Here is a 113619-nt window from a genome sequence, read left to right as displayed (position 1 = left end):
TGCTGCGCATGGGATACTACATCTATGGCTGGCGCCATGTGCCCGTGAACATTGAGTGTCTGGGGGAGAAGGCGAACGCGACCCGTCCCGAGATTGAGCAGATTTTGATTAGCAATTCTAAGGGTGTGGATGAAGAGACTTTTGAGCGTGAGCTGTACGTCATTCGCCGTCGGATCGAGAAGGCCGCAGCTGCCGCGCAGGTGCCGCAACTCTATATCGCGTCGCTGTCCTGCCGGTCGATTATTTACAAGGGCATGATGCTGGCCGAGCAGGTGGCGGAGTTTTATCCCGACCTGCTGGACGAGCGGTTCGAGAGTGCATTTGCCATCTACCACCAGCGGTATTCGACCAACACCTTCCCCCAGTGGTGGCTGGCGCAGCCGTTCCGGATGCTGGCCCATAACGGTGAGATCAACACGCTGAAGGGCAATCTGAACTGGATGAAGTCGCACGAGATTCGGATGGCTTCGGGTGCGTTTGGCGATATGGCGGAGGACATCAAGCCGATCGTAGCGAACGGGTCGTCGGACAGCGCCGCGTTGGATGCCGTATTTGAGGTGCTGGTGCGTGCGGGCCGCAATGCACCGATGGCCAAGACGATGCTGGTGCCCGAGTCGTGGTCGAAGCAGGCGATTGAGCTGCCGCAGGCGTGGCGGGACATGTACTCTTATTGCAACTCGGTGATGGAGCCTTGGGACGGTCCAGCCGCATTGGCGATGACCGATGGCCGTTGGGTCTGTGCCGGTTTGGACCGGAATGGTCTGCGCCCCATGCGTTATGTTGTGACCCGCGACGGGATGGTCATTGCCGGGTCTGAGACCGGGATGGTCCCGCTGGAAGAGTCCAATGTGGTCGAGAAGGGCGCGCTGGGTCCGGGTCAGTTGCTGGCTGTTGATATGGTCGAGGGCAAGCTGTTTCACGACACGGACATCAAGGATCAGTTGGCCGCCTCGCAGCCCTTTGGCGATTGGGTGGGCAAGATCACCGATCTTGAGGGTGAGCTGTCCGGCGTGACCGAGAAGGCGATGTTTGATGGCGAGGCGTTGCGGCGTCGTCAGATTGCTGCTGGCTATTCCATCGAGGAGTTGGAGAACATTCTGGCCCCGATGGCCGAGGATGGGAAAGAGGCATTGGCGTCGATGGGGGACGATACGCCCTCTGCCGTGTTGTCGAAGAAGTACCGGCCGCTGTCGCATTTCTTCCGCCAGAACTTTTCCCAAGTGACGAACCCGCCGATTGACTCACTGCGCGAGTATCGGGTGATGAGCCTGAAGACGCGGTTCGGGAACCTCAAGAACGTGCTGGATGAGTCGAGCGCGCAGACGGAGATTATCACCCTCGACAGCCCGTTTGTTGGCAATGCGCAGTGGGACAAGCTGGTCAGCCATTTCAACGCGGATCTGGTGGAGATCGACTGTACGTTTGAGCCCGGTCAGGGCGCGCTGAGTGCGGCGCTGATGCGTGTGCGGGCGGAGGCTGAGGATGCTGTGCGCTCGGGTGCGGGGCATATCGTGCTGACGGATCAGCATTCTGGTGCTGATAAGGTGGCGATGCCTATGATCCTTGCCACCAGCGCTGTGCATTCGCATCTGACCCGCAATGGGTTGCGCACCTTCTGTTCGCTGAATGTGCGGAGTGCCGAGTGCATTGATCCGCATTACTTTGCTGTGCTGATTGGCTGTGGGGCGACCGTCGTGAACGCCTATCTGGCTGAGGACTCCTTGGCCGACCGGATTGACCGGGGGCTGCTGGATGGCACGCTGACCGAGGCGGTGGCCCGGTATCGGAACGCGATTGATCAGGGCTTGCTCAAGATCATGGCGAAGATGGGGATTTCGGTTGTGTCCTCGTACCGTGGTGGGCTGAACTTTGAGGCTGTGGGGCTGAGCCGTGCGATGGTGGCGGAGTATTTCCCCGGCATGACTTCGCGCATCTCGGGCATCGGTGTGACCGGTATTCAGGCGAAGGCCGAGGAAGTGCATGCGGCTGGTTGGACCGGCACGAATGTTCTTCCCATTGGTGGTTTTTACAAGGCGCGGAAGTCGGGAGAGACCCATGCGTGGGAAGCGACCTCGATGCACATGATGCAAATGGCCTGTAACAGAGCCTCTTTCGAGCTGTGGAAGCAGTACAGCGCCAAGATGCGGTCGCAGCCGCCCATTCATCTGCGCGACCTGATGGACATCAAGCCGCTGGGCAAGCCGGTGCCTTTGGAAGAAGTGGAAAGCATCACTTCGATCCGGAAACGCTTTGTCACGCCGGGGATGTCGCTGGGCGCGCTGAGCCCAGAGGCGCACAAGACCCTGAACGTGGCGATGAACCGGATTGGCGCGAAGTCGGACAGTGGGGAGGGCGGCGAAGATCCGGCGCACTTCCACCCGGAGCCCAATGGCGACAATCCGTCGGCCAAGATCAAGCAGGTCGCGTCAGGCCGTTTTGGTGTGACCGCCGAGTATCTGAACCAGTGCGAAGAGTTGGAGATCAAGGTGGCGCAGGGGGCTAAGCCCGGTGAGGGTGGGCAGTTGCCCGGCATGAAAGTCACGGACCTGATCGCGCGGCTGCGGCACTCGACCAAAGGCGTGACCCTGATCTCACCCCCGCCGCACCACGACATCTATTCGATCGAGGACCTGGCGCAGCTGATTTATGACCTCAAGCAGATCAACCCGCGCTGCAAGGTGACGGTGAAGCTGGTGGCGTCGTCGGGCGTCGGGACCATTGCTGCGGGTGTGGCGAAGGCGAAGGCGGATGTGATCCTGATTTCCGGCCACAATGGCGGGACCGGCGCGTCGCCTGCGACGTCGATCAAGTATGCCGGTCTGCCGTGGGAGATGGGTCTGACCGAAGCGCATCAGGTTCTGAGCATGAACAACCTGCGGGATCGTGTGACTCTGCGGACCGATGGTGGCCTGCGCACGGGCCGTGACATTGTCATGGCGGCGATGCTGGGGGCCGAGGAATACGGCATCGGCACCGCGGCGCTGATCGCGATGGGCTGTATCATGGTGCGTCAGTGCCAATCGAACACGTGTCCTGTGGGCGTGTGTACACAGGACGAGAGCCTGCGCGCGAAGTTCACCGGGAACGCGGACAAGGTGGTGAACCTGATCACCTTCTACGCTCAGGAAGTGCGTGAGCTCTTGGCGCAGATTGGCGCGCGCAGTTTGGACGAGGTGATTGGCCGGGCGGACCTGCTTGCGCAGGTGTCGCGTGGGTCGGCGCACTTGGACGATCTGGACCTGAACCCGATGCTGATCACCGTCGATGGCGCGGCCGAGATCGTCTACAACCGGGACAAGGATCGCAACGCGGTGCCCGATACGCTGGACGCGCAGATCGTGCGGGATGCGGCGCGGTTCCTTGAAGACGGCGAGAAGATGCAGCTGCAATACGCGATCCAGAACACCCATCGGACTGTGGGCACGCGGACCAGCAGCCATATTGTTCGGAAGTTCGGGATGCGCAATTCGTTGCAACCCGACCATCTGACGGTGAAGCTGACCGGCTCTGCCGGGCAGTCCCTTGGTGCCTTTGCGGCGCCGGGCCTGAAGCTGGAAGTGTCCGGCGATGCCAATGACTATGTGGCCAAGGGTCTGTCGGGGGGCACCGTCGTGGTGCGCCCGCCGATGGCCTCGCCCATCGTGGCCGCTGACAACACGATCATCGGAAATACGGTGCTGTATGGTGCGACCGATGGCTACCTGTTTGCCGCTGGACGTGCGGGTGAACGCTTTGCCGTGCGGAACTCGGGCGCGAAGGTCGTGATCGAGGGCTGCGGGTCGAACGGGTGTGAGTACATGACCGGCGGTGTTGCCGTAATCCTGGGGGAGATCGGTGCCAACTTTGGTGCGGGTATGACCGGGGGCATGGCGTACCTGTACGACCCGGACGGCAAGGCCGAAGCGCTGATGAACCTTGAGACGCTGGTGACCTGCCCGGTGACCGTGGACCATTGGAAGGCGCAGTTGGAAGGGTTGCTGGAGCGCCATCTGGAGGAGACCGGCAGCGCGAAGGCTGCCGATATTCTCCAGCATTGGGATACCGAGCAGCACAACTTCCTTCAGGTCTGTCCGAAGGAGATGCTGGACAAGCTGGAGCATCCCATCAGCCTGGAAGACGCGGCTATTCCTGCGGAATAGGGTCTAATCCTTGGACTGGGCGACCATCTTGGTCGCCTGGTCCTTACTGCCGACATGGGTGTTTTCAGCGAGGATGTCGGCGACCTTGCTGGGCATGGTGCTGAGCTTGTTGGCGATCACGTGGTCCGTGTCGCCACCCCATTTCAGAACCCAGACAAGGGCGGCGTCGGTCGCGTTCAGCACGCGGTATTGCGGGGCGATGGCGCCGGGTTGGACGCCGTTTGTGGTTTCAATCATCTCCTGTCTCCGAGCACGAAAAGGTGCCCTCACCCGAAAAGAGGTTAACAGAATCAGCCTTTGCCCCGAAGCGATTAACGTTTTGTTTTTGATTAGAGTTTTCTGATGAATTGGTGAATCGTGTGTTGCTGGTGGTATCCGTGCGCGGCCGACATATCTTTGACCTATGCGGTTTTTGGCTGTGGTTCTGATCTTGCTGGGGTCGGCGGTGTCTGCCGAGCCTTTGCGCGTGCTGGCCATCGGCGACAGTTTGATGGCGTGGCACAAGTGGACAGGGCGCGACATTCCTTCTGTCGTGGGCGATTTGCTGGACGCGCAGGTGGAGAATGAGGCTGTTGCCGCGTCGCGCTTTTCCAATGCGTCCGCGCTGGGCCGTGCTGTCGGGTTTGACGTGCGGGCGCAGTTTCGGCAGGGCGATTGGGACGTGATCCTGATCAATGGCGGGGCCAACGATTTTCTGAACGATTGTTCGTGCAGTGCCTGTGATGGCGTGTTGGATGGCCTGATCGGGCCGGACCTGAGCGGTGAGGTGCCCGATTTCCTGATGCGGTTGCGGCAGACCGGGGCGGAGGTGCTGTGGATGGGATACTATGCCAGTGCGCGGTCGGGGCAGTTTGACGGGTGCCGTCCGTATCTGGTGGAGTATGATACGCGCCTTGCCCGCTTTGCCGCGCAGACCGACGGTGTGCGGTTTCTGGACAGCGAGGATGTGATGGACCCGTCAGATCGGTCGCTTTTTGCCTTTGACGGCATTCACCCCTCGCCGTCCGGGGCGCGTCGTATCGGCACCTATCTGGCGCAATCGCTCGCGCGGTAGTTTTCATGGCGCAGTGCGCGCCCTATAGCTGTGCGCATGGCAAGAAAGAGCAGTAAGCGGACGACAAAGAAGACGGCGAAACGTGCGTTTCGGCCCGGCCGATGGCTTTTTCGGTGGTCGCTGCGGGTCGTAAGCGTGGTGTTTCTGTTGGCGGTTGCTGTGACCCTGCTGTGGTCCGTCGTGAACCCGCCGACCACGCTTTACATGATGCAGGAAAGCCGCCGTCTGGGCGGTGTCGATCACCAGTGGGTGCCCATGGAGGAGATTGCTCCGGTGATGGCGCGTGTGGCTGTGGCGGCGGAGGATGCGAATTTTTGCAATCATTGGGGTTTGGATGTGGTGGCTATTCGTCGTGCGATTGACGAGGGCAGCAATCGCGGTGCGTCGACCATCAGTCAACAGGTCGTGAAGAACGTGTTTCTGTGGCATGGCCGGTCCTGGGTGCGGAAGGTGATGGAGGCCGCGATGACCCCGCTGATGGAGGCGCTGTGGTCGAAGCGGCGGATCCTTGAGGTTTATCTGAACGTGGCCGAGTTCGACGAGGGTGTCTTTGGCGTAGAGGCTGCCGCGCGGCACTACTTTGGTGTGGGGCCTGCGGATTTGTCTGGCACACAGGCGGCCCGTCTGGCCGCGATCCTGCCGAACCCCAAGGGCCGGTCGGCGAGCCAGCCGTCATCCTTTGTGCGCAAGCGTGCGGCCAGCATCCTTGACGGGGCAGCCACGATCCGCGCGGATGGTCGTGCCCGTTGTTTCGAGAGTTGAAAAACCGGCGTCCGCCGTGCATGGATGCCTGACCCATTTATAGACCCCGGATTGTCCATGGCCCGCCTGTTCCACGTTCCGCTTTCTCCGTTTTGCCGCAAGGTGCGTCTGAGCTTGGCCGAGAAGAAGATCGAGGTGGAGCTGGTTGAGGAGCGGTATTGGGAGGCAGATCCGGATTTCCTGCGCCGCAACCCGGCGGCCAAGGTGCCTGTGCTGCGTCTGGACGGCGTGATGATGAGCGAGAGTGCCGCCATCTGCGAGTATATCGAGGAGACGCGGCCTGAGCCGTCGCTGATGCCTTCGGACCCTGTGGCCAAGCTGGAAGTCCGCCGGTTGGTGGGGTGGTTTGACGACAAGTTTCACAATGAGGTGACGTCGAAGCTGCTCTATGAGCGGGTGAACAAGAAGGTGATGGGGCAGGGCTTCCCGGACAGTCGCAACGTCAAGGATGGGGCGAAGGCGATCAAGTATCACCTCGATTATATGACGTGGTTGCTGGATCACCGCCGGTGGTTGGCGGGGGATGTGATGACCCTGGCCGATTTTGCGGCGGCTGCGCATTTGTCTGCGTTGGACTATATCTCTGATGTGGATTGGAACCGCAGTGAGGTGGTCAAGGATTGGTATGCGAAGATCAAGTCGCGCCCGGCCTTTCGGTCGATCCTGGCAGATCAGGTGCCAGGGTTTCCGCCGCCGCGGCACTATAATGATCTGGATTTCTGATCATTCTGTCGGACTGGGGGCTGTCTGCCCCCAGACCCCCGAGGATTTTTTTGAAACAGGGAAGAGATGGACCTGAAAGAGCGGGTCATAGGGCGTGCTCTGGATGAGGGGTTTATCATGGCGCGTGTGTGCCGGCCGGACGCTGTGCCGGAGGTGGCAGAGCGGTTGGAGGCGTTCGTTGAGGCCGGGCGCCATGGGCAGATGGGGTGGATGGCCGAGCGGATGCATTGGCGTGGGAACCCCGCAGCGCTTTGGCCCGAGGCGCGGTCGGTGATCATGTTGGCCGAGAGTTATGCGCCGGAGCATGATCCGCTCGCCGTGTTGGAGCGGTCGGAGTTGGCGGCCGTGTCTGTTTATGCGCAGGGGCGGGACTACCATGACATCGTCAAGAAGCGGCTGAAACGGTTGGCGCGATGGTTGATTGCCGAGGCCGGGGGCGAGGTGAAGGTGTTTGTGGATACTGCGCCAGTGCCGGAGAAGGCTTTGGGGCAGGCCGCGGGTCTGGGCTGGCAGGGTAAGCATACCAACCTTGTGAGCCGGGAGTGGGGCAATTGGGCCTTTTTAGGGTCTGTTTTTACCACGTTGGAGTTGGAACCGGATGCGCCGGAGCTGGACCATTGCGGGTCGTGCCGGGCCTGTCTGGATGTGTGTCCGACGAATGCCTTTCCTGCGCCCTATCAGCTCGATGCGCGGCGGTGCATTTCGTATCTGACCATCGAGCATAAGGGCCCGGTGGATGAGGCGCTGCGGCCCGGTTTAGGCAACCGGATTTATGGTTGTGACGATTGTCTGGCCGTGTGCCCGTGGAACAAGTTTGCCGTGGCGGCGAGTGATATGAGGTATTTGGGGGCTGTTGGCGCGCCGCCTTTGGCGGAGTTGGCCGCTTTGGATGATGCGGGATTTCGGGCGCAGTTTTCCGGGTCGCCCATTAAGCGGATCGGGCGGGACCGGTTTGTGCGCAATGTGGCTTATGCCATTGGCAATTCGGGGCTGCTGGAGTTGGTTCCCGCCGTGCAGACGCTGGTGGATGATCCCGATCCAGCCGTGGCGGACGCGGCGCGCTGGGCGGTGACGCAATTGGGCGCGACGGGTCGCGAATAGGCGCGGTAGGCCGCTAGAAAAGACGGGGAGCGGGCATGGCCATTTTGCTGGGTGTGGATACGGGCGGCACCTATACCGATGCGGTTTTGATGCAGGACGAGGCGCGGGTGCTGGCCCGTGCCAAGGCGTTGACGACGCGCCATGATCTGGCTGTCGGCGTGGGTGAGGCGGTGCGTGCCGTGCTTGGCGCGTCTGGTGTGCAAGCTGGTGAGGTGGGCATGGCTTCGCTTTCCACGACGCTGGCGACCAACGCGCTGGTCGAGGGGCAGGGCGGGCGTGTCGCGCTGATCTACATCGGGTTTCGGGAGAAGGATCTGGCGGCGCAGGGGCTGGCCGAGGCCTTGGGTGACGATCCGGTTTGTGTGCTTGCTGGAGGGCACGGGCATGATGGGGCGGAGGCTGCGCCGTTGGATGAAGCAGCGCTTTGGGCTTTTTTAGAGACACATATGAATGCCGTGAGCGGGTTCGCGGTGGCGGCGCAATTTGCGACGCGGAACTCGGCGCATGAGCTGCGGGCGATGGAGATGGTGCGCGAGGTGACGGGGCGGCCCGTGTCTGCATCGCATCAGTTGTCGGCCAAGCTGGGTGGGCCGAAGCGGGCGCTGACGGCGGTGTTGAATGCGCGGCTGATCGGGATGATTGACGCGCTGATCGGGCGGGCCGAGGCGGAGTTGCGGCGCATTGGGATCACCGCGCCGATGATGGTGGTGCGCGGGGACGGGGCGTTGATGTCGTCGGCGCAGGCGCGGGGGCGGCCCATCGAGACGATCCTGAGCGGACCGGCGGCGTCAATTGTTGGCGCGCGGTGGCTGACGGGGGCCGATCATGCGTTGGTGAGCGACATTGGCGGGACGACGACGGATGTGGCTGTGCTGCGCGGCGGGCGGCCAGTGATTGACCGGGATGGCGCACGGGTGGGGCCGCACCGCACGATGGTCGAGGCGGTGGCGATGCGCACCACGGGTCTGGGCGGGGACAGTGAGGTGCATTTTGTGGCGGAGGGTTTGCAGGGGGGTGTGACCCTTGGGCCGCGCCGCGTCTTGCCTGTTTCCTTGATTGCGCATGAGGCGCGGGAAGTCGTTTTGCCGCTGCTTGAGGCGCAGATGCGGAGTGCGACGCCGGGGGAGCATGATGGGCGCTTTGGGCGGGCAGTTCCAGGCGTGTCTGCCGACGGGTTGGTGGCGCGGGATGCGGCGTTGTTGGAGCGGATCGGTGGCGGGGTGCAGGGGCTTGGTGCTGTGTTGCGGACCCGGATGGATCAGGCGGCGTTGAAGCGGTTGGTGGCGCGAGGGCTGGTGCAGGTTGCAGGTCTTACGCCTTCGGATGCGAGCCATGTCCTTGGGTATCTGTCGGATTGGGATGCGGAGGCTGCGCGGATGGCTTGCGTCTTGTTCGGGCGGCGGCGGACCGGGGCGGGGGAGCGTTTGGCTTCCGAGCCTGAGCAGATGGCGCGGATGGTTGTGGACCAGTTGACGCATCAGACCGGCGTGGCGCTGTTGCAGGCGGCGCTGGCGGAGGATGGGTTGGATGAGGGGCTGGCTACTCATGCCTTAATGCAGCGAGGGCTGTCGGATGCGTGCGGGTTGGTGCGGGTGTCCACCGGTTTGGATGTGCCTGTGGTTGGATTGGGGGCGTCGGCGCGGGCGTATTATCCGGCGGTGGGAGAGCGGTTGGGCTGTGAGATGCAGTTGCCCGAAAATGGTGGCGTGGCGAATGCCATTGGTGCCGTTGTGGGTCGTGTAACTGTTCGTCGGAGCGGGACGGTGACGGCGCCGAGCGAGGGTCGGTTTCGGGTGCATTTGCCGACGGGGCCGGAGGATTTTGCCGGATCAGAGGCCGCTTTGGCCAAGTTAGAGACTGTTTTGGCGGAGGATGCGCGTGCTGCGGCGCGTGCTGCGGGCGCGTCGGAGATTGAGCTGCGCGTGTCGCGGGACATTCGCACTGTGCAGGCCGAGGCGCGGGAGGTGTTTGTGGAGGCGACGCTGACGGCGGAGGCCGCTGGTCGGCCACGCATCGCGCAGGCATAAAAAAGGCGAGCCAAGCGGCCCGCCCTTTTTTGAGATCTCTTGTGGTCGCCTTAGACCGGGGGACGACCCCGAACGGCGCGTGCCACCATGGCCACCACGAACAGGATCAGGAAGATCACGAAGAGGATTTGTGCAATCCCTGCGGATGCCCCGGCGATACCGCCAAAGCCCATCAGTGCGGCGATCAGGGCGATCACCAGGAAGGTCAGTGCCCAACCAAGCATTTGTTCGTCCTTTCTATCTATCAGTTGCTGTCTTGAAGAAAGAACGTGGGGCCTTACCGATTGTTCCGAACTTTATTCTGCAGCGCGTTTCGGAAGGACCCAATTGGGCCGTGGGAAGTGGCAGGTGTAGCCGTTGGGGAAGCGTTCGAGGTAGTCTTGGTGCTCTGGTTCGGCTTCCCAGAAGTCGCCGACCGGTTCGACCTCGGTCACGACTTTGCCGGGCCAGATGCCGGAGGCTTCGACGTCCGCGATCGTGTCATGGGCCACCTGTTTTTGGGCCTCGTCCACGTGGTAGATGGCCGAGCGGTAGCTGAGGCCCACGTCGTTGCCCTGCCGGTTCAGCGTGGTGGGGTCGTGGATCTGGAAGAAGAACTCCAGAAGATCGCGGTAGGTGATGATCGAGGGGTCGTAGATGATCTCGATCCCTTCGGCGTGGGTGCCGTGGTTGCGGTAGGTCGCGTTGGGGACATCGCCGCCGGTGTAGCCCACCCGCGTTGCCTTGACCCCCGGTTTCTTGCGGATCAGGTCCTGCATGCCCCAGAAACAGCCGCCTGCCAGTACGGCGCGTTGATCGCTCATGCTACATCCTCCACTTGGTTTAGGTAGTCACCATAGCCTTCGTCCTCCATGTCGTCACGGTGGACGAAGCGGAGGGAGGCCGAATTGATGCAATAGCGCAGGCCGCCGCGGTCGCGTGGGCCGTCGGGGAAGACGTGGCCGAGGTGGCTGTCGCCGTATTTGCTGCGCACTTCGGTGCGGATCATGCCGTGGCTGGCGTCGTGGTGTTCGGTGACGTTGTCGATGGGTTTGGTGAAGGACGGCCAGCCGCAGCCGCTTTCGTATTTGTCGGACGACGCGAACAGCGGCTCGCCCGAGACGATGTCGACATAGATCCCCGGTTCCTTGTTGTTGAGCAGCTTGCCGCTGCCGGGGCGTTCTGTCCCGCTTTCCTGCGTGACATAGAACTCTTCGGGCGACAGGGTCGCGATGACGTCGGGGTTTTTGGTGTAGGTTGCCATGGTGTGCCACTCCCTTCTGTTCGGCCTTTATGTGGTGCGGGTAAAGCGAATTGGAAGGGCGTGACCTGTCCGGATCGCGGACTATCTGTCAGCCAGAAACGCACCTGGAGGGTCATCATGCGCGCTTTTGTTGTTATGCTTTGTCTGCTCGCAGGGCAGATGGCCAGTGCCGGTATGCGGGATGTTACCTTTCCGTCGATTGATGGCGGAACGCTGGACATGTCGGAATGGGCGGGCCAACCGGTGCTGGTCGTCAACACGGCGTCGCAATGCGCGTTCACCCGGCAGTATGAAGATCTGCAGACACTTTATGACACCTACCGCGACCGTGGGCTGGTGGTATTGGCTGTGCCCTCTGATACGTTCCGGCAGGAATTGGACAGTGCGGAGGAGGTGCGGGAGTTCTGCGAGATCGCCTTTGGTCTGGACATGCCGATGACGGACATCCTGTCCGTGAAAGGCATGGATGCGCACCCTTTCTATCAGGCGGTGAAGGACGAGGTCGGCTTTGTGCCGCGCTGGAACTTCAACAAGATTCTGGTTGGCGCAGACGGCCAGGTGATCGAGACCTGGGGCGCACAATCTGCCCCGATGTCACGACCTGTGCGCCGCAGCATCGAGGCAGAGCTTAACCGAGAGTGATGTTTAACGTTACGGCGACGTACCGGTTGTTGTCGTTGTGCCAGTACCGGTCGTCGTGGTGGTGGCAACGGCCGCCATTGCCGCGCTGATTGCGGCAGCTGATGGTGGGGCAGTAAGCGTACCACCAAGCAGTCCGCCGCTTGGCGACGGCGGAGGTGTCGTTGCCGCAGGGCCAAGCGGAGGTGCTGGCGCTGCATCCTGAGCCCCTGCAGGCCCAGCGATACTTGAGAAGACCAGAGCGGTCGTAGCAAAGAAAGAACGAAGCATTCTGAGGATACCTTCCGGTTGGTTTCAAGGTGTCCCTAGGTTTCGTCAGTGTGGGTCATACGCAATAGCGCCGCACTGCAGCAATTGCGACAGGAGGCACCTCGCCGTTTTTGCAAGACGCGCACAGCGAAAGACCGCATGTCGCTGCGGTTTTTGTATCGGGTCGGGACGCTATAGCGCCTCAGCCGATCTGTGCCTCGCAAAAGAAAAGGGCCTGCCGAAGCAAGCCCTCGCTCATCTTTTGTAAAGTCGAACGGGTGTTACTGCGTGCCCGTCGTCGTTGTTGTCGTCGTGCCGTTGCTGCCATTTGAAGCGATTGCAACGACCGCAATGCCGACACCGACAATGGCCGCCGTTGCGGCGGGCGTCAGACCGCCGGCAAACAGTTCGTTGCCCGTAGCGGGGGGCGGTGTGTTGGCCGCGGGCCCCGGTGGCGGTGTTTGTGCTGCATCCTGAGCCACTGCTGGCATCGCAAATCCTGCGAGGGTCAGAGCGGTCGCAGCAAAGAAAGTGCGAATCATTCGAAGGGTACCTTTTCGCTAGTCTGGACCATCCACACAGATTTGCCGCCGGTACGTTATGTACAAGAGCGCTGCGCCGCAGCATCGGTGACAGGAGGCTCCTTGCCGGTTTTGCACCGTGCGCACGGCGAAAGGTTGCGAGCGATTGCGAATTTCCATGTGGTGAGGGACGCGATCGGTGATTTCCTGATCAGAGTGTCAGGCAAAAAAGAAAGGGCCTGCCGAAGCAAGCCCTTTCGAGAATTCTGTTTACAACCAGGCGTTTGTTAAGGTGCGCCGGTCGTTGTTGTGGTCGACGAGGACGACCCTGCTGCAATCACAAGCACAGCTGCGGTCACTGCGATCACTGCTGCAGGCGGTACAGCCAATGCGCCCGCTTCACCTTGGCCCAGTTGGATTTCGTTACCCTGGCCGCCCGAAACGGTCGAGTTCAAGGGCACGTCCTGCGCCAGCGCTGCGGTGGATGTTGCTGCAACCAAAGCCGCTGCGGAAATCAGTTTGAATGTCTTGGTCATGATATGACTCCTATAACGTCCTGAGGATTAGCTAGGACAGTTTCAGCAAAAATACAATCTGCTTCGCTGTTCTGTTCCCGTTTCTGATACATTTTTGCTGCAACGCGGAAAGCTGATCACTTTTTGAGCAAGCGGGTGCGGATATATCCAAGCTCTGGTCCCGACCATTGGCGCGTTTGCCACACCGTCGCGTCGCGTCGGTCCACCCAATAGTCAAAGGCGACGACGCCTTTCCAGCCGGTGCAGTTTTCCTGCAGATGCACCACCGGGAAGGACCGGCCAACGATCACGAGATCTTCGTTCCTGACCATGCGCATTTCACAATCGAGTGGGATCTCATCAATCCCGTTGTTCCCGTTCTTGATGTAGAGCGTATGCTTTCCGGAGATCGGCGCGCGCTGTTGGATTGCCTTGACCGCTGTATCCGCGTCCACGGACCCGATATCGTTGGTGACCCCGCGTGTTGCGGCGATCACGCCGTCGCGCACGGTGATTTGCACATCGTCAGCGCTGCGCCATGTCCGGATGAGGCCCGGACCCGCGTCACGTCGTTCTGAGAATGGCACAAGAAAGGCCGTTGCATCGCGGTTTTCAATTGTCACTTCGAGTGCTGGGACCGTCAGGCTCGCGATAAGGGCTGGCGTGAGTTCTGGAGCCGGGGGCACCTCCTGCCGACCCGCGCGATAGGCGTCCAATACAGTGCGGAACTGGCTGGCCTGCGTGTTCTGTTCGTCGGTGCCGCCGGAGCAGCCCGCAACCAAGAGTGCGGCACAGACCGCGAGGGATTTCAGTCCGTTTATCATTCCCAGACCCTTCCCCAATCTGCATTCAGCTCGGTGATGTGGCCGGTGCGAATTTGTTCGTAGAGGCGACCAGAAACGCTCAACCGTGCGCCGCCGTCCCGTTGTACCGGCCGGATCGTGGTTGATACGGTTTGACGGCTGGGTTGGCCGATGAACCAGCTGGTCGGGACCGTGATGTTGATCCCTTTGTCAAACGAGCCTTCGCCGAATTCTTCGGAACTGACGTCTGTCAGCGTAAAGAAGCCGCCGACGCGCCAGCCGTTTGCGAACTGACGTTCCACGGTGAAGGTGGCGCCGACATCACCGGCCAGATAGCGGCCCACGTCGACCTGGCCGTAGTACCCCTTGCCGAAGTCGTAATAGGCCGAGATGTGGCCCGTTGCGACATCATAGTCCTGAAAGCCAAACCGCTGATCAAAGTCGCGCTGTCTGGCATAGTTCGCCTCGATCCCGAGCCCCAGTCGGCTGGCGGCGGGTTTCCAGAGGAATTCCGCCGAGACGCCACCAAAGAACTGTTCGAGATAGCCCGCTGTTACACGGGCGTAGGTGTTTTTGCCCGTTTTCCATTGGCGCGAGACAAACAGGTTTTCAATCGTCGTGTCACCCGCCTGGGCATAGAGCAGGGCATCGGTGCGCACGCGTGGCAGTACAGAGTTGGATTCGCGACCGCTGTCGATGTTGCCAGCCAGCCTGTGCCGGACCTCGCCACTCAGCAGCCAGCCGGGGGCAAAACGGTACTGTCCTTGGGCCGACAGGCCAACGTCAAGCCGGACGGGACGGTCCGGGTCGAAATAGCTTGGGCGGATAAATGGTCCGAGCGAGTAGCTGAAGCGTGGATAAGCCTGTGTCCCGTCGATTGCGCCGGCGGGCGCGCGGGGCGCCGCGTCCGAGATTTCGGACGCCGCCAGCAACGCGTATGCTGCGTTGGGCCGGAATTCGAGCGTTTCGAGATCGCGCCGTGCAATGGTCGTTGTCGACAATGCCAGGCCTTCGTTCATCAGGACGATGTCAAAGACTTCGACCGAGGGCGGCAGCTGGCGCGCCAGCGCGCGGGCTGTTCTGCCCACCACGATGGCAAGGTTTGCGTAGCGTGAGCTGGACACGCGCGCTTCGGCCCGGTTGGCGGTGACTTGCAGGCTCTCGAGGCGAATGCCGTCTTCGGTCAATTCGGGCTCGACAACGTCGCGCAGGATCATGGGTGCGCTTTGCGAGGCAGCCCAGGCCGTGTCATAGGAGGCCGGGTTTGCCTCGCGCGAGGGTCGGACGATAATCGGGCGTGGACCTGCCAATGTGAACGGCGTGGCCGGACGCTTGGGGTTGAACTGTATTTGGGCGTTCACGCCCAGTTCCGAACCATACAGGTAGTAGGCACCAACCCGAATCGCGTTTGTCCACTGATACTCGACCCCGAAATTGACGCGCGACTCGCGTTCAAAAACGCCGCGCGATGTTTCGGCCTCATAGGCGTCGGGCGAGTATTCCAGCTTGAATCCGAGGCGGTCGTTATACTGCCACTCGATCCCGCCAAACGGAGAGACGGGACCGCGGAACCACTGATCGGTCGCAAGTTCGCCGCCGGTGCCGTTGGGGTCAAATGCCGGGCGATCCTCACCAAAGATCGAGCCGATGGACCCCGAAGAGCCCAGACGCCCCCACCCCAGGCCGGCTGTGACCTTGGCGCGACCGGGCAGGCGGAAGGGTCGGATGAAATTCTTGGTCGCGACCAGGTATTCGCCTGCATAGATGCCGGTGCCCGCAAAGTCCTGCAGACCCACGCTGACGGCGGGACGGTACTGACGTTCCTTGAGCAGCAGGTAGCGGAAATCAAAGCTGCGGTCCCGGTAGGTATCGAACCCGTCCGAGTTCCAATCCTGGATGCCGATGTAGCGGAAACTGGCGGTGATCCGGGGCGAGAATTGAAAGGACAACGTCGTCCGGGTCTGACCGCCGAAATTGGAAATACCAATCGCCAACTGGCCATCCGGCATAGCCTCGCCCGAGGGCGTGTCGATGAGGCCGGGCAAACCGTAGAAGTTCAGGGTCGGGGCAGAGGTGACAACCTTGGGTTTCGGGGCTTCGCGGTTCTGTGCCGCTGCAAATTGCGGGGCCAAGGCAAGGGGCAGGCTGCTCAGGCCGGCCAAAACAAGCGATCTTATCCGCAAAGGCATGTGTTCACTGTCCGGTCGTTCTTTGTTTGTTAAAGCCATTAAACATGGGCCTATACGTTAAACAATCTTGGAGGCATGAGGGCGCCAAACTAGCGGAAAAGCGCGGCTTTCAAGATACAGGCGCAACGAATTCCCGGCTTGCCTCGGGCGCATCCTTGGGCGCGCTGTACCCTTCGACCCAGCGCTTGACTGTGGCCCGAGCGGCGATTTCGTCACTGGCCGCCAGCGCATGACGGAGCGAGCGCATCGCCGACGCCACTTCGATCTCGCTCAGCCCCTCTTCGTTGGTGAAGAAGATCTTTTTGTGGCCGGTGCCGACTTGCGTGCCGCTTAGCGTTAACTCTTCGGTCATTTTCTCGCCCGGACGCAGGCCGGTGAACTCAATCTCAATATCGCCGTCCGGGTTTTGCACATCGCGCACGGTAAAGCCCGCGCTTTCGATCACCTGGCGTGCTAGTTGTTCAATTTTGACCGGCTTGCCCATGTCCAGAACAAAGACTTCACCGCCCTTCGCCATGGACCCGGCCCGCAGGACCAGATTGACCGCCTCCTGCACCGTCATGAAGTAGCGTTCGACCTCGCGGTGGGTGACCGTCAGCGGCCCGCCCCGGCGCAGTTGTTCTTGGAACAGTGGCACGACGGACCCGGACGATCCCAACACGTTTCCGAACCGGACGATGGAGAATTTCAGGCCCTTGGGTGCGGCCACCCGGTTGGCGATGTCTTGCACAACAAGTTCGGCCAAACGCTTCGATGCGCCCATCATGTTGGTGGGCCGCACGGCCTTGTCCGAGGAGATCAGCATGAAGCGTTCAACGCTTGCCTCTGCCGCTTCGGTGACCAGCGTTTGTGTCCCGAGCGCGTTGTTGGCCAGCCCCGCGAGCGGGTTAAACTCGACCAGCGGCACATGTTTATATGCAGCGGCGTGCAGCACCACTTGAATATCGTGGTCGGCCAGGACGCGGCGCACCTGGCGTGCATCGGTGACCGAGCCCAGCAGTGGCACGATTTCGATGTTGCTGCCTTCAGCCAGTTGGGCGAGTTCCTGGTGGATCTGGTAGAGCGCAAGCTCGCTCAGCTCATAGAGCACGATCTTTTCCGGATGATACTCCAGCACCTGACGGCTGAGTTCCGAGCCGATGGAGCCGCCCGCGCCCGAGATCAGGACACGGCGTCCGACATACGCTTCGCCACCGCCGTCCCGCGGGGTCATCACCTCGTCCCGGCCCAAAAAGTTGCGCGCGTTCACTGGTGTCAGTTTGTCGACCAGTGCCTCTTCTCCGATCAGTTGCGAGAATGAGGGCAACGTTTGCACCTCAAGCCCCATCTTTTGCAGACGGCGTGCGATTTGCATCTGTTTGGGGTGGCTTTGCGACGGGATGGCCAAAAGCACGCGGTCGATGCGCCCCTCGGCCACGATCTCGGCAATGCGGACCGGGCTGTAGACCGGCAAGCGCAGGACGTTCAAACCCTGTAGGGCCTGGTTGTCATCGACAAAGGCAACCGGTTCGATCTGTTCGTGATTGCGCAGGGCCGACACCAGCTGCATCCCGGTCGTGCCTGCGCCATAGATCAGCACGCGGCATCGATCCGTTCCCTTTCGATAAATCGCCAGCACGATCTGCAGCAGGATGGCCCGGCTCATGATCGAGAACACGAAAAACGAGATGCCGAAGGTGATCTGTGTTGACAGCGGCAGTGGCATGTTTGCAGCCGTCGTCAACAGCGCCGATGTCATCGCCAGCAGTCCGGAGAAGACCCCGGTCCGCCCGATGGACCCCGTATCATAGTCATTCAGCGTCGATGTGGAGATGCACAGCCACAGCGACAGCGCGACCGAAACGATCAGCATATAGGGCAGGATCGGCACGTACGCGACAAAGCTGTCCCAGGCGGTTTGCGTCGACAGGTTCAGGCTGAATGCAAAGAGAAGCGCGGCTGGAATGAGGCTCGTGTCAATTGCGATCAGAATATTTCGCTTTTGCGTGCGCGAAAGTGACTTGAGCAGATTCAACATGTTGCCCCCTTGGTCCCTCGCCCTTTGTAGGCTTCAGTCACCGCTATCACCTCTACGTATCAAATTCGTGCCGGTATACTGCAGCTGCAGAAAAATCGAAGGCTCCCGCAGCGGAAAAGTGCCAAAAATTGCCTATTTTTTGTGCGTCATCGGCAGCTTCTTACACAAATTTAACGATTCGGTAAGGCTTTGACGCGTTTTCAGCGTCTTCGAAACAGGTTCCCGATGGTTTGAAAGACGAGGTCGAAGTCGTAGCACGTGCTTCGATTCCGTTGGTAGATGAGATCGAGCCGGGCCTTTCGGGGAACGCAGACCTTGCAATAGACCTCGTCTGTTTCTTCGGCGGTGTTACAGCGCGCCAGCAGCCGCCCCTCGTGTTTATGAAATCGGATCGTGGCCAGGCCGGTGACGCCGGGCCGTGATTGCAACACCTGTTCGTAGATGTCGGGAAAGCGTTCGACATATTCGCGCAGCGGTGGCCGTGGGCCCACAAAGGACAGGTCCCCCTTGAGGATGTTCCAAAGCTGCGGGAACTCATCAAGCCGCTTGGCGCGCAGTTTTGCCCCCAGGGGCGTGATCCGCGTATCCTTGTGCCCGCCCGACACCCCCTGATCTGTATCGACGACCGTCATCGTGCGGAATTTCCACAACCCGAAGCTTTCTGTCGGGGTTTTCATCCGTTCGGCCACATAAAACAAAGGCCGCCCCTGTTTCCGCCAGATCACCCAGATCAGATACAGGATGACGGGGCCCAGAATGACGACCAGCAGGCTGGCAAAGAACAGATCGAAGATGCGTTTGCGCCAGGTCATACCGTTTCCTCGGTTTTCCAGTCCTGAACGATACCCGATGCTGTGCTGTCCGTCGGCACAAAGGGATAAATCCCTTCCACCAGGGTCGTATCAAGATGCACTTTGGCGATTGTCCGTGCCGGCGCAGGGCGCGGTTCCCAGTCAAGCCCGGCCGCATCCAGCAGGTCACCCATGCAGACAGCGCCGGGTGCCGAAACATTCAAGGTCGGTGGCAAGTCTGGGGTGCGCGCAAGCCTGTGCAGCACCTGCGCCAGCCTGCCGGGTCCGATGTAACTGCGCGCCGGCGTGCGCCCGTCCGGGAACCGGTCCAGAGTAAAGCCTTGCTTCCAGCCGCCTAGGATCGCGTCGGCCCCGGCCACATTGCCCAGTCGCAGCACCGTGCATGGGTTGCTGTGTTCGTGGGCCATGCGTTCCATCTCGAGTTTGGCGGTGGCGTAGTCGCTTTGCGGTGATGTTGGGCCAGTCTCGGATAGCGCGCCGGGCAGCGCGCCATAGACCGCTGCCGACGAAAACAGAAAGACATGCGCGCCCTGGGCTGCGTCAAGCGTTTGCTGGGCGAGGTTGATGTTCCAGTCCATGGGCTGGTCACTACTCGGCGTCACACCAGCAAGGCAAAACACGGCATCCGCCCCGGTCAGGGCGCGAGACAGCTGTGCGGCATCATTTATGTCGAGCGTCTTTCGGGTGGTCCACTCTACGCTCTCCGGCCATCGCGGACGCAACAGCCGCCCGAGTTTTCCGCCTGCGCCAAGGATCACGGTCCGCATCGCTCAGCCCATTGAGATCTGTTTGTCCGCAGGGACAAGCGCGTTGATCTGGGTAATATGCTCGGGCAGGCAGACCGTTTCAAAGTCGTAGGTGTCGACCACATGTTGCCGCGCGGCAGGTCCGAGGTGGGCAAAGTCCTGCGGCCTGGCCAGAACGTCAGCAACCTGTGCCGCAATCGCTTCGGGATTGAAGAAATCGACCAACAGGCCCGTTTCACCATGGGTGATCGCCTCACGCACTGGAGCCACGTCGCTGGCGACAATCGTCGCCTCCATCGACATGCTCTCCAGCAGCGACCATGACAGGACGAAAGGCATCGACAGGTAGAGGTGGCACGCGCTGATCTGGACGATGGACTGATAGCTTTCGAAGGGCACCTGACCCAGAAAGTGCAGTCGGTCCCAATCAATCAGGTGACCGACTTCGGCCTCCATCTGGCCGCGCAGGCCACCGGGATGCTTGTTCTTGCCGCCATAGGATACGTCGTTGCCACCAATCACGAGGATCCGGGCGTTCGGCCGCGCTGTCTGAATGTGCGGAACGGCGCGCATGAACTGATGAAAGCCCCGCGTGGTTTCGAGGTTGCGGGACATGAAGGTGACGATTTCATCCTTTCGGGTGAGCGGGCGACCGATCCGGCCCAGCGTCACCTGCGCCTTCTTGTTCGGCTTCAGCTTGTCGGTGCGAATGCCGTCGTGACAGACGTAAATCTTGTCGTGGAATTGCTTGGGAAAGCGGTCACGCTGCCAATAGGTCGGACTGTGGGCAACATCCACCACGTTGATGTTCACCTGCGGTACCACGTTGTGGCCATGCATGATGAAAGGCGCGTGTTCACTGACCGGGCTTTCAGGGTCAAAGCCGACCGGGCCGCCGTGCACCGAATAATAGTACTCGAAAAAACCTATCATCGGCGTGTCGGGCAGCACCTCGCGGAAAAAGGACATCTCGCCCCATCCAACATGCCCGATCACGATGTCGGGGGTGAAGCCACCGTTGACGATCTCGCGCAGGGCCATGACGGCGCCAAAACCATTGCCTGCGGCATTCTCCCAGGTGCGCGACAGGCCGTAGGCGTCTTCGTTGGCGGTGTGGTGCGTCTTGTACTTGACGGTCTTCACACCGGCGAATGCGGGGGCGTTCTTGCGCTGCGTCAGAAACACGATCTCATGCGACCCCTGCGCCGCGAGCCACTGGATCAGTTCGCGGTACTGACCCGGCATGTTCTGGTGCACAAAAAGTAATTTCATAAACCAACGCGTCCCTTTTTTGCGTGTAGATACCGCGCGTCGTGGCGCACCGCAATCGCGGCTAAGCGGGCCACATCGACCCGGTGCCGCGCTTTTCCTGGCCGGGGCTCAGGCCAAATGTGCCTCGGTAGCTTTTCGAGAAGTGCGACAGTGATCGGAACCCGCAGGCCACGCAGATATCCGTCACACTCATGCTGGTTTGGCGCAGCAGTCCGCGTGCCTTTTCCAGCCGCAGTTGCAGGTAGTGACGCTTGGGGGACATGCCCAGATGCTTGGCAAAGAGCCGCTCCAGTTGTCGCGTGCTCAGCTCAATCAACTCTGCAATCTCGTCCGGTCGCAAAGGATCTTCGAGGTTGTTTTCCATGATCTGGAGTGCGAGCCCCAGCTTGCCATGCGCCATGTCGGGGCGTGCGCGCCGGGACAGGCGCTGCCCGTGGCTGGCCGCACGCGGATCAGTATAGACCATCTGGTCCGCGACCCACGTGGCCAGGTCGATGCCATAGTCATCCTTGATCCGGTCCAGCATCATGTCCATCGAGGCGGCGCCACCGGCGGTCGTGAAGATGCGCCCATCCTTTGAATAAAGACTGTTTTCGATGATGACGTCGGGCAGAAGTTCGATCAGCGCATCGCGGTATTCCCAATGCGTCGTCACCGTCTTGCCCGCCAGTAATCCGGCAAGGGCAAGGGTGTAAGTGCCGGACGACAGCGCACCGAAATCCATGCCCTTGCGCGTTTCCCGCCGCAACCAGTTCAGGACCGCACGCGTGCTGCCTTCGGCGGCGCGGCTGCCTGCACAGACCACGAGCGTTTCGTCGCGCGAAAGTTCAGGCAGGGCCGCATCCACTGTTGTCGTGATCCCGTTATACGCAGGGACTGGCTCAGCTGTTTCGCCGACGACCCGCCAGGTATAGTATGTTTGGCCTGAGGGGTGCCGGTTGGCGAGGCTGAGCGCTTCGAGTGCGCAGGCAAAGCCCAGTTGGGAATAGCCGGGGATCAGAAGAAAGGCATAGCGCCGGGGCGCTGCGGCCTCAGGCGGCAAGGGCGGCGTCCAGAAGCGCACGGACCTTGCGGGCATGGGGTTCGTTCACAAGCCGCGTGACCTCTTCGCCGTTTTTCATCACCAGCAGGGTCGAGCGGCGTTCCACCTTGAGCCGTTGGGTCATTTGTGACGGCCCGAAGGTGTCCCAATCGACGTTCAGGAATGTGAGGTTTGTATAGGCGGGGTTCTCGGCCAATGCTTCGGCGATCAGGTCGGCCTTGATCTGGCAAGTCAGCGACCACGCGGCCCGGAAGTTCATCACGACCGTCTGGTCTGTTTCACGCAAGCTGCGCCAGATGGCGGGCGTGAATGTCTCGGCCGGGTAGGCGGCGCTGAGGCCCGGAATGGCGAGCGCTGCGGTGGACAGAATGAATGTGCGGCGGTGCATCAAATGGGCTCCGGAACCTGAAACAGTTGGCCCACCATATGGCGGCGTGTCCGGTGCGCAAGAGTTTGCTTATCAGCTTTTGGCCTGTCGTGACACTTGTACCGCAAGAATGCCCGCCGTGATGATCGTGACCCCCAGAATGTCCTGTGGCCCAAGCCGTTCGCCCAGGAGTGCCGCGGCGATGGCGACTCCGAAAAACGGGTTGAGAAAGTGGAACGTCGCCGCCTTTGTAGCGCCGATGCGGGCCACCAAGGCGAACCATATCCACGTGGCGGCGAGGCCGGGGATAAACACGGTGTAGGTAAAGGCGGCAAAGAAGGCCGGGGTTGGTGTGACTTCGATGGTTTCGATGAACGCAGAGGCGATGCCGAGCACGATTGCGCCCACGAACATTTGCAGCCCGACCACCATCATCAGGTTCCCGCCCGAGGACATGGTGCGCATCGACAGTGTGGCGATTGTCAGGGCGATAGCGCCGATGACGCAAAGGGCCACGCCGAACATATCCACCCCTGCATCCAGCCGCGCCGACATGATCAGGATCACGCCCGTGATCCCCAGCACCAGACCGATGATCCCCAGCGGCGGCAGCTTGTCCCGGAACACGATCCAGCCTGCAAAGGCGACTATCAGCGGCATGGTCGAGGCGATGATTGAGGCCAGCGATGCCTCGACCGTTTGCATGGCGTAGAAGTTGAGGCCCAGATAGATCGCGTTCTGGCACAGGCCAAAGATCAGCGTGGCCCGCCATTGGTCGCGCGTCAGGTTCCACGTCTGACCCATCATCCGCGCGATGGCGACACCGATACAGCCAGCAATGAAAAAGCGCAGCGAAGACGCGGCCAGTGGCGGGGCGTGCGTGACGATGATCCGGGCTGAGGTGAAGGCCGAGGACCAGATCAGGGCAAAGGTCAGGCCCATCAGAAGTGCGCGGATGTCCATGACCGTTCCCTTGCGTCTTGGGCGGACGTTCGGGGAAATGTCGCCCAGATGCAAGGCGCTGTTCACGGCCCTTTGCAATGTATGTGATCGCGTTTCGGTGCAGACAGGTCGGGCAACGATGGAGGACCGACATGACCCTGACCCGCCGCGCCTTTGGTGGCCTGACCTTATCCGGTGCCCTGTTGCCCCATGCCGCCTTGTCGCAAAGCGTCAGCGCTTTGGATGCGATGCGCGCGCCCTTGTCTGCACCCACGACCGAGTTTGAAGCGGCGTTGAAGTGGGTGGAAGAGCGCGGACAGCCTGACATGGCCGCACCTCTGATCACCGCGTTGCGCTTTTCGCGCTCCCGCGGTCCGCAGATTGCACAGGTGTTGGAGGCGATCACGGGCGAGGAATACTTCACCGACTGGTTCCAGTGGATGCTGTGGCAGGAGCAGAACCCGCAGATCAAGCCTCATCCCGACTTTCCGACCTACAAGCGGGAGGTGATGCTGCGGATTGATGACAATTTCGATCTGTTCCTGCGGCCCGAGCATATCCAACCCGATCAGATGCGCATCCGGCTGGAGGAGATTGCCTGGGGCGGGGTGGTGAAGGACGGTATCCCGTCACTCGACAATCCGGAACTGATTGCGGCGGGTGACGCCGACTATCTGCGCGGGGACGATCTGGTTTTTGGCGTGTCGATCAATGGGGACGTGCGCGCCTATCCGCTGCGGATCATGGGTTGGCACGAGATGTTCAACGAGGTGATAGGTGGCGTGCCGGTGGCGTTGGCCTATTGCACGCTTTGCGGGTCGGGCATTCTGTTTGAAACGGATGTGCCGGGGCGGACGAAGCCGCTGGTGTTTGGGTCGTCTGGGTTCCTCTATCGCTCAAACAAGCTAATGTTCGACCGCGAGACGCATTCGCTGTGGAACCAGTGGACGGGCAAGCCGGTGAACGGCCCACTTGTGGATAGCGGGATCGAGCTGCAGCAGCGCCCTGTGGTCATCACGACGTGGGACAGTTGGAAAGCGTCGAATCCGGGGACCAAGGTGTTGAGCCTGAACACCGGGCACCGGCGCGATTATGGGTCGGGTGTGGTCTATAATGACTATTTTGCCTCGCCCGACCTGATGTTCCCGGCGGTTGTGGATCAACGGGACCATGCGCAGAAAGACTACATCTTTGCCGTGCGCGAGTTCGGGGCCGCGCGGGGATGGCCGTTGGAGGCCTTCAACGGGCGACCGCTCATCAATGATGGGATCGCCGATACGCCGCTGTTGCTGATTGGAGATACCGGCAAACGCAGCGTGCGGGCCTATGAGCGCGGCGACAGGACCTTTACCCAGTCTGGCGGTAAGATCGCGGATCAGAACGGAGAGGCGTGGCGCGTGACCGAGGATGCGTTGCTGGGCCCGGATGGCGCCCGGTTGCAGCGGGTTGCTGGGCATATCAGCTATTGGTTTGCCTGGGACAACTACTTGGGCGATGCGGCCACGGTGTTCGACGGCTGAACAAAAAAGGGCCGCCCGACAGGCGACCCTTAGAAAACCTTGCGAAAGCTGGGCTTAGCCGTTCACGCTGTCCTTCAGCGCTTTGGCGATGGTCATTTTCACGACCTTGTCCGCTTCCTTCTTGAACTGCTCACCCGTGGCAGGGTTGCGCACCATGCGCTCGGGACGCTCGCGGCAGTAGATCTTGCCAACGCCCGGCAGAGTGACTGCGCCGCCGCCTGACACTTCCTTGGTGATCAGGCCACAGATCGCGTCAAGCGCGCCGCCTGCGGATTTCTTGTCTGTCCCCATTTCCTCAGCCAGCGCGGCGACGAGTTGGGTTTTTGTCATTGGTTTTGCCATTTCATGGTCTCCTTCGTCTGCCCGAGTTCTTGGGCCTCTGATCCGCAATATAACGGAATGTTGTGCGAACACACAACGAATAGTGGCTCATGGCAAGCCAAAATAAGGGGTTTTCCGCTGTTTTTCGCCGTTTACGTGCTGTCAGGCGGCCCTTACAGGAAGGCGGTTTCCTCGAACGAGCGCAATTTCCGGCTGTGGATGCGTTCCAGCGGCATGGTCCGCAGGTGCTCCATCGCCCGAATTCCGATCATCAGATGGCGTGCCACCTGTTCCTTGTAGAAGTTCGAGGCCATGCCCGGCAGCTTCAATTCGCCATGCAGCGGCTTGTCGGACACGCATAGAAGCGTGCCGTAGGGCACCCGGAACCTGTAGCCATTTGCCGCAATCGTGGCGCTTTCCATGTCGAGCGCGATGGCACGCGATTGGGACAGGCGCTGCACTGGCCCGTGCTGGTCGCGCAGTTCCCAGTTGCGGTCGTCATAGCTGGCGACGGTGCCTGTGCGCATGATGCGCTTGAGCTCATAGCCCTTCAGTTGCGTGGTCTCGGCCACCGCCTCCTCCAGTGCAATCTGGATTTCGGCCAGCGCGGGGATCGGAACCCAAGGCGGCAGGTCGTTGTCGAGGACGTTGTCCTCTCGCAGATAGGCGTGGGCGAGAACGAAGTCGCCAAGGGCTTGAGAGTTGCGCAGGCCCGCGCAGTGCCCGACCATCAGCCAGGCATGGGGCCGTAGAACGGCGATGTGGTCGGTGGCCGTTTTGGCGTTCGATGGGCCGACGCCGATATTGACAAGCGTGATCCCCGACCCGTCCTCGCGCTTGAGGTGGTAGGTGGGCATTTGCGGCATCTTGGGGCTGGCGGGCAGGTCCTGATCGCCCGCCGTGATCTCGGCATTGCCGGTCGAGACGAAGGAAGTGTAGCCGCTGTCAGGGTCGTCGAGTTGCGCGCGGGCATAGGCTTCGAACTCGGAGACGTAGAACTGGTAGTTCGTGAACAGCACGTGGTTCTGGAAGTGGTGCGCGTCTGTTGCGGTGTAGTGCGACAGCCGCGCCAGCGAGTAGTCGATGCGCTGGGCTGTGAACGGGGCCAGCGGGCCGATGCCGCCGACAGGCTCATACGTGCCGTTGACGATGTCGTCGTTGGTGTTGGTCAGGTCCGGCACGTCAAAGACGTCGCGCAGGGGAAAGGCGGCAGCCCCTTCCTGCGGGACGGTGATGTTCTTTTCATTGGCCACGGCGAAATGCACCGGCATGGGTGTGTTGGAATAGCCGATCTCGACCGGTTGGCCGTGGTTCGTGATCAACAGGCCGATCTGTTGGGTCAGGTAGTTCTTGAACAGGTCGGGGCGCGTGACCGTCGTGGCGTAGGTACCGGGATCGGCCACATGGCCGAAGCTGAGCCGTGTGTCGACCTGCGCGTAGGTGGATGTGGTGAAGCGTATTTCAGGGTAGTAGGCGCGCACGCGCCCTTCGGGTGCGCCGTGTTCCATTGCGTGCTGGAACTGCTGGCTGAGGAACTCGACGGCATCGTCATAAAGCTCCTGCAGGTGGGCCACTGCGGCCTTGGCGTCGTGGAATTCGGTGTGGCCGTGACCGGCCTGTTCAAGTGTTCTCATGTTGTTGGCTCAAGGACTGGAATGAAATCAAACGTGCGGACATCGACCAGTCCCAGGTCAGAGATGCGCAGTTCAGGAATGACGACCAACGCCAGCAGCGAGTGCTGCATATAGGCGTTGTTCAGGGTGCAGCCGCAATCGACCATGGCCTGCACCATCTGATCGGCCTTGGCGGCGACATCGCGGGCGGGGCTGTCGGACATCAGGCCCGCGATGGGCAGTTCGACCAGCGCCAGTTCTTTGCCGTCGCGGAAGATGGTGATGCCACCGCCGACCTCGGCCAGCCGGTTGGCGGCAAGGGCCATCTGCTCGCGGTTGGTGCCGACGACGATCATATGGTGGCTGTCATGCGCCACGGTCGAGGCCATGGCCATTTTGCCCTGGTAATTGAATCCAGATACAAGCGCATTGGTCACGCCACCGGTCGCCCGATGCCGTTCGACCAGTGCGATCTGGCAGGTGTCGCCGTGGGGTTCGACCTTGCCATCGCTGACGGGCATGTCGCGTTTCAGGGCCTTGGTGGGCGCCTGGTTCTCGACCACGCCGATGACGTTGGCGGTGACGGAGTTGCGGCCCTCGGGCGCTGCAATTTCGAAGTCGGCAGCGGTTTTCGGTGCGCCCATGTTTACCGTAGCTCGCGCCTTGGCGGGCCAGTCGAGATGGGGGCAATCAACCGTCAAGTCGCCGTTGATAGAGACTGTTTTTCCGCGCGCGATGACCTGTTCAATTGGTAGCCTTTTGAGATCAGAGGTCAGGATCATGTCCGCCCGGCGGCCTGGGGTGAGCGACCCGATCTCACGCTCCAGCCCGAAATGGGTGGCCGTGTTGATCGTCGCCATTTGCAGCGCCACGAGCGGGTCGCATCCGCACTCAATGGCGTGCCGGACAACGCGGTTCATGTGCCCGTCATTCACCAGCGTGCCGGAGTGGCAGTCGTCGGTGCACAGGATCATGTTGCGGGGGTCGAGCCCCTTTTCAGTGATGGCCGTGATCTGCGTTTCCACGTCATACCACGCGCTGCCCAGCCGGATCATGGATCGCATGCCTTGGCGCATGCGCGCGATGGCGTCGGCCTCGCATGTGCCTTCGTGATCGTCAGCCGGTCCACCAGCGACGTAGGCCGCGAAATCTGACCCTAAATCGAGGGATGCGTAGTGTCCTCCGACGGTTTTACCTGCGCGCTGGGTCGCGGCAACCTCCGCCAGCATTTGAGGGTCGGCATTGGCCATGCCGGGAAAATTCATCATCTCGCCCAGACCGATGATGCCTGGCCATGCCATGGCCTCGGCCACATCCTCGGCGCTGATCTCGTAGCCTGTCGTCTCCATCCCCGGCGCGGAGGGCGCGCAGGAGGGCATTTGCGTCCAGATGTTCACGGGCTGCATCAGCGCCTCGTCATGCATCAGGCGCACGCCTTCAAGGCCAAGGACGTTCGCAATCTCATGCGGGTCGGTGAACATGGTTGTGGTGCCGTGCGGAATGACAGCGGCGGCAAACTCGGCGGGGGTCAGCATGCCCGACTCGATATGCATGTGCCCGTCGCACAGGCCGGGGATCATGTAGCGACCTTTGGCTTCGATGATCTCGGTCTCCGGCCCGATCTGGGCGCTGGCGTCGGGCAAGACACAGGCGATGCGCCCGTGTTTGATGGCAATGTCGTGGTCCGGCAGCGCTTCGCGCGTGTGGACGTTGACCCAGATGCCGCCGCGAATGACTGTATCGGCGGGCGCGCGGCCAGCGGCGACATTCACAAGGTCAGGGGCAACGTCAGGCCAAGCGGGGAAGGGGGTGGAAGAAAGGTCGTGTTCCATGACCCAATATTTCACCGGGCCCTGGGGCCTGCAAGTGATATTCGGATGACAGCGCAAGGAACCGCCACGCAGCGGCTGCGTTCTGCCTGCATGTCACTGCACGCAGATATCCCCGACAGTCTGATCTGGTATGCCGATGACCAGCCGGGAATCACACGCAGGCGTGCGGGCCGGGGGTTCAGCTACATCGCGCCCGACGGCACGCGCATCGACAACGGGGCGGAGCGTAAGCGGATCGAGGCGCTTGCCGTTCCGCCCGCATATGAAGATGTGTGGATCAGCCCGCGTGCCAATGGCCATCTGTTGGCAACCGGCTATGACGCGCGGACCCGCAAGCAATACCGCTATCACCCGGACTACATGAGCTTCCGCGCGCGGACCAAGTTTGATTATCTGGCGGCCTTCGGGCAGGCGCTGCCCCGGATCCGGCGGCGCGTGCAGGAGGCACTGACCCAAAGCGAGCGGGACGAGGAGTTTGCCATCGCCGCGACCCTGCGCCTGATGGACAAGGCGTCGCTGCGCGTCGGCACGCCGGATTACGCTACGGACAACGACACCTATGGCGCGACGACCTTGCGCGGGCGGCATGTGCGCCTCGATGGCAATCGCGTGCGGCTCGACTACCGGGCCAAGGGCGGGCAACGGGTGCGCAAGCAATTCAGCGACCGCACCCTGAACCGGGCACTCGAACGGATGGGCGATCTGCCGGGTGGCGCGTTGATGCAATACGAGGATAATGTCGGCGCCGTGCGTCAACTAGGGCCGGAACAGGTCAACGCCTGGCTGCGCGATGCGACCGGGCGCGACGGGCTGACGGCCAAGACGTTTCGGACCTGGAACGGCTCGGCCTCAGCACTTGATACGGTGTTGCGCGCAGACGGACAGGTCACGATCAAGGAGATGGCCCAGGCCGCTGCCGAGGTCCTGCACAACACTCCGACAATTGCCCGCAACAGCTATATCCACCCCGAAGTGATCGCGCTTGCGGGGTCCGACACGCGGGTGGACACGCCCGACCGCCCCGTCGGCCTCCGCCTGCCCGAGCGGGCGCTTCTGGCCCTTTTGGCTTGATCCGACGGCCCTGCGCCGTGCAGGCTTTGGCCCAAACCAAGGGAGAGCCGCATGACTGTCACTCAGATTCGCCCGAACATGGACAATTGGCAGGACCGCGTCGACCTGGCCGCAGCCTTCCGCTGGACCGTGCGCCTGAACATGCACGAGGCGGTCGCAAACCACTTTTCCCTCGCCATCAACGACGACGGCACAAAATTCCTGATGAACCCTAACCAGATGCATTTTTCGCGCATCAAGGCGTCAGACCTGATTGTGGTCGATGCCAACGACCCCGCCAGCATGGAAGGCCCAGACGCGCCGGACCCGACGGCGTGGGGCCTGCATGGCGGGATGCACCGCCATTGCCCCCACGCCCGCTGCGCCATGCACGTGCACTCCCCCTATGCCACAGCGCTTGCGGCCTTGGCCGACAGTACCCTGCCTCCGGTCGATCAGAACGGGTGCATGTTCTTCAACCGTGTGGTGGTGGATGAACAGTATGGCGGGCTTGCCTTCGAGGAAGAGGGCGAGCGTTGCGCCAAGCTGTTCGATGATCCGAAGAAAAAGGTGATGGTCATGGGCAATCACGGCATCATGGTCATCGGGGATACGGTGGCCGAAACCTTCAACCGGATGTTCTATTTCGAGCGGGCCTGCCAGACGTATCTGCTGGCGTTGCAGACGGGCAAGCCCCTGCGTCTGATCCCGGACGACGTCGCCGAAAAGACGGCGCAAGAGATCGAGAATTATCCCGAGCAGGACCTTCGCCATCTGGCAGAACTCAAGGCCATTCTGGATGAGGAAGGGTCAAACTACGCCAGTTGACGACCCTTCAGGCCGCACGTTGATCGACAAGGGTTGTCGCCTCGAACGCACTCAGCGCGTGATAGAATGGGCAAGCATGTTCCGGAAGCAGGCGACTTGGGATACCTGACAGGATGCTGGCATCCAGTCGTGCCGCATCGCGTCTAATCCGCCCGATCAAGAGACTTTCAAGCGCACATCCTGCGGCGATCAACGTGTCATGCCCGGGCAGGATGACCTGCACATAATCGACGGTGCTGGCGGCGCTGTGTCGGCACGCGCCTTTGCCGTTGATCAGGTGTTTTGCGGCCACCACCACTGCTTCCTGACCGAAGGTGTATTCAACCTCCGATCCGCGCAGAACAAGGCGCTGTTCTGTCGCAACGACAATGTCGCGCTGCAGTCCGAAGTGGGGCGCGCGCAGGCGGATGGGGGCAAAGCTGCCGCGCGCCGGCACGGTATGACGCACCGCATGCAGCACGGGCACAGTCTCGCCCTTGTCGGTGATCACTGTATCGCCGCGCTGCAGGTCGCTCGCAGGTCGATAGCCGCCAGGCGTCGCGACAGGGGTGTCGGGATGGATGGATGGCATGGGGCCAAGCGGCTCTATCGCGGTGCTGACGCCTGCAAACAGGACGTCGTCCGCAAGGGTGCGTGCCGGGTCTGCCAGCATCAGATCGCGCATGTCGTCCGCGACCAGTGGGCGCGGAAGATGTACATGCCGTTGGCGGATGTCACCAGTGCCGGGCCGTTCAAGCGCCAGCCTGCCCCAGCCATTAGGCGCATCCCAGGCATAGGTCACGCGGGTGGTTTGCGCGCACCCATCATCGGGCCAGCGCATGGCCGCCTGCGTGATGTTGGTGCCGTGCCGATGCAACAGCGCGATGCCCCCGCCGGGTACGCTCTGAAAACTCAACGCACGCCGCCATGGGGCAGCGGCTGAAATTCCGATCAGGTCATAGGGCTTTGCGCCATCAACAGTACCTACCTCGAACATCAGTGTGCCGCGTTCAATCAGCGGTCCGACCGGGTTGGACTGGTTGTTGTCGCCCAAGCCTGCCGATGCAAAGCGGCCAGCCCTACGATCTGTGACGCCAAGCCACGTCATGCTGCCGTGCTCCTGACCACGCGTGTTTTCTGCGCTGTCATCAGTTTTGGGATCATGCGCGTCACTGGCGTCACCATGCCTGTGACTTCGTTATGGACAGCAAGGACGTCGGACCAAGCGACACCGACGGGTCGGTGGTCGCGTACCGGCAAATGCGTTTTGAAACCAAACTGCTGATGCCTTGCCTCAGGTCATATTGTTGCGATGACCCTAGCACAGGATTTTGCGGGCTGTTAACTGTGCGTGCAGCGCAAGGTGCGGATATCGCGTCCTTTTCGCCACATGCCATGCCAAAGGACCCGCTCATGCCCCCTGTCGATCCCGTTGCGCTGACCGCTGATCTTGTGCGGTGCCCGTCCGTGACCCCGGCGGACGAAGGGGCGCTGGATATCCTGCATTCGCTGCTCAGCAACGCGGGCTTTGACTGCGCCTGGGCGGATCGCGGCGGCATCCGCAACCTCTTTGCGCGCTTCGGCCCCAAAGGACATGCCCGCACCTTTGGGTTCAACGGGCACACGGATGTCGTGCCTATCGGCAACCCCGATGACTGGACCGCGCCACCCTTTGGTGCGCAGCAGCGTAACGGCATCATGTACGGGCGCGGCACGACGGATATGAAATCAGGCGTCGCCGCCTTTGCCGCCGCTGCCGTGGATTTCGTGACCGACACGCCCCCCGACGGCGCCGTGATCCTAGCCATCACAGGGGACGAGGAGGGTGACGCGACCGACGGCACCACCGCCCTGCTGTCTTACATGGAGGCGGAGGCCGAAGCGATGAGCGTCTGCCTCGTGGGCGAGCCGACCTGCCCCGAGACGATGGGCGAGATGATGAAGATCGGGCGCCGCGGATCCTTGACGGCGTGGTTTACCGTCACCGGCGTGCAGGGGCACTCGGCCTATCCGCACCGGGCCAAGAACCCGCTGCCGCCGCTCATGCGTCTGATGGACCAGTTGGCCAGCCACGAACTGGATCAGGGGACGGATCACTTCGATGCGTCCACGCTGGCGGTGGTGACGGTCGACACCGGCAACCCGGCCACCAATGTCATCCCTGCGCAGGCCCGCGCCACCGTCAACATACGCTTCAACGACAGGCATTCCGGCGACAGCCTGATGGCGTGGCTCAGGGCGCAGGCCGATGCGGTTGCCGTCGCCTTCGGGGTAGAGGTTGACGTGACGGTCAAAGTGTCCGGCGAAAGCTTCCTGACCCCGCCCGGTGCTCTTTCTGACCTTGTTGCGCGGGCGGTCGAGGCGGAAACCGGCGTCACGCCAGTCCTCAGCACGTCAGGCGGCACGTCCGACGCGCGCTTTGTCAAAGATCACTGCCCGGTGGTCGAGTTTGGCCTCGTTGGTCAGTCGATGCACAAGGTGGATGAGCATGTGGACGTCGCCCATATCCGACAGCTCAAGTCGATCTACGGCCGTATCTTGCGGGATTATTTCGCGTGACCTGGACGATTGAACAGACTGACGACGTGGCAACCTGCCAAGCATTGCGCCGCACCGTGTTCATCGAAGAACAGGGCGTGAGCGAAGCGGACGAGGTGGATGGCCGGGACGGCGAGGCATTGCACGTGCTGGCACGCCTCGACGGCAAACCGGCCGGATGCGCGCGCATCCTGATCGACGGCACTACGGCCAAGATCGGGCGGGTCTGCGTTCTGAAAACCGCCCGTGGCACTGGCCTCGGCGCGGCCCTTATCAAGGCGTGCCTGGATGTAGCGCGTGAAAAACAGGGTCTAACAAAGGCAAAACTGGGCGCGCAAACCCACGCGCTCGCCTTTTATGAACGGCTTGGCTTTGCCGCATTCGGGCCGGTCTACGACGACGCAGGCATTCCGCACCGCGATATGGAGCGGCCCCTTTGAGGCCTACATTGGTCGTGATGCTCAAGGTGCCGCATCCGGGCCGGGTCAAGACCCGCCTGGGCCGCAACATCGGCATGATCACGGCAGCCTGGTGGTTCCGGCATCAAGTCCGCCGCCTCCTGCGACGCATCGAGGACCCCCGTTGGCGTGTCGTGCTGGCGGTCGCACCAGATCATGAGGGGATGCAGTCGCGCGTTTGGCCTGCGCGGTTTGAACGGTGGCCGCAGGGGCGGGGCAACCTTGGCGACCGGATGATCCGCATGATGCGCCGGGCACGTGGCCCCGTCTGCGTCATTGGCGCAGACATTCCCGGCATCACGCCACAGCGCATTTCCGCAGCCTTTTCAGCACTCGGGTCGCATGACGCGGTCTTTGGTCCCGCACCTGATGGGGGATACTGGCTGATCGGGGTAAAAACAGGCTCTAAATTGAAAAAAACGGCCCTTGATGGGGTGCGCTGGTCAACCGAACACGCGCTTTCCGACAGCCGTGCGGCGTTGGGGTTGGACCGGGTCGCGCTGGTCGAAACCCTGGCCGACGTGGACACCGCCGACGATTTGCCATGACGCTTGCACGCACCCGTGCTACCTCGGCCTCATGAGCCGTATTCCAAGCAAGCCCGAGATCCTCGACTGGATTTCCGCAAATCCCACCCTTACTGCAAAACGCGACATCGCGAAGGCCTTTGGCATCAAGGGTGCCGCGCGGATTGACCTCAAGCGTCAGTTGAAAGAGCTTGAGGCCGAGGGGCATCTGGAAAAGCGCAAGAAGACCTATCAGGACCCTGACCGCTTGCCACCCGTCAGCGTGTTGCAGGTGACGGGGCCAGATGCGGATGGTGACCTGTTTGCCCAACCCATGGAGTGGCAGGGCGAAGGGGTGGAGCCAAAAATACTGGTTCTGCCACGCGCCTCTGATCCCGCTTTGGGACAGGGCGACCGCATTCTGGCGCGCCTCACCCTCGTCCGGGACGAGGACCACAATTACGAGGCGCGACTTATCCGTCGGATCGGCACCAACCCGCGCCGCATCCTTGGTGTGTTTCGCACCGGGGCAGAAGGCGGTCGGATCGTGCCTATCGACAAGGGCAGCGACAAGGAGTGGCTGGTGCCCGCGGGTGCCACGCACGGCGCCAAGGATGGCGAGTTGGTCGAGGCCGAACAGGCGGGACCGCGCGGGCGTATCGGCCTTCAACGCGCTCGCGTCGTAAACCGGCTGGGCGATCCGTCCGCGCCAAAGGCCGTGTCGTTGATTGCGATCCACGAACACGGCATTCCCGACGCTTTTCCCGATGCCGTGATCGCCGAAGCGGATGCCCAGAAACCCAAAGGGTTGAAGGGGCGCGATGACCTGCGGGACATGCCGCTTGTCACCATCGACCCATCGGATGCGCGCGACCACGACGATGCCTGCTATGCCCACGCCGATGATGACCCAAAGAACGCGGGCGGGCACATCATCTGGGTCGCGATCGCCGACGTGGCGGCCTATGTGACGCCCGGCTCTGCCCTGGACCGCGAGGCAAAGAAGCGGGGCAACTCCACCTATTTCCCCGACCGGGTTGTGCCGATGCTGCCGGACCGCCTGTCGGGTGATCTGTGTTCACTGCACGAGGGCGTGCCCCGCGCCTGCATCGCAGTGCGCATGCAGATCGACGCGCAGGGCGAAAAGATCGGGCACAGCTTTCACCGCGGTCTGATGCGGTCACCGGCCTCGCTCCACTACGAAGAGGTGCAGGCCGCCATCGACGGGCACCCGAATGAGCGGACAGAGCCTTTGTTAGAGCCTGTTTTGCGCCCGCTTTATGCTGCCTACGCCGCGTTGGTCGAGGCGCGCAAGAAACGCCAGCCGCTGGAACTGGACCTGCCCGAACGCCAGATCGTACTGGACGACGACGGCACCGTCCGCTCCGTCGCGTTTAAGGAACGGCTGGATGCCCACCGCCTGATCGAAGAGTTCATGGTGCTGGCCAATGTCGCAGCGGCTGAGACGCTGATTGCCAAGAAATCGCCGCTCCTCTTCCGCGTGCACGAGGAACCGTCGCCCGACAAGTTGGACAGCCTGCGGGAGACGGCGCAGGCTGCGGGCCTAAACCTCGCCAAAGGGCAGGTGTTGAAGACGGCGCATCTGAACCGCTTGCTGGCGCAGGCCGCGGACACCGAGGATGCCGAGCTGATCAATATTTCGACCCTTCGGTCGATGACACAGGCCTACTACAGCCCGCAAAACTTCGGCCATTTCGGCCTTGCTCTGCGCAGCTATGCACATTTTACATCGCCCATCCGGCGCTATGCTGACCTGATCGTGCACCGTGCGCTGGCGGCGGCCCATGGGTGGGGCGATGACGGTCTGACGCCGGAAGACATCGAGGCGCTGGATAAGACAGGCACGCACATCTCGGACACCGAACGCCGGTCGATGGTGGCCGAGCGGGACACGACAGATCGCTACCTGGCCGCCTATCTGAGCGAGCGGGTGGGGGACGAGATGGAGGGCCGCGTGGCGGGCATTGCCAAGTTCGGCATCTTCGTGAAGCTGGACGACAGCGGCGCGGACGGCCTTGTGCCCATGCGGTCCATCGGGGCCGAATACTTCCATTTCGACCGCGAGGCGAACACGTTGATGGGGTCCGATACAGGCATGATCATCAGCCTTGGGCAACGCGCAACGGTACGCTTGGCAGAGGCTGTACCGGTCACAGGCGGGATCGCGCTGGAGTTGCTCGCGCTTGACGGTCAATCACTGCCGCGCGGGCGACAAAGCCCGGCAGGCCGCAGCCCGCGCCGCAAACCTGCCAAGGCGAAACGCCGGTCCGACAAGGCTCAGCGCAAGGTCAGCCGCAAGCGCCGCTAACCCAGCGCCGCCTCGACCCGACGCATGTAATCAACCAGCATCACATCCTGACTAACCCGCCGCGACAGGGCCGTGCCGCCGGGCGTGGACGCCATGGCGCCCAGCATAGCGGCAACGCTGGCATCGGCCGCGCTGGGCTGCGCGCCAAACAGGAACGGTCCGTGCCACAACCGGTCAGTGATCGCCCGCAGATCGGGTTCGATCCGCTCCAACCGCTCGCCCGCGGTCAGGCGGCCCAGCCCCTGCGCATCCATGCCCCGCAACAACACCCGCCGGATCCCGCGCGAGATAAACTTGCGCAGAAAGGCCGGGATCGTGGCGAAATATGTGTCTCTAACCAAAGGCCAAACGGCCTTGTCCCCCCAACGGTCCAAGACAATGTGGAAGTACATGTGCTCCTCGGCCATGCGGATAAACGCGCGCGAGGTGGCGCGGTCCAGATCGCTCAGACCCGCATCGAAATGCGCGCCGCGTTCTTCCAGCCACGTGCGAATGTTGTCACTGTCACCAATGATCTCGTCATCGACCCACAACGCAGGCAGTTTGCCTTTAGGCCAGTTGCGCGGATCGGCGGTGTCCTTACGCTGCCAGGGCAGGCCGGACAGGTTCAGCAGGTACAGCGCCTTGACGCAGAACGGGCTGCCGCTGGGCTGTCCAAAGGCGGGAGGGTAAGTCACAAGTGTCAGCATCTTTCTCTCCTGGGTGAACAATCTGGGGCTGTGATATCGGCTCGTGCTGTCAGAAACTGGCAGGACATGTGATAGTGTCGAGGACATGACCAGAACCCATCGCCTGTTCCAACTGATGCAGACCCTGCGCCGCCTTACGCCGCCCATTACGGCGCAATCGCTGGCGCATGAAATGGACGTGTCGCTGCGCACGATCTACCGAGACATTGACGAGTTGCGGGGGCTGGGCGCCGTGATCGACGGGGAAGCTGGGTTCGGGTTTACCCTGATCGAGGACGCGTCGCTGCCGCCGCTGGGCTTCGAGGATGACGAGCTGGAGGCGCTGGTTCTGGGCTTGCGCGACGTGGCTGTGATTGCCGACCCGGCCCTGGCCAAGGCGGCGACCTCGGCCCTGGCCAAGATCCAGGCGCGCGTGCCCCCGAAACAGGCACACAGGCTCAAACATGCGGTGCTGGATGCGCGCCGCTATTGGCGACCCGACCCGCCACGCATTGACGTGGGCACCTTGCGTCAAGCGGCGTGGGATGAACTGAGCGTGCACTTCGCCTACCAGGACGCCAAGGGGGATCAGACAGAACGGACGGTCAAGCCGCTGGGCATCGTCTACATGGAAAACACCAACGTGCTGCTGGCGTGGTGCCACCTGCGAGAGGACTTCCGCGTGTTCCGCCTCGACCGCATGGACGACCTGCGCGTCACGGACCAAAGCTTTCGCCCGCACCGCGTCTCGCTTCTGCGCGATCACCTGGCCCGCATCCGGGCCGAAGTGGACGAGGTGGCAAAGGACCGCGCTCACTGTGACTGATCCCTTTGCCGGAATCGGTATTGTCGCTACATTGGAAACAAAAGAAAGCAGGCGACAAAAAGAGGCAAAACATGCGGTGGGCAATCACCCTGGGCGCGGGCAGCGCCATTTTCGTTTTTGGTTCGGCACTGGCGCAACCCGCGCCGTCGTCCATCAGGCCAGAGGTCAGGCCGGTTGCTGACACGGTCAGTCGGGCGCAATCGCTTGATCCGGTCGTGATTGCGCAACCGTCCGTGGCAAGACCACAGGCGCGCCCCGTCGCGTTGGCCGAGCAGGCTGCGGCGGATGCCGGTTTTCAGGATTGGATCAGCGGGTTTCGTGCGCGCGCAAGCAATCAGGGGATCAGCGGTGCCGTCTTTGATCGCGCCTTTGCTGGTGTGCGCTACGATCCCGACGTGATCAAGCGGGACCGCAACCAATCTGAATTTACCAAGACGATATGGGATTATCTGGACAGCGCCGTGTCCGACAGCCGCGTGCGCAACGGTAAGGCGGCGCTGCGCGAGCATGCCACCACGCTCGACGCGATCGAGGCGCGCTACGGCGTGGAAAAGGAAGTCGTGGTCGCCGTCTGGGGTCTTGAAAGCGCCTTCGGTGCCGTGCGCGGCAGCAATGACGTGATCCGCAGCCTGGCCACGCTGGCCTATGACGGACGGCGCGGCGCGTTTTTCGAGGCACAGCTGATCGCGGCCCTGACCATCCTGCAAAGCGGCGACACATCGCCTCGAAACATGACAGGATCATGGGCCGGCGCGATGGGGCATACGCAGTTCATGCCGACCTCTTATCTTGAGCATGCGGTCGACTTCACCGGGAATGGAAAGCGTGACATCTGGTCAGACGATCCGACGGATGCCCTCGCCTCGACCGCTGCCTATCTGGCCAGGTTTGGTTGGACCAAGGGGCAGCCTTGGGGTGTCGAGGTGACCCTGCCCGACAATTTCAACTACGCTTCAGCCAATCGCAAGAACACGCGCAGCCCGGCGGAGTGGGCGCGTTTGGGCGTTGTCGGAGTGAACGGAAAGCCCGTGCGCGATCACGGCCCGGCCGCCATTCTGCTGCCTGCCGGTGGGCAAGGCGTGGCTCTGATGATCTTTGACAATTTCGGAGTGATCGAGCGCTACAACAGTGCCGATGCCTACGTGATCGGCATTGGCCATCTGAGCGACCGGATCGGCGGCGCGCAGCCGTTTCGTGGCGATTGGCCGCGCGGGGATCGGGCGCTGACGTATTCCGAACGCAAGGAGATGCAGCGTCGGTTGACGGCGGCAGGGTTCAGCACGCAAGGCATTGATGGTCGGATTGGGCCCAAGACGCTGGATGCGGTACGTGCGTTTCAGCAGTCGCAAGGGTTGGCGGCCGATGGATATGCGTCGCTTGGACTGCTGAACAGGTTACGCTGATCCAAAGGCCGCTGCGCGACGACATTTTTTATGGGGCTCTGCCCCCGTCCTGAGGACTCCTCCGAAGTATCTTCAGACAGAAGAAAGGGTCAGCCGGGCGACATGCCCCTGAGCCGTTCACTGCGACGGCGGAGCAGTTCGACGGTGGTGAGCAGCGCGATTGAGATCACAACGAGGATGGTCGCCACGGCGAGGATCGTCGGGCTGATTTGTTCACGCAGGCCGATGAACATTTGCCACGGCAGCGTTTTCTGGCTTGCGGAGCCGACGAAGAGCACCACCACTACCTCGTCAAAGGATGTGATGAAGGCGAAGAGGCCACCCGAGATCACGCCGGGCAGGATCAGAGGCATCTGCACGCGGAAGAATGTCGTCACCGGCCCTGCACCCATGTTGGCGGCTGCACGTGTCAGGGAGCGGTCGAAGCCCACCAGCGTGGCGGTGACAGTGATGATGACGAAGGGGATTCCCAGCACCGCGTGCGCGAGGATGACTTTGACATAGCCCACGAACCCCTTGTCGAGGCCAAGCGTGCCCTCCATCCAATTGCCGAGTTGCGCGTAGAAAAAGAACATGCCCGTCGCAGAGATGATCAGGGGCACGATCATGGGCGAGATCAGGATGGCCATGATCGCCCCTTTGAACGGCACGTGGCTTTGGCTCAGGCCGATGGCTGCGAGCGTGCCGAGGGTGACCGAGATAATCGTTGCCAGAGGGGCGATGATCAGTGAGTTCTTCAGCGCCAGTTGCCATTGCGGGTTGGTAAAGAAGTCGCGGTAGTGCTTGAGCGAGTACCCCTCGGGGTCCAGCCGCAGCATCTCTGGCGTGAAGGTGAAGAAGTCCTGCGCGTTGAAGCTGAGCGGCATGACCACGACGATGGGTGCCACGAGGAAGAAGAAGATCAGCCCGCAGATCACCCGGAAACTGTAGTACCAGATGCGCTGTCCCAGCGTGGCATATGGAGGAAGGCCCATGGTCGATTACCCCAGCTTCACGTTGTCGATGCCCACGATCTTGTCATAGGCCCAATAGAGCACCAGCACCGCCGCCAGCAGGATGGTACCAAGCGCGGCCGCCAGTCCCCAGTTGAGTGATGACGAGATATGGAAGGCGATCCGGTTCGAGATGAAGACGCCTTTGGTGCCGCCCACAATCTCGGGTGTGATGTAGTAGCCGATGGACAGGATGAAGACGAGGATACTGCCCGCGCCGATGCCGGGCACCGATTGCGGGAAGTAGACGCGCCAGAAGGCGGTCCAGTTGGTGGCGCCCAATGATTTCGCAGCGCGCAGGTAGCTGGGCGGAATGGTCTGCATCACCGAATACATCGGCAGGATCATGAACGGCAGCAGGATATGCGTCATGGCGACAATGGTGCCGAACTGGTTGTTGATCATGATCAGCCGCCCGTCATCAGCCACAAGACCGATCCAGACCAGCACATCGTTGATCACCCCCTGCTGCTGCAGCATGACCTTCCACGCGGATGTGCGCACCAGCAGTGACGTCCAGAAGGGCAAGAGGACGAGGATCAGCAGCACGTTGGCTTGACGCATCGGCAGGTTCGCCAGAAGCCACGCGATGGGATAGCCAAGTGCGATACAGGAAAAGGTGATCAGCAGCGACATCCAGATCGTCCGACCAAAAAGCGTCAGAAGGATCTGCTTTTCTTCAGGCTGCCAGGCGACACCATCCGGTGTTTTTTGGGCGTCGATTGCGTTCAGGAAATAGCCGGACGTATACGTGCCTGAATGCGTCTGAATGGTTTGCCAGGGCTCAAGCGAGGCCCAGTCTTCGTCCATAGCGCCGAATTCCTGCGTGAAATCGGGGACAGGCAGGTTCGCCTGCTGGGCCGCGCGCAACATGTCGGCAGCCGGTCCAACATAGCCAGAGAGATCGGCGCGCTGCAGGTCGGTGACGAGGGCAGGTGCCACCGATTCCCATGGATCACGTTCGGCGGGGTCGCGATTGTTCTGGGTCGCGACAAAAACGGCCCAGGCCGTGTATTCGCGTGCCGCCAGCGGGAGCAAGGCAGACACCTCTGCGTCCGGTGCAAAGTTGATCTCTGCATCCGCCGCGGCGCCGGACAGGCGTGCAACCCGTTTACGTTGGTCATCCAACAGCGTGGTGTCGGACACGCCACGCGTGTTGAACAGCGCGTACCAGGTTTCGCCGTCGTCCCATGCGTCATCCAGGTCTTCGAGCGGTTCATAGGACAGATCAGCAATATCATCCATGTTGCGCCCCGATTGGCGGAACAGGGATGACATGCCGGTTGTCTCGTAATTCAGCCGGGTGCCAAGCCGGGTATGCCGCTTGGCTTCCGAGGCGAGGAACATGTCGTAAAACATCGCCTCATACACCGGTGCGGGCGGCAGGTCGGTGCCTGTCGCATCCCAATCCGCCAGCGCCTCGACCGTGTAGGGAAGCGTGTTGGCGACAATGTCATTCTCGACCGATCGGAACAGCATCGAGGCAATGGGCACGATGAAGGTGATGAGCACAAAGAGCAGAAGCGGCGCGATCAGGGCCAGCGCGCGCATTTTCTGGCGCCGCAGGGCGCGGGCGAGGCTGCGTTTCAGCGGCGTGCCATCAGCGGCTTGCATAACCTCGGCCATGGGTCAGGCCCCTTTCGCGACTACGATCATGGAGGTCGCGGTGCGGTGGCGGATCTTCATGACCTCTTGGTATTCGGGGTCGTTATAGGCTGCCAAAGCGGCCTCGTAGGTCGGGAATTCAAAGACGACGTGGCGGGAAAACTCCGGCCCTTCCATCGACTGGGCGTCGCCGCCGCGGACCAGTGGCACAGCGCCGTGGGACAGCAGGATCGGCGTGTCCTTTTCGACGTACTCCTTGTACGCCTCCGGGTCGTTCACGGTAATGTGGCCGATGATGTAGCCTTTTGGCATTCTCGTTCCCCCTGGTGAGCAAGGCGGGGGACACCCCCGCCTTACGATTTGTGTGCAGTAAGGCGGACGTGTCGTCCGCCAAACCGTGGCTTATTGCGCCAGCCACGCCTGGAATTTGGCGTCGATGTCGTCGCGGTAGTCCGCCCAGAACTCGTAGTTATAGAGGAACGTGTTCGCGGCGTTGTCCGGGTCGGTCGGCATATGTGGCGCCATGTCGATGCCCAGTTCCGCGTGCTGACCCACCAGCGGGGCAGACGATGCGCGGGCAGGACCGTACGAGATGTACTTGGCCTGATCTGCCAGACGCTGCGTGTCGGTCGCGAACTTGATGAAGTCACGCGCACGTGCTTCGCGTTCGGGGCTCAGACCGGCAGGGATGATCCAACCGTCAAGGTCGAACACCTGCGCGTCCCAGAGCATGCCGATAGGCTGGTCCTGCTCTTCGATCGCGGCGAACAGACGACCGTTATAGGTCGAGCCCATGATCACTTCGCCATCGGCCAGCAGTTGCGGAGTGTCGGCACCGGCGGACCACCAGATCACGTCGTCCTTGATGGTGGCGAGCTTGTCCAGCGCCTGTTGCTGACCTTCGTCGGTCGCCAGCACGTCATAAACGTCGTCCTTGGCCACGCCGTCACAGAGCAGCGCCCATTCCATGTTGTTGATCGGACGCTTTTCAAGCGACCGCTTGCCGGGATAGGTCTCGGTGTCGAAGACCGCGCAGACCTCTGTCGGAGGGGTGTCGCCAACCAGGTCCGTGCGGTAGCCGAAGGTGGTCGAGTACACGATCTGCGGGATAAAGCAGTCGCTGACCAGCAGGTCACCGAAGTCGTCCGTTGCCGATGTGCCGTCGGGGGCCGCGGCCAAATCCTCGTCCGGGTCGATCTCCAGCGCCAGACCTTCGTCGCACAGGCGGATCGCGTCAGCGGCCACAACGTCAACGACGTCCCATGTGATGCTGCCGGCTTCGTTCATAGCGCGCAGTTTCGCCACGGCCTCGGCCGAGCTTTCGTCCCAAACGGCAGTGACGCCGGGGTTCATTTCCAGGTAGGGCTCAACATAGGCCTTTTGCTGGCTGTTCTGGTAGGCACCGCCCCAGCTGACAAGGGTCATGTCGTTGGCCATATCATCGGCGAATGCGGTGCCGGTGGCGACCGTCAAAGCCGTTGTGGCAAGTAGGGTCTTGGTGAGTTTCATGAACTTACTCCCATTGTTAACGCCCGTTTGAATTGTCGCGAAGGTCGGACCACGGGCGCAGCCCAAACCTTCTTCCCCATGCTCAGGCGTCCAGCGCCCGGCAATCCTGTGGCAACCACCCGATGTCGATCTGGGTGCCCGGTGTCAGGCGGACCTGATCCGGGGCGTTGCGTGTTTTGATGACGAAATCATCGTTTCCGGCGACGCGCAGGCGCGTGCGGAAGATGTCGCCCATATATATAAATTCCAGCACCTCTGCCTTGAGCGTGTGGGCATCCGGGCTGAGTCGTTCCTTGTTCATCTCGACCCGTTCGGGGCGGATGGAAACGCGGGTGCGTTGACCGACTTCGGTGACGTTCACGGGCTTTGCGTCGATGATTTCGCCATCGTCGAGCGTGACCTCGCACTGGTCGCCAGTGATCTTGCTGATCTTGCCCATCAGCGTGTTGTTTTCACCGATGAACTGCGCAACGAAACTGTTTTCGGGCTCTTCATACAGCTGATCCGGCGGGGCCAATTGCTGGATCCGACCGTCGTCAAATACGGCAACCCGATCCGACATGGTCAGCGCTTCGGTTTGGTCGTGGGTCACGTAGACGGTCGTGATGCCCAGATCGTGGGCCAGCCGTGTGATCTCGAATTGCAGGGTCTCGCGCAGTTGCTTGTCGAGCGCGCCCAGCGGTTCGTCCATCAGCACCAGTTCCGGTTCAAACACCAGCGCGCGGGCCAGCGCGATCCGCTGCTGCTGCCCGCCGGACAGTTGCGCCGGACGGCGCCCTGCGAAATCCTGCATCTGCACCATACCCAGAGCGCGCATGATCTTTTCCTCGCGCTCGGACTTTCCGACCTTGCGCACTTCCAGCGGAAAGCTCAGGTTTTCAGCCACCGTCATGTGCGGGAATAGCGCGTAGTTCTGAAACACCATCCCAATGCCGCGCTTGTGCGGCGGGATATTGTTGATCGGGCGACCGTCCAACTTGATCTCGCCGTGGGTGGCCGTCTCAAACCCCGCGAGCATCATCAGGCAGGTCGTCTTGCCGGACCCGGACGGCCCGAGCATCGTCAGGAACTCGCCCTTGGGCATGGAGAGGTTGAGATCTTTGACGACGAGGATCTCGCCATCATAACTTTTCTGCACGCGTTCGAATTCGACGAACGCCTGGTCGGTCGCAGTGTTGGCCAAACTTGGCTCCCCGTTCTTGTGGCGATCTGACGCCGCCGCTTTGCGCAAACTAAACCGGGGCCGCCCGCGCATTGCAACCAACTATGACACAAAAGCGGATTTGGTAGCCCAATCCGGTCGGAATCACTGCATTGATGTGCGTTTTCAGGTCATGTGCCCGCGCACTGCAGGCGGCAATCGCATGGAATCAAAGCACATTGGCTCACGCTGCGGGCGTGAGCATGTCGCCGTCTTTCAACTGGGCATAGCATTCGTCCAGCGCCATCCGGGCGCGGCGGCCCAGTTCCGCAATCTCGTCGGGGGTGATGATCAGAGGCGGCGAGATCACCATGCGGTCATAGACGTGCCGCATCACCAAGTTGTTGGCAAAGCAACGCTCGCGGCACATGAAGCCGGCGGTTCCTGCCTCCATCGCGAACTTGGCGCGGTTGTCTTTGTGCGGGGTGAGCGCGAGCGATCCCATCATGCCGGTGATCGTCGTTTCGCCGACAAGCGGGTGGTCAGCGAGGCCATGCCACATCTCGTGCAGGGCGGGCATGGCAACGTTTCGAACGTGGTCCAGCACGTTCTCTTCTTCGAGGATGCGCAGATTTTCCAGCGCGACGGCCGCGGCGACCGGATGGCCAGAGTACGTGTAGCCGTGGTTAAACTCGCCTGAGCCGATGACCTCTGCCACTTCGTCGCAGATGATGGAGCCGCCGATGGGCTGGTAGCCGGACGACAGACCCTTGGCGATGGTCATGATGTGCGGCTTGATTCCAAGGGTTTGCGAGCCGAACCAGTTGCCGGTTCGGCCAAAGCCACAGATCACCTCGTCCGCAATCAGCAGGATCTCGTATTTGTCGCAGATGCGCTGGATTTCGGGCCAGTAGGTCTCGGGCGGGATGATTACGCCGCCCGCACCTTGGATCGGTTCGGCGATGAACGCAGCGATGTTGTCCTCACCATGCTCCAGGATCGCAACCTCCAGTTGTTTCGCGCGCGAAACACCAAACTCCTCTGGCGTCATATCGCCACCTTCAGCCCACCAGTTCGGCTGGTCGATATGGACGATGCCCGGAATCGGCATACCACCTTGCGCGTGCATGGCCGTCATGCCGCCCAGGCTGCCCGATCCGACGGACGAGCCGTGATAGGCGTTCTTCCGGCTGATCACGATCTGCTTGTCCGGCTTGCCCTTGAGCGCCCAATAGGTCCGGACCATGCGCAGGTTGGTGTCGTTCGCTTCGGACCCGGACCCGGCAAAGAAGACGTGGTTCAGATCACCGGGCGCCAGTTCCGCGATCTTTTGGGCCAGCGCAATGGCAGGCACGTGGGTCGTCTGAAAGAAGGTGTTGTAGTAGGGCAGTTCGCGCATCTGCCGTGCGGCCACGTCGGCCAACTCACTGCGCCCGTAGCCAATGTTCACGCACCACAGACCCGCCATGCCGTCGAGGATCTCGTTCCCATCGCTGTCGTACAGGAACACGTCCTTGGCCCGCGTGATCACCCGCGCGCCTTTGGCCGCCAGTTCCCCGCCTGCCGTGAACGGGTGCATGTGGTGGGCCGCGTCCAGCGCTTGCAATTCTGACGTGGGCAGGTGGTTGGTGATGGCGGGCATGGGCACCTCGGGGCTAGAGCAACGTGCCGAGAATATGGGCAACGCCTGCGCCGTCAATGCGGCATGTGCAATCCCGCTGGACGCGTGAGACAAAACTTGTTTTCATACATGCTGACCCGGGGTTACCGGGCGTGATACGGGGAGTTTATCATGAAACCGACTATGCTGAGCACGGTCGCAGCCATTGCCCTCGCGGGTGCTGCCGCTGCGGAAGATGTGCGCGTCTACAACTGGTCCGACTACATCGATGAAGAGTTGCTGACCAAGTTTGAGGAAGAGACGGGCATCAATCTGATCTACGATGTATTCGACAGCAACGAGGTGCTGGAAACCAAGATGCTGGCCGGGTCGTCCGGCTATGACGTCGTGGTGCCAACCGGCACGTTCCTGCAACGCCAGATCGCGGCGGGCGTCTTTCAACCGCTCGATACATCGCAGCTGCCGAACCTCGAAAACATGTGGGACGTGATCGAAGAACGGACTGCGACCTACGACCCCGACAATGCCTATTCGATCAACTACATGTGGGGCACCACTGGCCTTGGCGTGAATACCGGCAAAGTCACGGAAATTCTGGGTGAGGATGCACCAATCGGATCGCTTTCGCTGATCTTTGATCCGGCCAATATGGAAAAGCTGGCCGCTTGCGGTGTGCATTTCCTGGACGCCCCGACAGAGATGATCCCGGCGGCCCTGACCTATGCCGGTCTGCCATCGGATTCCAAGGACCAGGACGATCTGGCCAAGGCCGAAGAAGTGATCATGGCCGTCCGTCCCTACATTCAGAAATTCCATTCGTCTGAATACATCAACGCGTTGGCCAACGGTGACATCTGCGTGGCCTTTGGCTGGTCGGGCGACATTCTGCAGGCCCGCGACCGCGCGGCCGAAGCGGAAAACGGTGTCGACATTGCCTACACCGCGCCCACAGAAGGCGCGCTGATGTGGTTTGACCAGATGGCGATCCCGGCGGATGCGCCGAACCCTGAAGGTGCCCATGCATTCCTGAACTTCATCATGGATGCGCAGAACATGGCGCAGGCGTCGAACTATGTTTACTACGCCAACGGCAACGCGGCATCCAAAGAGTTTCTGCTTGAGGATGTGATCGGCGACACCGCGATCTACCCGGACGAAGCGGCGCTTGAAAACCTGTACACGGTGACACCCTGGGGCGCGCGCGATCAGCGCAACCTGACGCGCACCTGGACCAAGATCAAGTCAGGCACCTGAGCCTGATTTCGGGCGCGGAGGTTCCCTTCGCGCTCTACTTCTTTTGAACGGATTCCCCTTTGGCAGAGACTGTTTTCGCCCCCTGGGACGACCCGACTGAAAAACCGCTGATCCGGTTTCGCAACGTGACCAAGCGGTTTGGCGACTTCACCGCCATCGACGACCTGACCCTCGACATCTTTGAGCGCGAGTTCTTTGCCCTGCTGGGCCCGTCGGGCTGCGGCAAGACGACGATGATGCGGATGCTGGCGGGGTTCGAGAACCCGACCGAAGGGGCGATTGAGCTGGCGGGTCAGGACATCGCCGGGGTGCCGGCGAACAAGCGGGCGGTGAACATGATGTTCCAGTCCTATGCGCTGTTTCCGCACCTGACCGTCTGGGACAACATTGCCTTTGGCCTGCGGCGCGAGAGCAAGGACAAGGCGGCCATTGCCGCGCGTGTCGAAGAGATGCTGAAGCTGACGCGGCTGGAAAAGTTCGCCCGCCGCAAACCGCACCAGATTTCCGGCGGCCAGCGGCAGCGTGTTGCGCTGGCCCGGTCGCTGGCGAAGGCGCCAAAGCTGTTGTTGCTGGATGAGCCGTTGGGCGCGCTCGATGCGAAACTGCGCGAGGCGACGCAGTTCGAGCTGATGGATATTCAGGAAAAGACCGGCACGACCTTTGTCATCGTCACCCATGATCAGGAAGAGGCGATGACCGTTGCCAGCCGTGTCGCGGTGATGGACGAGGGGCGTGTGATGCAGGTCTCTACCCCCGAGCGGATCTATGAAGCGCCCGACAGTGTCTACGTCGCGGATTTCATTGGGGACGTGAACCTGCTGCACGGGACGGCGACGCCGTCGGGCGACGAGACCTATGCCGTGACATGGTCGGCCAATGAGGCGCCTGTGCAAGCGGCAAGCACACGGTCGTTTTCGACCGGCCAGACCTGTCACTTGGCCATCCGGCCAGAGAAGGTGGCGATCTACAAGGACAAGCCCGAGGCCGATAATGCCGTGCAGGGCAAGGTGCTGGACATCGCCTATCTGGGCAACCTGTCGACCTATCACGTGGAACTTCCCACGGGTGACATCATCAAGGCGCAGGTCGCCAACACGCGCCGCATCTCGCGCCGGGATTTCACTTGGGAAGACCCGGTCTGGGTCAGCTGGTCCAAGACCGCAGGGGTCTTGCTCGCGGAATGAGGCGCGCGGTCCTCATAGCGGTGCCTTATTTCTGGCTGCTGGCGCTGTTCCTGATCCCGTTCGCGGTGGTCTTCAAAATCTCGTTGTCGGACATCGCGCTGGCCATACCGCCCTATACGCCCACGGCCAAGGACGGCATCTGGACCATGCTGTCGCAACTGGATTTCGAGAACTTCGTCTTTCTGACCCAAGACGATCTCTATTGGAAAGCCTATGTCAGTTCGCTGCAGATCGCGCTGATTTCGACCGTTCTGACACTGCTGGTGGGGTACCCGATGGCCTATGCCATGGCCCGCGCGCCGGAGCAGTGGCGGCCGACGCTTCTGATGCTGGTGATCTTGCCGTTCTGGACGTCGTTCCTGATCCGCGTCTACGCGTGGGTGGGCATCCTGTCGGGCGAGGGGTTTCTGAACCAGTTCCTGCTGTGGATCGGGATCATTGATGCGCCGCTGACCATCCTGAATACGAACATCGCGGTCTATATCGGCATCGTCTACACCTACCTGCCCTTCATGATCCTGCCGATCTATTCGGCTCTGGATCGGCTTGATGGGTCATTGATCGAGGCGGCGGAGGATCTGGGATGTTCGCGGATCAGGGCGTTCTGGCTTGTCACCATTCCGCTGTCGCGCAACGGGATCATTGCGGGCTGTTTCCTGGTGTTCATCCCCGCGCTGGGCGAGTTCGTGATCCCGTCCCTGCTGGGCGGGTCTGGCACGCTGATGATCGGCAAGGTGCTGTTCGAGGAGTTCTTCTCCAACCGCGACTGGCCGGTGGCGTCGGCGGTGGCCGTGATCCTGCTATTGATCCTGATTATCCCGATTGTGCTGTTCCAGCGCAATGAGCAGAAGCAGGTTGAGGACGGCTCATGACCCGCTTGTCCCCGTTCAATGTCGTATCGCTGACGCTGGGCTTTGTGTTCCTGTATGTGCCGATGCTGATCCTCGTGATCTACAGCTTCAACGCGTCGCAGCTGGTCACGGTCTGGGCCGGATTTTCCACCAGATGGTATGGCGAGTTGCTGTCGAACGATGCCTTTCTGGATGCTGCTTGGGTGACGCTGCGGGTGGCCGTGATTTCATCGACCATCGCGACCGTCCTTGGAACGATGGCCGCATATGTCCTGGTCCGGGGCGGTCGGTTCATGGGGCGCACGCTGTTTTCGGGGATGATTTATGCCCCTCTGGTGATGCCCGAGGTGATCACCGGGCTGTCGCTGTTGTTGCTGTTTATCGGTCTGGGCCTGGACCGTGGTGTGCTGACCATCGTGCTGGCGCATACGACATTTTCCATGTGCTTTGTGTCGGTCGTGGTGTCGTCACGTCTGGTCAGTTTTGATCGGTCGCTTGAGGAGGCTGCCCTTGATCTGGGCGCGTCGCCGTGGGATGCGTTTCGCCTTGTGACACTGCCGATCATCGCGCCTGCGGTGATCTCGGGGTGGCTTCTGGCCTTTACGCTCAGCCTGGATGATCTGGTGATTGCCTCCTTCACCTCGGGGCCGTCGGCGACGACCCTGCCGATGAAGATCTGGTCGTCCGTCCGCCTTGGCGTTAGCCCCGAGATCAATGCACTGAGCACCATTCTGATCGGTCTGGTGACGGTCGGTGTCATTGCGGCGTCGCTCGCCTCGAAACATGCCGCATTGCGCGCCAAGCGGGACGAGCAAGCCGCCGCGCGCGCGGCGTGAAACGCATCTTTTCCAGCTTTGCGTATGGGGACGGTCCGCGTGCCGGATGCTGGTGGGATGAGACAGCCGAACTGCCGGGCTTTCCCAAGCTGACGGGCGAGGCGAGATGCGATGTCGCGATTGTGGGCGCAGGATTTACCGGCCTGGCCGCTGCACTGGCCCTTGCCCAACAAGGCGCGCAAGTGGCGGTGCTGGAGGCATCGACCGTCGGTTGGGGGGCGTCTGGACGCAACGGTGGATTTTCCTGTTTGGGCGGCAGCATGCGCAGTGACGCGGGCCTGGACCTCCATTACGGTGTGGCGGCGCGGCGGGAATGGCGGCAGACGGAACGCGAAGCGGTGGAGGGTGCTGACCGGCTTGTGTCCGAGCTTGGTCTGGATGTGGATCGCCATTCTGCCGGTGAGACCTGTCTCGCGCATCGGCCACGGGATGTCGCCGCGTTGCGCGGTCATATGCAGGCGGTCCGGGAGAACTATGGCGTTGAGCCTGAGTTTCTGTCCGCCACCGATCTGGCGGTGGAAGGAATGTCCGGGCCGTTTCACGGTGGCCTGACAGTTCCGATTGGCTTTGGCCTCAACCCGCGCAAGCTTTTGGCCGGTTTGGTGCAAGCCTGCGTGGCGCATGGGGTTGCGATTTACGAAGATACGGCAGCAATGGACATTGCGCCCGGACGCGTCATCGGCACGCAAGGCACCTTGCATGCACCACAGATCGTGATCGCGACCAACGGGTATTCGAGTGAGGATGTGCCGGATTGGATGGCGGGGCGTTACATGCCGGCGCAATCGTCGGTGATCGTGACGCGTCCCCTAACGTCGGAGGAATTGGAAGCGCAGGGCTGGACCAGTGATCAGATGGCGTATGACACCCGCAATCTGCTGCATTACTTCCGCCTCATGCCGGATCGCAGGTTTCTGTTTGGGATGCGCGGGGGGTTGCGTGCGTCACCAGTGGCTGAGCGCGCAGCACACACCGCTGTTTTGCGTGATTTCAGGCGGATGTTTAGGGCGTGGTCCGATGTAGAGGTGACGCATGGCTGGTCCGGCCTCGTGTGCCTGGCACGAGACAGGGTTCCATTTGTGGGTGCCGTTCCGGGTATGTCTGGTGTGTTTGCGGGGTTCGCCTATCACGGCAACGGCGTCGCGATGGGTCTTCATTGCGGCGGGATGCTTGCGCGCCTTGTGCACGGTTCACAGCCAGTCCGTATTCCAGCCGTCGTTGCGCGTCCCGCAAAGAGGTTTCCGCTTGGTGGCTTCCGCAGGGTTCTAATGCCCGGCGTATATATGGCGCTGAAAGCAGCGGACGCCTTGCCCTAGGTCGGTTCGCGTAGCCCGGTCACGTTCTGTGCCAGCACCATATAGCCGCTGTTCAGCACCAGCAGGGTCGATCCGTTGTCGATGCGTGCTTCGGTGACGCGGTTGTAGGCGAGGGCGGGTTCCGTCAATAAGGTCTCGCCGTTCGCGGCGCTTTCAATCTGCAATGTGTATTCCCCGTGCGGCAAGGTCGTACCTGCCGGAGTTTTGCCATCCCAGACATAGGGTTCTGCGCTGAGTGGCATGCTGTGACGCGCAACCTCGGTTCCTTGCGCATTGGTGACGATCAAAGTGACTTCATCGGCGGCGACCGGCGGATTGGGTGCGATGGTTACGGGCGCTCCCTCATATTTGACGGGCCCTTGCACCAACGCCTCCATGCCGATCCAGTTTGCCGCGCTGGCCATGTCATTCGCGCCAAGGGCGGAGAGCATCTCTTGCATCAGGTCATTTGTCATGACCTGCTGCTCGACCATCGAAAACTGTGCAAGCTGCGCCGCGTATTCCGAGGAATCGATGGGTTCCAGAGGATCCTGGTACTCGGCTTGTGCGGTGAGCATTTGCAGGAACACTTCGAAATCCGAACTCAGGACGCTCGACGTGGCTGCCGTGCCCAAGCTGTTGTTTTGCGCCGCGGCGCTTGAAGATACTTGATTGATGTCCATGGTTCAGAACCTCATGTCTATGCCAGCGGGCGCGTTCAGACGCGCGGGCGTATGTTTGGGAGTTGCATGCTGTGGGTCGGCGACGTCATCCAGGGGTACGCTACGTGCCTGAGCACCATCTTCCAGCTGCTTATCGGCACCATCAGACCGGTTCTGCCCACCTTGAAACGAGAATGAGACGTCCTCGTATCCCAGCGCGTTCAGTGACTTGCCAAGGTCGTCGATTGTCCTGCGCATCAGATCGAGGGTATCAGCGCGGTCTGCCGTAATGGTGACGGTCATCCCGGTTTCCAGCGTCGTCATCACCAGGCGCACGCGGCCAAGCTCCGTGGGGTTGAGTGCGATTTCAATCGGTTTGTCCGGCGCCTTTCGAAAGGCTTCGGCGATGGCATGCAAGATCGGCGGCGGCAACTCGGCCCGCTGCAATTGCGCGGTCATAGTTGTGGTCGGATGGGTGGTGCCGGGGCGTAAATCCCACACCACATCATCCGCGATCTGGGCAACGTCCGTTTGAACGGTGGGGCGGTGCAGCGCATCGCCTGCCATCATGACCCGTGTTGGAGACTTCATGTTCGCCGTCAGTACATCCGGTGTCACCGCGGTCATCGGAGCAGTATTTCTGGCCTGCACCATCTCGATGACCTGCGATCCGCGTGCTGGTTGGAATTCGGCGAAATGGCGATCGACCGTCCGGGTTTGAGGCGTGGCCTCTGCCAGTCTGTGTTTTTCACGGGCAAGGACGCCAGGTGCTTGCAGCTGGGTCTTTGTGTTTTCGGGATCTGCTGTTTGCAGACTCGTTGCGCCCGTTGGCGCTTTGGCCGGATATGTGCCGTTCTGCCAGTGTGCGCCGACGGGATGATGCTGTGCGGACGGTTGGCCTTGTGCTTGACCCGACGCGTTTGCAGGTGACGGCTGCAATTGGAGCTTGAGCCTACCGGCGGCCATGGCTTGCTTGACCGGTAGGTTAGCGCCTGACCGCTGTTGTGACGCCGCTTGATCTGTGACCGCGACGTTCATTTTGTTCGTCACGTGCTCAACATCGGCAACGTAGGTGTGCCGGGTTTTCGGCCCTTCAACCGGTACATCTGTTATGCGTGGCGACGTGTTGTGCGCAGTGATCTGCGCGCCTCTGTCGTCGGTTTTGCTGACCTGTGTCGTCGATAAACCCTGAACGACTGCAGAAATTGGTGACGGTTTATACCCGACATTCTGTTTGTCTGCGTCACGCGCCGAAGTCGCAAGTGACGCGTTTGCAGGCGCGTCCAGAGGCAATGTGCCGTCCTTCTCTGCTGCACTGTGATCGGCCGCGGTGTGCGGCGCTGTGGTGGTCTTCTTTTCTTGCTCGGCCATTGCGGGGACTTGCTGGATGTGCTCGTCCGTTTTCGCTTCGGCAGGTGACGCTTCGTTTGACAGAACGTCCTGCTGATCAGTCTGGACTGTTGGCACAACGGTTTCGGACAGCTGTATGTCGGAGATGACCGACCCGAAATGTCGCGAGAACGAGACATCTGCAAGCTGGCCATTTGCGCGTTCGACCCGCTCTCCGTGATGGGGAGTCGGCAGGTTGGGGGCGCCATTTTCAAAAAGTTGCACGCATTTCTCCGGGATTCTTCCGCGTTTGGTACAAAATGGCCCGCGTATAGTTACCGGTTCTTTACCGCTGTTCCGCAATGTCGCGAAAAGTCCGTCGAATTCTAAGGAACACAGATGATAGCTCATTCGATACAGCCTCAGATCGTGACCAAACCGGATGCAAACGATGCCGCGTTACGTCATGCCGCGCAAAAACTTGAAGCCGCTTTTCTGGCGGAAATGCTGAAATCAGCGGGACTTGGTGAAAGTCGGGACGCGTTTGGAGGCGGTGCAGGGGAAGATCAGTTTTCGTCATTCCTGGTGCAGGCCCAGGCCGAGAAAATGGTCGAGGCCGGTGGCATCGGGTTGGCCGAATCGCTGTTTGAGTCACTTAAGGAGCGTGAAAATGGCGCATGAATATATAGCGACCGTCATAGACGAACTCGATGACCTGCTTGATGCCGAACGCACCGCGTTGCTGGCTGGCAACCTTGATGAGGTGAAGCGATTGTTCGAGCGGAAGACCAATCTCGTCGAAACCCTGAGTCGATTGGAAAGTGCAGAAACGGCAGGTTTCGCAGAGTTGCGGCACAAGGTGGAAAGAAACCAGGATCTGCTTCAGTCGGCGACAGAAGGTGTGAAATCCGTCGCACGCCGGTTGTCTGCAATTCGCAGGGTCCGCGAATCCCTTGAAACTTATGATGCGCGCGGGCGGCGAAAAAAGGTCGACGTGAAAACAACGACAACACTCGAAAAAAGAGCGTGACACAGATTGATTCAAATCTGCGGTTTTCAGGTTGGGGGTTTTTAGCAAAGCGTTAGGCAGTTCCCTTCAAAGGTAAGCGTGCACTTGAAAACAGGTGGCGCATGTCCTGAGAAGGGGTGTGCATTTGTCAGAACGGCAGTTTTGTCGTCCCGCAAGGGGCGGGACGTTAACCAGGGCGCAAAGCGCCGTGACAAAAGGAAATGCACATGTCGAGCATTCTGACCAACAACAGCGCCATGGTTGCGCTGCAGACGCTGAAGTCGATCAACAAAAACCTCGCGATGACCCAGAGCGAGATTTCCACTGGTAAATCCGTGGCGAATGCCAAGGACAATTCGGCCATCTGGGCGATTTCCAAGGTGATGGAATCGGATGTCAAAGGCTTCAAGGCCGTGTCCGAAAGCCTGTCGCTGGGTGAAAGCACCGTTGCTGTTGCGCGAAACGCCTCGGAAACGGTGACGGATCTGCTGACCGAAATGAAAGGTCGCATCGTTGCTGCACAAGAAGAAAACGTGGATCGCGATGCGATTCAGGAAGACATCGTTGCGCTGCGTGACCAGATCACGTCCGTCGTGGGTGCCGCGCAGTTCAACGGCCTCAACCTGCTTGATGGGTCAAGCACAGACGCTCTGAACATTCTGTCGTCGCTGGACCGCTCGTCCGATGGCTCCGTCTCTGCGCGTCAGATCGAAGTGGATCGTCAAAACCTCGCCGTGACTGGTAATGTCAGCTCCCAGTCGCTCGGGATAACCGCGGCGGCTGATCAGGCGACGGCCAACGATTATATCCAGGCCGGCACCGATGACACCAACTTCGCCCTCGGGACCGACTACGATCGTGATGATCCTGCAACCGCCACTTCGACCATTTCAGATGGTGGCAACCTGGACTTCACGTTCACCCAAGTTGCAGAAGGCATCAGCTACTCGATCACCATCGATGATCTGAACATCAATACTGCCGATGGCAGCAGCACACTTGGTATCCGGACGTTTGAATATGTGGCCACTGCCGACGACTCTGTAAACGATGTCGCGCGCCAACTGGGCAATCAGATTCAATCGTTCTTTGATGCTGCTACTGCTTCGGGTGAGGGCTACTCTGTGACCTTCGATCCGCTTGCGGCTGGTGACGACAATACGTTCCGGATCACCAACGCAACCGGCGGCGGTACTGATGATATCCTCGTCTTCACCGAGGTGTCTGAAGACGGCACGCCAGGCGCCAACGGTGCCAACGGCCTGGCCGCTGTGCAAACTATTGATGTGACCACAGACACTGGTGCGACAAACGCTTTGGGTGCCATTGACGAGCTGATCCAGACATCCATCGACGCAGCTGCATCGTTTGGCTCCGCTCAAACCCAGATCGAAACGCAGTCGGATTTCATTGGCAAATTGTCCGACTCGCTGAAATCCGGGATCGGTTCACTGGTCGACGCGGATATGGAAGAGGTATCGGCCCGCTTGCAGGCGCTGCAGACGCAGCAGCAGTTGGGTGTTCAGTCGCTGTCGATCGCCAACCAAGCGCCGCAGACCATCCTGTCGCTGTTCCGTTAAAGTCAATGAAGAAGGCGCGCACAGACCGCGCCTTCTTCGCCCATTCCAATTGAGCAGGTGAAACCTTGAACGCGATGTCCCAAGCCCTGAAGGGCTATGCAGAACACGCTACGTCGACAAAAAGTGGGCGCAGGTCAGAATACGAGGTGGTTGCAAAAGTCACCAAGCAGCTGCGCGACAGCGCGGTTGAGGCCAAGACAAACTTCGCGGCGTTCGCAAACGCGCTGCACATGAATCAACGGCTTTGGACAGCTCTGGTCGTTGACGTGGCAGATGAGGCCAATCCACTGCCAGACGAGTTGAAAGCGCGTATCATGTACCTTGCTGATTTCACCCGCCACCACACAAAGCGCGTCTTGCGTGAAAACGCATCCGTTTTGCCATTGCTGGAGATCAACATGGCCGTTCTGCGCGGCCTGAAAGCAGAAGGTGGCACCCAATGAGCGGGCTTATCCTGAAACTGAGCCCGAAGGAACGTGTCCTTATCAACGGGGCTGTCATAGAGAATGGCGAGCGAAGAAGCCGCTTGGCCATCATGACACCAAACGCACACATCCTGCGTTTGCGCGATGCAGTGCATCCAGAGGATGCGAAAACCCCGGTAAAACGCGTCTGCTATGCGGTTCAACTGGTTTTGTCCGGTGACAGCGATCAGGACGAGGCGCGGCATCCGCTTTTGCGCAGCATCGAGGAATTGAGCCAGGTGTTTGTCGATGCCGATAGTCGCAAGCACTTGGATATCGCATCGCATGCCCTCGTCACGGGTGATCATTACCGCTGTCTCAAGGCGCTTCGCGCGTTGATGCCGCGGGAAGAGCGGTTGCTGGCTGCAGGTCACTAGCAATGTATCAGCCAGTTCTCATTTCATCCGGACTTGTCGGTTGGCAGTTCCTGCAGCGCACGTATGACCAGCAGCTCGCCACCTTCAGCCAATCGGCCCAGGTGAAACGGGACACGGATCATTTTCTGGAGAAAATCGGGTCCATCACGACGGCGGAAGAACTCGTCTCTGACCGTCAGGTTCTGACGGTTGCTTTGGGCGCATTTGGTCTGTCCGATGACATCAATAATACGTTCTTCATCCAGAAGATGCTTGATGAAGGCACAACGGCGAGCGATTCGCTTGCAAACCGGTTTTCGGACAGTCGCTACCGCGACTTTTCTGAGGCGTTCGGTCTGGGACCGAATGAAGTCCGAGGCAGCCTGTTTTCCGAATTTGGCCCGGATATAGTTCGCAAGTTCGAAGCGAACAGTTTCGAAGTCGCCGCCGGCAACCAGGATGAAAGCATGCGTATTGCGCTTTATGCCGAACGCACGGTGCCCGATGTCGTTCAAGGCGACGGCAGCGATGCATCAAAGTGGTTCAACATAATGGGCCAACCGCCTCTGCGCAGTCTTTTTGAAACCGCACTTGGTTTGCCGGAGGCGTTCGGTCAGGTCGACATTGATCAACAGCTTGAAGTGTTTCAGGACCGTGCGGAACGCATTCTGGGCGTGTCGGATCCCGCCGAGTTTGCAAATGATGAGACGCTGGAGCGATTGATCACCACGTACTTCGCACGTGCTCAAATAGCGGAGATTGGCGGCGGCGCTTCGGGCGCTTCGATTGCGCTGACACTTCTAAGTTCGTGAGCCGGTTTCCATTCGCCGCCTGACGTCCTCGACCCTTCCTAAACCAGCGTCTCTGTCCCGACACTATGCGCGCATGTTGCGCCCATTCGTGCTTTTTACCCCTGCTCGTCGCAGTGCAAGGCCCAGCTGATCAAAGCTGTGCGCACAGCCATGTTCGTGGACCAGGGACATGGTCTTGTCCAAATGCGGCCATGCCTGGATTGCCATATCAATGTCCTGATCCGTGCCTTGGCTGTACAGGCCCGCATTGATCATCATCTGGTTCTGCGTGAACACGCTCATCAGTTTCCTGACCTGAGCGATTGTTTCATTTTCTGCCTGCGTTGCAGCGCTCGGCAGGCTTCTTGAAACGGAACGCAGGACATCGATCGCCGGAAAGCGACCGCGTTCTGCAATGTCCCGATCCAAAACAACATGCCCATCCAGCACACCGCGCAAGACATCTGCAATGGGTTCTTCCATGTCAGAACCGGCAACCAGAACACTGAAGACCGCGGTGATGTCGCCCTGGTCCGGACCACCGGGCCCAGCGCGTTCGCAAAGTGACATGATCAAATGCGACGTCGACGCCGGAAAGCCCCGCAGAACGGGCGCCTCACCTGCGGCGCTGGCCACTTCACGATGTGCTTCTGCAAAACGTGTCACCGAGTCGGCGAGAAACAGAACGGATTGCCCCTCGTCTCTGAAGTGTTCCGCCACCGCCATGGCCGTCCAGGCGCATCGACGCCGTACGAGCGGAGATTGATCAGATGTCGCCGCAACGACAACGGCTTTGGCCATTCCGGTCGCGCCGAGAACCTCATCGACGAAGTGCCGTACCTCGCGCCCACGCTCACCGATCATTGCGATGACAACCACATCCGCCGACATGTGCTTTGCCAATTGTCCCATCAGGCTGGACTTTCCGACTCCTGACCCTGCGAACAAGCCAATTCTTTGCCCGCGGACGATGGGCAACATCGTGTCAAACACGAGATGGCCGGTGTCCATCCGCGCGCCCAATGGCCGCCGAGACGCTGCCGGAGGCGGGCTGTTTTTCAACGGCCGCGATGTCAGGCCACGCGCAAGCGGACGTCCATCCAGCGGCTCACCGTTCGGATCCACGATACGGCCCAGCCAGGTCTCATTCGGCGCAATCCTGTTTTGCGTATCAATCTTCACACGGTCATTCAGGGCAACACCGTCAAATGCGCCATCGGGAATGACGGTTGCATCATGCTGAGACAATTGCACAATTTCCGCCGACAGCGGGCCGCCGGATTGCCGGGAGATCGACACACGATCGCCGATCCGACCCACGCCATTCAGGCCGGACACTGTCAGCACGTTGCCATGCGTTCCACTTATTCGACCAATTGGTTGGGCGACCCGAACCTCGGAAAGCTGGGCTTGAAGCATTTGCAATCTCATGGCGTGGCGCATTGGAGTCTCCTGACATCTGCAAACAGTTTCTTAGGGAATCACAGTTAAGCGTTGATTGAAATTCACGAGGGAGAAGCCCCGATGTTTCAGAACCTGACAATCTTCGAAACTGCGCACGCTATGGCAGTGCATGCAGGCCAGAAGCAGGCTGTGATCGCGCAGAACATCGCGAACGCGGATACGCCTGGATATGTGGCCCGTGACATTCCGAACTTTGCCGAAACCTACGCCCCTGCATCGTCAGGTGCGGTGTCACAACGCGCAACACGGTCAGAGCACATGCACGGCAGCCCGATCGGCGACGTCCGCGCCATGCTTCAGGAAGATCGTTCATTTGCTGCACCTGACGGCAACAGCGTTTCGATTGAGACAGAGATGTTGCGCGCAACGGATGCCAAACGCCAACACGACCGGTCTTTGGCTATCTACAAAAGCACGCTGACCATTCTGCGCGCCAGCCTTGGTCGTCAGTAGGAGGCTGCGATGAATGAATTTGCAAAATCGTTGTCCGTGTCGGCAAGCGGATTGAAAGCGCAGGCGTCCCGGCTGCGGCACCTTTCAGAAAATATCTCGAACGCTGACACGCCGGGCTACCGACGCAAAACCATAGCGTTCCGCACGGAGTTTGATGCAGGGCGCGGGGTCGCGAGCGTTGAGGTCGGGCGCATGTCACTGGATGATCGCCCCCTGGTGCGTGTCTACGACCCCTCGCATCCGATGGCCGATACAAGCGGGCATTATGACGGGTCAAATGTTGATCTGATGATTGAGCTGGCTGACGCCCGCGAAGCGCAACGCAGCTATGAGGCCAATTTGAAGATGTTCGAACAGGCGAGACAGATGTCGTCGAGCCTGATGCAATTGTTGCGCCGTTGATCGCGCATTGAAGGAGATCCAGAATGGAAATCGGTACACTCTCAGCCGCTCAGAATTATGCGGCTTTGCGTCCGGCGACACGACCCGGTGATGGGGAAGGGGCCAGCGTTTTCGGCAAGGTGGCCATGGACTTTGCGCAGACGCTCGCGCACGGTGAACAAGTGGCGAAGGATGCCATGGTCGGCAAAGCTGACCCGCACTCCCTTGTTCAGGCGCTCGCCCAGACAGAGTTGGCGGTGGAAACTGCGGTCACGGTCCGCAACAAGGTTGTGGAAGCGTATCAGGAAATCCTTCGGATGCCTGTGTGATATGCTGAATGAGGTCCTGTTTTTCGATACGATGCGACAAGGATTGTGGATTGCGGTCCTCGTATCAGCGCCCATTCTGATCATCGCGCTTGTCGCTGGTGTGTCCATCGGGTTGGTCCAAGCGCTGACCTCTATCCAGGAAATGACACTGACATTCGTTCCGAAACTCGCGGCCATCGTGCTCGTGTTTTGGCTGACCATGGGCTTCATGACACAGACGCTCGTGTCGTTCTTTCAGAGCAGGATCATCCCACTGGTGATCGGAGGATAAGATGGACAGTACCGGTTACATCGCGCTGAGCCGTCAATCAGGTCTCATGCGCGAAATGCAAATCGTCGCAAATAACATCGCCAACAGCGCGACCACCGGATACCGGCAGGAAGGCCTTGTTTTTTCGGAGTATGTTCAAGGCATTGAAGGTGGTGCATCCTTGTCGATGGGCCACGGCAACGTGCGCCATACGTCTTTTGTGCAAGGCACTCTGACACAAACGGGCGGGACGTTCGATTTTGCAATTGAAGGCGATGGTTTCTTTTTGATCCAGACGCCGGAGGGTGAACGTGTGACCCGTGCGGGTAACTTTTCTCCCAATGCAGAAGGCGATCTGGTGACGCCGGATGGTCATGCCGTCCTCGATGCAGGCGGCGCGCCCGTGTTCATTCCGCCCGGTGCAAAGTCCCTGTCTGTGTCGCCGGATGGCTCGATCAGTGCTGATGGTGCATTCGTCGGACAAATTGGGCTGGTGCAGCCCGCTGACCCGACAACGCTCACACGCGAAGGCGGGGTGCTCTTTCGTTCCGACGATGGATTTGAGCCGTCCGAAACCGCGCGGATGCTGCACGGTTTCGTGGAAGACTCAAACGTGGACCCGATCGGTCAGCTCGCTCGCATGATCGAGATTCAGCGCGCCTATGAGATGGGTCAGAATTTTTTGAATTCCGAAGATGAACGCGTCCGCCGTGCGATGGATGCGATGTTGAAATCAAGTTGAGGAGACGCACATGCGCGCCCTGAAAATCGCGGCCACGGGGATGTTGGCCCAGCAAATGCGGGTTGAAACGATCTCGAATAACCTCGCGAATATGAGCACGACAGGCTACAATGCGCGCCGTGCCGAGTTTGCGGATCTGCATTACCAGCAGATGACGCGACCGGGCGCCATCAATGCGTCCGATGGCACGGTTCTGCCCACCGGTGTGCAGCTTGGACTGGGCGTGCGTCCTGCGGCGGTGTCTGTTCATCTTGCGCAAGGTTCGCTGGCCGCAACAAATGGCGATCTGGATGTGGCGATTGACGGCAATGGGTATCTCGAAGTCACCTTGCCGTCGGGTCAGACCGGATACACCCGCGATGGCGCGCTCAAGCGAACTGGCGAAGGCTTGATCGTGACGTCGGATGGGTATCCGGTTGCACCGGAAATCGTCATTCCCGAGGATGCACGCAGCATTTCGATCAATGGCGACGGTGAGGTTTACGCCTACTTCGCGGATGCTGCGGCCGGGCAGCTGATCGGCCAGTTCAACCTGACCGGGTTCTCAAATCCCAAGGGTTTGGAAGCGCTTGGCAGCAATCTCTTTGCGGAAACGGATGCGTCTGGTCCGCCGATTGTGACCACGCCCGGTCTCGATGGTTTGGGAACGCTGCGCCAAGGCTACCTCGAAGAAAGCTCGGTCGATGCTGTCCGGGAAATCACTGACCTGATTGCCGCACAGCGCGGTTACGAGATGAACTCCAAGGTGATTTCCGCGGCCGATCAGATGATGGGGGCGATGACGCAGGTTCGGTGATGCGCTGGATTGGCATATTGCTTTTGACCGCCGGTATTGCGTCCGCCGATATGGTCACTCCGACGCGTACGTTGCGTCCGGGTACTGTGATCACAGCGGCCGACCTTGTTTTGCGTGATGCGGCGCATCCCGGCACCTTTGATCGGGTGTTGGATGTGGTCGGGCAGGAGGCGCGGGTCGCGCTTTATGCCGGGCGCCCGATCCCTTTCGAGGCGATTGGCCCACCCGCGATCATCAATCGCAATCAAATCGTGCCGCTCTTTTTTAACGTCGGCGGACTTTCCATCACGACGGATGGGCGTGCGTTGGAACGTGGTGGGATCGGCGACCGGATCCGGGTGATGAACTTGAGTTCGCGCGCCACACTCTTCGGTTTTGTTCAGGAAGACGGCTCTATCAAGGTGACCAGATGACCAATTTAAATCCAAAGTTTCCCGCTCTTAAAGCGACGGCTTTTCTGGCGCTGGGCCTGATCGCAGCGTGCGGTCGCGGCGATCACCTTGGCAAAGCGCCGAGTTTTTCGAACCCGCTTGAGACGCGAGAACATTCGGCAATGGTCGGCGCGACGCTGCCCCTTGCGGTTGAAGATGCGGGGCCGACCGACAGTGCGTCGCTGTGGAGCGGGCAACGATCGTCGCTGCTGGGCGATCGTCGCGCGATGCAGCGCGGTGACATCATGACCGTCGTCATTGAAATTGATGAAAGCGCAGAAATCTCAAATGAAACCGACCGATCCCGGAGCGGCACGGAAAGCTTGCAAGTTCCACAACTGGGCGGTCTACCGCAGCGGTTGGATGAAAAACTTCCTGCTGGCGCATCCTCTTCAGACCTGGTGTCGATTACATCCAGCTCGGGATCGAGCGGGGACGGATCGGTGAAACGTGAAGAGAAGTTGACACTGCGCGTTGCGGCCACGGTGATTGATGTTCTTCCGAACGGCATCCTGTCGATTTCCGGATCGCAGGAGTTGCGTGTCAATTTCGAGATGCGGGAGTTGCTGGTCTCCGGCTACGTCCGACCGGCGGACATTTCGCGGCAAAATGAGATTACGTATGACAAGATTGCCCAAGCACGTGTGTCTTACGGGGGTCGCGGCCAGATTACCGATGTGCAACAACCCCGGATTGGTCAGCAGGTCCTTGATGCAATTCTGCCTTTCTAGGAGGGCATGACATGAAGAAGCTGCTTCCCCTGATCTTTTTGCTGGTGGGTACAGGCGCCGGTGTTGGCGCAGGTATCTTTCTACGTCCTGAGCCGGAGCCAATCGCCGAAATGGATGCGGAAATGGCGGCTGAAACCGTCGAAAAATCGGATGATGCCACTGACATCTCCGACCGTGAATACATGAAAATGAACAATCAGTTCGTTGTTCCTGTCGTCAGTGGAGATTCTGTCGAGGCATTGGTTGTGATGTCGCTCAGTCTTGAAGTTCTGGCAGGTCAGAAGGATGCGATCTATTCAAAGGAGCCGAAGTTGCGGGACTCTTTTCTGCAGGTTCTCTTCGATCATGCCAATGTCGGTGGTTTTGACGGTGCTTTCACCAACGCCAACAATCTCGCGGTTCTGCGCGGTGCGCTGCGCGAGGTTGCTCAGAAGGATATGGGCGAGCAGATCACCGACGTCTTGATCGTTGAGATTGCGCGCCAAGACTACTGATCACGCTGCGATTGCTGCAACTGCGATATCTCTATTGCCTGTTCCAGACGCTTTTTCCTGTTCTCCGCCTTGGTCCGCGCCGCGTGTTGGGAGATCAGCTCTTCGGTGACAGCCTTTTTGCCGGCTTCCTTTCGGAAGGATGCCAGCAGATTTTCCTTTTGCGCCAGAACCTGCGCCAATTCGATGCTTAACCGTCGTTGGTTCTGAGCCAACCATTTCAACCAAATGATGTCCCCTCCGATCGCGCGCAGGCTCGCATCCGATTCATGCTGGCAATGCGTGTCGCGAGTGAGGTCCTGAAGGCGTTTAAGCTCGGCGCGAAGCGTGTTTTCACGATCCTGCAGTGAAGCAAGGGCTTGTTCACTACGCCGGTACTTCAAATCGGCGAGCTGTTTCAATTGTCCAAGCTCATGCATCAAACGCGACCCTTGGCTTGTTCGCGCAACTGATCAGCGAACCGGATGGCCGCAGCAACCGCGGCATATTGCTCTGGCAGAATCTCATCGCCAATCTGTGTAACTGAATAAAGCGTTCGCGCTGTCGGTGGATCGCTATGGATTGGAACTGCGTTTTCCTGAGCAATTTTGCGGATACGCAGTGCAACCTCATCAACCCCCTTCGCCACACACACCGGCGCGGTGCCGCTCGCCCGCGACCACTGTAGCGCGACGGCATAATGGGTTGGATTGACGACAACGACATCGGCGGTTGGCACGTCGCTCATCATTTTCTGTGTCGCGATGGCTTGGCCGCGCGCCCGCCGTTCCTGCTTTAGATGCGGATCGCCTTCGGAGTTCTTGGTTTCTTCCATGATCTCCTTGCGGGACATGCGGTTTTTGCGAATGTGCTCCTGATGCTGCCAGACGGCGTCAATTCCGCCGAGTACAACAGATATCAACACGACAACGAATAGGAATGCGATCACAAGTTCTGCCAAAAGCGAAACAACAAGGCCCGGCGAACCGTGCATGACGTTGATCATTTCCGGCAGTCGCGCTGTGAGAAAAAGCGCCAGGCAGCACGAGTACAGCACAAGCTTGACGAAGCTTTTGGCAAACTCAAAAAATCCGCCGCGACCGAACTTTTGTTTTGCGTTTTGTATCAGTGAAATTCTGGAGAGCTTTGGTGCGACCTTGCTTGGAGCCACGACAAAGGCGCGTTGCGCCAGCACCGCACACATTACGGCGACCGCCGGAACGAGAAAGATGGGTGCAACAGCGACAGATGCGGACCAAAGGATTGCGCCCATCGCCGCAGCGGGATCGCCAGCGAACAGATCGTCAGCAAGCGGCAAGGCCTGGTCCAGCAATACCTGCATCGCCGTGCCGAATGACGTCAGGCTGAACGTTCCAATCGCGACAAGGGCCAGCGTCAAGCCGGCATAAGCGGAGGCTGTGTGCAGATCCGCAGATTTTGCTATTTCGCCTTTCTTGCGCGCTTCCTGCAGCTTGTGCGGCGTTGGATCAAATGACTTGTCGGTGTCTTCATCTTGCCCGCTCATCTTGGTGCCTCGAAAGGCGCGGCCATGAACTGGTCGAGCGCCGACAACCAGACAGAGAGCATCACCGGGGCCGCCAGGAACAAAAGAAACAGACCGCCCAAGGTGATGACCGGCGCGCCCACGAACGCCACCATCAGCTGCGGCATCGCCTTGTTGATGACGCCGAGTGCGAGGTTGTACAGAACCGACATCAGCAAAAACGGTGCAGACAAAAGGAAGGCAAGTTCAAACGCATATGCGATCTGACCAAGGCCCCAATCGGCAACGTCGCGACCTGCGGCGAACAAACCCATGGGGAGCAACACATACGAGTGGATCAGCAATTCGGCCGCCTTCACGTGCAGTCCTGCCATAACGGCGAGGGCGATTGCACCGACGGTGAGCACGTAGCCCATGGCAGGCAACGGTTCGATCCCGGCACCGCCCAAAATCTGTGACAAAGACGTGGACTGCGCGGCAATCGCGCCAGCTGTTTGCAACGCGAGTATGAACAGGCGAATTCCAAGGCCAAGCAAAATGCCAGCCAGGGTTTCGGTGAATGACAGAACGGCGAGCGCGTCCATCGAAAACTCTGGCAAGTCGACCGCGATCGCTGGTGCGACAATCAAGGTGAATGCCAGCGCAATCACCAGTTTGATCCGCATCGGCACAGACTGCTCTCCGAAGCCGGGAAGGAGAGCGACCGTTGCGCCGACACGCAGGAAAACCACGAAACCCAACCATAGCTGAGACTGCAAAACTTCAATCAGTTCGGCAGCAGCGTTCATGCGGCCACGACACCGACCAAAGACGGACGGGCGTCTACCCCAATCTCTTCAAAGGAAAGAACAGGGTTGTTCAGGCCTTTGGCCCGCATCATGGTTTTCAGAAAGCGGCGTCGGCGTGTGTTGGTCACCACGGCGGGAAAAATACCCTGACCGCTCGCATCCTGGAGCTTTTCCGACACGTTGTCCGCCAGTCGATTGAACAGGTCTGGGGGCAGCGCAATGTCGAGACCGCGATCCGCATCGACTTGATAGCTTGCAAACGTGTCTTCCCACTCAGGAGCGAGTTGAATGAGTGGAAGTGTTCCGTCCTCACGCCTGATGCCGGAAATGATCTGAAACCCAAGGCGCTGGCGAACATGTTCGCAAATTGCCTCGGGTTGCGCATTCACGGCGCGCGCTTCGGAAACGGCTTCAAGGATGAGCGGGAGATTTCGGATCGACACCTGTTCTTCCAACAGCAGTCGTAGGACCGAATGGAGCACATCCATCGGGACTTTGTCCGGAATAAGCGCGTCGAGCATCTTGCGATTGGCCTCTGCTCTGACCGGATCCGACACGGATTTCATTTCCTCGAGCAGGCGCCGTAACGACTTGAGCGTCAGGAGCCGACTGAAGTTGCGTTTCACAACTTCCAGAAGGTGAGTTGCCAATATTTCCGTCGGAGTGACCAAGGTAACGCCGGCCAGCGCTGCCATTTCCTGATCTTGCGTGGCAATCCAGCGTGCCGGAGCACCATAGACCGGTTCGGTCGTGTCTTCTCCGCCAGGCAGGTTATCGACCGTGTCAGGCGCGAGGGCGAGGATATCATTGGGCCGAATGGTTCCGCGTGCCTGCTCGACACCTTGAACCCGCAAGAGATAGCCGCCGGTGGGCAGACTGGCATTATCCGTCAGCCTGATCTCGGGGAGAATGACGCCAAAGACCGTTGCCACATGGACCCGCATATTCGCAATACGCGCGTCGAGGCCCGTACCCGGGTCCAGTACCATGGTGACGAGATCCGGCGCGAATTCAACATGAATGTCATCAAGTTCGAGCACATCGCCCAGTGATTTTTCCGGCGCGGCCTCGGTTATGTCATCAAGGTCAATTTGTGCCGTTTCATTGCTACCCGCTCTTTTGTTAACGGCATATGCGGCAATCCCGAGGCCGATCGCGCCTGCCATAAACGGCATCACCGGCAGGCCGGGAACGAGGCCTAGGAGCGCCATCAAAACGGCAACGGTTGCAAGCGCCGCCGGGTGCCGCCCAAGCTGTCCAAAAACGGCCAGATCGGTTGCACCTTGGGCACCACCGCGGGCAAGTAGTAAAGCGGACGCAATTGATATGACGACAGCGGGAATTTGCGAGACCAACCCGTCTCCGACTGTCAGAATCGCGTACGTCTCAAACGCGTTGCCCAAGGCCATTCCGTGGATCGCAACGCCCATCACCAGCCCAGCAACCAGATTGAGGAGCGTGATCAATAACCCGGCGATCGCGTCCCCTTTGACGAATTTTGACGCGCCATCGAGCGAACCGAAGAAGGTCGTTTCGGCCTGTTCCAATTCGCGCCGCGCTTTGGCCTCGTTGTGGTCGATTGCACCGGCAGACATGTCGCTGTCGATGGCCAGTTGCTTTCCTGGCATGCCGTCCAACGCGAACCGCGCACCGACCTCGGCCATGCGTGTGGCACCCTTGGTGATGACCATAAAGTTCACAATCAAGAGCACACAAAAGACAACCAATCCGAGGAAGACACTGCCTCCCATAATGAATTGTGCAAAGCCTTCGATCACATCCCCGGCTGCGCCAGTCCCGGTGTGACCCTGCCCGATAATCAGCTTGGTCGAAGATACGTTCAAGGAAAGCCGCAGCATCAACGACGCAAGAAGGATTGTTGGAAATGCCGAAAAATCGAGGGGGCGCTCGATAAACAGGGTGATGGTGAATATCAGAATCGCCAGGGCAAATGAGGCGGCGAGCCCGATATCGAGCACCCAGGACGGCATTGGCAAGATCATCATCACGATGATCGCCATAAGCGCGATTGCCAACAGGACAGTAGGGCTGAAAAGGGCTGACTTGGTCAGTGTCATATGTTGAACCCGCAATGCATGTCGCCGCGATTAATCCGAAACACCGGGCTGGAACGATTGACCGGACGGGAATACTGCTCCGGTCCACCGCTTGATGGCGTTTTGCTTGACTGCCACCGAACGCAAACAACAATCATGTTGTGGTGTGCAGGTGATGGACTGGGCGCAATTAGAAGGCGTTGCAACCACTTCATCGTGGTCACGAAGATCGGGAGTATTCGCATAGCCGGTTGTCCTCATCACTTCTGTGACAACGGCAAGCTATGCCCAGGCGCGTTTACATTTGGTAACCAAGTCTTGGCGCATCGTCAGTTTTCGGACGGTAAAACGCTGTCTGTATTTGCTGTGATCAGTTGTTCGATGACCTCGCGCGCATCGGCGCTGTCTTCCAGTGCGTTTTCTATCCGTCCGAGCATGCCATCAAGGTCAGCTGAGGTGTCCATTTGTGAGGCGGCGATTTGCAGTGTTGGCCCCAAGACTGGAACATCCGGTTCCAGCAGTTTTTGCCAGTCGTCTGACAGCCAAGCCGCTTGCACGCTGTCTGTTTCAGCGCCGAGATCGGTTAGTATCTCATGGGCAAGGTCGTGATCTCCGATCAACATGTGAGCTTCTGCGCGCAGCCGCGCAGCCTGTTCCCCGTCTAACCCGCGCAGGAAAGACAGCGCCTCAAGTGGTCTGGACAACCCAAGCGAGACCTCCGCCCGCATGGTCCTGTTCTGACGGGTTTGTGGGAGGTCGCTTTGTACAAAAAGCAGCTGTTCAGCTTCAATGAAGAAACCGAGTTCAACTAGTCTCGCAACAACCAAAAGCGCAGCACTTTGCGAAATGTTCATCGAGAGATCAGAAATACTCGTGAATGTGTGTCGAACAAACGTCGCATCATCGGCATCGCGCGAAAGTACTTCAAGTACAGACGAGCGCAATTGATCTGTGGTGTCTTTCATCTTGCTGGAGCGGATTCGGTCCAGAGCGGAAAAGGCAGCATCAAATTGTCCGGATTTGGCCAACGCAAGCACGTGTGTACTGCGTAATTCGTCGCCGAGCGGATCATTCCGGAACTCAATCGCATAAGCTTCGACAAGTGTTGCAATATCTTCGTCAATATCAACGCCGGTGTCAAAATGTGTATCGACATAGCGAACGAGCGCCTCGGCGGATTGTTCATCATTGGATGCAACCACAGTTTGCAACCTATTTTGAGCCGAGACGACGTCCCCCATGCTCAACTCTATGTCGGCTTTGGCGAGTTCAGCAGCCGGCGGGAGAGGTTGCGCGGTACGCTCCAGCCCCCTTAGAGCTGCTGCTGCTCCAGCTTCATCTCCATATGCGAGAAGTTTTTTGCTGAGCGCTGGTGCTATGTGCTCACGCAAATGAGGAGGCAGACTGCTCAAGGTTCGAATGGCAGCTTTGGCATCAACGCGCTCAGAGGCGTTCAAATCCTTTTTCGACAAAATCGCCCAAAGAGCAACGTCAGAGTCGCAGTCCATAAAGTTAGAAAGGTAGCCATCGGTTCGTGCGCCACCATATTCCATAATAAGCGCGATATCCATCAAGGCTGGATTCGAGGACTGCAAATCTGCATCCATTTTGAGTATCTGAATTGCTTCTGCTCCAAAGCCGTAATGCAAATAGAGCTGAACTAAGTCTATTGCGACATTAGCGTTCAAACGGTCGAATTCTGAATATAGGTTGCGGCGAAGTGCAGATGTGCGCTTTGCAAAATTTGTGTCTGCGCCCCATTCCTGTATCTGCACAACCGACGGTTCAATACACCTTACGCCAGAGGTGGTTGAGGCCTGAAGTTGACGCCCCACCTGGCTGGGAACATCAGTGCTTGATGTGACTCTTAAATTGCCACCGGCGGGGGGCTGGCGGACTAGTGAATTGTTGTCCGGTGCCGAGGAGTCAAAAATTCTGACGTCGATTTGTGGACGCACTTGCCGGTCGAAACGGGTGGGAAGTTCTCGGCTTGGATTGAGTACACCCGTTGTCGCCGCTTGCCCGATCCTTTCAGCAAGCTTTTCCCGGGCTTGGCGTAGAGATGTTGGGTCACCTTGCGCCTGATCGGGCCGTGTTGCAAGCGGCGGTGTCACGGGAGTGGGCGTGAAAACGGAGTTTCGCTGTTCTGCGCTTTTGGTTACTTCCGGCGTGTCGACAAGGACATTCGCCTGTTCGCGGAAGCTCGGGAATTGTAGTTGTGTGGAGCCGGTGAAGTTTAGTGGCGAAGAATCTCCCGGTTCCTCATCGTCGGTGACGGGCGTCGTGGTTTTAGCAATGTCGACGACTATCATGCGGTCACCGGCGGTGTAGACTTCGGCCGCACAGTCGCAGTTGAATACAAGCGACAGCGCGCTTTCGGATGCGGTGACGCCTTCGATGTGACGGCGATCAATCCGCTCGAAAATGCGCGATATGTCAAATCCTTCGGTATGGTCGGTCAGACTAACAACTGCGCCCGCCTCATTTTGTTTAAAGGACCATTCCGTGCCCTGTGCGACATCCAATACAATTCGGGAGAACCGCTCATGCGCGCCCGACCGCACAGGCACTTCAGCAGCAACTGCTGCGACGCACGACGCAAACCAAAGACTACAAAGACCTAAAGCGCGGGTCATGCTGCGTTTTGCTTTACCGACTTCAGTGCTTCCTCCAAATCCGAAAACGAGGGGCGGCAATGTGACGGCGTGTTTTGACGGCCAACTTCGATACAAATGTTCGTTGCATGGTTGTGCAGGTTAGCCACGAGGACTTCGCGGATGAGTTGGTAGAAGTGGGCGTCTTGCTCCACGACGGCTTTCACCTTGGCCGCAAATGGACCGACGAGCCCGTAAGCCAAAAAGACGCCCAAGAACGTCCCGACCAGCGCGCCGCCAATCAGCTTGCCGAGGACTTCCGGCGGTTGATCAATGGATGCCATGGTCTTAATCACGCCCAAGACCGCAGCGACAATACCAAGCGCCGGCAGACCATCTGCAACGGTTTGCAAAGCATGGCTGGAGTGCATGGCGTGATGCATATTTGCCTCCATCCGCTTTTCGAGGACCTCTTCGACCTGATGGGGATCATCATAGTTCATCGATGCAGAACGCATGGTGTCGCAGATCAGAGCGGTCGCCTCTTTGTCTGCAACAATCTTGGAATAGCGCGAAAAAATCTCGGAGTTTTCCGGGTCTTCGATGTGTTCTTCAATTGCGACCGGATTTTGACGGGCCAATCGGATCAGCTCAAACAGCAAACATAGCAAGTCCTTGTAGTCCTCATGCGCCCATTTGGGGCCTTTGAAGACCTTACCGAGGTCCTTCATCGTGTGCTTGATCTCGGCCATTGAATTGCTGATCAAAAAAGCGCCAACAGCTGCGCCCATGATCATCGTCATCTCGAAAGGCAGGGACTTGAGAATGATCCCCATTTTGCCACCGGCGGCCAAGTAACCGCCGAACACCATTACGAAAATGGTTACAATGCCAATAATTCCGATCACGTGACGATTCCCTCATTACGATCTGCTCAAACCATTGCAGACACCCGTTAACAAAGCCTCACGACCACTCAGTTTTTGGGCGCTTGCGCATTCCTTCCCGCCACAATTGCGCTGATGGAATAAGCCACTTGCGGATCAAGCCCGGCGAGGATTTTCGCGGCCACCGTCGGATCCATACGGCCTAAAAAGCCAGCCGCAAAAGCCGGTTCCATCGCTTCAAACAATGCGGACGCTTCTTTGGGCTTCATGTTTTCATAAACGGTGGTAAGGCGCGCCAGATCGTCTTCTGCAGCCGTTTGGGCGATTGCCAATGTGTCTCGAAGCTGCCGCTCTGCTGCTTCAAGCGCCACCAATCGTCGCTCCACTTCGGTTTGGGCGACGTCCAGTGCCTTACTTCGAGCGGCAATGGCGTTTTCGCGTTTCGTCACCTTTGCTTCCCGTGCTTGGATTGCATCAAGCAGCGGCTGAATGTCACCGCTTTCGAGCCTCTTGGGCTGAACCTGCGCCGGTTGAGCGCTTAGGGGCAGAGAAAAACCGTTTGCTAGGTCCACGTCGGCCAGTGCGGATGTCGCGCTTGTCCCGACACGCACCGCTGCAGATGACAGAAGCAAAGCCACCAGAAACGCGATTGATCCACGGCTGGTGATCCTCTTTGGGCGACGTGTTTTCATTGCCTGGCTCCGACACTACGGCGGGTAAAGATTGGCTCTCCAACCTCTTGAGGAGCGGGCGTCGCAGTCTCAGCAACTGGCGTGTCGGGAACATCGTGCAAAGAAGCCATCTGTAGCTCGAGACGCCGCGCCATTTCTGTCGCCCGTTGCGTGGTATCGTTCAGCGTCTCTGCGGATTCTGCGGCCGTTTTCTGTGCAGCCTCCAACGTTTTGGTCAAGTCGTCGACCTGTGAGGACAAGACGGCGACTGCTCCACCGACACCTTTTTCCAGGTTGTTGAAGCGGTTCAACCGTCGGCCGAGAACGAAACAATAAAAGCCCGCGCCAAGCGCGCCGGCTGCCAGCAAGATGTCAGCAATCAAGTCCATTTTTCCACCATCAGCTTAAGACAAATTCCATGATGAGCAGGTCGTTTACGCGACCTGCGCCCGCCACAATTTCTACCCGTCGCAGCATTTGCGCGCGCAACCGGGTGAGCGCTGCGGGGCTTTCGATGTCTTTTATTTCCAGGGCGCGCAGGTATCCGTTCAACACGTCGATAACCCGCGGCAGGATGGATTCGACATCTGACACATACTGGGATGGCACTTCCAATTGGGCGCGGAAGCGCAAGTGTCGACCTTGGGAACTCGGTGTCAAAGAAATCACCATCGGTTCCAGTGCGACAAAGGACACGTCGGGAAGCGCATCGGGTGTCGTGTCTTTCTGAGTGCTGCTCACTGGCGATTCGGGGGCGAGGATCAAGCCGGAGAAAGTTGCAAAAAAACCGCCTCCTGCGCCAAGCAAAAGCGCGACAAGCCCCAGTATCAAGGGCACTTTCGAGGATTTCTGCACCTCTTCAGGTGCTTCTATAGCTGCGTCCGTCATCTGGGTCCTGCTCAGAATGTGTCGGAAGCAGATTTCTCACAGATCAACTAACCGATTGTTAAGGCTGTTCAGTCATTGCTGGCACAACGCCGGACAGAACGTCTGGCATGACGGAGGCAATTGTGCAGCAATTACTGAATGTCTGGATGGCACTCGATATCAAACGTCAGATAACCGTGGTCGTCGCGACCGTGGCGATGTTTCTGGCGATTCTGGCGATGTCGCGCATCGTGACTGCGCCAACAATGACGTTGCTTTACGCAGGGCTGGAAAACGGCGCTGCAGGGGATGTCGTGCGGGCGCTCGAACAGCGCGGCGTTCCGTTTGAGGTGCGCGGCGGCTCGATCTTCGTTGCATCTCAGCAGCGAGACGAATTGCGCTTGACCCTTGCAAGTGAGGGACTGCCGGCAAATAGCAGCCAAGGCTATGAGCTGTTGGACAGCCTTTCGGGTTTTGGCACGACATCACAGATGTTTGACGCTGCATATTGGCGCGCCAAAGAAGGCGAATTGGCACGTACAATCGTGTCCAGCCCTCATGTCGCGATGGCGCGCGTTCATATTGCGTCCACGGGCTCAAACCCATTTCAGCGCAGCATCACGCCGACTGCATCCGTTGCAATCGCAGCGAATGGCGGCGAGCTTTCAGCCAAGCAAGCCAAAGCAATCCGTTTTCTCGTGGCATCGGCTGTTGCCGGTTTGTCAGCTGATGATGTTGCGGTGATTGACGCAAATGGTGCGGTTCTGGGTATGGGCGATGACGCCGCTCCTGCGACAGGGTCAGAGGACAAGTCGCAGATGCTTCGAGAGCGTGTCGAACGACTGCTAGAAGCGCGCGTTGGGCCTGGCAATGCCGTTGTTGAGGTCAGCGTCGATACCGTCACCGAAACCGAAGAAATTCGCGAGCGCCGTTTCGATCCCGAGGAACGTGTTGTCATCAGCACGGACACCGAAGAGAGGACGAGCACGTCGAACGAGGCGGGCAATGGCGATGTCACTGTCGCATCAAACCTTCCGGATGGCGAAGGGGCGGGCGGTGACAACTCGTCGTCCCAAAACTCGGAAACCCGCGAAAGGATCAATTACGAAGTGTCGGAGACGGAGCGCGCTATCGTTAAGTCGGCGGGTGCGATCCGTCGGATCACGGTGGCGGTTCTGGTCAATGAGGTTGTCGCACCTGACAGCGGTGACGTCGATCCAATTGCCCGCTCGCCTGAAGAGCTTGAAGCGCTGCGCGAACTTGTTGCTTCCGCTGTGGGATATGATGAAAGCCGGGGAGATGTCATTACGATCAAGGCGATGGCGCTCCAGCCGGTATTGCCGCAAGGGACAATAGCCGAAACCTCCTTGCTTGATGGCGTTCACCTTGACGTGATGTCCGCTATCCAGATGGCAATCCTCGCGATTGTCACGCTTATCTTGGGCCTGTTCGTGGTCAAACCTGTTCTGGCTCGCTCTGGCTCCACAACCGGCGAAGGTGCCGATTTACCGCCGGCTTTGCCAAGTGGCGGTTTTGGAGAAACGCCCCAGCTTGCGATGGAACACGGTGATCTGCCAGACATCGACATTGCGGCCGCTCCCGAAATGCTCCCGGATCTTTCGGCACTCACGTCCGGTCCAGACAGCACTATGCCCGCGCAGCTATCGGAAGATCCGGTTGATCGGCTCCGTTCCATGATCGGTGAGCGGCAGGATGAAACGGTTGAGATATTGCGCAGCTGGCTTGAAGAGGAGCGGGCCTGATGTCAGCAGCTCATCTCTTTGAAGACTTCGGCGAACAGAAATCCAAGCCCGCGGATGCCGTCGCCATGCCCATAGAAATGGTGGAAGATCAGAAGCTTGAGGCTTTCGAAAAGGGGTATCAGGCAGGCTGGGAAGATGCTGTAGCAGCTCAGTCTGAGACGCAAGGCTTCGTTTCGAGCGGACTGGCGTCAAGTTTGCAAGACGCGTCCTTCGAGTATCACGAGTTGCGTGCCACTATGACCGCAACCGTGGAAACGGTCATCAAAAGTGTCACGGACATTGTCCTGCCCAAAGCCGCGCGCGCCAGTCTTGGCGCTCATGTGCGAGAGAAAGCACAGGATATGGCGCGCGTCAGCCTCGACAAACGCGTTGAGATCGCTGTGGCTCCCGAAAACGAAGCGGCCGTTCGCAGCGTGCTCAACGATGACATCCCCGACCCGTTTCTTCTGGTCAGTGACAACCTTCTGGCACCATCGCAGGTGGTTTTGCGTACTGAACAGACGGAAGCAGAAATAGATCTCGACCGGACAGTCGCGGACATCTCGGCCGCTGTCACATCCTTTTTCGAAGCCCAAACCTTTGAGGTAAATGATGGCTGAAACTCCTTCTCCCAAGGCGCTTGCGTCCGACACGCATAACCCTTTTACCGCTGTCCCAATTGAGATTACCGTTTCCGTTGGACGCGCCCGGCCGCTTGTCCGCGATCTGGTCATGCTCGGATCGAATGCCGTGTTGACGCTGGATAAGCGCGTCGATGACCCGGTCGATCTGTTCGTGGGGGACAAATTGATCGCGCGCGGCACATTGGAAGAGGCCGATGGTGAGGAAGAAGGCCAGTTGGTTGTCCGCTTGACCGAAATCCTTGATTTGGGCGCGGGCCTCTGAGCTTGCCATGAGATATGCAGTTGTACTGTGCATCCTGTTGTTTTGGCCTGCAATGGCTGGCGCTCAGGATGTGGCCATCTCGCTCGGAGACGATGGTTCGCTAAGCGCGCGAACACTGCAGCTTATCGCCTTGATTACAGTCCTAAGCCTCGCACCTGGGCTGGCGATCATGGTGACATGCTTTCCATTTCTGGTGACGGTGCTGTCGATTTTGCGTCAAGCGATCGGCTTGCAGCAATCGCCCCCCAACATGCTGATCGTCAGCCTCGCGCTCTTCTTGACGTACTTCATCATGGAGCCGGTCTTTGTCGACGCCTGGGAAAATGGTTTGCGCCCCTTAATCAACGAGCAGATAGAGCCGGATGCCGCCTTTTCTAGCACCTTGGAGCCATTCCGGGTGTTTATGGCGGGTCGTTTGGACGCGGATACATTTGCTGCAATGGCGGATCTTCGACCGGACACGCGGGGCGCAACGCTTGAACCGGACGCACCCCTTTCGGTTTTGGTGCCCAGCTTTTTGTTGTCTGAAATCTCGCGCGCATTCCAAGTCGGTTTTCTCATTTTCCTTCCGTTTCTCATCATTGATTTGGTTGTTGCAGCCATTCTGATGAGCATGGGTATGATGATGGTCCCGCCGGCTATTGTGTCGCTGCCCTTCAAGCTGGCATTTTTCGTTATCGCTGACGGCTGGAGCCTCATTGCGGGCAGCTTGGTGCGCAGCTACTTTTGATATTGCCCATAATTGCCTCATGCAGCGCCAGGCACCAAGACTTGACACCACAGTCGCTCTGAACCCACGGAACAGCGCCCATTTCCGCTTAACCCAATGTCCGTGTTACGCCAGACTCGGTGAGAGCTAATGTAAGCGCAACGGCTCGTCAGTTTACCTGACCAGCTACCGCTTTACCGGACAACAAATTCTGCATGCAATGCGCCCGCCGCCTTTATGCTTTTGAGGATGTCGATCATATCCCTGGGCGCGACGCCGAGTGCATTCAGGCCAGCAATGACTTCAGACAACGATGCGCCGTCCGGCACCTCTGCCAGTCCTGGGCCGTCGTCCTCTTGCAAATCCACCGTCGTACGCGGCACGATCACCGTCTGACCGTCGGCAAAGGGGTTCGGTTGAACAGCCAAGGGTTGTTCCTGAATGCGGAGCGTCAGGTTGCCCTGTGACACTGCAACACGAGAGATGCGCACGTCGTCACCCATCACGATGGTCCCGGACCGCTGATCTACCACAACTCGCGCTTTGCGCTCGGGCTCGACGGCTATGTTTTCGATGCGACCTAGAGCGTGCGCCGCCGAACGCGCCCGGGTTTGCGAGATGTTGAGCGAAACTGTTCCAGAATCGAGCATCGTCGCAACGGATCTCCCAAATACGCCGTTGATTGCTTCTTCGATCCGAGCTGCCGTAGTGAAGTCTGGATCGCGCAAGGCGAGGCGCATGTTGGTGAGGCTGCTGAGCTCGAAGTCAATCTCCCGTTCGATCCGAGCACCGGACGGGATCACGCCGGATGTAGGGACGCCTTGGGTCACGCGTGCACCATCACCTTCAGCAACGGCACCACCTGCAATGATCGTCCCCTGCGCAACCGCATAGATCTCGCCATCTGCAGCGTTCATGGGCGTCATAACAAGCGTACCGCCCAAGAGACTTTTGGCATCCCCGATTGCGGACACGGTTATGTCGATCTGACTGCCGCTGCGCGCGAAAGGGGGAAGCGTTGCAGTAACGATCACGGCAGCCACGTTTTTGGGGCGAAACTGTTCACCGGTGACGTTGACGCCGAGCCGTTCCAGAATGTTGGTCATAATGTCTTCGGTAAACGGCGCGTTCCGCAACCCGTCGCCCGTGCCGTCAAGCCCGACAACCAATCCATACCCAACCAGGTCGTTGCCCCGCACGCCGTCAAAGTCCACGAGATCCTTGATGCGGACCGGATTGGCCTCTGCAAGTGATCCGAATGTGATGGCGACCATGCAAATCAGAGTGCGGATCATCTGACGAAATTCACCAATGAAAGGTCCGACATACGCGCGGTCACGGTGTAAAGGGATTGAAGCTGGAATTGGACTGCCTCCAATTGAGTTGCGGTGTCGTACGGATCGGCTTGAAGAAGCGCGCCCTTGGCGAACTGAAGTGTCGTTTCACGCGCTGCGTTTTGCGTCGCAATCGTATCAATGCGCGACTGTGCAGAGCCTAAATTGCTTTGTGTTGCAGTGAGTTGGTCCTTGGCCAGGATCAATTCGTTTCCTGCCAGCTGCAAAAGCTCTTGTTGACCGTTGCTAGACAGACCCAGCGTGTTGTCTGCAGCAATTGCGGCCAGCGCCGTTCCTTTCAAAAGATCCCGAAAGACCGCCTGATCTGCTTTCAGATCGACCGTCACGTTTTGCTCTTCGCCCACCTGAAAAGCTGCGATCGAATTGTCTGATCCGATGTATGCCGACGAACGAAAGCCGGTGGGGTCGTCGAACCACTGCGTGACCGCGTCAGCGATGTTTGTGACGCCTGTGGTTCCGGCGATTGCCGCGCGCAGGTCCGAGAGTATTGTGTCTGCTTCGGCCAACGCTGGCGTATTTGTCGCGGCGCCAGCAAAAATCGAACGGCCCGCGCTCGATGTGTTCAAGGTCGAAACGAGTGCCCGAAATTCATTTGCCGCATCGACCGAAAGCTGATCCAGAACCGGGCCGACGGCGTTAGACGAGACGGTGAGGAGCGTACTACTGAGTGTGCCCGCGCTGGCGTCCATACGGTCCAGCGCGCTTTGCGCGCTATCAGCAAATTGCGCGGCTTCCGATGTTGCGACTTTGTAGGCCGACAGTGTGCGGAGATCACCTTCGATATCTGACAGGTAGCTGACATTGCCTGCGAGCACGGATTTGACATCGCTGACCTGGCCGCTTGCCAGTTCTTCGTTCAGGCGCGCCATCTCGGTCTTGAGCGCCGCGCCGCGGCGCTGGAGCAGAAATGTCTGGGCGAGATCGCCAAAACCATAGGTGTTCATCTTCAGATCCTCATCAGAGTGTCGAACATTTCATCAACGGTCGAAATGACGCGCGCATTTGCTGCGTAAGCCTGTTCAAGGATCATGAGTGTTTGTAGCTCCGCGTCAGTATCGACACCGTTTGCTCGCTCGATTTGCGCCAATTCGACGGCCTGTGCGGATGCGAACGACATTTGCTGATCGGCGCGCAACCGGTCCGATCCCAGTTGGGAAGAGATGCTGGCCACGATCCCGTCAATACCAAGGTCAACGGCACCAAAGTCGCCAGATGCTTGGGGTCTCTGCGCAACCAACGTATCGGTTAACGCGATAAGCAATGCGCCATTTCCAGGATCGCCTGGCGCCGTCGCCCCCAGCCCGTCCCGGATCCGCCAGGTTTCGCCGCCATTGTCCGGATCGACCAGCACATTTAGCGAGATGCGATTGGCCAGCCCAACTTCGTCTGCCGGATCCAGGGCGATGCCAGCATCTGTAAACAACCCCGCGTCTCCCGCGGCTATGGTCGGATCAACGCTGCTGTCTTCAAAGCGTGCGATCAGATCGCGTGCAAGCGCATCAATCTGCTGCTGCGCATCGGGGGCAATTTCGTCCCGGATCTCGAACTGTGCGCCGAGCGTGCCACCGTGCAGGCGGCCACTTGCGGAGCTGGTGTTCACCGTAACGCCATTGAGCGTCAAGCCCGACAACGTGCCGTCATGCAACGACGCATAAGGTGTGACGACATTTGCAGGCTCAAACCCAACTACAACGGCGCGCCCTTCCAGGAGGATCGCCCCACCTGTTGAGTAAAGTGCGACAGCTCCGTGGTCCCGCGGCACGGCGCGTACAGGTACCATTTCGCTGATCTCATCTATCAGTTGTTGGCGTTGATCTTCCAGCGCCGAAAGTTCGGTTCCGACCTTGTCGCTGGCGACGATACGCGCATTCAGCGTTTCGACACCTTTAAGCGCGTCGTTCAGTCGGGTGACTTGCGCATCAATGCTGCGATCCGCTTGCGTTCGTGTGTCCTGAATGCCCTGTGCAGCTGCGTTGATGGACTTTGCCAGATCCTTGGCGGCGAAAGCGACGGATGTCAGGCGTTCCGTGGCATCCGGTCTGCTTGTTGCAGTGATCAGGCTTTTTTCGAAATCTGCGACGCGCGCAGCAAGCGATCCCCCTTGGTCCGGGGTGCCGACTAGGTCCTCGATCTTGGTCAGTGCAGACGTCGTTTCCGTCCGGTACCCGACCTCTGCATCAGCCAGGCGACGATCGTTGATGACCTGTTGGTCAACATGTCGTACGACGCCGTTGATCCGGACGCCAACGGCCGCACCGCCGCTGTCCGACGAGATTGATAGCGTGCGACGTGCATAGCCAGGCGTGTTGGCGTTCGCGATGTTGCTGGACACAATCTCCGATCCGCGACTTGCGGCTCGGATTCCGGACATGGCCGAGTATAGTGCGCTGGACAGTGACATGGTGCGAACTCCCGCATTCAGTGGCGCCGAACGCCCTTATCAACGTTTGATATTGGTCGTTTCCTGCAGCATTTCGTCCACGGTCTGGATCACCTTGGCGTTGGACGAATAGGCGCGCTGGGTTTGGATCATGGCCGTCAATTCGCCGGCCACATCCACGGCAGATTCCTCTCGGGCGTAGGAAACGATATCACCCGTTGGCCCATCACCGGCATCCCACAGAAAGAAGCTGCCGCTTTCTGGCGATGGCAGATATGTCTGCTGGTCCAGAGCAACCATTCCGTTGGGATTTGGCAAATCCACCAGGGGAATCTGGTAGATTGTTCGGTTGATCCCGGTGTCAAAAAAGGCGGTCACAAAGCCGTTGGGGTCAACTTCGACATTGGTCATGTTGCCAACGGGCGAGCCGTCTTTGGAAATGGACACCGGGGCAAAGCTGTCTGATAATTGAGTCAGCCCGTCGCTTGCGCCAAGTTGGCCGATGTTGATTTCCAGCGGCCCGCCTTCAGCGTTGATAACGATGTTCCCAGTGGCAGCATCATAGGCGCCACCAGTCGTCGTTGTGACTGAGGCGAGTGTGCCACCGGCGGACCTGCTGTCATCGAAGGTCAGGACATATTCACCCACAACCGCGCCACCAAGCGCGGAATCAGTCAGTTGCATTGTCCATTCATTCGATGTGCCGGTGGCGGGAACGGTCGGTGTGAAGCTGATATTAATGTTTTCAGATGTGCCCAGGTTGTCGAAATACTCGACTGACAGATATTGCACATCTCCGGCGGAGCCTGCGTCGGTATCGGTTGCGGGCAGGTTGACGCCAAGAGACAATTGCGTTGTCGGCTCGCCCGAGAACTGGTTCACGTTGATCTGCACCGGTTCCAGACCATCGGATGTGTCGCGTGGGAAGGTCGGAACCGACCCGTCCGGTTGTGCCGGCCATCCCATCAGTACGAGCCCCGAGTCGGACCGCAGGTATCCGTTCGCATCTGTACGGAACGATCCCGTTGTCGTCAGAAACATCTGGTTACTGCCATTTGCCAGATTGACGTCCGTCAATTGAGCCACGGGCAACATGCCCCGGCCCCGCACGGCAAGGTCTGTTGCGTTGGCCGTGGATACAAGCGACCCGCGTTGGTCAATCAAGCGTTCGGTCGATGCACGCACGCCGCCTGCGGAATAGGTTCCACCGTTCGATGAAATGACCATCGACTGAAAGTCGGTTTGCACCCGCTTGTAGCCAAAGGTTGAGGAGTTCGCGATGTTGTCCGAGATGGACGCAAGTCGCGTTGCGTTTGCCTGCAGCCCTGCAACACCTGCATTGAGCGAGGAAGAAATCGTCATGGACACGCCTTTCTGCTGTACCGACTAAATTCAGGCAACAGATAGGCGCGCCGCCTTAACGTGCGGCTAACAGATAAAATCCAAGCTATTCTGCCTCAGTCCCGCAGGAAAATCACTTCGATCCGATTGTTGCGCACCGCCATCGGGTTTCTGACCGCCGGTTCGCGGTCGGCATGTCCGGTTACGCGTGTCACGCGCTCTGTCGCGACACCGGTCTGCTTGAGCAGCTTGCGCACAGCATCCGCACGCGCGACCGACATGCGCCAGGTCGAGCGGTCGGCGACCACAATGGGTTGCGCCTGCACATGTCCTTCGACGCCGATGTCATTTTCTACAGTGCGCGCGGCTTCGGTGATCAGCCGTGACAAGTCGCGCAATAATTGTGTTGGAATATCAGTGCCTTCTTCGAACAGCGGCGTGTCCTCAAGAGCGAAGATTTCAATAACCAGCCCTTCATCTGTGAGCCGGGTGACGATGTGTTTGAGGTCATTGTCCATGACCTTGCTTTCGCCACCTTTGCCCAGAAGGCGTGCTTCTAGCGATTCAAACACTTCCTCCTGCTCTGCAGTTAGATCGCCGTTGTCCTGAGAGCCTGTTTCACCGCGGGCCTGTTTGGACTCCGTCGGGCGTTGCGAGGATGCCCCTGTGCCATTTTGCGGCAACGTCACTTCGGAAAACACGCTGTCGCCGCCAAAGGCACCGTCGCCACCTCCGGAGATACGATTGACCGGGATCGTAGGCGAGAAGTAGTCGGCGATTCCCTTGCGCTGCTTCTCGGTCGTTGCATTCAAAAGCCACATCAGCATGAAGAAGGCCATCATCGCGGTCACGAAGTCCGCATAGGCCACTTTCCAGGCACCGCCATGGTGGCCATCGCCGCCCGACACCTTTTTCTTCTTGATGATGATTGGCCGCGCATTGGCTTGCACGTTCATATCCCATACCTCAATTTATCACCCGGCGAACGGAATAGCACCGCGCCCGTTACGGCCCGCTTAACGGTTCGAATTGTTGGTATTTCGCGCCGATGCCTTGCGCCTTTGCCGAGGCGGTGCGCAGATGGGGCATGAGCGTTTCACCCCATGACAGCGGATATTCCTGGGTGCGCCTGGGCGTGACCCTTTTGATCGCGATGGTGGCCAATGTGGGCATGTGGGCGATCATTGTGATCATGCCTGCGGTCGAGGCCGAATTCGGAGTCAGCCGCGCCGCGGCCAGCATGCCCTATACGCTGACCATGATCGGGTTTGCCGTGGGCAACTTTGTCGTGGGGCGGGCCGTGGATATCTGGGGCGTCACGCGGGTTTTGATCGTCTGCGCGGTGGCGATTGCCGCCGGCTACGGCCTTGCGATGCTGAGCGGGTCGATCCTCGCGCTGTCGTTGGCTCAGCTGTTGATAGGGCTTGGCACGTCCGTGGGCTTCGGGCCGCTGATTGCAGACATCTCGCACTGGTTTCTGAAGCGGCGTGGGATTGCAGTCGCCATTGCGGCAAGCGGCAACTACCTCTCTGGTGCGATTTGGCCGATCCTCCTGGCGGGCATCCTCGAAGATCAGGGCTGGCGCGCGGCCTACGCCGTTTTGGCCATTGCCACGCTGGTTGTGGTGGTGCCTCTGGCTCTGATGCTGCGCCGCCAAGTGCCCGATACAGCACATGAACTGGCCGAAGCATCATCGAGTGCGAACGCCGCTTCGGTCGGGCTATCGCCTCGTACCCTTGCATGGCTTCTGGGCCTGGCCGGGGTGGGTTGCTGCGTGGCGATGTCTATGCCGCAGGTTCACATCGTCAGCTACTGCGTGGATCTAGGGTATGGCCCTGCCGTGGGGGCGGAGATGCTGGCGCTGATGCTCTTGGGCGGCGTGGGCTCGCGGCTTGTGTCGGGAGTGCTTGCGGATCGGTTGGGGGGCGTGCGAACGCTGCTGTTGGGATCGGTGCTGCAGTGCATTGCGTTGGTTTTGTATCTGCCGTCCGAAGCGCTGATTTCGCTTTATGTGGTCAGCCTGATCTTTGGGCTGAGCCAGGGCGGTATCGTGCCGAGCTACGCCATCATTGTGCGGGAATACATGCCCGCGCGGGAGGCGGGGGCGCGGGTGGGTTTCGTCATGATGGCCACGATCATGGGCATGGCGCTGGGCGGGTGGATGTCGGGGTGGATTTACGACGTGACAGGCAGCTACCAGATGGCGTTCTGGAACGGGATTGCGTGGAACGGTCTGAACATTGCGATCATGGTCTGGCTGTTGATGCGGGCGCGTCCAAGGCGGGTCCTGCAACCGGCCTGAGGGCACCGTACGCGCAACGGCTGCGGGTGAGGATACCGGGTAGTCTCTCCGCGCTGCGTTAACGCCTTACGAGCAAGGAAAATGGGCGATGCGCAAGGCGTACACATCGCGTGCACAACCTACACATCGATGATGCACCAAACGACCCAGATACCCATTGTCAGTGCTGCGTGCGGTGCCAAAGATTGATAAAGGTTAGCTCGGCTGAACGGCGCCAATCGTAAGGCGGACGTGTCGTCCGCCCGTGTCAGGCCTTGTCGGGGATCATGGGACCGCCCAGGTGATCCTCACCCCGTGCGCGGGCCAGTTCGATCTGCTTCTGGCGCTCGCGAAAGCGGGCTTTGTCCTCTGCGTTGGTTTCATGAACGCAATGGTGACAACTGACGCCCGCCTCGTATTCCGGTCGGTGCTGATCCGCGGGCAGGATCGGGCGGCGGCAGGCGTGGCAGAGCAGATGCGGGCCGACTTGCAGGCCGTGACCTACGCTGACCCGTCCGTCAAAGACAAAGCATTCGCCTTGCCACGTGCTCTGATCGGCTGGCACCTCTTCGAGATATTTGAGGATGCCGCCCTTGAGGTGGAACACATCCTCGACCCCCTGACCGAGCAGGTAGTTCGTGGACTTCTCGCAGCGGATGCCGCCCGTGCAGAACATGGCGACCTTTTTATTGTGAAAACGGTGCTTGTTCTCTTCCCACCATGCGGGGAATTCGCCAAAGCTGCGGGTGGCCGGATCAATGGCACCGTCGAAGGTGCCGATGGCCACCTCGTAGTCGTTGCGGGTGTCGATCACGGCGACATCCTCGCGCCCGATCAGGTCGTTCCAGTCGGCCGGATCCACATAGTGACCGACGCGCGCCGCCGGATCGACATCGGGCTGGCCCATGGTCACGATCTCGCGCTTCAGCCGCACCTTCATCTTGCCGAAGGGGGGCGTGTCGCTGGTGCTTTCCTTCCATTCTAGATCGGCGCAGCCGGGCAGGGCGCGGATATGGGCGAGGGCCGCGTCGATGCCTGCACGCGGGCCTGCGATGGTGCCGTTGATCCCCTCGGGGGCCAGCAACAGCGTGCCTTTTACGCCTGCATTGCAGCACAGCTTGGCCAGCGGTCCCTTGATCGCGGCGGGATCGTCGAAGCGTGTGAAGTGGTAAAGGGCGGCGATGGTGTACATGGGCGCGAGATAGGCGAAGGCCGTGCCCTTGCGCAAGGGGGCGGGCGGGTGTCACAAGGCAGCTATGCAAAGCAGGAGGCCTACATGACCCGCGCCCTGATCGTGATCGACGTCCAGAACGACTTTTGCCCCGGCGGCGCGCTGGCTGTGCCGGAGGGGGATCAGATCGTCGCTGGCATCAATGCGCTGATGGCGGATTTCGAGGCAGTGGTTCTGACGCAGGACTGGCACCCGGCGGGGCATTCGTCATTCGCGTCGTCGCATGAGGGCAAGGGCCCGTATGACATGGTCGAGATGCCCTATGGGCCGCAGGTGCTGTGGCCGGATCACTGTGTGCAGGGAACAGATGGTGCTAACTTCCACGCGGACCTGAATGCGGACCGGGCCGATATGATTGTGCGCAAGGGCTATCGGCCCGCTATCGACAGCTATTCGGCGTTCTTTGAGAATGATCAGCAGACGCCCACGGGGCTGGAGGGGTATTTGCGGACGCGCGGGATCACAGACCTGACGATGGTGGGCCTCGCCACGGATTTCTGCGTGAACTTCTCTGCCGTGGATGCGGCGAAGCTGGGGTTCAAGGTCGATGTGCGGATGGATTTGTGTCGCGCGATTGATCTGGATGGGTCGCTGGCTGCTGCGACCGAGGGGATGAGCGGGGCGGGCGTCAAACTGGCCTGACTTGCCCCCACCCGCAAAGGTAGGGCACAACGGGCCCAGCCGTTCAAGGAAGCCCGCATATGGTCGACATCGCAACCCGTGTCTGGAACCACAAATGGAAGATCGACCCGATCGTGCGGTCGCTCATCGACACGGATTTCTACAAGCTGCTCATGTGCCAGTCGGTGTTTCGGAACAAGCCGGACACGCAGGTGACGTTTTCGCTGATCAATCGGTCCAAGCATGTGCCGCTGGCAAAACTGATTGATGAGGGCGAGCTGCGCGAGCAGCTGGATCACATCCGGTCGCTGTCGTTACGCCGAGGTGAAAGCACGTGGATGCGCGGCAACACGTTCTATGGCAAGCGGCAGATGTTCACGCCGGAATTCATGGATTGGTTCGAGGCGCTGCGCCTGCCTGCGTATCATCTGGAGCGGCGGGAGGATCAGTATGAGCTGACCTTTGAAGGGTCTTGGCCCGAAGTGATGTTGTGGGAGATCCCGGCCCTCGCCGTGCTGATGGAATTGCGTGGGCGCGCCGTTTTGAACGAGATGGGGCGGTTCGAGCTGCAGGTGCTCTACGCCCGTGCGATGACCAAACTGTGGGAAAAGATCGAGCGGCTGAAAGGTCATGATGGGTTGCGCGTTGCCGATTTTGGGACGCGGCGGCGGCATTCGTTTTTGTGGCAGGACTGGTGTGTGCAGGCCATGGGGGAGGGCTTGGGTGAGCAATTTGCCGGGACGTCGAACTGCCTGATCGCCAAGAACCGCGACCTGGAAGCCATCGGGACGAATGCCCATGAATTACCGATGGTGTATTCGGCGCTGGCGCAGACGGACGAGGCGCTGGCGCAGGCCCCCTATGACGTGCTGAGCGATTGGCATGATGAGCATGACGGGAATCTGCGCATCATCCTGCCTGACACATACGGTACCGAAGGGTTTCTGGAGCGCGCGCCGGATTGGCTGGCAGGTTGGACCGGCATCCGCATCGACAGCGGTGATCCGGCCTCGGGCGCCGAGGTGGCGATCAGGTGGTGGCAGGACCGGGGCGAGGACCCGCGCGACAAGCTGGTCATCTTCTCCGACGGGTTGGACGCGGACAAGATTGTCGAGCTGCACCAGCAGTTTGCGGGCCGGGTCAAGGTGTCGTTCGGGTGGGGCACGATGCTGACCAACGACTTCAAGGGTTTGACCCGCGATGACCGGTTGGCGCCGTTTTCGCTGGTGTGCAAGGCGGTGTCGGCCAATGGGCGGCCAACTGTCAAATTGTCGGACAATCCGAACAAGGCGATGGGACCTGTGGCGGAAATTGAACGCTACAAGCGGGTGTTTGGTGTGGGCGAGCAGGAGACTTTGGAGGTTGTCGTCTGACAGCGCCACGCAGCTTGGCGCGTGCTGACAAAATACAGCGCGACGACCATGTTCTGGTGATCTGCCCTATCGTGCTGGGCTGTCCATGATGCGGGCCTCAGATTGTATCATTTGGGCGAACAACGGCCCTAAATCTGCCTTGATTGCCCGCCATACGGTCAACAATCATCAGCTTTCGAGTGGAACGGGCAGACGCATGACACGACTTGTTTTTGTAATGACTTTGGCTGGCACGGCTTTTCTTGCCGCTTGCGGCAGCGCACCTCAGGATGTGACGCGCGGGCACAGCGTGCCGTTTGGATTTATGCCGATGACGGCCGACTACGACGGCGCGACATCGCAGCGCGCGGCTGTCGATTTGCTGTCGTTCAACTAAACCTAGTCGTCAGTTTCGACACGACCGCGCAGGGCTTTGACCGCGCCGCGCTCTTTTTTGGCTTTCAGCCTGCGTTTTTTCGATCCCAGCGTGGGCTTTGTCGCGATGCGGCGCTTGGGCTTGACCAGCGCCTTGCGGATCAGGTCGGTCAGGCGTTGACGCGCAATGTCGCGGTTGCGGGCCTGGCTTCGGGTTTCATCGCATTGAATGATCAGGGCACCTTCGGTGGTCCAGCGCCGACCGGCGAGCCGTTTGAGCCGGGTTTTGACGGGACCAGGCAGGGACGGGGATCGCTCCGCCTCGAAGCGTAGCTCGACGGCTGTGGCCACCTTGTTCACGTTCTGCCCGCCGGGACCGGAGGCGCGCACGAATTGCTCGCTCAGTTCCCAATCCTGGATCGTTATGTCGTCGTTGATGCGCATGGTCTTGTATGTAGGGCCTTTTAGGCGAGCCTGCCGGACACGCTGACTGAATTGCCTGCCGGATCTTTGGCGTTGGCGAAAACATAGCCGTCGGCCTTGTGCAGCGCGCCGAACTCAAGCCCCTTGGCGCGTGCGGTGTCGCAAAACCCCGCGACGTCGTTGATGGCGAACACCAGCTTGACCAGCACTTGCCCCTGCTTGCGACCCTTGCCCATCGGGTGCAACAGCAGGGTGATGCCATCGCCGGGCGGGCGCAACTCGACGATGCGGTCGCCTTCTTTGATATGCGCGGAGTAGCCAAAATGGTCTGTGTAGAATTGGACCATCTCATCGATCTTCGAGGTGTAGAGCACGAGGCTGCTGAGCGGTGGTGCCATGACATCTTCCCTTGGAGCGAAAAAGGGCCACCCGGTGGGCGGCCCTTCTCGAAATGTTTCGGAGGTTGTGCCGGTTAGATCAACCGACCAACTTGGCGGTCTGCGCCGCGCGGGGCTGCCCTAGCAGGCGACCTCCCAAGCTGTTCCGACACCTCTCTCCAATACCTTTCTCGACACTGGATCACCTCCTTTCAAATGTTGAACTCACATCCGATGGTGGCACAGCGTCCGTGAAAGTCAACGGATTTCCGCAGGCTGGGCTACGCCAGCCGTGAACCAGCGGAACGGTGCCAAAGCAATGAGCGCGAGGCTCAGCTTGACCATCCAGTCGGCCATGGCGAGCGATACCCAAAGCGGCACCTCTGGCCCCATGCCAAGAAGCGGCAGCACTTCGCCCGCCCAGGACACGTCGTTGCCCGGCTCAAGCCAGACCAGCGTGCCGGAAAACGCGATGGTGAAGAAGATGGCCGTGTCGACCGAACTGCCGATGATGGTCGAGGCGAGCGGCGCCTTCCACCATGTCCCTTCGCGCAGGGCAGAGAATATGCCGACGTCGAGCAGTTGCGCCGTCAGGAAGGCCAAACCGGAGCCGATAGCGATGCGGAAGGTGACCGCCGGGTAGGTGAACCCGTCGCCCTGGATCATGATCTGAGTGCCGACGAGCGAGCAGAAAACGCCGACGATGAAGCCGACGAAGACGACCGTGCGCGCAGGGCCCGCGCCGTAGACCCGGTTCATGATGTCGGTGACAAGGAAGGCCAGCGGGTAGGTGAACGCCCCCCAGGTTAGCCAGTTGCCGAACAGGAACTGGACAAGGATGTTCGAGGCCACAACGATGATGGCCATGGCAAGGATGCCGGGAAGGTGCGCGCGTGTCATATCTGGTGCCCGTTTTTGCAAGGTTGCGGCGACTTGGCCCGGCACCGTGCCGGACGCGCGTCTCCTAGTCGCAGGTGGCGCCGCCTGCAAGGGTTTCCGTCAGGGCGTATTCGACCAGTTCAGTGCGCTGCACGGACAGGAAGTTGTCGTCTGACACCATGGTCAGGCAGGTCGCGCCGCTGTCGGACTGCCAGATGGCGAGCCCTTCGAGGTTGTCGTGGCGCCCTGCGGAGGTTTTGAGGAGGGTTTCTGGTGGGGCGTCGGGCGCGTTGGGGTCCATTCGGCGGATGCGGCTGCGAAAGCCGAGTGGTGTGAACGCGCGTTCGAGGATGTAGAGAAGGCCGTCCGGTCCGATGTCGGCGCCTGTGGGTAGGAATGGCCCCGTGCGTGGCAGCGTGGCCAAGATGTCCCAGGTTCCGTCCGCATGTCTGTAGATGGGAAAGGGGCGCGCGGTGTCGCCGGAGCGTTCTGGCAGAGTGTAGAGTATGCCGTCTGCGTCCGCCGCCAAGGCTTCGAGTGATCCGTTGCGGCTGTAGGTGGCAAAGTCGGGATGCGACGGCACTTCAGTGCCATCGTCCGCCGCAATGCGTCCGGGGTCTTCGTAGCTGAAAAACAGGGTATCGATTGTCCGGGCGAGGCCCTCGCTGTCTCGGTCGGGATAGGGTTGTTCTGCGGCTTCAATGAGGACGGTCCGTGTGCTGCGATCAAGGGTTAGCGTGAACAGCGCGCCGCGATCCGACAGGACAACGGCGCTGTCCGCGTTGTCCATCTCGATCGCGGACAGTCCACCGAACTCCGCGCGATCCGAGACCAGCGTCCAGCTGCGGACGAAGGTCAGGGGATCGGCTGTTGCCGTGGCGGCGGTCAGGATCAGCGCGAGGCCAGAACGCCAGAGCATTGTTGCGGCAGGTCTCCGACCTTGAGTTCGCGGCGTGGTCTGGGGGCGGGTGCGTTGGGATCTGGCGGCGGTGGGTTGAGGATGTTGTTCACCCATTGTTGCGCATCGGCGCAGCCGTCACCGGGGGGCGGGGCGGCCTGATCGACGCAGCCGCGCGTGCCGCGCGGGCAGTTCAGGCGGACGTGGAAATGGTAGTGATGTCCCCACCAAGGGCGCACTTTGCGCAGCCACGACCGGTCGCCGGTTTCGTCCTTGCACATCTGCACCTTGGCGCCGGGGAAGACAAAGATGCGCGCGGTGCGGCTGTCGCTGGCGGCGGCTTTGATGATCTCGTGGTGCTGGCGGGTCCAGTTGCTGTTCACATAGGCCCCAGACGACCGGCGGGTCGAGATGGAGGAGATGTTTTCCCGTTCTGCCGCACTGAGGGTCAGGTTGCGGGCGGGCAGCATCCAGACGTCTACATCCAGACCGATCTGGTGGCTGCGGTGCCCGGTCAGCATCGGCCCGCCACGCGGCTGGCTCATGTCACCGACATAAAGGCCAGACCAACCCGGTTGTTTGGCGGCCTCGCGGCTCAGGTCCTGAACATAGTCGACAAGCTCGGGGTGACCCCAGTTGCGGTTGCGGCTCAGCCGCATGGCCTGCCATGTTGGCCCGGTCTCGGCCAGTTGCACGCCGCCCGCCAGACAGCCACGCGAGTACCCGCCAAAAGCTGCGGCCTCCTGAGCGGAGGCGCGCCGTTTGGCGCCAAACTGGCCTTTGGCGATGTTTTGCAGCGTGGCCGGATCGACGTCAGCTGTGGGCGCGCCGGAAATGTCAGTGCCCGCGCCGCTGGTACAGGCGCAAAGCAAAAGGGCGGCGATCAGGGTACAGGAACGGCGGATTTTGACCATTTTGCGTGGTCTCCTTCGGGGTTCACGTAGCGCAGCAGCCAGAGGCCGAGAACGAACAGGGCAATGACCGGAACATACCCCAATTGTGTGCTGCCTGTCATGGTCGAGAAAAGCGCGATCAGCATTGGCGCCAGAAAGGCAGTCGCTTTGCCGGACAAGGCGAATAGGCCAAAGGCCTCGGTCGGGCGTTCGGGATGGGTGTGGCGGACCATCATGGACCGCGACGCGGCATAGATGGCACCACCCGCACCGCCAATGGCGGCACCGCAGACATAGAACACGATGTCGGGCAAGGCCGACCCTTCGGCGATGGCAATGATGCCGAAAAAACTTTCCCGGTTCATGCCGACGATAATCAGGCAAACAAGGATCAGGATATAGCAGCAGACCCGGATTACTGGACGCGGCCCCAGGCGCTTGTCAAAGACGCCGCCAATATAGGTGGCCACCGCCGCGGTAATTGCGCCGACGATACCAAATACCAGGATCTGCATGATCTCCCATCCCAGGACGAGGCGCGCATAAACACCGCCCGCAGCATAAAGCGCGTTGAGCGCATCACGGTACAGCATGGAGCCGATCAGGAAGTTCAGGAGCGATTTGCGTTCCCATGCGCCCCGCAAAGAATGCTTCAGATCGGTCATCGCCTCGCTCACGCCGCCTTGCCGGTTGGCTGTTTTGGGCTCGCGCACCCAGACAAAGAAGGGAATGATGAAAAGCGCGAACCAGATGGCAATGAAAGGTCCTACGGCGCGAAAATCCTCGCCCGTTTCGGGGTCCAATCCTAAGACCGGGGCCAGGTTTGCAATCGTCGTGCCATCGCCCTTGTTCACAAAGAAGATGAGCATGATGAACAGGCCCAGCACGCCGCCCCAATAGCCAATTGCCGCGCCATCACCCGAGATTTTGCCGACCTCTTCCGTGGTTCCGAGGCTGGGCAGGATCGCGTTGACAAAGATCAGCATGAACTCGGCCGCGATGAAGGCGAGGTTAAAGCACAACAGGATCACATAGATATTGTTGCCCGTAGGGTCGGTGTACCAAAGCGCCCAGGTGAACGGTAGGTAAAGGATTGCAAAGAACCAGATCCACGGCATCCGCCGCCCGGTGCTGTCGGCGTAAGCGCCAATCAGTGGTGCGGTGAAGGCGATCAGCAAACCCGCGATGGTCTGTCCCCAGAACCACGTCGCTTGTGACGCCGCCTTGGCTGTTTCCTCGTCTGCGTGGACGGTCGAGAAATACTCAAAGGACACGCCAGCGAAATAGGGACCAAAGATAAAGGTCAGCCCGAGCGTATAGAATGGCTGCGTCGCCCAATCGAAGGCCATCCAGCCCCGAATGCGTTTCTTCAGGCTGATCTCTGCCATGCCCGTCCCCGTTTTATTGTTGGGGCGACCAAAGCAGGCCTAAGACGCTGTGGCAAGGTAAGGTTTTACGCCACCGATTTCAGCTTGGGGGCGTCCGCGTCTTGCATCGGTGGCCAAGGGCGCTGCGTCTCCGCCTTGATCCAGGCGGCGATCCAGTCAGGCGTGGGCGGTGAAACTGCGTCCTGCCCCATCGCGGCGAGCACCTTGTGGGGTGGCACGATCCCGTTCTTGTCCGTCACGGCAGAACGGTAGAGCACATGGCTGGCGCATTCGCCATCGGGCTTCCACATGGACTGTTCTAGGTAAGTGAACTTGTCGTCCCAGCACACCGCGCGGCTGCGCATCTCGAACTTTTGAAAAGCGTGTAGGCGGCGGCGATAGCGCACGGACGACCCCGCCATGGTCAGGCCCCAGCGGTTCGCCTTGAGCGTTTCGATCAGGCCCGCGCGCTGGCCCAGACCCAAGCGGCCCAGATCGTACAGCGTCAGGGCGCGCCCGTTGTTCAACTCCATGAACCCGTCCAAATCCCAGGGCCATACGCGGTGCTGTGTGACGTGCAGATCGGTCAGCCCTAGTGTCGCCTGGCGGCGGGCTTTGATCATTTCCTTGGCAAGGCGGACGAATGGAAACATTGGTTTGACTCCTTGCGTTCTAAAATGCGGCGGCGCAGCGAAACTTCAATGGCTCAACCAACGTGACCTTGCGCCACATGCGCCTTCGCCCTAGGTCTGTTGCCGGAACAACAAAGGACCCCGCCCATGCTGGTGATCTATCAATTGCTCGATCTGATCCTGAGCGTCGTTTACGTGATCATGATCGTCCACATCATCATGAGCTGGCTCATTAACTTCAACGTGCTGAACATGCACCAGCCGCTGGTGGGGTCGATCTGGACCGGGCTGAACAAACTTTTGGAGCCGATTTATCGGCCGATCCGGCGTTACATGCCCGACACGCACCCGCTTGACCTCGCGCCACTGGTGGCCTTTGTGATCGTGATCGCGTTGCGCAGCATCATCCTGCCGGCCATCTTCTTTTGAGAGCGGCGGGCTAGCCCCTTGTTCACGGCCTGTTAAAATGTGAGTCTGTATCCAACGAGCAGACTACATAAAATTTGACAGGGTTTTCGGACATGAGCGGCGCTGCCACGCTGTTGAGGGATGTATTCGGGTTCGACGGCTTCCGCCCCGGACAGGAAGAGATCGTTGATGCCGTAGCTGCGGGCGAAAACGCGCTGGCCATCATGCCGACGGGCGGCGGTAAATCCCTTTGTTTTCAATTACCTGCGCTAATGCGCGACGGGGTGACGGTGGTCATCTCTCCGCTGATTGCGCTGATGCGGGATCAGGTGCGTGCGCTGCAAGAGGCGGGCGTGCAGGCGGGCGCGCTGACGTCCGGCAACACGCCCGAGGAAACGGATGCCGTGTGGGAGGCGCTGGAGCGGCGGGAGTTGAAGCTGCTTTACATTGCGCCCGAACGGCTTGCTGCCGGATCGGCCATTGGAATGCTTCGCCGCATCGGTGTCAGCCTGATCGCTGTGGACGAGGCGCATTGCGTCAGTCAGTGGGGGCATGATTTCCGCCCCGATTACCTGCGGATTGGCGAGCTGAAGCGTGCCTTGGACGTGCCTCTGGCTGCCTTCACCGCCACGGCAGATGCGGAAACGCAGGTCGAAATTGTCCAGAAGCTGTTTGACGGCGTGCAACCGCGCACCTTTCTGCGCGGGTTTGACCGGCCTAACATTCACCTCACCTTTGCCGCCAAGAACGGGCCGCGCGCACAGATCCTGAACTTTGCCGCCGCGCGCAAGGGACAGTCGGGTATCGTCTACTGCGGCACGCGGGCTAAGACGGAAACGCTGGCGCAGGCGCTGCGCGAGGCAGGCCATGCCGCGATCCACTACCATGGCGGGATGGAGGCGGAGGATCGGCGCATCGCTGAACGACGGTTTCAGCAGGAAGACGGCTTGATCGTGGCGGCCACGGTGGCGTTCGGCATGGGCGTCGACAAGCCGGATATCCGCTGGGTGGCGCATGCCGATTTGCCGAAATCTATTGAAGCCTATTACCAGGAGATCGGGCGCGCCGGGCGTGATGGGGCACCCGCGGAAACGCTAACGCTGTTTGGCCCCGACGACATCAAACTGCGGCGGTCTCAGATCGACGAGGGACTGGCGCCGCCCGAGCGGCGGATGGCGGATCACGCACGCTTGAATGCTTTGCTGGGTCTGGCCGAAGCGTTGGAATGTCGGCGCAAGACGCTGCTTGGCTATTTTGGAGAGACAGCGGTCGCGTGTGGAAAATGCGATCTGTGCGACCAACCGGCCGAGGTTTTTGATGGTACCACCGCTGTCCGCAAGGCGCTGTCGGCCATGCTGCGCACCGACGAATGGTTTGGCGCCGGGCATCTGATCGACATCCTGCTGGGCATTGAAACCGACAAGATCCGGCAGCGCGGGCATGACAGCCTGCCGACCTACGGTGTGGGCAAAGAGTATTCCAAACCGCAATGGCAGGCGGTGTTTCGGCAGATGATGGGTCACGATTTGGTGCGGCCCGATCCCGACCGATACGGCGCGTTGCGAATGACGGAGGCGGCGCTGCCGATCCTGCGAGACGAGGCCAAGATCACTCTGCGCCGCGATACGATCAAGGCTGCGGCGGCCCGTCGCCCGGCGGTCAAGGCGATGGTGTCGGAGGAGGACGCGCCGCTGTTGTCGGCCCTCAAGGCAAAGCGCCGGGGGTTGGCCGAAGCGGCAAAGGTCCCGGCCTATGTTATCTTTCCCGACCGGACGCTTATCGAGATGGCAGAGCGGCGGCCTGCCAACCTTGACCAGATGGCGCAGGTCAGCGGTGTGGGAGCGAAGAAGCTCGAAAAATTCGGGCGCGCGTTCCTTGAGGTGATCAACGGAGAGGCAGAGGCGCTGCATCCCTCGCGCCGCAAGCTGGCGGGGCATACGGCGGGCACGATCTATGACCAACTTTTGGCGGTTCAGGCGGAATTGGCGCGGGGTGAGGACGGGACGGACAAGCCGCTGAGTTGTTCGGCCTCGCAATTGGCCAAGGTCGCACAGTTGCGCCCAGATGATGGCGCGGGGCTGGAACGGCTGCTGGGTGATCGCAAGGCGGAGCGATTTGGCCCCGCCTTTCTGGACGTGCTGCGGGCGGCATCCTAGATATGGCCAAACACATCTTGGGGGTATGCAGATGTTGGTGGTGATTTCCCCGGCCAAGCGGCTGGATTGGGCAGAGCGGGATGTCACGATGACCGCCCCCGCCATGCAGGATGACGCGGTCCGATTGGTGCGCACAGCGCGGAACCTGACGCTGGGCAAGTTGAAATCACTGATGGATCTGAGCGACGATCTGGCCCGGTTGAACCGGGATCGTTTCCAAGCATTCGAAGATGCGCCCGCCGAGAATACTACGCGCCCGGCAATGCTGGCCTTTGCCGGCGATACCTATCAGGGCTTGGATGCAGAAACACTTTCGGATGATGAGACCGCTTATGCCCAAGATCATCTGCGTATTCTTTCCGGGCTTTATGGCTTGTTGCGGCCACTGGATGCCATCCAGCCCTATCGGCTGGAGATGGGCAGCCGCCTGAAAACGCGGCGCGGCGCGTCGCTCTATGACTATTGGCGCACGGATCTGGCCAAGGCGCTGAACGCGCAGGCCGAGGAAACCGGCAGCGACATCCTCGTCAATTGTGCGAGCCAGGAATACTTCGGTGCGGTGCCGGAAAAAGCACTACAGCCCGAACTGATCACGCCTGCCTTCATGGAAGACAAAGGGCAGGGTCCAAAGATCGTCAGCTTCTTTGCAAAGCGCGCGCGTGGCGCCATGGCGCGGCATATTATCCAGAACCGGGTAACGGACCTGGAGGGGGTGCGCAGTTTCAGCAGCGATGGCTATGTGTACCAGCCTGACCTGTCGAGCGATGTAAAACCCGTGTTTGTCCGGCCTTACCCGACAAACTAGGCGGCGCCCTCGTCCGGCATTGCATCCTCGAACGGGTTCTTCACGCCGTCCGGACACATCTCATGCAACATGCCATGGATCTCGGGCTTGCGCAGTGGCTTGGTCAGGTAGTGGTCAAGCCCGGCTTCGAGAATGCCCTTGTCATCCCCGTCCATCGCATGGGCCGTCAATGCAACGATGGGGACATGTCCGCCGGTGTCCTGCTCTAACGCCCGGATTTTCTGCGTTGCTTCCTTGCCGTCCATCTTCGGCATCGAGATGTCCATGAAGATCAGGTCCGGCGACACTTGTTGGAAGAACTCAACCGCTTCGATCCCGTTGTTGGCGAAATGCAGGTCGATGTCGGCTGATTTGACCATCTTGCCAAAGACCAGCTGGTTGGTCTTGTTGTCTTCTGCGGCCAAGACGACCATCCGCCTTTTTTCGGGTGCGGGAGGTGGCGCGCCATTTGCCCCGATCACGGGTCCGACGCTTTCCAGTCGCGCAAAGAGGTCGGCGCGCGGCACCGGTTTTTGCATGATGGCATGAAGATAGCGTGCGCCGGGGTCGTTCGTTGCAAAGCTGGGGTTCGAGCTGAGCAGGAGAATGGGCGTTTCGACGCCCCGTGTGCGGATCGTTTCGGCCAACTCCAAACCGTCCATGTCAGGCATGTTGTGATCCGTGAGGATCAGGTCGATGTCGCGCAACTGGTCCAGCGCTTCGGCACCCGAAGCGCAACTGACGACCCCAAGGCCCAATTGCTCCAGCTGGCGTTGCAGGATCGTCCGGTTCGCCTCGATATCGTCGACGACCATGACCCGGCGCAATCCATCCGGCACCGGCGGATGCTCGGGCAACTTGGCCTCGCTCAACTTCAGAGGAATGCGGAAACCAAAGACAGAGCCGATCCCCTCTTCGCTGCTGACCCAGACCTCGCCCTCCATCAGATTCACCAGACGTTGCGAGATCGCAAGGCCCAGTCCTGTGCCGTCAAACTGGCGGTTGCGCTCATTCTCGACCTGATTGAACTCGCCGAATATGTGCTCGATCTTGCTTTCGGGAATGCCGATTCCGGTGTCTTCGATCACGATGGTGACCTCGGCGTGGCCGGCATCCAGGTCCGGTACACCGGTGACACGGACCAAAACGTGCCCTTCATTCGTGAACTTGACCGCGTTGCCCATCAGGTTGGTCAGCACCTGCCGGATCCGCCCGGGATCACCCACATAGGTCGTTGGCAGGAACAGATCGTAGTCGAGCAGCAGGGTCAGGCCCTTGTCGCGGGCCGAGGGCTGGAGCAGCATGATGATCTCGTGAATGCTGCGCTCAAGGTCAAAGGGTTCGAGGTGGAGTTGCAGTTTTTGCGCTTCGATCTTGGAATAATCGAGCACGTCGTTGATGATGACCAGCAACGCCTCGCCCGAATTCTTGATCGTATCGACGTAAAGCTGCTGTTCTTCGCTCAGCCCGGTATCGCCCAGCAATTCGGCCATGCCCACAACACCGTTCATCGGCGTCCTGATCTCGTGGCTCATATTGGCGAGGAATGCCGATTTTGCGCGGCTGGCGGCTTCGGCTTCGCTGCGTGCGGCTTTGAGCTCCTGCTGATACCGCACTGATTCAGTGATGTTGAGGCCAAGCGACACGATGTCCCCAGCCGGGCTGCGCCGGTCCACCAGCTTAATGTATTGGTCGTTCCACAGACGGACTGTTACCGGATCGGGTTGTGGCTTCATCCAGCGATCCAGCATCATCTGGCGCCAGTCATCATCTGGCATCCCTTCGGTGTCGACGATCCCCTCGTCCGTGAGGACCTGTAGGATCGTCATGTAATTCACACCGGGGCGGATCACGTCGATCTTGTCGAAAATGGCCAAGTAGCTTTCGTTGGCCGCGATCATCTGGTTGTCGGAGTTGAAGAAGGCAAAGCCGTCGGTGATGGTTTGCACCGAATGCCATAGGCGGCGTTCGGCGATCTGTACCTTTTGATTGGCCTGCCCGAGCTCTGTCTTCACCCGCTCGTTTTCAGTTTTGACGGTGGCGACCTGGGCGCGGGTTTCGACAATCTCACCCTGCAGGGCGGCGGCATGTTTGCCGAGCTTGCGGTTTGCCGCCGACAGTTCGGCCTCTTTCAACTCAAGCAGACGCTCTGCGGCCAGGCGACCGCGCCGCTCTTCTGCCAGTTTGTTTGCAAGGCTCATGCCTGCCCTCCGCCTCGACTACGCCGTCTTGGTATTTCACAGCGACAATGAAGAACGCCTTAACCCCGTGGCGAAAGCGTTGCGCGTGCCGTCGCGCGCGTGGCAGGCTAGCCTTACAGGACCCAAGTTGTTTGCGGGAGGTGCGCCATGCGCCACATGATCTTTGCCCTCTGTACTGTGCTGTGGGCCTTTGCGGCCTGGGGGCAGGGCGCGGTCCCCGACCACCGCTATGTTGTGACACGCGATGTGGATTTCTTTGGCGCGGACCGCACCGCGCTGTTCGACACAACGTTCGAGGCCTGCGTCCGAGCGTGCAGTGCCGACGATGCCTGCGTGGCCTTTACCTTCAACGATCGGTCGAACGCATGCTTTCCCAAATCCGAGATAACGGATCGGCAACCATATGTCGGCGCACGTTCGGCCACCCGCATTCCAATTGCAGCTGGGCTACGCTCAGCGGCACAGCAGCGGGCCGAGGCGCTGGATTCGCAGGATGGCGATGTCGCTGCGGCGCGCGACCTTGCGACGGATATCGGCCTTCGATTTGCTTTGGCCGGGAATTCGGTGGATGCGCTGCTGGCGGCGTCCCAGCGCGCGATGGACAGGGGGGATCGTGCCGCTGCCCTGCGTTGGGCAGGTTCTGCCGTGGCGCTGACGGATGCCCCGGATCTGTGGGTACGCTATGCCGATATCGCGATGACCTTGGACGAAAACGCATCTGCGTCCGAACGGCGCCGCGCTCTGCGAGAGGCGGTGCCCGCCGCCCTGAACGGCTATTTGCGGGCCGACACGGCGGGCGGGCAAGTCAGCGCTCTGCAAACCCTGGCGCAAGCGCTGGAACGCAACAACCGTGGCCGGGACATGATTGACGCGCTGCGCCTTGCCCAGTCCATTCAGCGGCGCGATGACATTAACAGGGCGTTGGATGAGGCCATCGGCAAATACGGCTTCCGCATTGTTGAGCATCAGGTCGACAATGACAGCGCCGCGCCTCGGATCTGTGCCACCTTTTCTGAGCCGCTGGTGCAAGCGGGGATCGACTATGAACCCTTCGTGCGGACCGCGACGCCGGGTCTTGTCGTTGCGGCGGACGGGCGTGATCTGTGCATTGATGGCGTTGCGCATGGCGCGCGGTATGCGGTGACCTTCCGTTCGGGCCTGCCCGCTGAAAGCGGTGAAGTGCTGGCCAAGGATGTGACGCTCGACCTGTATGTCCGCGACCGCGCGCCCGTAGTACGCTTTCCCGGCCGTGGATATGTTCTGCCGCGCGGCTCCGGGCCCAGCATTCCCATTGAGACGGTCAATGTGACCGAGGTTGAGTTGGTCCTGAGCCGCGTGAGCGACCGCAATCTCGTCCAGTCGATGCGGCGCAACTTCTTCGCCCGTCCGCTGTCGCAGTGGCAGATGGCCGAGTTCACGGGCGACATCGCAGAGGAGATCTGGCGCGGCACGGGCGAGGTTCAGAACGAACTGAATACTGAAATGCGCACGCGGCTGCCGCTGGAGGAGGCTTTGGCCGATCAACCGCCAGGTGTTTACGTCTTGTCGGCGCGCGAGCCGGGGCGAGATTCGTTTGATGTGGCTGCGGCCACCCAATGGTTCGTGCTGTCGGACCTGGGTCTGTCCACCTGGCAGGGCAATGATGGGTTGACCGCCTCTGTCCGTGCGCTCGGCGATGCGGGCGCGGTTGAAGGGGCCACTGTGCATCTTGTCTCTCAGACGAATGCTATCTTGGGCACGGCGCAGACCGATGCCGAGGGGTTTGTTCAGTTCGATGCCGGCCTGACCCGCGGACGCGGTTCGGCCCGCCCGGCCATGATCCAGGTCGAAATGGAGGATGATTTCGTTTTCCTGCCGCTGACGGACGCCGCTTTTGACCTGTCTGACCGCGGGGTGGAAGGGCGCCCGCCCGCGCCGCCCATCGACCTGTTTGTGACGACCGATCGCGGGGCCTATCGGCCCGGTGCCACGATCCACCTGACCGCGTTGGCACGCCATGCGCGGGCGCAGGCGATTACAGGGCTGCCTCTGACCGTTATCCTCAGCCGCCCGGATGGGGTTGAATACAGCCGCACCGTCAGTGCTCAGGGCCAAAGCGGCGGGCATGTGCTGGCCTTGCCGCTGGGCCAAGCGGTCCCGCGCGGGACATGGCGGATCGAGGTCAAGGGTGATGTGGACGCGCCGCCGCTTGCCACCCGGACCGTGCTGGTCGAAGATTTCATCCCCGACCGCATCGACGTGACCCTGAACGCAGCAGACGAGCCCCTCACTTTACGCGCGCCTGCCGTTGTGGACGTGGATGCCCAGTACCTTTTTGGTGCGCCGGGCGCGAACCTCGCTGTTGAAGGGGACATTCAACTGCTGCGCCGCACTGCGATTGCGGATCATCGAGGCTATCAATTCGGGCGCCACGACGCGGCCTTCTCTCCAAAGCGCCGCTATGTCCAGGGTGGGCGTACCGATGCGGCAGGCCAGTTCCGCCTGTCGCTGCCCTGGCCCGAGGTTGTGGCCGGAGATGTGCTGTTGGAAGCCGTCGCAACCGTCCGCGTCTCTGACAGCGGCGGGCGTCCGGTTGAACGCAGCCTAACGCGGCCTATCGCGCCACAGGGGCCCGTGATCGGCATCAAACCGGCCTTTGACGACGTCCTGCCCGAAGGCACTACGGCAGAGTTCGAGGCCATCGCTGTCGGCGCCCCCGGCGACCTGCCTGTCACATGGACCGTCAATCGGATCGAGACGCGGTATCAGTGGTATCAGCTTTATGGCAACTGGAAGTGGGAACCCGTCACACGCCGCATCCGCGTCGGACAGGGCACTGCCGTGCTCGGCACCGACCCCATTGCTCTCAGCAGCCCAACGGAGTGGGGCGATTACGAACTGGTCATCGAAAGCACCGACGGCGCGTATACCGCAAGCTCTGTCAGCTTTGCGGCCGGTTGGTACGGTGCATCGGACAGCATTGATACCCCTGACCGTCTGGGCCTGTCGCTGGACGCCGCACGCTATGCGGTGGGTGACACGGCGCAACTGCGCATCACGCCGCCCTATGACGGCGTCGCGCTGATCTCTGTCTTATCGGGCCACGTGATCTCGCGTCAGGCGCTGCCGGTGACAGCAGGCGAAACGGTGATCCCGTTGCAGGTGACGGATGCCTGGGGGACGGGTGCCTATGTCACCGCTTCTGTCTTGCGCGGCAGCATGGCCAGCGGGCCAGAGCCCGCCCGTGTTCTGGGCCTTGCGCATGCGGCCATCGACCCGGCGGAAAAGGCGCTGTCGGTGTCCATCGACGCGCCACGTGAAACGGATGGTCAGCCAGGTGAGACCGAAGTCGTCGTCCTTGTGGATGGTCTGGACGGTGCCGCAGGTCATGTCACGCTGGCCGCCGTGGATGTCGGTATCCTCAACCTGACGGGGTTCGAGCCACCCAATCCCCAAGATCACTATTTCGGTCAGCGGCGCCTTGGTGTCGATCTGCGCGACGTCTATGGCCGCCTGATTGATGGGCAAAGCGGCGCGCTGGGATCGGTGCGTTCTGGCGGTGATGCGGGCAACGCCATGCAGCGCCAGGGGCCACCGCCAACCGAGGCTGTGATGGCTGCATTTTTCGGTCCTGTTGCCGTCGATGAAAACGGAGTGGCTCGTGTGACCGTCCCACGTCCCGCTTTCAACGGCACGATCAGATTGATGGCTGTTGCGTGGTCCGATCAGGCCGTTGGGCAGGCTAAAACGGACCTCGTTGCGCGCGATCCGGTGGTGATCAGCGCGGCCCTCCCGCGCTTCCTCGCGCCGGGGGACAACAGCCGCCTGCGGCTTGAGTTTGTGCATGCCGCCGGTGCGTCAGGTGACATGCCCCTTTCGGTCACGGCCACGGGTCTTGCCCTTGGCGACGCGCCAGAAACGATAACAATTGGGGAAGGTGGCACCGTGCGCGTCGCCTTGCCGCTCACGGCGGAGCAGCTGGGCGATCACAAGATCGACGTCGCACTCACGACACCGGACGGAACCGTACTGAAGAAGAGCCTGACACTTGGCGTCCGGTCCAACGATCCCGTCATCGCCACCACGCGACGCCTGTCGCTGGCGACGGGCGAGGCTCTGACCTTTGACGACAATGTTTTTGCCAACCTCCGCCCCGGCAGCGCGCGCGCCTCATTGGCAGCAGGGCCGCTTGCCCGGTTCGACATGCCGGGCCTGCTGCGGCAGCTTGACCGCTATCCCTATGGCTGTACGGAGCAGATCACCTCGGCGGCCCTTCCGCTGCTTTACGTCCCACAGACAGCGCAGGCGGCGGGACTGACGGACATCGACAGCCGGATCGACGGGGCAATTGCGCGCGTCCTGACGCGGCAGGCCAGCAATGGCGCCTTTGGTTTGTGGCGGGCGCAGTCGGGGGATTTCTGGCTGGACGCTTATGTTACAGACTTCCTGTTGCGCGCGCGAGAGCAGGGGCATGACGTGCCCGAGCGCGCCCTGCGCCTAGCGCTGGACAACCTGCGCAACCGGATCAACTACGCGCCGGACTTCGACGACGGGGGGCAGGACATCGCCTATGCCCTGATGGTGCTGGCGCGCGCGGGGTCTGCGGCCATCGGTGACCTGCGCTATTATGCCGACACGAAGGCCGAAGCGCTGTCCACGCCTCTCGCCCGCGCCCAATTGGGCGCAGCACTGGCCAGCTATGGTGAGCAGACGCGCGCAGACCGCTTGTTTGGTCTGGCCGAAGCGATGACCATACGCTCCGGTGGGGAGGCATCGACCATGCGCGCGGACTATGGCACGCCTTTGCGTGATGCCGCAGGGCTTTTGCACCTCGCTGTCGAGGCAGGCAGCACGCGTATCGACCAGTCCCGACTGGCCGGCTCAATCACAGCAAGCGGCGGCACCTTTTCCACACAAGAGGCGGCACAGGTCTTGATGGCGGCGCAAGCGCTGCGCAGCGGTGTGGGCGCGCCAGTGTTGTCTGTTGACGAAGTGCCTGCGTCAGGGCCCGTGGTGCAAAGCCAGGTGGCTGGCGATGCAGCCTCGACCATTCGCAACATTTCGGACGTGGCGCAAGATGTAACACTGACAACCTACGGTGTTCCGATCACGCCGCCCGAAGCGGGCGGTTACGGCTACAGCATCGCACGCGCCGCTTACAGCCTTGAGGGCGTCCCGGTGCAAGGGCCCTGGAGCATCGGCGAACGCCGGGTGATCGTGTTGACCGTCACGCCATTCGAAGAGGTTGGCGCGCGCCTGATGGTGGACGACCCGCTGCCCGCCGGGATTGAGATCGACAACCCGAACCTCATCCGCTCGGGCGATGTGTCAGGCCTTGATTGGCTGAACACGGCCAATACAGAACATGCGGAGTTCCGGTCGGATCGCTTCCTTGCGGCAGTTAACCATACGGGGTCGTCTGCGTTCCGTCTTGCCTATATTGCCCGTGCCGTGAGCCCGGGTGAATTCCATCACCCGGCAGCGCTGGTTGAGGATATGTACCGCGCCGAATACCGGGCGGTTACCGAGACCGGTCGTACCATGGTCATAGAATGAAACGGCCGCACCGCCTGCTTTTTGCCTTAGCGATCCTGATGCTCGCTGCGGCCAGCCTGCATGAGGCTTGGGACGACTGGGTTGACCGCACCGTTATCCCGGCAACCTTGGCAGAGACATCGGTGGAGATGCTCGACCGCGATGGCCAGCTTATGCGCGCCTTTGCTGTCGAAGACGGGCGCATTCGTTTGGCCGTGCCACATGGCGGGGTTGATCCGCTGCTCACCCAGATGCTGATCGCGTACGAGGATAAGCGGTTCTACCGGCACAATGGTGTCGATGGCCGCGCGATGCTGCGGGCCGTGGCGCAGGCCGTGCGGGCAGGGCGGGTCGTGTCTGGCGGCTCGACACTCACGATGCAGGTGGCGCGGATTCTGGAGAACTCCGGCACAGGCTCTGTGCGTGGCAAGCTGCGGCAAATGCGGGTGGCCTGGGCGCTGGAACGGCAGATGAGCAAGGACGACATCCTGCATCTATATCTGCAGCATGCCCCCTATGGTGGTCGGATCGAGGGGGTGCGCAGTGCGACCTTCACCTGGCTCGGTAAGGAGCCCCACCGCCTGACCGAAGCCGAAGCAGCCCTTCTGGTAGCACTGCCGCAGTCGCCCGAAGCGCGGCGTCCTGACCGGCACGCGCACGCCGCGCGTGCTGCACGAGACCGGGTCCTTGCCCGCGTCGGTGCTAAGCCGTCGCGTACGCCGGTCCCCACCAAGGCACGCCCACTGCCCAGGCTGGCACCGCATGAAGCGGACGCGCTGCGCGTGGCGCAACCTGATGTGCCGCGCTTCGAAACACCCCTTTCGGCGAAGGTGCAGCGCAGCATGGCGCGGCTTGCGACGCTTCACAGCCTGCATATGGCGCGGGGTACTTCGCTGGCGATCATGGTGTTGGATCACCAAAGCGGACAGATCATCGCGCGCGTTGGCTCGCCTGAATATACGGATGCCAATGGTAGTCCCGGTTTCATTGACATGACGCGGGCAAAGCGCAGCCCAGGATCAACTTTGAAACCGATCATCTATGCGCTGGCTTTTGATCGCGGCTTGGCGCATCCGGAAACGGTCTTTTCCGACCGGCCCACGCGTTTCGGATCCTATGCTCCGCAGAACTTCGACGGCATGTTTCGCGGCGACGTCACGGCGCGACAGGCGCTCAGGCTATCGCTGAACATTCCGCCGGTGGCCCTGACGGACGCGCTTGGTCCTGAGCGGTTGATGGCAGCCTTGCGCGCGTTTGGTGCTGATCCGAAGCTGCCGGGTGGACAGGCGGGGCTGGCTGTGGCCCTTGGCGGCGTCGGTCTCAGCCTCGAAGATTTGGTGCAAGTCTACGGCCACCTCGCTGCGCCTGACACGCCTTTGATCGCGCCGCGCGCAGCTTGGCAGGTCGGCGACATCTTACGTGGGATCGCACCGCCACCGGGGGCGCCAGCCGGTCTCGCCTACAAGACGGGGACATCTTATGGACACCGTGATGCCTGGGCCATCGGTTATGATGGGCAACATGTGATCGGCGTTTGGATGGGGCGACCTGATGGCACGCCGGTGCCGGGCGCCTTCGGGGGTGCGGATGCCGCTCCCGTCTTGTTCGAGGCGTTTGGCAGGCTCAAACATCAACTCACCCCTGCATCGCCGCCACCTCCTGACACCCTGCTTCTGAGCACGGCTGATTTACCGCCCAATCTGCGCCGGTTCGGTGATGTTGACGATGCTTCCCACCCAAAAATGGTCTTCCCCCCGGATGGCGCCGTGCTGGCGCAGGCGGAAACGGTGGTAAAGGTGGCGGGCGGCACCTTGCCGCTGACGGTTCTGGTCAATGGTGCCGTGGTCACGACAGGTGCCGCGCGGCGCGAAGTGGACATCGGCACATTGGCGCCGGGTTTTTCCGATATTGCAGTGATCGACGCGATGGGTCATGCGACCCGCTCAGCCATCCGGGTTCAGCCCTAGCCGGATTACCGCCGCCCCTCGCGCAACCAAGCGCCGATGATGAAACCAGACGCCAGCAGCAGGACAAGCCAAGGTGGCAGAAGCCCCATCTGACGCACGTCCTGCGTCTCGTAGGCGCCGCGTGGTGTGATACCGATCCAACCACGACCGGCGGCAGGTCGCCCTTCACGGACGGTGCGGATGCGCGGCGTGCCCTCTTCCAGGCGCAGCACACCGCCGCGGGTGCTTTCGACCCTTTGGGCCAGTACGTCGCCTGTCGCGATGGTTGCCTCGAATTCCTTGGGCGCAGCGGGTCCAAGGCCGATGACGGATTCTACATCGCCGTTCTGCAAACGATAGAGCCCGATTTCAGGGCCTTCGAACATAGCCTCGAAGCGGCCCGGTCCAGCGTCTGTCATCTCCAACTCGACCACGTTGCCGGACGGATCGGTGATGGTGACGGGCGGTACGGTGTCTGACAGTGTGCGCCGCTCGATCCGCATGGATTGGCCTGTGGCGGTGGCGGTCAGCGCCTCCTCTTCAAGCTCGGGTTCCTTCATCATCCAGTGGGCGAGACGCCGGAGCAGTTCAAGCTGCGGGCCACCCCCTTCATAGCCGCGGTTCCACAACCATGCATGGTCCGAGGCAAGGAGTGCCACGCGCCCCTCTTCCACGCGGTCCAGGATCAGGAGCGGACGGCCATCCACGCCCTCCATCACGACATGTCCTGCCTGAGCGTCCACCTCGATCTGACGCAACCAGCGGCCCCAGTCGCCCGCGTTCGGCAGCCCGGTGGTGACCGGGTGTTTCTGGCCAACTTCGGATACAGTGGGACGATAGGATTCCTCAAGCACCCGGGCCGAGGGTTGCGCAGGCATCACAGAGCCAAGGGGCGAACGATAAAGGCTGTCAGCACTGGCAAAATCCGGCCCGGCTGCAACCAGCACAGCGCCACCATCACGGATGTACCGCGCTACGTTGTCGAGGTAGAGCGCAGGCAAGATGCCGCGCCGCTTGTACCGGTCGAAGATGATCAGATCGAAATCGTCGATCTTTTCCAGAAACAGTTCGCGGGTAGGAAAGGCGATCAGGGACAGCTCGCCCACCGGCACACCGTCCTGCTTTTCCGGCGGGCGCAGGATGGTGAAGTGGACAAGGTCAACCGAACTGTCGGACTTGAGCAGATTGCGCCAGGTGCGGCCCCCGGCATGCGGCTCGCCCGACACCAGCAACACACGGAGCCGGTCACGCACGCCGTTGATCTGGATGAGGGCTGTGTTGTTGCGGTCGGTCAACTCTCCGTCCGCTTCGGGCACGGTGAACTGGATCACGTTGCGTCCACCATGGGGCAGGCTGATGGGCAGTTCGATGTCCTCGCCGATCTCCACGTTAAAGCGCTGCGGCGCAGCACCGTCGACCGAAATGTCGAGCGGGGCAAGACCTGTCCCTGCGGAGACAGCGCCCATATCTTCGATCCGCAGCGTCAGCGTCACCGGCTCGCCGATGATGGCGAAGGCGGGGGCATTCTTGACCAGGAGACGGCGGTCCCAATCCGTGTCGCGCCCGCTGAGCAGCAGATGAAGCGGTGCGGGCAGGTCCAGCGGCAGATCGGCGTCGTGCACGCGCCCGTCGCTGAGCGCGATCAGACCGGCGATGCGCGCGCGTGGCTCTTCGGCCAGCGCGTCGGACAGAGCGCTCATCAGCCGCGTGCCCGCGTCCTCTTCGCCATCCGGAACAGTGATCCGGCGAACCTCGGTGTTCTCGCGGGCTGTCAGCGCCGTCTCAATCGTGTCGGCAGCGCTTGTAGTTTGGTCAGGCCTGTCGTTCAGACGCTGGCTCGCGCTTTGATCCTCCGCCAGGATCACGATGTCTGTCAGGGGTGCCCGGTCTTCCTGCTGCAGCGACGGGCCCGCCAGCGCAGCCAGGACCACGAGCGCAGCCATGCCCCGCAACGCCCATCCGTTGAGGCCGCGGATCAGGGCCAGGGCAACACCGGCCACAGCGAATGCGGCCACAACGGCCAGTATCGGCCACGGCAACAGGGGGTCGAACAGGACAGTGCCGGTCATTGGCCCAACCGATCCAGCAAGGCAGGCACGTGGACCTGGTCGCTTTTGTAGTTGCCGGTCAGCACATGCATCACAAGGTTCACGCCAAAGCGGTAGGCCAATTCGCGCTGGCGTTCACCGCCAAAGCCGCGCCCGACAGGCAGCATGGCTTGGCCGGCCGAGGTGACAGCCCAAGCCGCGGCCCAGTCATTGCCCCCGATCACCACGGGCGTCACGCCATCGTTAAGGTTGCGGAAGGGCATCCCCTCAACCTGCTCTGCTCCGGGCGGGGCGGCCTCGACCCAGATCTCACCGCCCTGATGGCGGCCGGGAAAGTCCTGTAAAAGATAAAAGGTTCTGGTCAGGACGTGATCACGCGGCACGGGTTCGAGGGCCGGAATGTCGAGCGGTGCGGCCAGGTCACGCAGCTTGCGGCCATTGGGGGTGGCAGCGCCAAAGCCCGCGATGTCGCCGTCGCGCGTGTCGAACAGGATCAAGCCACCCGACCGCAAGTAGTCGTTCAGTTTGGCATAGGCTTCCTGGCTCGGCGTCGGTTGGTCGGGGGTGATGGGCCAGTAAAGGACGGGAAAGAACGCCAACTCGTCCATTTCAAGGTCTACCGCAAAGGGTGCGGCAGGCTCGACCGAGGTGCGGAAAAACAAGGTGTCCGATAGACCGCGCAAACCCGCCTCTGCGACCTCGTCGACGTCGTCATTGCCGGTGATGACGTGGGCCAGCACAACCTCGGCTGCGGCAGCAACCTCATCTATCGGCTCCTCCTGCGCTTGTGCGCCCGGGGCGGTAAAGGTCGCGAGGACGAAAGCAGCGGCCAGTGCGCCTGCTGTGGCGCGCACTCGGCCTGTCAGGCGCCCGGACAAAGCGAGCGATGCCAGTACGTCGGCCAGCAAGAGCCCAATGGCCGCGGCCAGCAACAGCCCGCCCAAGGGCCGTTCAGGCGCCGCCACCAGGCCCGATACCGGCACGTCGGCGGGCCAGGTCGCAGGCTCCAATTGCGCCTCTGCCGTCAGCACGTTGCGGGCCAGCGCACGGTCGCCCGACGTGTAGACGCCCGGCAAGAGGGTTGGACCGGTGGGGTCGCTCACCAGAGCAGGTCCGGGAACGCCCGGCATTGCGCCTGCATCACGCAGCGTTCCAAATCCGTCCATCACAACCTCCGGCGTCCAAATCGTACCCTCCAGATCCCCGGCATCCGGAGAGGAACTGGTGGCCGACACCGCCAACCTTTCAAGCATTTCAACGAAAAGACCTGACAAGGGCAGCGACGACCACTCGGCATTTGCTGTCACGTGGAAGAGAACGATCTGGCCCTGCCCCTCGCGCTTGCGGGTGACAAGCGGGGTGCCGTCGCTGAGTTCAGCAATCACACGCTCGGCCAGCGTCGGATCGGGCTGCGCCATGACCTGCGCCGTGATGGCGACATCGTCGGGCAGTGCCAAACCGAAGAAGGGTGAGTTCTCGCGGAATGGAGCCAGCGTCTTGGGCGAGCCCCAGCTCATTGCGCCACCCACGCTGCGACCACCGGCACGCAGGCGCACGGGCATCAGCGGATCCTGATCTGTGCGGCTGATGTCACTGGCCGCCACACGCGGCCCGGCAAAGCGCAACAGCAGACCGCCCTGATCGACCCATTCCAAAAGGGCGTCGGTCTCACCCGCTGAAAGAGTTGCGACATCCGCCAGGACGATGACATCGGGGTTGGCCGGCAGCACATCGGTCAGCGCGCCGCGCAGCAGGTCGGCGTTTGGTGCCAACGCGCGTTCGAGGTAGTGCAGGGGCGACAGCAGCTCCAGTCCCTCGCGTCCTTCGCGACCAGCAATCAAGGCGATCTCGCGTCGGCGCAAGCTGTCGTCGACCAGCGTGACGGCCCCGGCAGAGCGGGCATTTGCAACCTCGAACCGTGTCACGCGGGCGCGCAATTCGGCAGGCAGGGACAGGGACGCAGTTGCGGTTGCGGATCCCATGTCAAAGACAGCGTTGGCCGTGGCAATGATGGTTGCGTTCCCGGCCGGGTCGCGGCCCTGCGCCAGGATGCTCACCCCACGCTCTGGGCCTGCCTCGGATCGAATAGCGGTTACTTCGACCACGCCATCCACATAAGTGGCGGGGGTCAGTGCGATGATTTCTGCCGCGCTTTGCACCACGCGGACGGGGCCACGCGACTGGAACGCGGCCAGCAGGTCCGCGCGCGCCGGATAGTCGAGTGTGTCGCTGTACCACACAGTTTCGAAGCTGCCTTCGGGCAGGATCTGCGCAAGTGCGTTCGCGTCTGTCGGTTGCCATGGAGATGGGGCAAAGCCGGGCAAGGACGTGGCAACGGCGTTGGCGGCACGGAAAACGGGGGGCTGGGGGTCGGCCAGATCCAGCAGCGCGACCTGTCGACCGGCGGCACCTGCGCGACGCAATTCTCCGTCCAACGCTTCGGTCATGCGCGCCCACCGCGCGGCCCCGGCCCATGTACCGTCCACTGCAATCAGAAGCGGACCGTCTGCAGCGGTGCCATCGTCCTCCGGATTCAGCACCGGACCGGACAGCCCGATGATCATCGCCGCAACAGCTAGCATCCGGACCAGCAAGAGCCACCAGGGTGTCCGGTCCGACACGCTTTCATCGTCCTGCAAGCCAAGCAGCAGTGCGACACCGGGAAAGCGTTGGCGCAGTGGTGCGGGCGGGATGGCGCGCAGGATCAGCCACAGGATGGGCAAAGCGACCAGCGCCACGAGCAACCATGGCGCGGCAAAGCCGATGGGGCCCAGCACCATCATGTGCGTGCCCGCCCGCCATCCAGCGCGCGCCATATCCACAGCAGGCCGGATTGCGCTGTGTGATCCGTGTGGTGCAGCCCGTATTGCCAGCCTGCGACGCCGCACAGATGCTGCAATTCAGCCTTCCGCTCGGCCAGGCGTGCGAGATAGCGGTCTTTCAGGTCCGAGGCCTTGAGCGTCTCATGCTCAAGCGTTCCGCCGACACTTTCAAAGATGGTGCGGCCCCGGAAAGGAAACGCCTCTTCCGCCGGGTCGAGCACGTGCAGCAGCACGCCACGCACGCCCCGGTCGGCCGCCTTGGTCAGCGCCGTTTTGACGTCATCGATATTGCCCATGAAATCCGAGATGAAGACGGCGCGCGCATGGGGGATCATTGCCCGATGTTCGGGTGGTTCGTAGTCGGCATCGGCATCCTCGGTGAACATCTCGGCCAGCCGCAGGATTTGCGCGTTGCCCCGACGTGGCGGCAAGCGGGTACCCGTGAGGCCAACACGCTCTCCGCCCCGGATCAGCAGGATCGCCGTGGCAAGCCCGAGCACGCGGGCGCGTTCGGCTTTTGAAGGAAGATCGTCGGATGATGCAAAGCGCATCGCCGCCCCTTGATCGACCCAGAGCATGACGGATTGTGCGATCTGCCACTCGCGTTCGCGCACAAACTGCACGTCCCCCATGGCGCTGCGGCGGTGGTCGATCATACGGCGGCTGTCGCCGATCTGTGCAGGGCGATATTGCCAGAAATCATCCCCCATTCCCGCGCGCCTGCGCCCATGCTCGCCCAGCAGAACGGCACCCGCGAGCTGTTCTGCCCGCGCAAGCAGCGCAGGCAGGCGCGCGGCCTGGGTTTCGGCCTTTTCGCGCAGGGCGAGGGGTGTGATCACGCGGCGGCGTCCTTGCGGCTGAGCCCGGCGGCTGTTTCTTCGATCAGATCGGCCAGGCTGTCGCCACGCGCGCGGGCGGCGAAGTTCAGAGCCATACGGTGGATGAGAACAGGGCGGGCCATGTCGATGACGTCCTCGGCAGATGGTGCCAGACGCCCCTGCAAAAGCGCGCGGGCGCGCACGGCCAGCATCAGGGCCTGTGCCGCACGGGGGCCGGGACCCCAGGCGACGGTTTCTTTTACCTTGTCGGAAGCATCGGCTTCGCCGGGACGGAAAGCGCGGACAAGGTCGAGGATCATCTCGACCACACTGTCACCTACCGGCATCCGGCGCAGCAGGGTTTGAGCCGCCAGCAATTCCTCGCCTGTGAAGACGGCGGTTGATTGCGCATCCTCGGTCCCGGTGGTGGCGAGGAGGATGTCCCGCTCGGTCCCGCGATCCGGGTACATCACGTCGATCTGGACGAGGAAGCGGTCAAGCTGCGCTTCGGGCAGGGGATAGGTGCCCTCTTGTTCGATGGGGTTTTGCGTGGCCAGCACATGGAACGGCGTCCCGAGGGGGCGGTCCTGACCTGCCACGGTCACCGTCTTTTCCTGCATGGCTTGCAGCAGGGCCGATTGGGTCCTTGGGGAGGCGCGGTTGATCTCGTCCGCCATCAGAAGCTGGCAAAAGATCGGGCCGGGCACGAAGCGGAACTCGCGATGGCCATCCTCGGCGGTGTCCAGAACTTCAGATCCCAGAATGTCCGCTGGCATCAGGTCCGGCGTGAACTGGATGCGGTTGCCATCGAGACCCATAACCGTACTCAGCGTCTCAACCAGCCGCGTCTTGCCCAGACCGGGAAGGCCGATCAGCAGACCGTGCCCGCCGCAGAGCAGTGCCGTGAGGGTCAGTTCGACCACACGTTCCTGCCCGATGAAGCGCTTGGTGATCGAGGCCTTGGCCTCTGCCAGTTTGCCACCCAGCGTCTCGATTTCGGCAACAAGGTCCTCTGCGTCGGTCATGACATCTCTTCTCTTCAGAATATATGGTCGTTGATAGCAACCTATTGCCTCAACGGAGAATGGCAAAAGATATGAGCGGACAAAAAACCGTGACACCCGACGCAGACAGCCTTGTTGCGTCGATCACTGCTGCAAAAACACGCGGTTTGCCGCCGGTGCACCTCTGGAATCCGCCGTTCTGTGGCGACCTCGACATGCGGATCGCGCGGGACGGGACGTGGTTCTATCAGGGTACGCCCATCGGGCGGCCCGGTCTGGTTAAGCTGTTCTCGTCCATCCTGAAGCGCGAGGACGGCAAGTATTTCCTTGTCACGCCGGTTGAGAAGGTGGGTATTACGGTCGACGACGCCCCGTTTGTAGCCATCGATTTCGAAGCGTCCGGCGAGGGGCGGGATCAGAAGCTGAGTTTCGTCACCCACGTGGATGATGTGGCGGTCGCAGGGCCGGATCATCCCATTCGGGTGGAGCGGGATGCCGAAACGGGCGAGCCGTCGCCGTACATCCTGATCCGGACGGATCTGGAGGCGCTGATTGATCGCAAAAGCTTTTACCGGCTGGTGGATCTGGGTGTGCATCACGACGGCTGGTTCGGTGTTTGGTCCTCGGGCCAGTTCTTTGGCATCATTCCGTCCGAGGAACTTCCCTGAGCCTGCCGCCTTGTGATCCCGCTGGTATCTGTTGATCCGGCGGGCTAGCGTCCCACCAATGCCACGTTTCGCTGCCAACCTGACCTATCTTTGGGCCGAATTGCCCTATCTCGACCGGTTCGATGCAGCGGCGGAGGCGGGGTTTCTGGCCGTAGAGGTGCAGCAGCCCTACGACGTGCCGGTGCCTGAAACGCAGGCTGCACTTCATCGCAACGGATTGCAGTTCATCCTGCTGAATGCGCCGGGTCCGAACTATACCGGAGGTGCGCGGGGTTTCGCGGCGGTGCCAGGCGGAGAGGCGCGGTTCGACTACGATATGCGCCGCGCCGTGCGCTATGCCCAAGCGCTTGGCGCATCTTTCATTCATGTCCTGAGCGGTGATGCTGCGGGCGCTGAGGCGAAGGACACGCTCGTGAACAATCTCAAGCGCGCGGCAACCACGTTGCCCGAGGGGCTGACCCTGACCCTTGAGCCGCTTTGTGTTGAGAGTGCGCCCGACTATTTTCTGAACAGTTTTGAACTGGCGGCGGATGTCATCGAGGCCGTCGGTGCACCAAACA

The 113619-nt window shown here is 60.6% G+C and carries 106 protein-coding genes and 1 pseudogene (2 of these 107 only partly in view); 51 read left to right on the top strand and 56 right to left on the bottom strand.

Annotated elements, in window-relative coordinates:
• A protein-coding gene (gene gltB / locus FD715_RS16160) for a glutamate synthase large subunit (RefSeq protein ID WP_147112038.1) crosses the window boundary here: on the top strand, nt 1–4139 show its 3' portion. The gene continues 391 nt to the left of window position 1, outside the view; 4139 of the gene's 4530 nt are visible here — the last part of the coding sequence; the start codon falls outside the window, past its left edge; the stop codon is at nt 4137–4139.
• A 3-nt stretch (nt 4140–4142) separates the two neighbouring features.
• Here the strand turns inward: gltB and FD715_RS16155 are convergent, their stop codons facing one another.
• On the bottom strand, nt 4143–4376 hold the full coding sequence (locus FD715_RS16155; RefSeq protein ID WP_147112035.1) for a hypothetical protein: 234 nt from the start codon (nt 4374–4376) through the stop codon (nt 4143–4145).
• A 166-nt stretch (nt 4377–4542) separates the two neighbouring features.
• Between FD715_RS16155 and FD715_RS16150 the strand changes: the two genes are divergently transcribed.
• The 5 genes from FD715_RS16150 to FD715_RS16130 all read left to right on the top strand — a co-directional run bounded on the left by FD715_RS16150 (nt 4543) and on the right by FD715_RS16130 (nt 9806).
• The gene (locus FD715_RS16150) at nt 4543–5193 is read left to right on the top strand and encodes an SGNH/GDSL hydrolase family protein (protein ID WP_147112032.1); all 651 of its coding nucleotides are present in this window, start codon (nt 4543–4545) and stop codon (nt 5191–5193) included.
• Between the two features lie 36 nt (nt 5194–5229).
• Nucleotides 5230–5955, top strand: coding sequence for a monofunctional biosynthetic peptidoglycan transglycosylase (gene mtgA / locus FD715_RS16145; RefSeq protein WP_147112029.1), 726 nt, complete (start codon nt 5230–5232; stop codon nt 5953–5955).
• A gap of 57 nt (nt 5956–6012) precedes the next feature.
• Nucleotides 6013–6678: a glutathione S-transferase family protein gene (locus tag FD715_RS16140; RefSeq protein ID WP_039684904.1), complete on the top strand. Its 666-nt coding sequence runs from the start codon at nt 6013–6015 to the stop codon at nt 6676–6678.
• 66 nt (nt 6679–6744) lie between these two features.
• Nucleotides 6745–7779 carry a tRNA epoxyqueuosine(34) reductase QueG gene (gene queG, locus FD715_RS16135; RefSeq protein WP_147112025.1) on the top strand — a complete coding sequence of 345 codons (1035 nt, stop codon included), beginning with the start codon at nt 6745–6747 and terminating at the stop codon, nt 7777–7779.
• 35 nt (nt 7780–7814) lie between these two features.
• Nucleotides 7815–9806: a hydantoinase/oxoprolinase N-terminal domain-containing protein gene (locus FD715_RS16130; protein ID WP_147112022.1), complete on the top strand. Its 1992-nt coding sequence runs from the start codon at nt 7815–7817 to the stop codon at nt 9804–9806.
• Nucleotides 9807–9856: 50 nt separating this feature from the next.
• Here FD715_RS16130 and FD715_RS16125 read toward each other — a convergent pair whose 3' ends face one another.
• The 3 genes from FD715_RS16125 to msrB form a co-directional block, all read right to left on the bottom strand.
• Nucleotides 9857–10030 (bottom strand): DUF1328 domain-containing protein, encoded by a 174-nt coding sequence (locus FD715_RS16125; protein ID WP_076629672.1) that lies wholly within the window; start codon nt 10028–10030, stop codon nt 9857–9859.
• A gap of 72 nt (nt 10031–10102) precedes the next feature.
• A complete protein-coding gene (gene msrA / locus FD715_RS16120; RefSeq protein ID WP_147112019.1) occupies nt 10103–10609 on the bottom strand; it encodes a peptide-methionine (S)-S-oxide reductase MsrA in 507 nt (168 codons plus the stop codon).
• Nucleotides 10606–11049: a peptide-methionine (R)-S-oxide reductase MsrB gene (gene msrB / locus FD715_RS16115; protein ID WP_147112016.1), complete on the bottom strand. Its 444-nt coding sequence runs from the start codon at nt 11047–11049 to the stop codon at nt 10606–10608. The genes msrA and msrB overlap by 4 nt, the downstream gene beginning before the upstream one ends.
• Before the next feature lie 117 nt (nt 11050–11166).
• Here msrB and FD715_RS16110 point away from each other — a divergent pair, with 117 nt between their 5' ends.
• Entirely contained in the window at nt 11167–11691 is a 525-nt protein-coding gene (locus FD715_RS16110; protein ID WP_147112012.1) for a glutathione peroxidase, read from the top strand.
• A gap of 527 nt (nt 11692–12218) precedes the next feature.
• Here the strand turns inward: FD715_RS16110 and FD715_RS16105 are convergent.
• The 11 genes from FD715_RS16105 to FD715_RS16055 form a co-directional block, all read right to left on the bottom strand.
• Nucleotides 12219–12479, bottom strand: coding sequence for a hypothetical protein (locus FD715_RS16105; RefSeq protein ID WP_147112009.1), 261 nt, complete (start codon nt 12477–12479; stop codon nt 12219–12221).
• A gap of 266 nt (nt 12480–12745) precedes the next feature.
• The gene (locus FD715_RS16100) at nt 12746–12994 is read right to left on the bottom strand and encodes a hypothetical protein (RefSeq protein WP_147112006.1); all 249 of its coding nucleotides are present in this window, start codon (nt 12992–12994) and stop codon (nt 12746–12748) included.
• A gap of 116 nt (nt 12995–13110) precedes the next feature.
• Nucleotides 13111–13797, bottom strand: coding sequence for a YjbF family lipoprotein (locus FD715_RS16095; RefSeq protein ID WP_147112003.1), 687 nt, complete (start codon nt 13795–13797; stop codon nt 13111–13113).
• A complete protein-coding gene (locus tag FD715_RS16090) occupies nt 13794–15908 on the bottom strand; it encodes a YjbH domain-containing protein (RefSeq protein ID WP_223274923.1) in 2115 nt (704 codons plus the stop codon). The genes FD715_RS16095 and FD715_RS16090 overlap by 4 nt, the downstream gene beginning before the upstream one ends.
• A gap of 166 nt (nt 15909–16074) precedes the next feature.
• A complete protein-coding gene (locus FD715_RS16085) occupies nt 16075–17982 on the bottom strand; it encodes a nucleoside-diphosphate sugar epimerase/dehydratase (RefSeq protein ID WP_147111997.1) in 1908 nt (635 codons plus the stop codon).
• A gap of 200 nt (nt 17983–18182) precedes the next feature.
• The gene (locus FD715_RS16080) at nt 18183–18794 is read right to left on the bottom strand and encodes a sugar transferase (protein ID WP_147111994.1); all 612 of its coding nucleotides are present in this window, start codon (nt 18792–18794) and stop codon (nt 18183–18185) included.
• A complete protein-coding gene (locus FD715_RS16075; RefSeq protein ID WP_147111991.1) occupies nt 18791–19561 on the bottom strand; it encodes an NAD(P)-dependent oxidoreductase in 771 nt (256 codons plus the stop codon). The genes FD715_RS16080 and FD715_RS16075 overlap by 4 nt, the downstream gene beginning before the upstream one ends.
• Nucleotides 19562–19564: 3 nt before the next feature.
• Nucleotides 19565–20812: a glycosyltransferase family 4 protein gene (locus FD715_RS16070; protein ID WP_147111988.1), complete on the bottom strand. Its 1248-nt coding sequence runs from the start codon at nt 20810–20812 to the stop codon at nt 19565–19567.
• A gap of 61 nt (nt 20813–20873) precedes the next feature.
• Nucleotides 20874–21890, bottom strand: a complete 1017-nt coding sequence (locus tag FD715_RS16065; protein WP_147111985.1) for a GlxA family transcriptional regulator — start codon at nt 21888–21890, stop codon at nt 20874–20876.
• Nucleotides 21844–22242, bottom strand: a complete 399-nt coding sequence (locus FD715_RS16060; protein WP_147111982.1) for a thioredoxin family protein — start codon at nt 22240–22242, stop codon at nt 21844–21846. Before FD715_RS16060 ends, FD715_RS16065 begins: the two co-directional genes overlap by 47 nt.
• A 72-nt stretch (nt 22243–22314) precedes the next feature.
• Complete coding sequence (locus FD715_RS16055; RefSeq protein ID WP_147112259.1) at nt 22315–23184, bottom strand: DMT family transporter; 870 nt, start codon at nt 23182–23184, stop codon at nt 22315–22317.
• Nucleotides 23185–23315: 131 nt separating this feature from the next.
• Between FD715_RS16055 and FD715_RS16050 the strand changes: the two genes are divergently transcribed.
• Complete coding sequence (locus FD715_RS16050) at nt 23316–24683, top strand: DUF3179 domain-containing protein (RefSeq protein WP_147111979.1); 1368 nt, start codon at nt 23316–23318, stop codon at nt 24681–24683.
• Nucleotides 24684–24737: 54 nt separating this feature from the next.
• On the opposite strand, the gene FD715_RS16045 is transcribed toward FD715_RS16050, so the two are convergent.
• The 3 genes from FD715_RS16045 to ade form a co-directional block, all read right to left on the bottom strand.
• The gene (locus FD715_RS16045) at nt 24738–25025 is read right to left on the bottom strand and encodes an HU family DNA-binding protein (protein WP_039684873.1); all 288 of its coding nucleotides are present in this window, start codon (nt 25023–25025) and stop codon (nt 24738–24740) included.
• 152 nt (nt 25026–25177) lie between these two features.
• Nucleotides 25178–26638: an AMP nucleosidase gene (locus FD715_RS16040; RefSeq protein ID WP_147111976.1), complete on the bottom strand. Its 1461-nt coding sequence runs from the start codon at nt 26636–26638 to the stop codon at nt 25178–25180.
• Complete coding sequence (ade, locus tag FD715_RS16035; RefSeq protein ID WP_147111973.1) at nt 26635–28449, bottom strand: adenine deaminase; 1815 nt, start codon at nt 28447–28449, stop codon at nt 26635–26637. The genes FD715_RS16040 and ade overlap by 4 nt, the downstream gene beginning before the upstream one ends.
• A 45-nt stretch (nt 28450–28494) precedes the next feature.
• Between ade and FD715_RS16030 the strand changes: the two genes are divergently transcribed.
• Both FD715_RS16030 and FD715_RS16025 read left to right on the top strand, forming a co-directional pair.
• Entirely contained in the window at nt 28495–29520 is a 1026-nt protein-coding gene (locus FD715_RS16030; protein WP_223274922.1) for a DNA topoisomerase IB, read from the top strand.
• A gap of 51 nt (nt 29521–29571) precedes the next feature.
• Complete coding sequence (locus FD715_RS16025; protein WP_147111967.1) at nt 29572–30327, top strand: class II aldolase and adducin N-terminal domain-containing protein; 756 nt, start codon at nt 29572–29574, stop codon at nt 30325–30327.
• 7 nt (nt 30328–30334) lie between these two features.
• On the opposite strand, the gene FD715_RS16020 is transcribed toward FD715_RS16025, so the two are convergent.
• Nucleotides 30335–31414: a Hint domain-containing protein gene (locus tag FD715_RS16020; RefSeq protein ID WP_147111964.1), complete on the bottom strand. Its 1080-nt coding sequence runs from the start codon at nt 31412–31414 to the stop codon at nt 30335–30337.
• 305 nt (nt 31415–31719) lie between these two features.
• Here FD715_RS16020 and dapE point away from each other — a divergent pair, with 305 nt between their 5' ends.
• The 4 genes from dapE to rnr are packed head-to-tail and all read left to right on the top strand — an operon-like array spanning nt 31720 to nt 36137.
• Nucleotides 31720–32865 carry a succinyl-diaminopimelate desuccinylase gene (gene dapE, locus FD715_RS16015; protein ID WP_147111962.1) on the top strand — a complete coding sequence of 382 codons (1146 nt, stop codon included), beginning with the start codon at nt 31720–31722 and terminating at the stop codon, nt 32863–32865.
• Complete coding sequence (locus FD715_RS16010; protein ID WP_147111960.1) at nt 32862–33284, top strand: GNAT family N-acetyltransferase; 423 nt, start codon at nt 32862–32864, stop codon at nt 33282–33284. Before dapE ends, FD715_RS16010 begins: the two co-directional genes overlap by 4 nt.
• The gene (locus FD715_RS16005; RefSeq protein WP_189799513.1) at nt 33281–33850 is read left to right on the top strand and encodes a TIGR04282 family arsenosugar biosynthesis glycosyltransferase; all 570 of its coding nucleotides are present in this window, start codon (nt 33281–33283) and stop codon (nt 33848–33850) included. Before FD715_RS16010 ends, FD715_RS16005 begins: the two co-directional genes overlap by 4 nt.
• Nucleotides 33851–33881: 31 nt before the next feature.
• Entirely contained in the window at nt 33882–36137 is a 2256-nt protein-coding gene (rnr, locus tag FD715_RS16000) for a ribonuclease R (protein ID WP_147111958.1), read from the top strand.
• Here rnr and FD715_RS15995 read toward each other — a convergent pair.
• Nucleotides 36134–36826 (bottom strand): glutathione S-transferase family protein, encoded by a 693-nt coding sequence (locus FD715_RS15995; protein ID WP_147111951.1) that lies wholly within the window; start codon nt 36824–36826, stop codon nt 36134–36136. The genes rnr and FD715_RS15995 overlap by 4 nt on opposite strands.
• A gap of 85 nt (nt 36827–36911) precedes the next feature.
• Between FD715_RS15995 and FD715_RS15990 the strand changes: the two genes are divergently transcribed.
• A complete protein-coding gene (locus FD715_RS15990; RefSeq protein WP_147111948.1) occupies nt 36912–37631 on the top strand; it encodes a YafY family protein in 720 nt (239 codons plus the stop codon).
• 71 nt (nt 37632–37702) lie between these two features.
• Nucleotides 37703–39034, top strand: coding sequence for a lytic murein transglycosylase (locus FD715_RS15985; protein WP_147111945.1), 1332 nt, complete (start codon nt 37703–37705; stop codon nt 39032–39034).
• A gap of 89 nt (nt 39035–39123) precedes the next feature.
• Here FD715_RS15985 and FD715_RS15980 read toward each other — a convergent pair.
• The 6 genes and pseudogenes from FD715_RS15980 to FD715_RS15955 all read right to left on the bottom strand — a co-directional run.
• A pseudogene (locus FD715_RS15980) lies at nt 39124–40002 on the bottom strand (ABC transporter permease); the annotation flags it as partial.
• A 12-nt stretch (nt 40003–40014) separates the two neighbouring features.
• Nucleotides 40015–41652, bottom strand: coding sequence for an ABC transporter permease (locus FD715_RS15975; RefSeq protein WP_147111942.1), 1638 nt, complete (start codon nt 41650–41652; stop codon nt 40015–40017).
• A gap of 3 nt (nt 41653–41655) precedes the next feature.
• Nucleotides 41656–41943 carry a DUF1330 domain-containing protein gene (locus FD715_RS15970; RefSeq protein ID WP_147111938.1) on the bottom strand — a complete coding sequence of 96 codons (288 nt, stop codon included), beginning with the start codon at nt 41941–41943 and terminating at the stop codon, nt 41656–41658.
• Between the two features lie 90 nt (nt 41944–42033).
• Nucleotides 42034–43140 carry an extracellular solute-binding protein gene (locus FD715_RS15965; RefSeq protein WP_147111935.1) on the bottom strand — a complete coding sequence of 369 codons (1107 nt, stop codon included), beginning with the start codon at nt 43138–43140 and terminating at the stop codon, nt 42034–42036.
• Nucleotides 43141–43222: 82 nt separating this feature from the next.
• A complete protein-coding gene (locus tag FD715_RS15960; protein WP_147111932.1) occupies nt 43223–44323 on the bottom strand; it encodes an ABC transporter ATP-binding protein in 1101 nt (366 codons plus the stop codon).
• 202 nt (nt 44324–44525) lie between these two features.
• On the bottom strand, nt 44526–45923 hold the full coding sequence (locus FD715_RS15955; protein ID WP_147111929.1) for an aspartate aminotransferase family protein: 1398 nt from the start codon (nt 45921–45923) through the stop codon (nt 44526–44528).
• A 150-nt stretch (nt 45924–46073) separates the two neighbouring features.
• On the opposite strand from FD715_RS15955, the gene FD715_RS15950 reads away from it, so the two are divergent.
• From FD715_RS15950 to FD715_RS15930, 5 genes are read left to right on the top strand one after another with little or no spacing between them, the layout of a single operon-like run.
• On the top strand, nt 46074–47156 hold the full coding sequence (locus tag FD715_RS15950) for a polyamine ABC transporter substrate-binding protein (RefSeq protein WP_147111926.1): 1083 nt from the start codon (nt 46074–46076) through the stop codon (nt 47154–47156).
• Between the two features lie 59 nt (nt 47157–47215).
• Nucleotides 47216–48340 carry an ABC transporter ATP-binding protein gene (locus tag FD715_RS15945; protein WP_147111923.1) on the top strand — a complete coding sequence of 375 codons (1125 nt, stop codon included), beginning with the start codon at nt 47216–47218 and terminating at the stop codon, nt 48338–48340.
• Nucleotides 48337–49212 carry an ABC transporter permease subunit gene (locus FD715_RS15940; RefSeq protein WP_147111920.1) on the top strand — a complete coding sequence of 292 codons (876 nt, stop codon included), beginning with the start codon at nt 48337–48339 and terminating at the stop codon, nt 49210–49212. The genes FD715_RS15945 and FD715_RS15940 overlap by 4 nt, the downstream gene beginning before the upstream one ends.
• The gene (locus tag FD715_RS15935) at nt 49209–50027 is read left to right on the top strand and encodes an ABC transporter permease subunit (protein ID WP_147111917.1); all 819 of its coding nucleotides are present in this window, start codon (nt 49209–49211) and stop codon (nt 50025–50027) included. Before FD715_RS15940 ends, FD715_RS15935 begins: the two co-directional genes overlap by 4 nt.
• Nucleotides 50024–51343, top strand: coding sequence for an FAD-binding oxidoreductase (locus FD715_RS15930; RefSeq protein WP_147111914.1), 1320 nt, complete (start codon nt 50024–50026; stop codon nt 51341–51343). Before FD715_RS15935 ends, FD715_RS15930 begins: the two co-directional genes overlap by 4 nt.
• Here the strand turns inward: FD715_RS15930 and FD715_RS15925 are convergent.
• Nucleotides 51340–52005, bottom strand: a complete 666-nt coding sequence (locus FD715_RS15925; RefSeq protein ID WP_147111912.1) for a flagellar hook capping FlgD N-terminal domain-containing protein — start codon at nt 52003–52005, stop codon at nt 51340–51342. The two genes, FD715_RS15930 and FD715_RS15925, sit on opposite strands and share 4 nt — an antisense overlap.
• A gap of 3 nt (nt 52006–52008) precedes the next feature.
• Nucleotides 52009–53724: a flagellar hook-length control protein FliK gene (locus tag FD715_RS15920; protein ID WP_147111909.1), complete on the bottom strand. Its 1716-nt coding sequence runs from the start codon at nt 53722–53724 to the stop codon at nt 52009–52011.
• Here FD715_RS15920 and FD715_RS15915 point away from each other — a divergent pair.
• The 6 genes from FD715_RS15915 to FD715_RS15890 all read left to right on the top strand — a co-directional run bounded on the left by FD715_RS15915 (nt 53713) and on the right by FD715_RS15890 (nt 57534).
• A complete protein-coding gene (locus FD715_RS15915) occupies nt 53713–53994 on the top strand; it encodes a rod-binding protein (RefSeq protein WP_147111906.1) in 282 nt (93 codons plus the stop codon). The genes FD715_RS15920 and FD715_RS15915 overlap by 12 nt on opposite strands.
• Nucleotides 53984–54343: a flagellar biosynthesis protein FlgN gene (locus FD715_RS15910; protein ID WP_223274919.1), complete on the top strand. Its 360-nt coding sequence runs from the start codon at nt 53984–53986 to the stop codon at nt 54341–54343. Before FD715_RS15915 ends, FD715_RS15910 begins: the two co-directional genes overlap by 11 nt.
• A gap of 206 nt (nt 54344–54549) precedes the next feature.
• Complete coding sequence (locus FD715_RS15905) at nt 54550–55902, top strand: flagellin (protein ID WP_147111903.1); 1353 nt, start codon at nt 54550–54552, stop codon at nt 55900–55902.
• A 74-nt stretch (nt 55903–55976) separates the two neighbouring features.
• Nucleotides 55977–56345: a flagellar biosynthesis regulator FlaF gene (gene flaF / locus FD715_RS15900; protein WP_147111900.1), complete on the top strand. Its 369-nt coding sequence runs from the start codon at nt 55977–55979 to the stop codon at nt 56343–56345.
• Nucleotides 56342–56743 (top strand): flagellar biosynthesis repressor FlbT, encoded by a 402-nt coding sequence (flbT, locus tag FD715_RS15895; protein ID WP_147111898.1) that lies wholly within the window; start codon nt 56342–56344, stop codon nt 56741–56743. The genes flaF and flbT overlap by 4 nt, the downstream gene beginning before the upstream one ends.
• Nucleotides 56744–56745: 2 nt before the next feature.
• Entirely contained in the window at nt 56746–57534 is a 789-nt protein-coding gene (locus FD715_RS15890) for a DUF1217 domain-containing protein (RefSeq protein WP_147111895.1), read from the top strand.
• A gap of 63 nt (nt 57535–57597) precedes the next feature.
• Here FD715_RS15890 and FD715_RS15885 read toward each other — a convergent pair whose 3' ends face one another.
• Nucleotides 57598–58932: a FliI/YscN family ATPase gene (locus FD715_RS15885; RefSeq protein ID WP_255450655.1), complete on the bottom strand. Its 1335-nt coding sequence runs from the start codon at nt 58930–58932 to the stop codon at nt 57598–57600.
• A gap of 105 nt (nt 58933–59037) precedes the next feature.
• Between FD715_RS15885 and FD715_RS15880 the strand changes: the two genes are divergently transcribed.
• The 9 genes from FD715_RS15880 to FD715_RS15840 are packed head-to-tail and all read left to right on the top strand — an operon-like array spanning nt 59038 to nt 63584.
• Nucleotides 59038–59430, top strand: coding sequence for a FlgB family protein (locus FD715_RS15880; protein WP_147111890.1), 393 nt, complete (start codon nt 59038–59040; stop codon nt 59428–59430).
• A gap of 9 nt (nt 59431–59439) precedes the next feature.
• Complete coding sequence (gene flgC, locus FD715_RS15875) at nt 59440–59832, top strand: flagellar basal body rod protein FlgC (RefSeq protein ID WP_147111888.1); 393 nt, start codon at nt 59440–59442, stop codon at nt 59830–59832.
• Between the two features lie 23 nt (nt 59833–59855).
• Nucleotides 59856–60140 carry a flagellar hook-basal body complex protein FliE gene (fliE, locus tag FD715_RS15870; protein ID WP_147111885.1) on the top strand — a complete coding sequence of 95 codons (285 nt, stop codon included), beginning with the start codon at nt 59856–59858 and terminating at the stop codon, nt 60138–60140.
• Nucleotide 60141: 1 nt separating this feature from the next.
• Nucleotides 60142–60411, top strand: a complete 270-nt coding sequence (locus FD715_RS15865) for a flagellar biosynthetic protein FliQ (RefSeq protein ID WP_147111883.1) — start codon at nt 60142–60144, stop codon at nt 60409–60411.
• A 1-nt stretch (nt 60412) separates the two neighbouring features.
• Nucleotides 60413–61132, top strand: a complete 720-nt coding sequence (locus FD715_RS15860) for a flagellar hook-basal body complex protein (RefSeq protein ID WP_147111880.1) — start codon at nt 60413–60415, stop codon at nt 61130–61132.
• Nucleotides 61133–61142: 10 nt separating this feature from the next.
• A complete protein-coding gene (gene flgG / locus FD715_RS15855) occupies nt 61143–61928 on the top strand; it encodes a flagellar basal-body rod protein FlgG (protein ID WP_147111877.1) in 786 nt (261 codons plus the stop codon).
• Nucleotides 61928–62341: a flagellar basal body P-ring formation chaperone FlgA gene (gene flgA / locus FD715_RS15850; RefSeq protein WP_147111874.1), complete on the top strand. Its 414-nt coding sequence runs from the start codon at nt 61928–61930 to the stop codon at nt 62339–62341. The genes flgG and flgA overlap by 1 nt, the downstream gene beginning before the upstream one ends.
• A complete protein-coding gene (gene flgH, locus FD715_RS15845; RefSeq protein ID WP_147111871.1) occupies nt 62338–63090 on the top strand; it encodes a flagellar basal body L-ring protein FlgH in 753 nt (250 codons plus the stop codon). The genes flgA and flgH overlap by 4 nt, the downstream gene beginning before the upstream one ends.
• Before the next feature lie 11 nt (nt 63091–63101).
• Nucleotides 63102–63584, top strand: a complete 483-nt coding sequence (locus tag FD715_RS15840; protein ID WP_147111868.1) for a flagellar basal body-associated FliL family protein — start codon at nt 63102–63104, stop codon at nt 63582–63584.
• On the opposite strand, the gene FD715_RS15835 is transcribed toward FD715_RS15840, so the two are convergent.
• The 9 genes from FD715_RS15835 to fliL form a co-directional block, all read right to left on the bottom strand.
• On the bottom strand, nt 63578–64000 hold the full coding sequence (locus FD715_RS15835) for a hypothetical protein (RefSeq protein ID WP_147111865.1): 423 nt from the start codon (nt 63998–64000) through the stop codon (nt 63578–63580). The genes FD715_RS15840 and FD715_RS15835 overlap by 7 nt on opposite strands.
• Nucleotides 64000–65085 carry a flagellar biosynthesis protein FlhB gene (locus tag FD715_RS15830; protein ID WP_147111862.1) on the bottom strand — a complete coding sequence of 362 codons (1086 nt, stop codon included), beginning with the start codon at nt 65083–65085 and terminating at the stop codon, nt 64000–64002. Before FD715_RS15830 ends, FD715_RS15835 begins: the two co-directional genes overlap by 1 nt.
• Nucleotides 65082–65852 (bottom strand): flagellar biosynthetic protein FliR, encoded by a 771-nt coding sequence (locus FD715_RS15825; protein WP_147111859.1) that lies wholly within the window; start codon nt 65850–65852, stop codon nt 65082–65084. Before FD715_RS15825 ends, FD715_RS15830 begins: the two co-directional genes overlap by 4 nt.
• Nucleotides 65849–67930 carry a flagellar biosynthesis protein FlhA gene (gene flhA, locus FD715_RS15820; protein WP_147111853.1) on the bottom strand — a complete coding sequence of 694 codons (2082 nt, stop codon included), beginning with the start codon at nt 67928–67930 and terminating at the stop codon, nt 65849–65851. Before flhA ends, FD715_RS15825 begins: the two co-directional genes overlap by 4 nt.
• A gap of 308 nt (nt 67931–68238) precedes the next feature.
• Nucleotides 68239–70545 (bottom strand): M48 family metallopeptidase, encoded by a 2307-nt coding sequence (locus FD715_RS15815; RefSeq protein WP_147111850.1) that lies wholly within the window; start codon nt 70543–70545, stop codon nt 68239–68241.
• On the bottom strand, nt 70542–71411 hold the full coding sequence (gene motA, locus FD715_RS15810) for a flagellar motor stator protein MotA (protein ID WP_147111845.1): 870 nt from the start codon (nt 71409–71411) through the stop codon (nt 70542–70544). The genes FD715_RS15815 and motA overlap by 4 nt, the downstream gene beginning before the upstream one ends.
• A 68-nt stretch (nt 71412–71479) precedes the next feature.
• Nucleotides 71480–72028: a MotE family protein gene (locus tag FD715_RS15805; RefSeq protein WP_370455413.1), complete on the bottom strand. Its 549-nt coding sequence runs from the start codon at nt 72026–72028 to the stop codon at nt 71480–71482.
• A 50-nt stretch (nt 72029–72078) separates the two neighbouring features.
• Nucleotides 72079–72450, bottom strand: coding sequence for a hypothetical protein (locus tag FD715_RS15800; RefSeq protein ID WP_147111839.1), 372 nt, complete (start codon nt 72448–72450; stop codon nt 72079–72081).
• Nucleotides 72451–72460: 10 nt separating this feature from the next.
• The gene (gene fliL, locus FD715_RS15795) at nt 72461–72949 is read right to left on the bottom strand and encodes a flagellar basal body-associated protein FliL (RefSeq protein ID WP_147111836.1); all 489 of its coding nucleotides are present in this window, start codon (nt 72947–72949) and stop codon (nt 72461–72463) included.
• A 107-nt stretch (nt 72950–73056) separates the two neighbouring features.
• Between fliL and fliF the strand changes: the two genes are divergently transcribed.
• The 4 genes from fliF to fliP are packed head-to-tail and all read left to right on the top strand — an operon-like array spanning nt 73057 to nt 76306.
• Nucleotides 73057–74691, top strand: a complete 1635-nt coding sequence (gene fliF / locus FD715_RS15790) for a flagellar basal-body MS-ring/collar protein FliF (RefSeq protein WP_223274918.1) — start codon at nt 73057–73059, stop codon at nt 74689–74691.
• On the top strand, nt 74691–75290 hold the full coding sequence (locus tag FD715_RS15785; protein ID WP_147111833.1) for a hypothetical protein: 600 nt from the start codon (nt 74691–74693) through the stop codon (nt 75288–75290). The genes fliF and FD715_RS15785 overlap by 1 nt, the downstream gene beginning before the upstream one ends.
• Nucleotides 75283–75576, top strand: coding sequence for a FliM/FliN family flagellar motor C-terminal domain-containing protein (locus FD715_RS15780; protein WP_147112250.1), 294 nt, complete (start codon nt 75283–75285; stop codon nt 75574–75576). The genes FD715_RS15785 and FD715_RS15780 overlap by 8 nt, the downstream gene beginning before the upstream one ends.
• A 7-nt stretch (nt 75577–75583) precedes the next feature.
• A complete protein-coding gene (gene fliP, locus FD715_RS15775) occupies nt 75584–76306 on the top strand; it encodes a flagellar type III secretion system pore protein FliP (protein ID WP_147111830.1) in 723 nt (240 codons plus the stop codon).
• Between the two features lie 173 nt (nt 76307–76479).
• Here fliP and FD715_RS15770 read toward each other — a convergent pair whose 3' ends face one another.
• From FD715_RS15770 to FD715_RS15750, 5 genes are all read right to left on the bottom strand, one after another.
• Nucleotides 76480–77580, bottom strand: coding sequence for a flagellar basal body P-ring protein FlgI (locus FD715_RS15770; RefSeq protein WP_147111827.1), 1101 nt, complete (start codon nt 77578–77580; stop codon nt 76480–76482).
• Nucleotides 77577–78584, bottom strand: coding sequence for a flagellin (locus FD715_RS15765; RefSeq protein WP_147111824.1), 1008 nt, complete (start codon nt 78582–78584; stop codon nt 77577–77579). The genes FD715_RS15770 and FD715_RS15765 overlap by 4 nt, the downstream gene beginning before the upstream one ends.
• Before the next feature lie 2 nt (nt 78585–78586).
• The gene (gene flgK, locus FD715_RS15760; protein WP_147111821.1) at nt 78587–80041 is read right to left on the bottom strand and encodes a flagellar hook-associated protein FlgK; all 1455 of its coding nucleotides are present in this window, start codon (nt 80039–80041) and stop codon (nt 78587–78589) included.
• A 39-nt stretch (nt 80042–80080) separates the two neighbouring features.
• On the bottom strand, nt 80081–81382 hold the full coding sequence (locus FD715_RS15755) for a flagellar hook protein FlgE (RefSeq protein ID WP_147111818.1): 1302 nt from the start codon (nt 81380–81382) through the stop codon (nt 80081–80083).
• Between the two features lie 95 nt (nt 81383–81477).
• The gene (locus tag FD715_RS15750) at nt 81478–82317 is read right to left on the bottom strand and encodes a flagellar motor protein MotB (RefSeq protein WP_147111815.1); all 840 of its coding nucleotides are present in this window, start codon (nt 82315–82317) and stop codon (nt 81478–81480) included.
• A gap of 131 nt (nt 82318–82448) precedes the next feature.
• Between FD715_RS15750 and FD715_RS15745 the strand changes: the two genes are divergently transcribed.
• Nucleotides 82449–83663: an MFS transporter gene (locus FD715_RS15745; protein ID WP_147111812.1), complete on the top strand. Its 1215-nt coding sequence runs from the start codon at nt 82449–82451 to the stop codon at nt 83661–83663.
• A 247-nt stretch (nt 83664–83910) separates the two neighbouring features.
• Here the strand turns inward: FD715_RS15745 and FD715_RS15740 are convergent, their stop codons facing one another.
• Nucleotides 83911–84834, bottom strand: a complete 924-nt coding sequence (locus FD715_RS15740; RefSeq protein WP_147112247.1) for a rhodanese-related sulfurtransferase — start codon at nt 84832–84834, stop codon at nt 83911–83913.
• Nucleotides 84835–84918: 84 nt separating this feature from the next.
• Here FD715_RS15740 and pncA point away from each other — a divergent pair, with 84 nt between their 5' ends.
• The 3 genes from pncA to FD715_RS15725 all read left to right on the top strand — a co-directional run bounded on the left by pncA (nt 84919) and on the right by FD715_RS15725 (nt 87243).
• Nucleotides 84919–85515 (top strand): bifunctional nicotinamidase/pyrazinamidase, encoded by a 597-nt coding sequence (gene pncA, locus FD715_RS15735; protein WP_147111809.1) that lies wholly within the window; start codon nt 84919–84921, stop codon nt 85513–85515.
• A gap of 59 nt (nt 85516–85574) precedes the next feature.
• Complete coding sequence (pncB, locus tag FD715_RS15730) at nt 85575–86867, top strand: nicotinate phosphoribosyltransferase (protein ID WP_147111807.1); 1293 nt, start codon at nt 85575–85577, stop codon at nt 86865–86867.
• A gap of 196 nt (nt 86868–87063) precedes the next feature.
• On the top strand, nt 87064–87243 hold the full coding sequence (locus FD715_RS15725; RefSeq protein ID WP_147111804.1) for a hypothetical protein: 180 nt from the start codon (nt 87064–87066) through the stop codon (nt 87241–87243).
• 2 nt (nt 87244–87245) lie between these two features.
• On the opposite strand, the gene arfB is transcribed toward FD715_RS15725, so the two are convergent.
• The 7 genes from arfB to FD715_RS15690 form a co-directional block, all read right to left on the bottom strand.
• Nucleotides 87246–87665, bottom strand: a complete 420-nt coding sequence (gene arfB, locus FD715_RS15720; protein ID WP_147111802.1) for an alternative ribosome rescue aminoacyl-tRNA hydrolase ArfB — start codon at nt 87663–87665, stop codon at nt 87246–87248.
• A gap of 20 nt (nt 87666–87685) precedes the next feature.
• Complete coding sequence (locus FD715_RS15715) at nt 87686–88042, bottom strand: VOC family protein (protein WP_147111799.1); 357 nt, start codon at nt 88040–88042, stop codon at nt 87686–87688.
• Nucleotides 88043–88279: 237 nt separating this feature from the next.
• Nucleotides 88280–88921 carry a queuosine precursor transporter gene (locus FD715_RS15710; RefSeq protein WP_147111796.1) on the bottom strand — a complete coding sequence of 214 codons (642 nt, stop codon included), beginning with the start codon at nt 88919–88921 and terminating at the stop codon, nt 88280–88282.
• A gap of 64 nt (nt 88922–88985) precedes the next feature.
• Entirely contained in the window at nt 88986–89819 is an 834-nt protein-coding gene (locus FD715_RS15705; RefSeq protein ID WP_147111793.1) for an esterase-like activity of phytase family protein, read from the bottom strand.
• On the bottom strand, nt 89792–90712 hold the full coding sequence (gene mepA, locus FD715_RS15700) for a penicillin-insensitive murein endopeptidase (protein ID WP_147111790.1): 921 nt from the start codon (nt 90710–90712) through the stop codon (nt 89792–89794). Before mepA ends, FD715_RS15705 begins: the two co-directional genes overlap by 28 nt.
• Nucleotides 90682–92079 carry an MFS transporter gene (locus tag FD715_RS15695; protein WP_147111787.1) on the bottom strand — a complete coding sequence of 466 codons (1398 nt, stop codon included), beginning with the start codon at nt 92077–92079 and terminating at the stop codon, nt 90682–90684. The genes mepA and FD715_RS15695 overlap by 31 nt, the downstream gene beginning before the upstream one ends.
• A 65-nt stretch (nt 92080–92144) precedes the next feature.
• Nucleotides 92145–92711: an acyl-CoA thioesterase gene (locus FD715_RS15690; protein WP_147111784.1), complete on the bottom strand. Its 567-nt coding sequence runs from the start codon at nt 92709–92711 to the stop codon at nt 92145–92147.
• A gap of 126 nt (nt 92712–92837) precedes the next feature.
• Between FD715_RS15690 and FD715_RS15685 the strand changes: the two genes are divergently transcribed.
• From FD715_RS15685 to yaaA, 3 genes are all read left to right on the top strand, one after another.
• On the top strand, nt 92838–93119 hold the full coding sequence (locus FD715_RS15685) for a YggT family protein (RefSeq protein WP_076629748.1): 282 nt from the start codon (nt 92838–92840) through the stop codon (nt 93117–93119).
• Between the two features lie 92 nt (nt 93120–93211).
• Nucleotides 93212–95254: a DNA helicase RecQ gene (recQ, locus tag FD715_RS15680; protein ID WP_147111781.1), complete on the top strand. Its 2043-nt coding sequence runs from the start codon at nt 93212–93214 to the stop codon at nt 95252–95254.
• Between the two features lie 31 nt (nt 95255–95285).
• A complete protein-coding gene (gene yaaA, locus FD715_RS15675; RefSeq protein ID WP_147111777.1) occupies nt 95286–96059 on the top strand; it encodes a peroxide stress protein YaaA in 774 nt (257 codons plus the stop codon).
• Here yaaA and FD715_RS15670 read toward each other — a convergent pair.
• Nucleotides 96056–98239, bottom strand: coding sequence for a response regulator (locus FD715_RS15670; protein WP_147111773.1), 2184 nt, complete (start codon nt 98237–98239; stop codon nt 96056–96058). The genes yaaA and FD715_RS15670 overlap by 4 nt on opposite strands.
• A 147-nt stretch (nt 98240–98386) precedes the next feature.
• Here FD715_RS15670 and FD715_RS15665 point away from each other — a divergent pair, with 147 nt between their 5' ends.
• Nucleotides 98387–103774, top strand: a complete 5388-nt coding sequence (locus FD715_RS15665; protein ID WP_147111770.1) for an alpha-2-macroglobulin family protein — start codon at nt 98387–98389, stop codon at nt 103772–103774.
• Complete coding sequence (gene pbpC, locus FD715_RS15660; RefSeq protein WP_147111767.1) at nt 103771–105720, top strand: penicillin-binding protein 1C; 1950 nt, start codon at nt 103771–103773, stop codon at nt 105718–105720. The genes FD715_RS15665 and pbpC overlap by 4 nt, the downstream gene beginning before the upstream one ends.
• Before the next feature lie 5 nt (nt 105721–105725).
• Here pbpC and FD715_RS15655 read toward each other — a convergent pair whose 3' ends face one another.
• Genes FD715_RS15655 through FD715_RS15640 form a run of 4 tightly spaced genes read right to left on the bottom strand, consistent with a single transcriptional unit; the run spans nt 105726 to nt 112412 of the window.
• Nucleotides 105726–107768: a hypothetical protein gene (locus FD715_RS15655; protein ID WP_147111764.1), complete on the bottom strand. Its 2043-nt coding sequence runs from the start codon at nt 107766–107768 to the stop codon at nt 105726–105728.
• The gene (locus FD715_RS15650) at nt 107765–110530 is read right to left on the bottom strand and encodes a DUF4159 domain-containing protein (RefSeq protein ID WP_147112245.1); all 2766 of its coding nucleotides are present in this window, start codon (nt 110528–110530) and stop codon (nt 107765–107767) included. Before FD715_RS15650 ends, FD715_RS15655 begins: the two co-directional genes overlap by 4 nt.
• Entirely contained in the window at nt 110527–111408 is an 882-nt protein-coding gene (locus tag FD715_RS15645; protein ID WP_147111761.1) for a DUF58 domain-containing protein, read from the bottom strand. The genes FD715_RS15650 and FD715_RS15645 overlap by 4 nt, the downstream gene beginning before the upstream one ends.
• Nucleotides 111405–112412, bottom strand: a complete 1008-nt coding sequence (locus FD715_RS15640) for a MoxR family ATPase (RefSeq protein ID WP_147111758.1) — start codon at nt 112410–112412, stop codon at nt 111405–111407. Before FD715_RS15640 ends, FD715_RS15645 begins: the two co-directional genes overlap by 4 nt.
• 71 nt (nt 112413–112483) lie before the next feature.
• On the opposite strand from FD715_RS15640, the gene FD715_RS15635 reads away from it, so the two are divergent.
• A complete protein-coding gene (locus FD715_RS15635) occupies nt 112484–113059 on the top strand; it encodes a DUF1285 domain-containing protein (RefSeq protein ID WP_147111755.1) in 576 nt (191 codons plus the stop codon).
• Nucleotides 113060–113117: 58 nt separating this feature from the next.
• Nucleotides 113118–113619, top strand: partial view of a hydroxypyruvate isomerase family protein gene (locus tag FD715_RS15630; protein ID WP_147111752.1) — the 5' portion only. 251 nt of this gene lie beyond the right edge of the window; only the first 502 of its 753 coding nucleotides appear in the window; the start codon lies at nt 113118–113120; its stop codon lies beyond the right edge, outside the window.

The organism is Tateyamaria sp. syn59 (assembly GCF_007995245.1).
In the GTDB taxonomy this organism is placed as follows: domain Bacteria; phylum Pseudomonadota; class Alphaproteobacteria; order Rhodobacterales; family Rhodobacteraceae; genus Tateyamaria.
Note: the sequence above shows the minus strand (reverse complement) of the source record. Positions and strands in the feature narration are given on the sequence as shown.

What these genes read in the sequence shown, in the direction of transcription:
- FD715_RS16155 (WP_147112035.1), bottom strand. Translation starts at nt 4,376, where the DNA reads ATGATTGAAACCACAAACGGCGTCCAACCCGGCGCCATCGCCCCGCAA.
- FD715_RS16150 (WP_147112032.1), top strand. Translation starts at nt 4,543, where the DNA reads ATGCGGTTTTTGGCTGTGGTTCTGATCTTGCTGGGGTCGGCGGTGTCT.
- mtgA (WP_147112029.1), top strand. Translation starts at nt 5,230, where the DNA reads ATGGCAAGAAAGAGCAGTAAGCGGACGACAAAGAAGACGGCGAAACGT.
- FD715_RS16140 (WP_039684904.1), top strand. Translation starts at nt 6,013, where the DNA reads ATGGCCCGCCTGTTCCACGTTCCGCTTTCTCCGTTTTGCCGCAAGGTG.
- queG (WP_147112025.1), top strand. Translation starts at nt 6,745, where the DNA reads ATGGACCTGAAAGAGCGGGTCATAGGGCGTGCTCTGGATGAGGGGTTT.
- FD715_RS16130 (WP_147112022.1), top strand. Translation starts at nt 7,815, where the DNA reads ATGGCCATTTTGCTGGGTGTGGATACGGGCGGCACCTATACCGATGCG.
- FD715_RS16125 (WP_076629672.1), bottom strand. Translation starts at nt 10,030, where the DNA reads ATGCTTGGTTGGGCACTGACCTTCCTGGTGATCGCCCTGATCGCCGCA.
- msrA (WP_147112019.1), bottom strand. Translation starts at nt 10,609, where the DNA reads ATGAGCGATCAACGCGCCGTACTGGCAGGCGGCTGTTTCTGGGGCATG.
- msrB (WP_147112016.1), bottom strand. Translation starts at nt 11,049, where the DNA reads ATGGCAACCTACACCAAAAACCCCGACGTCATCGCGACCCTGTCGCCC.
- FD715_RS16110 (WP_147112012.1), top strand. Translation starts at nt 11,167, where the DNA reads ATGCGCGCTTTTGTTGTTATGCTTTGTCTGCTCGCAGGGCAGATGGCC.
- FD715_RS16105 (WP_147112009.1), bottom strand. Translation starts at nt 12,479, where the DNA reads ATGATTCGCACTTTCTTTGCTGCGACCGCTCTGACCCTCGCAGGATTT.
- FD715_RS16100 (WP_147112006.1), bottom strand. Translation starts at nt 12,994, where the DNA reads ATGACCAAGACATTCAAACTGATTTCCGCAGCGGCTTTGGTTGCAGCA.
- FD715_RS16095 (WP_147112003.1), bottom strand. Translation starts at nt 13,797, where the DNA reads ATGATAAACGGACTGAAATCCCTCGCGGTCTGTGCCGCACTCTTGGTT.
- FD715_RS16085 (WP_147111997.1), bottom strand. Translation starts at nt 17,982, where the DNA reads ATGTTGAATCTGCTCAAGTCACTTTCGCGCACGCAAAAGCGAAATATT.
- FD715_RS16080 (WP_147111994.1), bottom strand. Translation starts at nt 18,794, where the DNA reads ATGACCTGGCGCAAACGCATCTTCGATCTGTTCTTTGCCAGCCTGCTG.
- FD715_RS16075 (WP_147111991.1), bottom strand. Translation starts at nt 19,561, where the DNA reads ATGCGGACCGTGATCCTTGGCGCAGGCGGAAAACTCGGGCGGCTGTTG.
- FD715_RS16070 (WP_147111988.1), bottom strand. Translation starts at nt 20,812, where the DNA reads ATGAAATTACTTTTTGTGCACCAGAACATGCCGGGTCAGTACCGCGAA.
- FD715_RS16065 (WP_147111985.1), bottom strand. Translation starts at nt 21,890, where the DNA reads ATGCCCGCAAGGTCCGTGCGCTTCTGGACGCCGCCCTTGCCGCCTGAG.
- FD715_RS16060 (WP_147111982.1), bottom strand. Translation starts at nt 22,242, where the DNA reads ATGCACCGCCGCACATTCATTCTGTCCACCGCAGCGCTCGCCATTCCG.
- FD715_RS16055 (WP_147112259.1), bottom strand. Translation starts at nt 23,184, where the DNA reads ATGGACATCCGCGCACTTCTGATGGGCCTGACCTTTGCCCTGATCTGG.
- FD715_RS16050 (WP_147111979.1), top strand. Translation starts at nt 23,316, where the DNA reads ATGACCCTGACCCGCCGCGCCTTTGGTGGCCTGACCTTATCCGGTGCC.
- FD715_RS16045 (WP_039684873.1), bottom strand. Translation starts at nt 25,025, where the DNA reads ATGGCAAAACCAATGACAAAAACCCAACTCGTCGCCGCGCTGGCTGAG.
- FD715_RS16040 (WP_147111976.1), bottom strand. Translation starts at nt 26,638, where the DNA reads ATGAGAACACTTGAACAGGCCGGTCACGGCCACACCGAATTCCACGAC.
- ade (WP_147111973.1), bottom strand. Translation starts at nt 28,449, where the DNA reads ATGGAACACGACCTTTCTTCCACCCCCTTCCCCGCTTGGCCTGACGTT.
- FD715_RS16030 (WP_223274922.1), top strand. Translation starts at nt 28,495, where the DNA reads ATGACAGCGCAAGGAACCGCCACGCAGCGGCTGCGTTCTGCCTGCATG.
- FD715_RS16025 (WP_147111967.1), top strand. Translation starts at nt 29,572, where the DNA reads ATGACTGTCACTCAGATTCGCCCGAACATGGACAATTGGCAGGACCGC.
- FD715_RS16020 (WP_147111964.1), bottom strand. Translation starts at nt 31,414, where the DNA reads ATGACGTGGCTTGGCGTCACAGATCGTAGGGCTGGCCGCTTTGCATCG.
- dapE (WP_147111962.1), top strand. Translation starts at nt 31,720, where the DNA reads ATGCCCCCTGTCGATCCCGTTGCGCTGACCGCTGATCTTGTGCGGTGC.
- rnr (WP_147111958.1), top strand. Translation starts at nt 33,882, where the DNA reads ATGAGCCGTATTCCAAGCAAGCCCGAGATCCTCGACTGGATTTCCGCA.
- FD715_RS15995 (WP_147111951.1), bottom strand. Translation starts at nt 36,826, where the DNA reads ATGCTGACACTTGTGACTTACCCTCCCGCCTTTGGACAGCCCAGCGGC.
- FD715_RS15990 (WP_147111948.1), top strand. Translation starts at nt 36,912, where the DNA reads ATGACCAGAACCCATCGCCTGTTCCAACTGATGCAGACCCTGCGCCGC.
- FD715_RS15985 (WP_147111945.1), top strand. Translation starts at nt 37,703, where the DNA reads ATGCGGTGGGCAATCACCCTGGGCGCGGGCAGCGCCATTTTCGTTTTT.
- FD715_RS15975 (WP_147111942.1), bottom strand. Translation starts at nt 41,652, where the DNA reads ATGGCCGAGGTTATGCAAGCCGCTGATGGCACGCCGCTGAAACGCAGC.
- FD715_RS15970 (WP_147111938.1), bottom strand. Translation starts at nt 41,943, where the DNA reads ATGCCAAAAGGCTACATCATCGGCCACATTACCGTGAACGACCCGGAG.
- FD715_RS15965 (WP_147111935.1), bottom strand. Translation starts at nt 43,140, where the DNA reads ATGAAACTCACCAAGACCCTACTTGCCACAACGGCTTTGACGGTCGCC.
- FD715_RS15955 (WP_147111929.1), bottom strand. Translation starts at nt 45,923, where the DNA reads ATGCCCGCCATCACCAACCACCTGCCCACGTCAGAATTGCAAGCGCTG.
- FD715_RS15950 (WP_147111926.1), top strand. Translation starts at nt 46,074, where the DNA reads ATGAAACCGACTATGCTGAGCACGGTCGCAGCCATTGCCCTCGCGGGT.
- FD715_RS15940 (WP_147111920.1), top strand. Translation starts at nt 48,337, where the DNA reads ATGAGGCGCGCGGTCCTCATAGCGGTGCCTTATTTCTGGCTGCTGGCG.
- FD715_RS15935 (WP_147111917.1), top strand. Translation starts at nt 49,209, where the DNA reads ATGACCCGCTTGTCCCCGTTCAATGTCGTATCGCTGACGCTGGGCTTT.
- FD715_RS15925 (WP_147111912.1), bottom strand. Translation starts at nt 52,005, where the DNA reads ATGGACATCAATCAAGTATCTTCAAGCGCCGCGGCGCAAAACAACAGC.
- FD715_RS15915 (WP_147111906.1), top strand. Translation starts at nt 53,713, where the DNA reads ATGATAGCTCATTCGATACAGCCTCAGATCGTGACCAAACCGGATGCA.
- FD715_RS15920 (WP_147111909.1), bottom strand. Translation starts at nt 53,724, where the DNA reads ATGAGCTATCATCTGTGTTCCTTAGAATTCGACGGACTTTTCGCGACA.
- FD715_RS15910 (WP_223274919.1), top strand. Translation starts at nt 53,984, where the DNA reads ATGGCGCATGAATATATAGCGACCGTCATAGACGAACTCGATGACCTG.
- FD715_RS15905 (WP_147111903.1), top strand. Translation starts at nt 54,550, where the DNA reads ATGTCGAGCATTCTGACCAACAACAGCGCCATGGTTGCGCTGCAGACG.
- flaF (WP_147111900.1), top strand. Translation starts at nt 55,977, where the DNA reads ATGTCCCAAGCCCTGAAGGGCTATGCAGAACACGCTACGTCGACAAAA.
- flbT (WP_147111898.1), top strand. Translation starts at nt 56,342, where the DNA reads ATGAGCGGGCTTATCCTGAAACTGAGCCCGAAGGAACGTGTCCTTATC.
- FD715_RS15890 (WP_147111895.1), top strand. Translation starts at nt 56,746, where the DNA reads ATGTATCAGCCAGTTCTCATTTCATCCGGACTTGTCGGTTGGCAGTTC.
- FD715_RS15885 (WP_255450655.1), bottom strand. Translation starts at nt 58,932, where the DNA reads ATGCTTCAAGCCCAGCTTTCCGAGGTTCGGGTCGCCCAACCAATTGGT.
- FD715_RS15880 (WP_147111890.1), top strand. Translation starts at nt 59,038, where the DNA reads ATGTTTCAGAACCTGACAATCTTCGAAACTGCGCACGCTATGGCAGTG.
- flgC (WP_147111888.1), top strand. Translation starts at nt 59,440, where the DNA reads ATGAATGAATTTGCAAAATCGTTGTCCGTGTCGGCAAGCGGATTGAAA.
- fliE (WP_147111885.1), top strand. Translation starts at nt 59,856, where the DNA reads ATGGAAATCGGTACACTCTCAGCCGCTCAGAATTATGCGGCTTTGCGT.
- FD715_RS15865 (WP_147111883.1), top strand. Translation starts at nt 60,142, where the DNA reads ATGCTGAATGAGGTCCTGTTTTTCGATACGATGCGACAAGGATTGTGG.
- FD715_RS15860 (WP_147111880.1), top strand. Translation starts at nt 60,413, where the DNA reads ATGGACAGTACCGGTTACATCGCGCTGAGCCGTCAATCAGGTCTCATG.
- flgG (WP_147111877.1), top strand. Translation starts at nt 61,143, where the DNA reads ATGCGCGCCCTGAAAATCGCGGCCACGGGGATGTTGGCCCAGCAAATG.
- flgA (WP_147111874.1), top strand. Translation starts at nt 61,928, where the DNA reads ATGCGCTGGATTGGCATATTGCTTTTGACCGCCGGTATTGCGTCCGCC.
- flgH (WP_147111871.1), top strand. Translation starts at nt 62,338, where the DNA reads ATGACCAATTTAAATCCAAAGTTTCCCGCTCTTAAAGCGACGGCTTTT.
- FD715_RS15840 (WP_147111868.1), top strand. Translation starts at nt 63,102, where the DNA reads ATGAAGAAGCTGCTTCCCCTGATCTTTTTGCTGGTGGGTACAGGCGCC.
- FD715_RS15835 (WP_147111865.1), bottom strand. Translation starts at nt 64,000, where the DNA reads ATGCATGAGCTTGGACAATTGAAACAGCTCGCCGATTTGAAGTACCGG.
- FD715_RS15830 (WP_147111862.1), bottom strand. Translation starts at nt 65,085, where the DNA reads ATGAGCGGGCAAGATGAAGACACCGACAAGTCATTTGATCCAACGCCG.
- FD715_RS15825 (WP_147111859.1), bottom strand. Translation starts at nt 65,852, where the DNA reads ATGAACGCTGCTGCCGAACTGATTGAAGTTTTGCAGTCTCAGCTATGG.
- flhA (WP_147111853.1), bottom strand. Translation starts at nt 67,930, where the DNA reads ATGACACTGACCAAGTCAGCCCTTTTCAGCCCTACTGTCCTGTTGGCA.
- FD715_RS15815 (WP_147111850.1), bottom strand. Translation starts at nt 70,545, where the DNA reads ATGACCCGCGCTTTAGGTCTTTGTAGTCTTTGGTTTGCGTCGTGCGTC.
- FD715_RS15800 (WP_147111839.1), bottom strand. Translation starts at nt 72,450, where the DNA reads ATGGACTTGATTGCTGACATCTTGCTGGCAGCCGGCGCGCTTGGCGCG.
- fliL (WP_147111836.1), bottom strand. Translation starts at nt 72,949, where the DNA reads ATGACGGACGCAGCTATAGAAGCACCTGAAGAGGTGCAGAAATCCTCG.
- fliF (WP_223274918.1), top strand. Translation starts at nt 73,057, where the DNA reads ATGACGGAGGCAATTGTGCAGCAATTACTGAATGTCTGGATGGCACTC.
- FD715_RS15785 (WP_147111833.1), top strand. Translation starts at nt 74,691, where the DNA reads ATGTCAGCAGCTCATCTCTTTGAAGACTTCGGCGAACAGAAATCCAAG.
- FD715_RS15780 (WP_147112250.1), top strand. Translation starts at nt 75,283, where the DNA reads ATGGCTGAAACTCCTTCTCCCAAGGCGCTTGCGTCCGACACGCATAAC.
- fliP (WP_147111830.1), top strand. Translation starts at nt 75,584, where the DNA reads ATGAGATATGCAGTTGTACTGTGCATCCTGTTGTTTTGGCCTGCAATG.
- FD715_RS15770 (WP_147111827.1), bottom strand. Translation starts at nt 77,580, where the DNA reads ATGATCCGCACTCTGATTTGCATGGTCGCCATCACATTCGGATCACTT.
- FD715_RS15765 (WP_147111824.1), bottom strand. Translation starts at nt 78,584, where the DNA reads ATGAACACCTATGGTTTTGGCGATCTCGCCCAGACATTTCTGCTCCAG.
- flgK (WP_147111821.1), bottom strand. Translation starts at nt 80,041, where the DNA reads ATGTCACTGTCCAGCGCACTATACTCGGCCATGTCCGGAATCCGAGCC.
- FD715_RS15755 (WP_147111818.1), bottom strand. Translation starts at nt 81,382, where the DNA reads ATGACGATTTCTTCCTCGCTCAATGCAGGTGTTGCAGGGCTGCAGGCA.
- FD715_RS15750 (WP_147111815.1), bottom strand. Translation starts at nt 82,317, where the DNA reads ATGAACGTGCAAGCCAATGCGCGGCCAATCATCATCAAGAAGAAAAAG.
- FD715_RS15745 (WP_147111812.1), top strand. Translation starts at nt 82,449, where the DNA reads ATGAGCGTTTCACCCCATGACAGCGGATATTCCTGGGTGCGCCTGGGC.
- FD715_RS15740 (WP_147112247.1), bottom strand. Translation starts at nt 84,834, where the DNA reads ATGTACACCATCGCCGCCCTTTACCACTTCACACGCTTCGACGATCCC.
- pncA (WP_147111809.1), top strand. Translation starts at nt 84,919, where the DNA reads ATGACCCGCGCCCTGATCGTGATCGACGTCCAGAACGACTTTTGCCCC.
- pncB (WP_147111807.1), top strand. Translation starts at nt 85,575, where the DNA reads ATGGTCGACATCGCAACCCGTGTCTGGAACCACAAATGGAAGATCGAC.
- FD715_RS15725 (WP_147111804.1), top strand. Translation starts at nt 87,064, where the DNA reads ATGACACGACTTGTTTTTGTAATGACTTTGGCTGGCACGGCTTTTCTT.
- arfB (WP_147111802.1), bottom strand. Translation starts at nt 87,665, where the DNA reads ATGCGCATCAACGACGACATAACGATCCAGGATTGGGAACTGAGCGAG.
- FD715_RS15715 (WP_147111799.1), bottom strand. Translation starts at nt 88,042, where the DNA reads ATGGCACCACCGCTCAGCAGCCTCGTGCTCTACACCTCGAAGATCGAT.
- FD715_RS15710 (WP_147111796.1), bottom strand. Translation starts at nt 88,921, where the DNA reads ATGACACGCGCGCACCTTCCCGGCATCCTTGCCATGGCCATCATCGTT.
- FD715_RS15705 (WP_147111793.1), bottom strand. Translation starts at nt 89,819, where the DNA reads ATGCTCTGGCGTTCTGGCCTCGCGCTGATCCTGACCGCCGCCACGGCA.
- mepA (WP_147111790.1), bottom strand. Translation starts at nt 90,712, where the DNA reads ATGGTCAAAATCCGCCGTTCCTGTACCCTGATCGCCGCCCTTTTGCTT.
- FD715_RS15695 (WP_147111787.1), bottom strand. Translation starts at nt 92,079, where the DNA reads ATGGCAGAGATCAGCCTGAAGAAACGCATTCGGGGCTGGATGGCCTTC.
- FD715_RS15690 (WP_147111784.1), bottom strand. Translation starts at nt 92,711, where the DNA reads ATGTTTCCATTCGTCCGCCTTGCCAAGGAAATGATCAAAGCCCGCCGC.
- FD715_RS15685 (WP_076629748.1), top strand. Translation starts at nt 92,838, where the DNA reads ATGCTGGTGATCTATCAATTGCTCGATCTGATCCTGAGCGTCGTTTAC.
- recQ (WP_147111781.1), top strand. Translation starts at nt 93,212, where the DNA reads ATGAGCGGCGCTGCCACGCTGTTGAGGGATGTATTCGGGTTCGACGGC.
- yaaA (WP_147111777.1), top strand. Translation starts at nt 95,286, where the DNA reads ATGTTGGTGGTGATTTCCCCGGCCAAGCGGCTGGATTGGGCAGAGCGG.
- FD715_RS15670 (WP_147111773.1), bottom strand. Translation starts at nt 98,239, where the DNA reads ATGAGCCTTGCAAACAAACTGGCAGAAGAGCGGCGCGGTCGCCTGGCC.
- FD715_RS15665 (WP_147111770.1), top strand. Translation starts at nt 98,387, where the DNA reads ATGCGCCACATGATCTTTGCCCTCTGTACTGTGCTGTGGGCCTTTGCG.
- pbpC (WP_147111767.1), top strand. Translation starts at nt 103,771, where the DNA reads ATGAAACGGCCGCACCGCCTGCTTTTTGCCTTAGCGATCCTGATGCTC.
- FD715_RS15655 (WP_147111764.1), bottom strand. Translation starts at nt 107,768, where the DNA reads ATGACCGGCACTGTCCTGTTCGACCCCCTGTTGCCGTGGCCGATACTG.
- FD715_RS15650 (WP_147112245.1), bottom strand. Translation starts at nt 110,530, where the DNA reads ATGATGGTGCTGGGCCCCATCGGCTTTGCCGCGCCATGGTTGCTCGTG.
- FD715_RS15640 (WP_147111758.1), bottom strand. Translation starts at nt 112,412, where the DNA reads ATGACCGACGCAGAGGACCTTGTTGCCGAAATCGAGACGCTGGGTGGC.
- FD715_RS15635 (WP_147111755.1), top strand. Translation starts at nt 112,484, where the DNA reads ATGAGCGGACAAAAAACCGTGACACCCGACGCAGACAGCCTTGTTGCG.